The 86548-nt window shown below is 67.1% G+C and carries 86 protein-coding genes; 38 read left to right on the forward strand and 48 right to left on the reverse strand.

Translation table 11 applies throughout. The annotated features are described in order from the left end of the window. Nucleotides 1–5: 5 nt before the first annotated feature. Nucleotides 6–623 (reverse strand): dihydrofolate reductase family protein, encoded by a 618-nt coding sequence (locus tag V7060_RS13610; RefSeq protein WP_334179795.1) that lies wholly within the window; start codon nucleotides 621–623, stop codon nucleotides 6–8. 119 nt (nucleotides 624–742) lie between these two features. Beyond that, a complete protein-coding gene (locus V7060_RS13615; RefSeq protein ID WP_334179796.1) occupies nucleotides 743–2269 on the reverse strand; it encodes a hypothetical protein in 1527 nt (508 codons plus the stop codon). 153 nt (nucleotides 2270–2422) lie between these two features. On the opposite strand from V7060_RS13615, the gene V7060_RS13620 reads away from it, so the two are divergent. After that, nucleotides 2423–3472 carry an LD-carboxypeptidase gene (locus V7060_RS13620; protein WP_334179797.1) on the forward strand — a complete coding sequence of 350 codons (1050 nt, stop codon included), beginning with the start codon at nucleotides 2423–2425 and terminating at the stop codon, nucleotides 3470–3472. Between the two features lie 120 nt (nucleotides 3473–3592). Here the strand turns inward: V7060_RS13620 and V7060_RS13625 are convergent, their stop codons facing one another. The 4 genes from V7060_RS13625 to V7060_RS13640 form a co-directional block, all read right to left on the reverse strand. Beyond that, nucleotides 3593–3901, reverse strand: a complete 309-nt coding sequence (locus tag V7060_RS13625) for a YkgJ family cysteine cluster protein (RefSeq protein ID WP_334179798.1) — start codon at nucleotides 3899–3901, stop codon at nucleotides 3593–3595. 270 nt (nucleotides 3902–4171) lie between these two features. Continuing rightward, on the reverse strand, nucleotides 4172–4483 hold the full coding sequence (locus tag V7060_RS13630; protein WP_334179874.1) for a DUF6122 family protein: 312 nt from the start codon (nucleotides 4481–4483) through the stop codon (nucleotides 4172–4174). Between the two features lie 13 nt (nucleotides 4484–4496). Further along, on the reverse strand, nucleotides 4497–4967 hold the full coding sequence (locus V7060_RS13635; RefSeq protein WP_334179799.1) for a YaiI/YqxD family protein: 471 nt from the start codon (nucleotides 4965–4967) through the stop codon (nucleotides 4497–4499). Then, entirely contained in the window at nucleotides 4964–5125 is a 162-nt protein-coding gene (locus tag V7060_RS13640) for a hypothetical protein (RefSeq protein ID WP_334179800.1), read from the reverse strand. Before V7060_RS13640 ends, V7060_RS13635 begins: the two co-directional genes overlap by 4 nt. A 269-nt stretch (nucleotides 5126–5394) precedes the next feature. On the opposite strand from V7060_RS13640, the gene V7060_RS13645 reads away from it, so the two are divergent. Further along, entirely contained in the window at nucleotides 5395–6579 is a 1185-nt protein-coding gene (locus tag V7060_RS13645) for an alpha/beta hydrolase (protein WP_334179801.1), read from the forward strand. A gap of 39 nt (nucleotides 6580–6618) precedes the next feature. Here the strand turns inward: V7060_RS13645 and V7060_RS13650 are convergent, their stop codons facing one another. Next, nucleotides 6619–6981, reverse strand: coding sequence for a hypothetical protein (locus V7060_RS13650; protein ID WP_334179802.1), 363 nt, complete (start codon nucleotides 6979–6981; stop codon nucleotides 6619–6621). An 80-nt stretch (nucleotides 6982–7061) separates the two neighbouring features. Continuing rightward, nucleotides 7062–7904, reverse strand: a complete 843-nt coding sequence (locus V7060_RS13655) for an SAM-dependent methyltransferase (RefSeq protein WP_334179803.1) — start codon at nucleotides 7902–7904, stop codon at nucleotides 7062–7064. 132 nt (nucleotides 7905–8036) lie between these two features. Here V7060_RS13655 and V7060_RS13660 point away from each other — a divergent pair, with 132 nt between their 5' ends. Together V7060_RS13660 and V7060_RS13665 are read left to right on the forward strand one after the other, a co-directional pair. Beyond that, nucleotides 8037–8963 (forward strand): M14 family metallocarboxypeptidase, encoded by a 927-nt coding sequence (locus V7060_RS13660; RefSeq protein ID WP_334179804.1) that lies wholly within the window; start codon nucleotides 8037–8039, stop codon nucleotides 8961–8963. A gap of 97 nt (nucleotides 8964–9060) precedes the next feature. Next, a complete protein-coding gene (locus tag V7060_RS13665; protein WP_334179805.1) occupies nucleotides 9061–9327 on the forward strand; it encodes a DksA/TraR family C4-type zinc finger protein in 267 nt (88 codons plus the stop codon). Nucleotides 9328–9398: 71 nt separating this feature from the next. Here V7060_RS13665 and V7060_RS13670 read toward each other — a convergent pair whose 3' ends face one another. Continuing rightward, nucleotides 9399–9854, reverse strand: coding sequence for a PA2169 family four-helix-bundle protein (locus V7060_RS13670; RefSeq protein WP_334179806.1), 456 nt, complete (start codon nucleotides 9852–9854; stop codon nucleotides 9399–9401). Nucleotides 9855–10156: 302 nt separating this feature from the next. On the opposite strand from V7060_RS13670, the gene V7060_RS13675 reads away from it, so the two are divergent. Beyond that, nucleotides 10157–11035 (forward strand): HDOD domain-containing protein, encoded by an 879-nt coding sequence (locus V7060_RS13675; RefSeq protein ID WP_334179807.1) that lies wholly within the window; start codon nucleotides 10157–10159, stop codon nucleotides 11033–11035. A gap of 115 nt (nucleotides 11036–11150) precedes the next feature. Continuing rightward, the gene (locus tag V7060_RS13680) at nucleotides 11151–11741 is read left to right on the forward strand and encodes a DUF6151 family protein (RefSeq protein ID WP_334179808.1); all 591 of its coding nucleotides are present in this window, start codon (nucleotides 11151–11153) and stop codon (nucleotides 11739–11741) included. A 34-nt stretch (nucleotides 11742–11775) separates the two neighbouring features. Here V7060_RS13680 and V7060_RS13685 read toward each other — a convergent pair whose 3' ends face one another. After that, the gene (locus V7060_RS13685; protein ID WP_334179809.1) at nucleotides 11776–13848 is read right to left on the reverse strand and encodes an EAL domain-containing protein; all 2073 of its coding nucleotides are present in this window, start codon (nucleotides 13846–13848) and stop codon (nucleotides 11776–11778) included. 335 nt (nucleotides 13849–14183) lie between these two features. Between V7060_RS13685 and V7060_RS13690 the strand changes: the two genes are divergently transcribed. The 3 genes from V7060_RS13690 to thpR all read left to right on the forward strand — a co-directional run bounded on the left by V7060_RS13690 (nucleotide 14184) and on the right by thpR (nucleotide 23320). Next, a complete protein-coding gene (locus V7060_RS13690) occupies nucleotides 14184–20189 on the forward strand; it encodes an autotransporter domain-containing protein (protein WP_334179810.1) in 6006 nt (2001 codons plus the stop codon). A 182-nt stretch (nucleotides 20190–20371) separates the two neighbouring features. Then, on the forward strand, nucleotides 20372–22492 hold the full coding sequence (locus tag V7060_RS13695) for a M13-type metalloendopeptidase (protein WP_334179811.1): 2121 nt from the start codon (nucleotides 20372–20374) through the stop codon (nucleotides 22490–22492). 237 nt (nucleotides 22493–22729) lie between these two features. Further along, the gene (gene thpR / locus V7060_RS13700) at nucleotides 22730–23320 is read left to right on the forward strand and encodes an RNA 2',3'-cyclic phosphodiesterase (RefSeq protein WP_334179812.1); all 591 of its coding nucleotides are present in this window, start codon (nucleotides 22730–22732) and stop codon (nucleotides 23318–23320) included. Nucleotides 23321–23329: 9 nt separating this feature from the next. Here thpR and V7060_RS13705 read toward each other — a convergent pair whose 3' ends face one another. Beyond that, the gene (locus V7060_RS13705; protein WP_334179813.1) at nucleotides 23330–24415 is read right to left on the reverse strand and encodes a tetratricopeptide repeat protein; all 1086 of its coding nucleotides are present in this window, start codon (nucleotides 24413–24415) and stop codon (nucleotides 23330–23332) included. A gap of 89 nt (nucleotides 24416–24504) precedes the next feature. Between V7060_RS13705 and trxC the strand changes: the two genes are divergently transcribed. From trxC to V7060_RS13730, 5 genes are all read left to right on the forward strand, one after another. Beyond that, nucleotides 24505–24945, forward strand: coding sequence for a thioredoxin TrxC (gene trxC / locus V7060_RS13710; protein WP_334179814.1), 441 nt, complete (start codon nucleotides 24505–24507; stop codon nucleotides 24943–24945). A 25-nt stretch (nucleotides 24946–24970) separates the two neighbouring features. After that, nucleotides 24971–25468 carry a GNAT family N-acetyltransferase gene (locus V7060_RS13715; RefSeq protein WP_334179815.1) on the forward strand — a complete coding sequence of 166 codons (498 nt, stop codon included), beginning with the start codon at nucleotides 24971–24973 and terminating at the stop codon, nucleotides 25466–25468. Between the two features lie 42 nt (nucleotides 25469–25510). Continuing rightward, nucleotides 25511–26302 (forward strand): SAM-dependent methyltransferase, encoded by a 792-nt coding sequence (locus V7060_RS13720; RefSeq protein WP_334179816.1) that lies wholly within the window; start codon nucleotides 25511–25513, stop codon nucleotides 26300–26302. Between the two features lie 171 nt (nucleotides 26303–26473). After that, the gene (locus tag V7060_RS13725; protein ID WP_334179817.1) at nucleotides 26474–26749 is read left to right on the forward strand and encodes a hypothetical protein; all 276 of its coding nucleotides are present in this window, start codon (nucleotides 26474–26476) and stop codon (nucleotides 26747–26749) included. Further along, nucleotides 26694–28577, forward strand: a complete 1884-nt coding sequence (locus tag V7060_RS13730; protein WP_334179818.1) for a GGDEF domain-containing protein — start codon at nucleotides 26694–26696, stop codon at nucleotides 28575–28577. The genes V7060_RS13725 and V7060_RS13730 overlap by 56 nt, the downstream gene beginning before the upstream one ends. A 10-nt stretch (nucleotides 28578–28587) precedes the next feature. On the opposite strand, the gene V7060_RS13735 is transcribed toward V7060_RS13730, so the two are convergent. Then, entirely contained in the window at nucleotides 28588–29670 is a 1083-nt protein-coding gene (locus tag V7060_RS13735; protein WP_334179819.1) for a diguanylate cyclase, read from the reverse strand. A gap of 176 nt (nucleotides 29671–29846) precedes the next feature. Between V7060_RS13735 and V7060_RS13740 the strand changes: the two genes are divergently transcribed. Genes V7060_RS13740 through V7060_RS13750 form a run of 3 tightly spaced genes read left to right on the forward strand, consistent with a single transcriptional unit; the run spans nucleotide 29847 to nucleotide 31100 of the window. Then, the gene (locus V7060_RS13740) at nucleotides 29847–30509 is read left to right on the forward strand and encodes a DUF998 domain-containing protein (protein ID WP_334179820.1); all 663 of its coding nucleotides are present in this window, start codon (nucleotides 29847–29849) and stop codon (nucleotides 30507–30509) included. Nucleotides 30510–30539: 30 nt separating this feature from the next. After that, nucleotides 30540–30884 carry a RidA family protein gene (locus V7060_RS13745; RefSeq protein ID WP_334179821.1) on the forward strand — a complete coding sequence of 115 codons (345 nt, stop codon included), beginning with the start codon at nucleotides 30540–30542 and terminating at the stop codon, nucleotides 30882–30884. Nucleotides 30885–30887: 3 nt separating this feature from the next. Continuing rightward, a complete protein-coding gene (locus V7060_RS13750; RefSeq protein WP_334179822.1) occupies nucleotides 30888–31100 on the forward strand; it encodes a hypothetical protein in 213 nt (70 codons plus the stop codon). Nucleotides 31101–31278: 178 nt separating this feature from the next. On the opposite strand, the gene V7060_RS13755 is transcribed toward V7060_RS13750, so the two are convergent. After that, nucleotides 31279–32535: a TIGR03862 family flavoprotein gene (locus tag V7060_RS13755; RefSeq protein ID WP_334179823.1), complete on the reverse strand. Its 1257-nt coding sequence runs from the start codon at nucleotides 32533–32535 to the stop codon at nucleotides 31279–31281. Between the two features lie 172 nt (nucleotides 32536–32707). Here V7060_RS13755 and V7060_RS13760 point away from each other — a divergent pair, with 172 nt between their 5' ends. Next, on the forward strand, nucleotides 32708–34237 hold the full coding sequence (locus V7060_RS13760) for a serine hydrolase (RefSeq protein ID WP_334179875.1): 1530 nt from the start codon (nucleotides 32708–32710) through the stop codon (nucleotides 34235–34237). A 142-nt stretch (nucleotides 34238–34379) separates the two neighbouring features. On the opposite strand, the gene V7060_RS13765 is transcribed toward V7060_RS13760, so the two are convergent. Next, nucleotides 34380–34814 (reverse strand): FKBP-type peptidyl-prolyl cis-trans isomerase, encoded by a 435-nt coding sequence (locus V7060_RS13765; RefSeq protein WP_334179824.1) that lies wholly within the window; start codon nucleotides 34812–34814, stop codon nucleotides 34380–34382. Between the two features lie 87 nt (nucleotides 34815–34901). On the opposite strand from V7060_RS13765, the gene V7060_RS13770 reads away from it, so the two are divergent. After that, a complete protein-coding gene (locus V7060_RS13770) occupies nucleotides 34902–35264 on the forward strand; it encodes a DUF6164 family protein (RefSeq protein ID WP_334179825.1) in 363 nt (120 codons plus the stop codon). Between the two features lie 3 nt (nucleotides 35265–35267). Here the strand turns inward: V7060_RS13770 and V7060_RS13775 are convergent, their stop codons facing one another. Genes V7060_RS13775 through V7060_RS13785 form a run of 3 tightly spaced genes read right to left on the reverse strand, consistent with a single transcriptional unit; the run spans nucleotide 35268 to nucleotide 36669 of the window. Then, entirely contained in the window at nucleotides 35268–35828 is a 561-nt protein-coding gene (locus tag V7060_RS13775) for an SRPBCC family protein (protein WP_334179826.1), read from the reverse strand. Nucleotides 35829–35857: 29 nt separating this feature from the next. After that, complete coding sequence (locus tag V7060_RS13780; RefSeq protein ID WP_334179827.1) at nucleotides 35858–36310, reverse strand: SRPBCC family protein; 453 nt, start codon at nucleotides 36308–36310, stop codon at nucleotides 35858–35860. Next, nucleotides 36307–36669, reverse strand: a complete 363-nt coding sequence (locus V7060_RS13785) for a metalloregulator ArsR/SmtB family transcription factor (protein ID WP_334179828.1) — start codon at nucleotides 36667–36669, stop codon at nucleotides 36307–36309. The genes V7060_RS13780 and V7060_RS13785 overlap by 4 nt, the downstream gene beginning before the upstream one ends. An 86-nt stretch (nucleotides 36670–36755) precedes the next feature. Between V7060_RS13785 and V7060_RS13790 the strand changes: the two genes are divergently transcribed. The 4 genes from V7060_RS13790 (at nucleotide 36756) to V7060_RS13805 (ending at nucleotide 40998) form a co-directional block, all read left to right on the forward strand. After that, the gene (locus V7060_RS13790; RefSeq protein ID WP_334179829.1) at nucleotides 36756–37505 is read left to right on the forward strand and encodes a sulfurtransferase; all 750 of its coding nucleotides are present in this window, start codon (nucleotides 36756–36758) and stop codon (nucleotides 37503–37505) included. Between the two features lie 5 nt (nucleotides 37506–37510). Next, nucleotides 37511–39070, forward strand: coding sequence for a protein adenylyltransferase SelO family protein (locus V7060_RS13795; RefSeq protein WP_334179876.1), 1560 nt, complete (start codon nucleotides 37511–37513; stop codon nucleotides 39068–39070). 191 nt (nucleotides 39071–39261) lie between these two features. After that, nucleotides 39262–39933: a glutathione S-transferase gene (locus V7060_RS13800; RefSeq protein ID WP_334179830.1), complete on the forward strand. Its 672-nt coding sequence runs from the start codon at nucleotides 39262–39264 to the stop codon at nucleotides 39931–39933. A gap of 84 nt (nucleotides 39934–40017) precedes the next feature. Then, entirely contained in the window at nucleotides 40018–40998 is a 981-nt protein-coding gene (locus V7060_RS13805) for an LLM class flavin-dependent oxidoreductase (protein WP_334179831.1), read from the forward strand. 618 nt (nucleotides 40999–41616) lie between these two features. Here V7060_RS13805 and V7060_RS13810 read toward each other — a convergent pair. The 3 genes from V7060_RS13810 to V7060_RS13820 all read right to left on the reverse strand — a co-directional run bounded on the left by V7060_RS13810 (nucleotide 41617) and on the right by V7060_RS13820 (nucleotide 45043). After that, complete coding sequence (locus V7060_RS13810) at nucleotides 41617–43230, reverse strand: carboxylesterase family protein (protein WP_334179832.1); 1614 nt, start codon at nucleotides 43228–43230, stop codon at nucleotides 41617–41619. 69 nt (nucleotides 43231–43299) lie between these two features. Beyond that, nucleotides 43300–44481 carry an NAD(P)/FAD-dependent oxidoreductase gene (locus V7060_RS13815; protein ID WP_334179833.1) on the reverse strand — a complete coding sequence of 394 codons (1182 nt, stop codon included), beginning with the start codon at nucleotides 44479–44481 and terminating at the stop codon, nucleotides 43300–43302. A 4-nt stretch (nucleotides 44482–44485) separates the two neighbouring features. Next, nucleotides 44486–45043 carry a YaeQ family protein gene (locus V7060_RS13820; protein WP_334179834.1) on the reverse strand — a complete coding sequence of 186 codons (558 nt, stop codon included), beginning with the start codon at nucleotides 45041–45043 and terminating at the stop codon, nucleotides 44486–44488. A 311-nt stretch (nucleotides 45044–45354) separates the two neighbouring features. On the opposite strand from V7060_RS13820, the gene V7060_RS13825 reads away from it, so the two are divergent. Further along, nucleotides 45355–45564: a cold-shock protein gene (locus V7060_RS13825; RefSeq protein WP_055942770.1), complete on the forward strand. Its 210-nt coding sequence runs from the start codon at nucleotides 45355–45357 to the stop codon at nucleotides 45562–45564. A gap of 178 nt (nucleotides 45565–45742) precedes the next feature. Here the strand turns inward: V7060_RS13825 and dbpA are convergent, their stop codons facing one another. From dbpA to V7060_RS13845, 4 genes are read right to left on the reverse strand one after another with little or no spacing between them, the layout of a single operon-like run. Beyond that, nucleotides 45743–47119 (reverse strand): ATP-dependent RNA helicase DbpA, encoded by a 1377-nt coding sequence (dbpA, locus tag V7060_RS13830; RefSeq protein ID WP_334179835.1) that lies wholly within the window; start codon nucleotides 47117–47119, stop codon nucleotides 45743–45745. Between the two features lie 40 nt (nucleotides 47120–47159). Continuing rightward, nucleotides 47160–47594: a barstar family protein gene (locus V7060_RS13835; RefSeq protein WP_334179836.1), complete on the reverse strand. Its 435-nt coding sequence runs from the start codon at nucleotides 47592–47594 to the stop codon at nucleotides 47160–47162. Then, complete coding sequence (locus V7060_RS13840; RefSeq protein WP_334179837.1) at nucleotides 47591–48160, reverse strand: ribonuclease domain-containing protein; 570 nt, start codon at nucleotides 48158–48160, stop codon at nucleotides 47591–47593. Before V7060_RS13840 ends, V7060_RS13835 begins: the two co-directional genes overlap by 4 nt. A gap of 7 nt (nucleotides 48161–48167) precedes the next feature. Further along, entirely contained in the window at nucleotides 48168–48947 is a 780-nt protein-coding gene (locus V7060_RS13845; protein ID WP_334179838.1) for a YbaY family lipoprotein, read from the reverse strand. A 299-nt stretch (nucleotides 48948–49246) separates the two neighbouring features. Here V7060_RS13845 and V7060_RS13850 point away from each other — a divergent pair, with 299 nt between their 5' ends. Both V7060_RS13850 and V7060_RS13855 read left to right on the forward strand, forming a co-directional pair. Beyond that, nucleotides 49247–50128 carry a ZIP family metal transporter gene (locus V7060_RS13850; protein ID WP_334179839.1) on the forward strand — a complete coding sequence of 294 codons (882 nt, stop codon included), beginning with the start codon at nucleotides 49247–49249 and terminating at the stop codon, nucleotides 50126–50128. A gap of 50 nt (nucleotides 50129–50178) precedes the next feature. Further along, complete coding sequence (locus V7060_RS13855; protein WP_334179840.1) at nucleotides 50179–50931, forward strand: glutathione S-transferase family protein; 753 nt, start codon at nucleotides 50179–50181, stop codon at nucleotides 50929–50931. Between the two features lie 178 nt (nucleotides 50932–51109). Here V7060_RS13855 and V7060_RS13860 read toward each other — a convergent pair whose 3' ends face one another. Next, entirely contained in the window at nucleotides 51110–52894 is a 1785-nt protein-coding gene (locus V7060_RS13860; RefSeq protein ID WP_334179841.1) for a M14 family metallopeptidase, read from the reverse strand. 119 nt (nucleotides 52895–53013) lie between these two features. On the opposite strand from V7060_RS13860, the gene V7060_RS13865 reads away from it, so the two are divergent. The 3 genes from V7060_RS13865 to V7060_RS13875 all read left to right on the forward strand — a co-directional run bounded on the left by V7060_RS13865 (nucleotide 53014) and on the right by V7060_RS13875 (nucleotide 56027). Beyond that, on the forward strand, nucleotides 53014–54630 hold the full coding sequence (locus V7060_RS13865) for an MFS transporter (protein ID WP_334179842.1): 1617 nt from the start codon (nucleotides 53014–53016) through the stop codon (nucleotides 54628–54630). Between the two features lie 9 nt (nucleotides 54631–54639). Continuing rightward, complete coding sequence (locus V7060_RS13870) at nucleotides 54640–55254, forward strand: rhomboid family intramembrane serine protease (protein WP_334179843.1); 615 nt, start codon at nucleotides 54640–54642, stop codon at nucleotides 55252–55254. An 80-nt stretch (nucleotides 55255–55334) separates the two neighbouring features. Then, nucleotides 55335–56027, forward strand: coding sequence for a hypothetical protein (locus V7060_RS13875; protein WP_334179844.1), 693 nt, complete (start codon nucleotides 55335–55337; stop codon nucleotides 56025–56027). A 146-nt stretch (nucleotides 56028–56173) separates the two neighbouring features. Here the strand turns inward: V7060_RS13875 and V7060_RS13880 are convergent, their stop codons facing one another. Then, nucleotides 56174–56377 carry a hypothetical protein gene (locus V7060_RS13880; RefSeq protein WP_062355340.1) on the reverse strand — a complete coding sequence of 68 codons (204 nt, stop codon included), beginning with the start codon at nucleotides 56375–56377 and terminating at the stop codon, nucleotides 56174–56176. A gap of 198 nt (nucleotides 56378–56575) precedes the next feature. Here V7060_RS13880 and V7060_RS13885 point away from each other — a divergent pair, with 198 nt between their 5' ends. The 3 genes from V7060_RS13885 to cfa all read left to right on the forward strand — a co-directional run bounded on the left by V7060_RS13885 (nucleotide 56576) and on the right by cfa (nucleotide 58903). Next, on the forward strand, nucleotides 56576–56869 hold the full coding sequence (locus V7060_RS13885) for a GNAT family N-acetyltransferase (RefSeq protein WP_334179845.1): 294 nt from the start codon (nucleotides 56576–56578) through the stop codon (nucleotides 56867–56869). Between the two features lie 66 nt (nucleotides 56870–56935). Beyond that, a complete protein-coding gene (locus V7060_RS13890) occupies nucleotides 56936–57778 on the forward strand; it encodes a DUF4163 domain-containing protein (protein WP_334179846.1) in 843 nt (280 codons plus the stop codon). Between the two features lie 6 nt (nucleotides 57779–57784). After that, nucleotides 57785–58903, forward strand: coding sequence for a cyclopropane fatty acyl phospholipid synthase (gene cfa, locus V7060_RS13895; protein WP_334179847.1), 1119 nt, complete (start codon nucleotides 57785–57787; stop codon nucleotides 58901–58903). 65 nt (nucleotides 58904–58968) lie between these two features. Here the strand turns inward: cfa and pilH are convergent, their stop codons facing one another. The 12 genes from pilH to purB form a co-directional block, all read right to left on the reverse strand. Further along, nucleotides 58969–59361 (reverse strand): twitching motility response regulator PilH, encoded by a 393-nt coding sequence (gene pilH / locus V7060_RS13900; protein WP_334179848.1) that lies wholly within the window; start codon nucleotides 59359–59361, stop codon nucleotides 58969–58971. A gap of 102 nt (nucleotides 59362–59463) precedes the next feature. Further along, nucleotides 59464–60462 (reverse strand): YhdH/YhfP family quinone oxidoreductase, encoded by a 999-nt coding sequence (locus tag V7060_RS13905; protein ID WP_334179849.1) that lies wholly within the window; start codon nucleotides 60460–60462, stop codon nucleotides 59464–59466. 110 nt (nucleotides 60463–60572) lie between these two features. Further along, the gene (locus tag V7060_RS13910) at nucleotides 60573–60866 is read right to left on the reverse strand and encodes a GIY-YIG nuclease family protein (RefSeq protein ID WP_334179877.1); all 294 of its coding nucleotides are present in this window, start codon (nucleotides 60864–60866) and stop codon (nucleotides 60573–60575) included. Nucleotides 60867–61136: 270 nt separating this feature from the next. After that, nucleotides 61137–61730, reverse strand: a complete 594-nt coding sequence (locus V7060_RS13915) for a TIGR00730 family Rossman fold protein (protein ID WP_334179850.1) — start codon at nucleotides 61728–61730, stop codon at nucleotides 61137–61139. Nucleotides 61731–61827: 97 nt separating this feature from the next. Continuing rightward, nucleotides 61828–63264 (reverse strand): dihydrolipoyl dehydrogenase, encoded by a 1437-nt coding sequence (gene lpdA, locus V7060_RS13920; RefSeq protein WP_334179851.1) that lies wholly within the window; start codon nucleotides 63262–63264, stop codon nucleotides 61828–61830. 103 nt (nucleotides 63265–63367) lie between these two features. Beyond that, a complete protein-coding gene (gene sucB / locus V7060_RS13925) occupies nucleotides 63368–64588 on the reverse strand; it encodes a dihydrolipoyllysine-residue succinyltransferase (RefSeq protein WP_334179852.1) in 1221 nt (406 codons plus the stop codon). Between the two features lie 44 nt (nucleotides 64589–64632). Further along, nucleotides 64633–67461 carry a 2-oxoglutarate dehydrogenase E1 component gene (locus V7060_RS13930; protein ID WP_334179853.1) on the reverse strand — a complete coding sequence of 943 codons (2829 nt, stop codon included), beginning with the start codon at nucleotides 67459–67461 and terminating at the stop codon, nucleotides 64633–64635. Nucleotides 67462–67645: 184 nt separating this feature from the next. Further along, complete coding sequence (locus V7060_RS13935; RefSeq protein WP_334179854.1) at nucleotides 67646–68557, reverse strand: GNAT family N-acetyltransferase; 912 nt, start codon at nucleotides 68555–68557, stop codon at nucleotides 67646–67648. Then, complete coding sequence (locus tag V7060_RS13940; protein WP_334179855.1) at nucleotides 68554–69804, reverse strand: cupin domain-containing protein; 1251 nt, start codon at nucleotides 69802–69804, stop codon at nucleotides 68554–68556. The genes V7060_RS13935 and V7060_RS13940 overlap by 4 nt, the downstream gene beginning before the upstream one ends. Before the next feature lie 71 nt (nucleotides 69805–69875). After that, nucleotides 69876–70772 (reverse strand): subclass B3 metallo-beta-lactamase, encoded by an 897-nt coding sequence (gene bla, locus V7060_RS13945; RefSeq protein WP_334179856.1) that lies wholly within the window; start codon nucleotides 70770–70772, stop codon nucleotides 69876–69878. Further along, nucleotides 70769–70915 carry a hypothetical protein gene (locus V7060_RS13950; RefSeq protein ID WP_334179857.1) on the reverse strand — a complete coding sequence of 49 codons (147 nt, stop codon included), beginning with the start codon at nucleotides 70913–70915 and terminating at the stop codon, nucleotides 70769–70771. The genes bla and V7060_RS13950 overlap by 4 nt, the downstream gene beginning before the upstream one ends. Nucleotides 70916–70939: 24 nt before the next feature. Beyond that, a complete protein-coding gene (gene purB, locus V7060_RS13955) occupies nucleotides 70940–72307 on the reverse strand; it encodes an adenylosuccinate lyase (protein WP_334179858.1) in 1368 nt (455 codons plus the stop codon). A 166-nt stretch (nucleotides 72308–72473) separates the two neighbouring features. On the opposite strand from purB, the gene V7060_RS13960 reads away from it, so the two are divergent. Continuing rightward, a complete protein-coding gene (locus V7060_RS13960; protein ID WP_334179878.1) occupies nucleotides 72474–73886 on the forward strand; it encodes a class II fumarate hydratase in 1413 nt (470 codons plus the stop codon). A 37-nt stretch (nucleotides 73887–73923) separates the two neighbouring features. On the opposite strand, the gene V7060_RS13965 is transcribed toward V7060_RS13960, so the two are convergent. The 8 genes from V7060_RS13965 to V7060_RS14000 all read right to left on the reverse strand — a co-directional run bounded on the left by V7060_RS13965 (nucleotide 73924) and on the right by V7060_RS14000 (nucleotide 79515). After that, on the reverse strand, nucleotides 73924–74580 hold the full coding sequence (locus tag V7060_RS13965) for a hypothetical protein (protein ID WP_334179859.1): 657 nt from the start codon (nucleotides 74578–74580) through the stop codon (nucleotides 73924–73926). Between the two features lie 16 nt (nucleotides 74581–74596). Continuing rightward, nucleotides 74597–75436, reverse strand: coding sequence for a hypothetical protein (locus tag V7060_RS13970; RefSeq protein ID WP_334179860.1), 840 nt, complete (start codon nucleotides 75434–75436; stop codon nucleotides 74597–74599). Between the two features lie 61 nt (nucleotides 75437–75497). Beyond that, on the reverse strand, nucleotides 75498–76172 hold the full coding sequence (locus V7060_RS13975; RefSeq protein ID WP_334179861.1) for a hypothetical protein: 675 nt from the start codon (nucleotides 76170–76172) through the stop codon (nucleotides 75498–75500). Between the two features lie 112 nt (nucleotides 76173–76284). After that, nucleotides 76285–76959 (reverse strand): hypothetical protein, encoded by a 675-nt coding sequence (locus tag V7060_RS13980; protein WP_334179862.1) that lies wholly within the window; start codon nucleotides 76957–76959, stop codon nucleotides 76285–76287. Nucleotides 76960–77018: 59 nt separating this feature from the next. Next, the gene (locus tag V7060_RS13985) at nucleotides 77019–78017 is read right to left on the reverse strand and encodes an ABC transporter permease (protein ID WP_334179863.1); all 999 of its coding nucleotides are present in this window, start codon (nucleotides 78015–78017) and stop codon (nucleotides 77019–77021) included. Continuing rightward, nucleotides 78014–78889, reverse strand: a complete 876-nt coding sequence (locus V7060_RS13990; protein WP_334179864.1) for an ABC transporter ATP-binding protein — start codon at nucleotides 78887–78889, stop codon at nucleotides 78014–78016. Before V7060_RS13990 ends, V7060_RS13985 begins: the two co-directional genes overlap by 4 nt. Then, complete coding sequence (locus tag V7060_RS13995; RefSeq protein ID WP_334179865.1) at nucleotides 78889–79251, reverse strand: GntR family transcriptional regulator; 363 nt, start codon at nucleotides 79249–79251, stop codon at nucleotides 78889–78891. Before V7060_RS13995 ends, V7060_RS13990 begins: the two co-directional genes overlap by 1 nt. Nucleotides 79252–79254: 3 nt before the next feature. After that, nucleotides 79255–79515, reverse strand: a complete 261-nt coding sequence (locus V7060_RS14000; protein WP_334179866.1) for a hypothetical protein — start codon at nucleotides 79513–79515, stop codon at nucleotides 79255–79257. Nucleotides 79516–79650: 135 nt separating this feature from the next. Here V7060_RS14000 and V7060_RS14005 point away from each other — a divergent pair, with 135 nt between their 5' ends. From V7060_RS14005 to V7060_RS14025, 5 genes are all read left to right on the forward strand, one after another. Then, nucleotides 79651–80214, forward strand: a complete 564-nt coding sequence (locus V7060_RS14005; protein ID WP_334179867.1) for a glutathione peroxidase — start codon at nucleotides 79651–79653, stop codon at nucleotides 80212–80214. A gap of 85 nt (nucleotides 80215–80299) precedes the next feature. Next, nucleotides 80300–81235 (forward strand): FKBP-type peptidyl-prolyl cis-trans isomerase, encoded by a 936-nt coding sequence (locus V7060_RS14010; protein WP_334179868.1) that lies wholly within the window; start codon nucleotides 80300–80302, stop codon nucleotides 81233–81235. 49 nt (nucleotides 81236–81284) lie between these two features. Beyond that, complete coding sequence (locus tag V7060_RS14015; protein WP_334179869.1) at nucleotides 81285–82637, forward strand: UDP-glucose/GDP-mannose dehydrogenase family protein; 1353 nt, start codon at nucleotides 81285–81287, stop codon at nucleotides 82635–82637. After that, nucleotides 82627–82863, forward strand: coding sequence for a SlyX family protein (locus V7060_RS14020; RefSeq protein WP_334179870.1), 237 nt, complete (start codon nucleotides 82627–82629; stop codon nucleotides 82861–82863). The genes V7060_RS14015 and V7060_RS14020 overlap by 11 nt, the downstream gene beginning before the upstream one ends. Nucleotides 82864–82899: 36 nt before the next feature. Then, nucleotides 82900–83523, forward strand: a complete 624-nt coding sequence (locus V7060_RS14025) for a DUF2058 family protein (RefSeq protein WP_334179871.1) — start codon at nucleotides 82900–82902, stop codon at nucleotides 83521–83523. 13 nt (nucleotides 83524–83536) lie between these two features. Here the strand turns inward: V7060_RS14025 and V7060_RS14030 are convergent, their stop codons facing one another. Continuing rightward, nucleotides 83537–84733, reverse strand: a complete 1197-nt coding sequence (locus V7060_RS14030) for an MFS transporter (protein WP_334179872.1) — start codon at nucleotides 84731–84733, stop codon at nucleotides 83537–83539. Between the two features lie 145 nt (nucleotides 84734–84878). Then, nucleotides 84879–86548 (reverse strand): vitamin B12 dependent-methionine synthase activation domain-containing protein (locus V7060_RS14035; protein ID WP_334179873.1); only part of this gene is annotated, 1670 nt, incomplete at its 5' end.

The raw sequence follows: 86548 nt of genomic DNA on the forward strand, positions 1-86548 counted from the left end.
CGCCGTCAGTCGCCGGCGAACGAACCGGTGCGTACCTCGCCGTCACGCACGTAGCGGCTGATCACTACGCCGGCCGCGGTGCTGCGCGACGAGGCCAGCCGGAATGCGGAGGCCTGCGTGCCGTCGTCGAACAGCCGCTTGCCGCGGCCGAGCAGCACCGGATAGACCAGCAGGCGCAGTTCGTCGACCAGGTCGGTGGCGAACAGCTGGTGCAACAATCCGCTGCTGCCCTGCGTGACCAGGTCCGGTCCGTCGCGGTGCTTGAGTGCGCGCACGGCGGAGGCGACGTCCGCGCCCAGCGCGTGGCTGTGACGCCAGGCCAGCGTGTCGGGACGATGGGTGGCGACGTACTTGGTGGCGCCATTGAAGGCAGCGGCGATGCCGCCATGCGGGGCATCGCCGGGCACCTGCGGCCAGTAGCCGGCGAAGATGTCGTAGGTGCGCCGTCCCAGCAGCAGGGCGAACGGCTGCGTGAACAGGCCGTCCATCGCCTCGTCCTCGCCGGCGTAGGGCCATACCCAGCCGCCGTGGGCGAAGCCGCCACTAGTGTCCTCTTCCGGCCCGCCCGGCGCCTGCATGACGCCGTCCAGACTGACCATGACGGCCGCGATGAGTCTGCTCATGTCGTGTGTCCTGGCGGATCGTCATGTCCGCCTCTTGTCCCTGCGACGAACGGATGCAGGCGGAATCGACACGTGCGCCGGCGCCATCCGCCGGCGTTGCAGGGCGGATCGCGTGCGGTCTACACCCAGGGCGACAGCGCGATGCTCAACTGGGCCTGGAATCCCTTGCTCGACGCCACCGGGACGGCGAACAGGGTCGGCGAGGCCTGCGCCATGCCGATCGCCTTCTTCCCCATGCGCGCGACCTCGGCGGCGTTCTTCGGCCCGGTGGCCCAATGCTCGTCGGCCCACACGTAGCGCAGCGCCCAGCTGCCGTCGTCGTTGCGTTTGGCGAACAGCACCAGGGTGTCGCGGAACAGGTACTCGCCGGGGATGTGCTGCTTCAGGAACAGCGCGCCATCCACTTCGTAGCCGGCGGTCGAGACGGCCAGGTCGATCGAGAACGACACTTCGCTGCCGGCGGTGATCTTCGAACTGTCCAGGTAGACCGAGAACAGCGTCGGCGCGCGGGCGTCCTTGACCAGGTCGCCGTTCTGGTCGAACAGCTCCGCGTACTCGCGCCGCACCGCGCTCTCGTGCGCCTTGGTCCGCGAGGTCAGGTCGTAGGTGTAGGCGCCGCGCGGCGCGACCGTGGTCTCGATGTAGTACGACGAGGCGATCTTCTTGCCGCGCTTGCGCGCCTGTTCGATCTCCGGCGGGAACGGCAGCGCGGCGATGTCCAGCCGCGCGGTCGCGCTGAGGTCGCCGAACAGGAAGCGCGACAGGTTCTGGTAGCCCTCTTCGGAATTGACGATGCCGAAGAAACCGCTGTGGCTGCGGTTGACGAACGCGCGCGGGCTGCCGGCCACGTAGGCGTTCTCGATCCTGACCAGGCCATCGCTCATCTGGCCGACGGCCAGCGACGACAGGCCGTGCGCCACCGCGTAATCGCGGCTGTTGGTGCCGACCAGGCTGAAGAAGCGCTCAGGCGGGAAACCCGAATCCCCCAGCGTGTTGACCTTGTCCTTCGGCACTTTCAGGTACTTCGCCATCACGCCGCGGTTGAAGTTGTTCATGTCGTTGATCGACAGCAGGCTCGGCACGTTGATGCCGCCCATCTCGATGCCGTTGTGCGGCGTGGCGTAGGTGAACACCTTGTCCACCAGCCCGCGCACCTCGGCGGTCGCGATCTCCGGATTCTGCAGCAGGCAGCGGCAGATCAGCCCGCCCATCGAATGCGCGACCAGGTAGACGCGGAATGCCTTGCGGTCGGCCTCGTTGTTGCCGCAGATGCGGTCGCGCAGTTCGACGATGCGCGTGGCCAGCGCCTTCGCGGCATCGGGGATCGACAGCGCCTGGCCATCGCCGAACGCGGGATCGGCCGCATCGTAGTAGCGGTGGATCACGATGCTGCGCGGCGACAGCTTGCCGGTGTTCTCCGCGCCGGCCGCGTAGGTGTCGCGGTAGTCGTAGTCCTTCATCAGCCGCACCAGCGGCGATTCGAACACGAACTTCACGATGCGTCCGTCCTGCGCCTGGCGGATCTTGGTCGAGCCGGCCTCGAAGCCCATGTAGGGCGTCGACGTGGTCTGGATGACTTCGTCCTTCGTCATCGCATAGCCGCGGACATAGATGATCGGATAGAACGGTCGCTGGATCCTTGCCATGGTTGCGCTCCTGCATCGCCGGATGACTACAACAGGTCTACGACAAAGCGGACGAGGGAAGGACAGGCGTGCCAGTGTCGCATCGCACGTGTCGGCCCCGCCTGCAGCGGGTAGGATGAAGGCCCGATCCATGCGATGTCCAATCGAGGTGCCATGAACAGGCGACATTTCCTTGGCAGTGCGGCGCTGATGGCGGCCGCGTCCACCGTGCCGTTCGCGGTCGGGTCCACGGCATTGGCGGCGACTGCGCGCGCGCGCCTGCTGCCGCCGGCCCTGAATCCCGGCGACACGGTCGCGCTGGTGAGTCCGTCCGGGGCCACCGACGAGCCGTTCGACCTGCAACTGGCGCAGGAAGCGATGGAAGCGCTGGGCCTCAAGGTCAAGGTGGCGCCGCACCTGGCGTCCCGCTACGGGCACCTTGCCGGCAGTGATGCGGAGCGGGCGGGCGACCTCAACGCGATGTTCGCCGACCGCGAGGTGAAGGCGATCATCTGCGCGCGCGGCGGCTCCGGTGCGGCGCGCCTGCTGCCGTTGCTCGACTACGCCGCGATCCGCCGCAATCCGAAAGTTCTGCTGGGTTATTCCGACATCACCGCGCTGCACAACGCGCTGCTGTCGCAGGCCGGGCTGGTCAGCTTCCATGGCCCCATCGGCATCGGCAGCTGGAACGCGTTCAACGCCGACCAGTTCCGCCGCGTGTTCTTCGAGCGCGAGCAGATGCAGTACGCCAACAGCGCCGACAAGGGCGACGAACTGGTGCAGCGCAGGAACCGCACCGTCACCATCACCGGCGGCAAGGCGCAGGGCGAACTGATGGGCGGCAACCTGACCGTGCTCACGGCGCTCGCCGGCTCACCGTACCTGCCGGACTTCAGCGGCAAGATCCTGTTCCTGGAGGACGTGTCGGAGGCGCCTTACCGCATCGACCGCATGCTCAGCACGCTGCGGCTGATGGGCGCGCTGGACAAGGTGAAGGGCGTGATCTTCGGCGAATGCACCGAGTGCGATCCCGGCGGCGGCTACGGCTCGCTGACGCTGCCGCAGATCTTCGACGATTACTTCAAGCCGCTGAAGATTCCTGTCTACCGCGGCGCGATGATCGGCCACATCCGCCAGCAGTTCATCGTGCCGGTGGGCGGCAAGGTCGAGATGGATGCCGATGCGGGGACATTCCGGATGCTGGAGCCGGTGTTCGCCGCTTGATCCGGAATGTTTCGGTCGCATGCCGGATGCGTGCGGGCAGGGATTCGACGCCCCGATCGACCGCCGGCTGGATGCCGGTCGCGTCGACGCCTGCGGGCGTCGTTCGCCAGCGGTCGCGCCTCAGTACAGCGTCAGCGGTATGCCGCGGGTGGTGCGGTCCAGGTAGTCGGCGCGCACGTCGCGGCAGTAGGCGCCGGCCATGACGAAGCGGCGGCAGATCTCCGGACGCGTGTCGTAGATGGAGCAGCACATGCGCGCCGCGTCGATGGCCACGCACCAGCCTTCCTCGTCGCGCGCCATCACGTGCAGGCCCGCGTCGGTGTAGGTGGTCAGGTGGGCGGGGATGCCGTCCTCCGGTTGCAGTACCACGGTCAGGCGGCAGCACACGGCATCGCAGCGCTCGCACAGCGGTACGGCGACCGCGCTCACCGGGTCACCCCGCCGTGCGGGACGGCATCTCGAGGGAAGAGGCGGAAACGACGGGCCGGCATGGGCGCTCCCGGAAGGACGTCATCCCGGGGAGGCATGACGCGTGGAGGACAGCGCAGCGGGCGACAAGAACGGTCGGACGGGACGCAGGAAGAAACAGCGCGGCCATCGTACGCCTTCGCTCCGGTGCCCGCCTGGAACGGAGTGCCGGAACTGAACGCGTGGGTCAGGATGGGGCGTGCGGACACCGTTGCGGTGGGCCTGGACGCCCTACATCAACAGGCAGTCGATCCCGTCCAGCGCGACATGGATCAGCAGGCCGATGCCGAACCAGCGTGTCTTCCTCGGCAGTGCCAACCCGGCGTAGAGCGCCATGGCGGGCCAGGTGTGCAGCGGATGGAAGCCGATGCTGCAGCGGCCAGGCGCGTAGACAGGGTCGGCGAGCAGATGGTCGAGGTCGATCACCCACGCGGCCAGCATCCACAGCGTTGCGCGCTTCCAGTCTTTCGGCCAGCACAGGCGGGCCACCGCGACGGGTACGATGACGTGCAGCAGCAGGTGGAGCGGTGCGCGCAGTTCCAGATCGAACATGGTCTCAGCGGCGCGTGGCCAGCCAGCGGTCGAGCTGGTTGGCGAAGGCCTGGCGATCGCGCGCGCTGAAGGCGGCGGGGCCGCCGGTCTGCACGCCGGCGCCACGCAGTTCGTCCATGAAGTTCCGCATCGACAGCCGCTCGGCGATGTTGTCGGCCGTGAAGCGGTCGCCACGGGGGTTGATCGCCTGCGCGCCGTTGGCCAGCACGCGTGCCGCCAGCGGGATGTCCTGGGTGACCACGAGGTCGCCGGCCGTGGCGCGTTCCACGATGGCGTCGTCGGCGACGTCGTAGCCGCCCTGGACCTGCAGCGACCGGATGAAACGTGAGGGCGGCTTGCGCAGCCACTGGTTGGCCACCAGCGTGACCGCCACCTGCGCGCGTTCGGCGGCGCGGAACAGGATCTCCTTCACCGGCCCTGGGCAGGCATCGGCATCCACCCAGACCTGCGCGGCGGGGACCCCACCGTCACTCATTCGGGCGCGGTGTCGGACTCGGATTCGGGCGCGTCGGGGTCGGCATCGGGACGGCTGGCATCGCGTTCGGCGCGCTTCTTGGCGTCCTTTTCGTCTTTCTTCTTCTTCTTGGCCAGCTCACGCTGGCGTTTTTCGAACGAATAGTTGGGTTTGGCCATGCTCGGGATCCTGTATGGGAGGGCGGACGCCGGAAAACACGGTCCGCCAAGGCGTACACGATAGCCGGCTTCCGCGCGGGTGTCGTGCGGAACGTGGCCCGCGAGCGGTCTTGTGGGCTTGCCCGGGCGGCGTCGGACCCGCGTGACGTAGGCATCACGGGCCTTTCAGGGCAGTGGGGCGGCGCTCGTGGGCGGTGCGGGCGCTGCGCTACCATCTGGCGTCGGGCGCCGGGGGAAGGGCGCCCATGGCGTCTTCCATGGGGTGATCGATGCGGCGGATTCTTTGCCTGGTGCTGGTGGCGTTGGTGCTGGCCGGCTGTTCCAAACGGGTCGTCCACGAGTTGCCTCCGCCGCCGGACGACCAACCGGCGCTGCCTCCGCCGCCCCCACCTCCGCCGCCGCCGACAGGCACGGCGCTATCCACGCCACGGGTAACGCCGCCGCCCAAGGCCGATTTCGTCAATGTCGATGTGTTCTTCGCGACCAATCGGATGCCGGCCGCCGCGTTCGTGGCGGCCGCGCCGGGCGACCGCTTCACGGCGGGCATCGCGCGTGAACTGACCTATGGCACTGCGCGCATCAGCATTCCCAAGGTGCACGTGGCCGGTGAACTCGAATCGCCGCGCTGGTACCTGCTGGAGTTCAAGGAGGACCCGAAGCAGCACGTCATCCTCCAGGACGTGGCGCGGCTGGACAAGGCACCGTTCTTCGCGCGGCTGCACGGGCGCGTGGAGGCCTCGCAGGGCAGCAATGCGTTCGTGTTCGTGCACGGCTACAACGTCGGCTTCCGCGACGCCGCGCGGCGCACCGCGCAACTGGCGTACGACCTGCGGTTCGATGGTGCACCGGTGTTCTACAGCTGGCCGTCGCAGGCGGCGCTGGCGGGCTACTTCACCGACGAACAGACCATCGCGCGCTCCGTGCCCTTGATCGAGGGCTTCCTGTCCGACCTGGCGGACCGCTCCGGCGCGCAGAACCTGTACGTGATCGGCCACAGCATGGGCACGCGCGGCGTCACCCAGGCCATCCGCAACCTGGTGGCGAAGCGGCCGGAACTGCGCGGGCGGTTCCGCGGAATCATTCTGGCGGCGCCCGACATCGACGCGAAGGTGTTCCGCACCGAACTGGCGCCGGCGATGCGCCAGGCCGCCGGGCGCGTGACGCTGTATGCCTCGTCCGAGGACATGGCACTGAAGGCCTCCAAGCAGGTCAACCGAGGCCCGCGTGCCGGCGACACCAGCGAAGGCGTGGTGCTGGTCAACGGCGTGGACACCATCGATGTGTCGGGCGTGGACCAGAGCATGCTGGCGCACTCGTACTTCATGGAGTCGGACAAGGTGATGGGCGACATCCGCGAGATGTTCCGCGCCAACCAGCCTGCGGCGCAACGCAAGCCGCTGCAGTCGGTGAGGCTGGGTACCGGCATGTTCTGGAAGATCCTGCCGCCGCCGTGATGCGGCGGCAGGCGGATGCCGGTCACGGCAGCAAGCAGGTCACCGCCCGTTCTGCGATGGCGCCCCGGTCAGGCACGGGCTTGCGTGCCGACACGCCGGTGTCATCGCAGCCGTGATCGCCGGCGAAGACGATGCGTTGTTCCACCGTCGCGTCGCGGTGCCCTGGTCGGTACTCGGTGGCGCGCCGGGCGCATACCAGCTCTTTACCGTCAGATCGTAGGTGCCGGCCATCGAGGCGAGCTTCGCGTGTTCGATGCCCGGCGTGCCGGCCTTGTGGTACGCCTCCATCTGCGCCTGCATGTCCGGCGTCATCGACGGAGCCTTGTGCTCCTGTGCATGGACAGCCGCAGCCGCCAGCAGTCCCGCCGATACAGCCACAGACAGCAGGGTCGTGCGGTACATGGAACGCCTCCTTCCCGTGAATAGGTGGCGACGTTGTGCGCCTGCCGGCGCTCAGGTGGCGTGAAGGTCTTCCTGCCGCGTCAGCGACGCACGGCCACCACACCGTCCAGCGCCCGCTGCGCCTTGAAACCGGCCTTCTCCAGGCGTCTTGCCACCTCGCCGGGTACGTCGCGGCCGCTGGTCAGCTTGTTCGGGCTGCCGGTGTAGTGGAACAGCGCGCCGCCACGGCGCAGGACGCGCGCGAGCTGGTCGTAGAAGGCCTGCGAGTACAGTTCGCCGGCGATGCCGAACCGGGGCGGATCGTGCAGCAGCGCATCCACGGAGGCATCGGGCACCTGTGCGATCGCCTGCGATACATCGGCCTGGGTGAGCTGAAGGCGGCCGCCGGCTTCGGCGCTGTCCGGATCGGGCGACCAGGGATTGAGCGTGCGCAGCCACAGCACGTCGGGGTTCTTCTCGAACGACAGGATGCGTGCGGCGCCGGCATCGAGGCAGCAGGCCGCGAAATAGCCCAGCCCGCCGCAGGTATCGAGTACGGTCTTGCCGCGCGGCTCGACCAGCGCGACTTTGCGTTTCGCGTCATCAAGCGGGGATTCCTTCGAGGTCGGCAGCATCTTGATGCCATCGATCTCGAACGTCGGTACGCCCCATCGGGTCGGCACCAGCTTGATCAGCGAACCCTGGTAGCGCGATACCGGCTCGAAGTCCTCGCCATCCCACCAGTACAGCGTGCGGTCCTTGAGCTTGCCCGGGTACGGATACGAGACGCCACGCCAGTGCCAGTCGTCGGCTTCCAGCAGCACTTCACCCTGCGAACGGCCCAGATCGAGCGAGCCGGACCAGTGCGTGTCGCCGCGGTCGCGGGCGGCAAGCAGCGCAGCGGCCGTGTCGCGAGTGAGCAGGGGGCCGGTGTAGTGGGGCATGGGTCGTCCGCAGCGTCGTGGCAGCTGCGATTTTCGCCGCAATGCCGCATCGGCGGTAGTGCATGCCGCGCGAAGGTGTCGACGCAACGCGCTGGTATAGTGCGGCCCCTCGCAGAGAAGGCCGCCATCGCCATGACCATGCCCGACCGCTTCCATCCCATCGGTACGCCCGGCCAGCCCTGGGGCGCGGCGGACAAGGCGCAGTGGCGTGCGCAGCAGCGCGTGCAGCGCCGCTACGTGGACGATGTGCAGGTGCCGGTCGACGCCTTGCGTGCGCGTTTCGACGTCGAGCAGTACGGCACGCTCGATTACGGCCCTGGCGAGACCTATCCGCTGTTCGCCGTGCGCAGCCGCGGCTGGAACGACGCGTTGCCGACGATGCTGGTGACCGGTGGCGTACATGGTTACGAGACCAGCGGCGTGCACGGCGCCCTGCAGTTCCTCGAACAGCGTGCGGAGGACTATGCGGGCAAGGCCAACCTGCTGGTGGTGCCGTGCGTCAGTCCCTGGGGCTACGAACGCATCCACCGCTGGAATGCGGATGCGCTGGATCCGAACCGTTCGTTCCGTGCCGACAGCCCGGCGCAGGAATCCGCGGCGCTGATCGCGCTGGTCGCGCCGCTCGAGGACCGCGTGCTGATGCACATCGACCTGCACGAGACCACCGACAGCGACGAAAGCGAATTTCGCCCAGCGCTGGCCGCGCGCGACGGCAAGCCGTACGAGCCGGGCGAAATCCCGGACGGTTTCTACCTGGTGGATGACAGCGAGCGCCGGCAGCCCGACTTCCAGCGTGCGGTGATCGCCGCCGTCGCTGCGGTGACGCATATCGCGCCGGCCGATGCGCAGGGGGAGATCATCGGTTCCCCGGTCGTCGCCGACGGCGTGATCGAATACCCGGTGAAATCGCTCGGCTTGTGCACTGGCATCACCGAAGCGCGCTACACCACCATCACCGAGGTGTACCCGGACAGCCCCAAGGCCACGCCGCAGCAATGCAACGACGCGCAGGTGGCGGCGGTGGCGGCAGCGATCGACTACGCGCTCGCGCATGCTTGAAGCAGGGCGCCGCAGGCCCCATTCCTGTTCGTGAATACCGGTGGTCGGCGGCGGCGTAAGCTGGGCCGGCGACCGCGATCCGCGAGAGGAGACGACCATGGCAACCGGATGGGCCGGCGATGGCGCCGTGCAGGACCAGATCGATGCGACGGTGAAGGACGGGATCGAGCGCGTGCGCCGCGCCCTGCCGAAAGGCCCGAGCCTGACGCACTGCGAAGCGTGCGAAAAACCCATTCCCGCCGCCCGGCAGAAGGCCGTGCCGGGCGTGCGCCTGTGCGTGGCCTGCCAGGAAGACGCCGACGAGGAAGCGCAGGGCGCCGGGTTGTACAACCGCCGCGGCAGCAAGGACAGCCAATTGCGTTGATGGCATCGCCAGGCGTTCGACGCCGAAAGCCCCGCCGAAGCGGGGCTTTCCTGTGAGTGGGCGGGCGTCGCTCAGCTGGCGCGCTTCAGCACCTGCTTGCGGTCGCGCATCACGTTGTGGCACTCGCGTACGCTGGGCAGCAGCGCCTGGGCCTCGGCACGTGCGGCGGGCGGTGTGTCCTCGTCGCTGATGGTCTCGTTGAACGCCTTCAGCAGGCGATCTTCAGATTCCTCCAGTTCGGCGACGTAGCCGTACGTTGTGTCGCCCAGCGCCGCACGGACCTTGCCGTAGAACTGCTGCATGCTGCCGACCATCGTGCCGTGCTCGGCTGGCGTACCGCCGGCGGCGGCAACCGTCGCGCTCAGGCGGCCGACGATGTCCTGCTTGACGCCGGCGATGCGCAGGAACAACGCCGAAAGCTCGGCATCTTTCACCTTGCCCGCGGCTTCGGTATAGAAGCCGTGGCCGTCGCGGGCGATCTCGATCAGGTCGTTGAGGCTGTGCTGGATCTTCTTCTGGGTATTCATGTTGGCTCCTGTGTGGGGTTGCAGGGGTGTCAACCACCTTGTCGCTCCACCGTCGCGCATCCGCGATCAACATCGCGTGACCATGGAGATGAAGCGTTCACCCAGGTGGACGCCGCGAGAAGCACGGGTAACGCGCCCGTGACGAAAGGCGAATACAAGTGCCGAAATAGCGCCGACTCAAGTCTGGCCATCCGTGGCCGATGACAAGAGGTCGAACATGCGAATGAAGGCGGGTGTGCGTGCCGCTGCTTGCGAAAATGACCGGGTGGTGGGCGCGGGGCGCGCGGACGCGCGATGCGACCGTGCGTACGGCGCATGTCCCGCAGGCGAGCGCCGATGCGGCGGCATGCGTGCCCGATGCGCCGCCGTCGCGCGACTGGAGCGGCCCACTGCTCCGGCTGACGCGGATGGATGCCGCGGTGTCGCTGTCGCCGCAGGAAAGCCTTCCGCTCGTTGCGGCGGCGAAGCGTGCACTGGTGCGCTTCTCGGAGGATCCACGGCGCCTGCCGCGCCGTCCCCAACTGCTGCCGCAGTTGCTGAGCACCCTGAACGACGATGAGGCCTCGAGCCACGACATCGCCGGGATCATCGCGCGCGATCCGGCGCTGGCCGCGAACCTGCTGAAGCTCGCCAACAGCGCTCTGTACCGCCACCATGCGGCGCCGGTGGACAGTCTGGACCGTGCGGTGGCGATGGTGGGCGTCGATGGCTTGCGCCACCTGGTATCGGTGGCGCTGATGCAACCGGTGATGCGCATGGACGGCGGCGTGTTCGGCCGCCTCCCGGACCTGATCTGGGACCACACGCAGCGCACCGCGCTGATCGCCACGCATGCCGCGCGCCCATCGGGCCGCGAAGAGGTATTCGCGGCGCAACTGCTCGCCCTGCTGCAGGGCCTCGGCGCCATCGTGGTGGTGCAGGTGCTGCGCGATACCAGCGTCGATGCCGGCAAAGGCCTGCCGGACAATGAGGCGATGGCACGGCTGCTGCATCGCTGGTCGCCGCGCCTGGGTCGTGCCGTCGCGAGGGAGTGGGGCCTGCCGGATCGCCTGATGCAGGCGCTGGACGAACAGGTCAGCGACGATATCGCCACGATCGGTGCGCTCGGCCGCACCCTGGCGCTTGCGGCGCCGGAAGCCAGTCGCGCGATGGAAGCGCCATCGGTGGCCGACGCCCTCTGAGGCGATGGCGTCCGCCATTTGCCCGCCAGTCAGGCAATACGCGCCCGCTTGACGTCATCGTTCCATCGCCTGCGGTATTCCTCTACGCGGTCGACACCTGCGATGAGGCTTGCCGATGACACTCGAAGTGCGTTGCCGCTGCGGAAACATACGGGGCACGGTGGAGCCGCGACGCGCATATGCGCGCGCCACCTGCCATTGCCACGACTGCCAGGCCTATGCACGCCATCTGGGTCATCCCGGCATGATGGATGGCCACGGCGGCACCGACATCGTCGCGATGAACCCCGATGGCGTGACCTTCCATGCCGGCGAAGAACACATCGCCGGCCTGTGTCTGCATGAAGACGGATTGCTGCGCTGGTACGCGGCATGCTGCCGCACCCCGTTGGCCAACACGCCACGCGACGGCAAGGTCACCTATGTCGGCGTGGTCGCTGCCTGCCTGCCGGATGCTGCCGGCATCGATGAGGCATTCGGGCCGCGCGGGCGGATCGTGCTCAAGGCCCGTTCCGCCATCGACGAGGTGCGGCCAACACCGGTGGCGCTGCTGCTCGGCGGTTTGCGCATCGCCGCCGGGATCACGATGGCGAAGCTGCGCGGGCAGCAGCCGGGCCTGTTCTTCGATGCCGATGGAGAACCGCTGCGGACCGCACATCCTCTGAGCGAGCAGGAGCGCCGGTCCGCGCGACTGGAACCCGCCTGACGGATGCGCGGCGGCGAACCGCGCGCAGGGGATGTCAGGCGAACTGGCGCGCGGCGTCAGCGAACAGCGCATCCGCCTGCACCGGTTTACCCATCAGGAAACCCTGGTAGAGATCGCATCCGAGGCGGCGCAGGTGATGGCGTTGACCGGGCGTCTCGACGCCTTCGGCCACCACGCGCAGGTTGAGCGTCTTGCCGAGCGCGATGATGGACGCCACGATCGCGACGTCATCGGCATTGGTTTCCAGGTCGTGGACGAAGGCGCGGTCGATCTTCAGTTCGGACGCCGGCAGCCGTTTCAGGTACAGCAGGCTGGAATAGCCGGTGCCGAAATCGTCGATGGAGATCTTCACGCCCATCCGGGTCAGTTCGTCGAGGATGCAGAGGCTGGCATCGGCATCGCGCATGGCGGTGGTCTCGGTGATTTCCAGCGTCAGGCAGGACGGTGGCAGCCCGTGCCGTTGCAGTGCGTCGGCGACGGTCCCGAGCAGGGACGGTGACGAGAACTGCAGCGGCGACAGGTTGATCGCCACGTTGGCGATGTCGTGGCCGGCGTCGCGCCATGCGCGCATCTGGCGGCAGGCCTCGTCGAGTACCCAGTCGCCCAATGGAATGATCAGGCCGCTGCGCTCGGCGGCGGGGATGAAGGTGCCCGGCGACAGCAGGCCCAGCTCGGGGTGTTGCCAGCGCAGCAGCGCTTCGGCGCCGACCATCCGGTAGTCCGGTGCGGCGAACTTGGGCTGGTAGTGCAGCACCAGTTCGTCGCGGTCCACCGCGCGACGAAGTTCGTTCAACAGCTTCAGTTGCTGGTGGGCGCTGATGTTCATCGACGGCGCGAAGAACGTATAGCCGTTCCGCCCGTTGTCCTTGGTGTGGTACATGGCGGCGTCGGCGTGGGCCATCAGCTGGCGCTCGTTGTCGCCGTCGGAGGGGTACAGCGCGATGCCCACGCTTGCGGTGACGTGCAGATCGATGCCCTGCACCGACAAGGCGGTCGCACCCACCGTGTCGATGATGCGTTGCGCGACCATCGCCGCGCTCTCCGGGTCGGTGGTGGCGACGAGCAGCACGAATTCGTCGCCACCCAGCCGCGACAGCGTGTCCTGGCTGCGCAGCAGGCCGCGCACGCGCGCCGCGACCTCGACCAGCAGCGCATCGCCTGCCTGGTGGCCATAGGCATCGTTGATGCCCTTGAAGCCGTCCAGGTCCAGGAACATGACCGCGAACTGCTCGTGCTTGCGCCTGGCTTTCTCGATGGCCTGCTCGATCCGGTCCTGCAGCAGGATGCGGTTGGGCAGGCGCGTGAGGGGGTCGTGCAGTGCGGCCTGCACCAACTCTTCGTTGGCGCGGGCCAGCGAGTGCGCCAGGTGGTGCGTACGCGCATGCATCTGGCGGTCCAGCACGGACACGATCAATGCGATCCCCATGATGGCCACGGTAGCCACGACCACCAGGACGGCCAGCCATTGCGTGGGGACGCCGCCTCCGCGCGCCGCCCCGCACAAGCTGTCGGCCGGGAACTGCGCCGCCGCCATGCCGGTGTAGTGCATGCCGACGATGGCGAAGCCCATCACCACGGCCGCGAGGGCGCGCAATACGTACCTGCGGCGGCCGCCACGGCGCAGGTGGAAGGCGATCCACAGCGCCGCGCCGGAGGCGGCCACGGCGATCGCGATCGACAGCGCGAACCAGCCGGTGTGGTATTCGATGCCCGGCTGCATCTTCAACGCCGCCATGCCGATGTAATGAATCAGCGCGATGCCGGTCCCCATCAGCACGGCGCCCAGGGCGAGCCGGCCCAGCGGCAGTTGCTGGCGCGAGACCAGCCACAGTGCGAACGCGGACGAGCCCACGGCGGCCAGCATCGAACAGAACGTCAGGCTGACGTCGTAGCCCAGCGGGATCGGCAGGTCGAAGGCGAGCATGCCGACGAAGTGCATCGACCACACGCCGAGCCCCATGGCGAATGCACCGCCGGCGAGCCACCAGCGCGCTGCGCCAGCGTGCGTGGTCGCCACGCGGCCGGCCATGTCCAGCGCGGTATACGAGGCGAGGATGGCGACCAGTAGGGAGACGACGACGAGGATCTCGTTGTAGGTGCCGGTCATGGAGCGGGTCGCTACCCAAGGATGTGAGTGTATCGGTCATTACTAGCGGCGCTGCGCGGGAAGTCTTGAGGGCGGCAGGACGCATGCGTGGCTCACAGGCACACGTCTTGCATCTGCCGGGGCGTGGGTGCAGTGGGACGTATGTGCTGGAGGATGCAACCTTTGGCCGTTACCATGCCGCACCAGCACGGGGCGTCGATGCGCCTTCGGTAATGCTTGATCGTGCATGTCGGGGAAGTCCCTCCGCGAGGCGGGGCTGACATGCGTGGCCAGGGAGCGGCAGCCTGCGTGGGGTGCCCTCATGCGACACACCTTCACGTTTTCCAGGGGTCTACATGTCCACTCTCTCCGGCGCTGCGCGCCGCGTCCGTCTGCTCGGCCGACTGTTCGGCGTCATTCTTCTGGCAGGCGCGGCGGTCGCCGGCACCAATGCCGGCGCCGCGACGCTGACGTTCACCAGCAACGCCGGGTTGGGGGACGGTGTCGCCTCGGATGGCGACGGCGGCAGCAGCGATATCGCGGGCCTCGATATCCAGGTCTACAACATCACCGACACCGCCGGCTCGAACCTTGGAATGATCCAGTGGCGCGACGGCGCCTGGATCTCCAGTAGCGACCTCGGCTACTCGGGCGTCACGTACGACGACGGCGCCAACGGCTTCGCAAAGGGCATGGCGATCCGTTCCGGCAGCGGTGCCAAATTCAAGCTGACGTCGTTCCGCTACTACAACTGGGGCGAGACCCAAACGCTCACGAACACTGTGGTGGGCTACCGGGATGGCGTGCAGGTCGCGTCGACGACCTTCGAAGGATATGCGCCCAGCGGTAACCCGATGACCATCACGTTGGGAAATGCGTTCGAGTATGTGGACGATGTCCGCATGTACGTATCCGCCGGTGGTATGCACGGCGGGGCAGGTACCTGGCATTCGATCAATTCCATCGTCATCGACCCGGCCGTTCCGCCGGATACCACGCCACCTTCCGTCACGTCGGTGAGTTCCAGCACGGCCAATGGAATCTACAAGATCGGTGACGTGATCAGCATCCAGGTGGGTTTCAGTGAGAACGTCTCCGTCACGGGCACGCCGCAGCTGACGCTGGAAACAGGCGCCACCGATCGTTTGGTCAACTACGTCAGTGGCAGTGGTACCGCGACACTGACCTTCGGTTACACCATCCAGGCCGGCGACACGTCGCCCGACCTGGACTACACCTCGACGACCTCGCTGACACTCAATGGTGGCTTGATCCGCGATGCCGCCAACAACAACGCAGTGCTGACGCTGGCATCTCCGGGCGCCGCCAACTCACTGGGCGCCAACAAGAACCTGGTAATCGATGGCATCGCGCCGACCGTCGCCTCCGTCGGATCCGCAACCGCCAACGGGACCTACGGCGTTGGCAGCGTCATCAGCGTGCAGGTGAACTTCAGCGAAGCGATCACCGTCACCGGCACGCCGCAACTTACCCTGGAGACCGGCGCTACCGACCGCACGATCAACTATGTCAGCGGAAGCGGCACCAGCACGCTGAGCTTCAGCTACACGGTTCAGTCCGGCGACAACAGCGCCGATCTGGACTATGTGTCCACGACAGCGCTGGCATTGAATGGCGGAACCATCCGCGATGTGGCGGGCAACAGCGCCACGCTGACGCTGGCGTCTCCCGGCGCCGCCAACTCACTGGGCGCCAACAAGAACCTCGTCATCGATGGCGTCGCGCCGTCGGTGTCGAGCATCGTCGTAAGTGGATCGCCTGCGTCGACCGACACCAGCATGGCGTTCACGGTCACGTTCAACAAGTCGGTCATGAACGTCTCCACCGACGACTTCACCCTGGCCGGTACCGGCTCGGCCACTGGCACCATCGCCAGCGTGTCGGCGTCCAGCGGCAGCTCGATCAACGTCAACATCGCGTCGATCACCGGCAATGGCACGATCAAGGTCAACCTCAACGGCAGCACCAACATCGTTGACGAGGTTGGCAACAGCATCCCGTCCTACAGCAGCGGCAGCAGCCACACCGTCGCCATCCCCACGCCACCAGGCGCGCCGAGCATCGGCACGGCCGCCGCCGGTGACGGACAGGCCACCGTGACGTTCACCGCGCCTGCCAACGGCGGTTCGGCGATCAGCATCTACACCGCGACCGCCAACCCGGGTGGCGCGACGGGCAGCTGTGCAGGACCGACGGCCTGCACCATCACGGTGGGTTCGCTGACCAACGGAACCGCCTACACCTTCACCGTGACGGCGACCAATGCCGTCGGCACCGGTTCGGCCTCGGGGGCGTCCAACAGCGTCATGCCGAAGGCGAACCAGATCATCACCTTCGCGCAGCCGACCAGCTACAACGTCGGCGCGTCGCCGAGCCTGATCGCCACGTCCGATTCGGGTCTGCCGGTCAGTTTCACCTCGGCGACCACCGGCGTCTGCACCATCACCTCGGGTGGCACGCTGACCTTCGTCATGGCCGGCACGTGCACCATCGACGCCGACCAGGCGGGCGACACGGCGACCAACGCAGCGACCACGGTCACCCGCAGCTTCATCGTCAACGCGATCGTGCCCGGTGCGCCGACCATCGGAACCGCCACGGCTGGCGACCAGCAGGCGATCATTGCCTTCACCGCCCCGTCGTCGAACGGCGGCGCCAGCATCACCGGCTACACCGTGACCTCGAATCCGGGCGGCAACACCGGCACCGGTTCGGGTTCGCCGATCACCGTCACCGGCCTGACCAACGGAGTGAGCTACACGTTCACCGTGACGGCGACCAACAGTGCCGGTACCGGTGCGGCCTCGACCAGTTCCAATGCCGTCACCCCGGCCTCGCCGCAGACCATCACGTTCAACAATCCCGGGTCGCAGAACCATGGCACCACGCCGACGCTGACGGCGACCTCGGATTCGTCGCTCATGGTGAGTTTCACGTCGTCCACGACCGGTGTGTGCACGATCACCTCCGGCGGCGTGCTGACATTCGTCACCGCAGGCACCTGCACGATCAACGCCGACCAGGCCGGCAACAGCAGCTTCCTTGCGGCCACGCAGGTCAGTCAGACGTTCACGGTCAATGCGGTGGTCGCGGGAGCGCCGACCTCGGTCGTGGCGACGCCCGGCGACACGCAGGCCAGCGTGGCGTTCGCGGCACCGACCAACATTGGTGGCGTCACGATCACCGGCTACACCGTCACGGTCAGCCCGGCCGATGTCGCGCCGGTCAACGGCGCAGGCTCGCCCATCGTCGTCAGTGGCCTGACCAACGGGCAGGCCTACACCTTTACCGTCACGGCGGACAACAGCGCGGGCACCGGTCCCGCATCGCCGGCGTCCAACAGCATCACGCCGAAGGCGATCCAGACCATCAGCTTCGGCAATCCCGGTGCGCAGAACTTCGGCACCACGCCGACGCTGAATGCGACGTCCGATTCCGGTTTGAACCCGACCTTCACCTCGTCCACTCCGGCAGTCTGCACGATCACCGTTGGTGGCGTGCTGACTTTCATCACCGCAGGTACCTGCACAGTCAATGTCGACCAGGCAGGCGACGCCAGTTATCTGGCCGCGGTGCAGGTCAGCCGTTCGTTCACCGTCAATGCGGTGGTGCCGGGCGCGCCGACCATCGGTACGGCGACGATGGCCGCGCCGGGCGAGGTCGATGTCGCATTCACGGCGCCTGCGAGCAGTGGCGGAACCGCGATCACCAGCTACACCGTCACCGCGAGTCCGGGCGGTGCGACGGCATCCGGCACCAACAGTCCGATCCGCTTCACCGGTCTTGCGGCAGGCACCAGCTACACGTTCAACGTCAGCGCCACCAACAGCGTGGGAACGGGTGCCGTATCGGCAGCCTCGAATGCGGTCACGCCGATGCCCGCGCTGGTTGCGGGTCCGGCAAGCGCATCGCTGCCGTATGGCGCACCGGCAACGCCGGTGACGCTGGCGATCACCGGCACGGCCGACTCGGTCGCGGTGGCCACGCCGCCCTCGCACGGTACGGCCACGGCGAACGGCACCACGATCACCTACCAGCCGACGCCGGGGTATGCCGGCCCGGACAGCTTCACCTATACCGCCACCGACGCGTACCAGACCACTGCGGCCGCGACGGTGACGATCACCGTGGCGCCACCGACGGTGGTGCTGGATGCGACGAATCCCGCCAGCGGCACCGGCGGTGCTGCGTATATGCACACGCTGATCGCCAGCGGTGGCGCCTCGCCCTACACGTTCCAGCTGACGGGCGGCGCCTTGCCGGCCGGACTGGTGCTGAGTACGGATGGCCGCATCACCGGTGCACCCACGGAGGCGGGCAGCTTCACGCTGACGGTGCGCGTCACCGACAGCAGCACGGGCACTGGTCCGTTCACCGCGCAGCAGCAGTACACGCTGCAGGTGGCGGCGCCGCAGATCGCGTTCGCACTGCCGGCGCTGCCGCCGGCGACGCATGCCGGCGCGTTCAACCAGACCTTGGCCGTCAATGGCGGTACCGCGCCGTATACCTACGCGGTGACGGCGGGCACGCTGCCGCAGGGCGTGTCGCTGAGCGCGGCCGGCGTCCTGTCGGGCACGCCCACGCAAGCGGGCAGCTTCGCCTTCACGATCGAAGTGCGCGACGCGAACGGCTTCACCGGTACGCAGGCGTACGAGATCATCGTCGCGCAGGCGGCGCAGGCCATCGCCGGCTTCAGCGCCAATCCCGCTACGCCGGTGTTCTCGCCCAACGGCACGTTCGCTGTGGCCGCCACCGGCGGTGCGTCGGGCAATGCCGTGGTCTTCGCCAGCACCACGCCGCAGGTCTGCCAGGTGAGCGGCGCGACCGTCACCATGCTGGCGGCGGGACGCTGCAGCCTGACGGCCGATCAGGCCGGCGACGCCAACCATCAGGCAGCGACGCAGGTGCGGCTGGACGTGGATATCGTGGCGGCCGTGCCGACGCTGGTGTGGCCGGAAACGCTGCGCAAGGTCTATGGCGAACCGGCCTTCGACCTGGTCAACCCGCAGAGTCCCAGCAGCGGTGCCTTCACCTTCACCAGCAGCGACCCGGACGTGGCCAGCATCAGCGGCCGCACGGTGACGCTGCACGCCGAAGGCGAAACCGTCATCACCGCCACGCAGGCCGCGGCGGGCGACTACGCCGCCGGCAGCGTCGAGATGCGCCTGCAAGTGGAGGTGCGTCCGGACCCCACGCGCGATGCGGGCGTGGTCGGCCTGTTGCAGGCGCAGGTGGACGCCAGCGTGCGTTTCGCCACCGCGCAGCAGTCCAACATCCGCGACCGCCTGCGCCAGGTGCGCAGTGGTGCCAATGCATCGAGCAACAGTGTCACGCTGGCCTATGCCGGCGGCGAAGACCGCCAGGGCCTGTCGGTGCCGGTGGGCCAGGCAACGGGGGCCGCGTGGCCGGTGCTGCCGCAGGGCTGGGGTGGATGGGCGTCGGGTACCGCGACCTTCGGCAAGAGCGGACGCTCCGGCAGCTACGATTTCCAGACCGATGGCATCACGATCGGTGCGGACCGCGCGATCGGCGAGCACGTGCTGGTCGGCGTGGCCGGCAGCCTGGCGCGCAACGACAGCGACCTCAACGGCACGACGTCGCGCCTGAAGGCCGACCAGCGCTCGCTGGCGCTGTACGGCCTGTGGCGCGCGGGCGAACACCTGTTCGTGGACGGCATGCTGGCCACGGGTCAGCTGGATTTCGATATCCGTCGCTGGAGCGAGGACGCCGATGCCCTCGGCAGCGCCGCGCGCGAGGGCGACCAGTGGTTCGGTTCGCTGGCGCTCGGCTACGAGCATCGTGGCGAACGGATGGCGCTGACCGGCTACGGTCGTTTCGACGCCAATCGCACGACGCTGGATGCCTACCGCGAGCACGGCCTGGACATCCACGATCTGGCTTACCGTCGGCAGGTGGTGGAGAACAGCACGTTCGCCGTAGGCCTGGAGGGCAGTTACCAGATCGGCGGCGCGACCGGACGCTACCGCCCGTTCTGGAGCGTGGAATACCGCCAGGCACTGGAGGACAAGGGCGAGGCTGCGATGAACTACGTGGTGTGGCCGCACCCGACCGACTATCGCCTGGGCCTGCAGAGCTACAACGACGATGCGTTGTCGCTGGCGGCCGGCATGGACGTGAAGCTGCGTCCGGGTTGGCTGCTGTCGCTGCTGTTCGGCCACGAACAGGCCAGCAACAGCACGCGCGGTAGCAGCATCGGCCTGCGCCTGTCGTACGGCCAGCCGTCGAGCGGTGGATTCGTGCAGGACAACGGCACGACGGCCAGCGATGAAACACGTCGCTGCGGACGGCGCTGCGACCGCAACGCGAACGCGCCGCACTGACGCGCTGCACATCGCGAACGTCGCACGAAGCCCGGCAATCGCCGGGCTTCGTGTTTCTGCGGGACAGGCACGCCTGTCGACCTTGGTCGCAGCACCTTCGGCACGGTCCGCCGCCGGCGGTCCCCGGTATCCTGTCGGGTCCGCGCGCGCGTCATGCGCCGACCTGATCCGGGAGAACGCTGTTGAAGAAGACCCTGCTGTCCGTTGCCACCGTGCTGGCCCTCGCCGCTGCCGCCCCGCTGGCGGCCCACGAAGACCATGGTTGCCTGGATGACGGCTGCACGCTGCAGTCGCTGTTCGCCGAGTCCGAAGCTGCAGGCGCTGCCTCCGGCACGCCGATCGCCGCCCAGCGCTTCGGCAGCTGGGGCCTGGATACCGCCGGCATGGACCGCAATGCCAAGCCCGGCACCGACTTCTTCCGCTACGTCAGCGGCACGTGGGCCGACACCACGCAGATCCCGGCCGACCGCTCCAGCTATGGCGGTTTCGCCATCCTGCGCGACCTGTCCGAAGCGCGCCTGCGCGTGCTGGTCGAAGGCTATGCGCTGGGCGATCCGGCGACCGGTGGCGATGCCGCCCGGATCGCGGCGCTGTACCAGGGTTTCATGGACGAGAAGACCATCGATGCGCTTGGGGCGAAACCGTTGCAGCCGGTGCTCGCCGGCATCAAGGCCGCGAAGGACAAGGATGCGCTGGCCAGGCTGATGGGCCAGCGTGGCGGCTTCTACGACAGCTTCTTCAACCTGGGCGTCAGCGACGACCAGAAGGATCCGGACCGCTATACGCTGTACCTGAGCCAGGGCGGCCTTGGCCTGGGCGATCGCGAGATGTACCTGCGCGAGAATTTCGCGCCGCAGCGCGAGCGTTACCAGGCCTACATCGCGCAGATGCTGCAGTTGGCCGGCTGGATCAGGCCGCAGGAGAACGCGAAGGCGATCCTCGCGCTGGAAACCCGCATCGCCGAGGCGCACTGGACGCGTGCCGAAAGCCGCAACCGCGACAAGACCTACAACCCGCTGTCGATGGCGGACTTCGCCAGCGCATCGCCGGGTTTCCCATGGAGCACCTTCTTCAAGGCGGCCGGCGTCGACGGTGCCGGCCGTGCGGTGATCCGCCAGGACAGCGCCATCCCGAAGATCGCCACAATCTTCGCCGATGCCGATGTCGCCACGCTGCAGGCCTGGCAGGCCTTCCACGCCACGGACAATGCCGCGCCGCTGCTGTCGAAGGACTTCTCGGTGGCGCAGTACGAATTCCGCGACAAGTTCCTGTCCGGGCAGCCGCAGCAGCGCGAGCGCTGGAAGCGCGGCGTGGCGTTCGCCGAGTCGGCGATGGGCGAAGCGATCGGTCGCGACTACGTGACGCTGTACTTCCCGCCGGACGCGAAGGCCAAGATGGACGCGCTGGTCGCCAACGTGAAGGCGGCGATGGGTGCTCGCCTGGACACGCTGGCGTGGATGAGTCCGGCCACCAAGGCCGAGGCGCACGCCAAGCTGGCCGGGTTCGGCCTGAAGATCGGCCACCCCGACACGTACCGCGATTACAGCGCGCTGGTGGTGAAGAACGGCGACCTGTTCGGCAATGCGCAGCGCGCCGGCCAGTTCGAATGGGACTACCGTCGCGCGCGCATCGGCCAGCCGGTGGACAAGGGCGAGTGGGGCATGACCCCGCAGACGGTCAACGCGTACTACAACTCGGTGAAGAACGAGATCGTGTTCCCGGCCGCGATCCTGCAGCCGCCGTTCTTCGATCCCGACGCGGATCCCGCGGTGAACTACGGCGGCATCGGCGGCGTGATCGGCCACGAGATCATCCACGGTTTCGACGACCAGGGCCGCAAGTCCGACGGCAAGGGCGTGCTGCGCGACTGGTGGACCGCCGACGACGCGGCCAAGTTCGAAGTGCAGGCCGCCAAGCTCGGTGCGCAATACGAGGCCTACACGTTCGCGCCGCTGCCCGGCATGCACATCAACGGACGCGTGGCGATGGGCGAGAACATCGGCGACCTCGGTGGCCTGACCATCGCGCTGGAGGCCTACCACCGTTCGCTGGGCGGCAAGCCTGCACCGGTGATCGACGGTTTCACCGGCGACCAGCGCTTCTTCATGGGCTGGGGCCAGGTGTGGCGCACGCTGTGGCGCGACGACGCGCTGCGCCAGCAGCTCGTCAACGGCACGCACTCGCCGGGCCACATCCGTGCGTTCGCCCCGCTGCGCAACATCGATGCGTGGTACGACGCGTTCGGCGTCAAGCAGGGCGACCCGCTCTACATCGCACCGCAGGACCGCGTTCGGATCTGGTGACCGCCAAAGGACGCTGCCGCAGGGGCGGTGGCGTCCTCCGTAGCGTGCGCTGCGCGCACGACCGCTTTCCGCGCGTCCCATGAAGGAATTTGCAAACGGTTCCTGTCGTGCGCATGGCGCACGCTATGCATGCGCAGGACGCGCCAGTGGTAGTGCGCAAGGCCCATGCTTGGCTTGCATCGCCCGGCGCACGCGCCGATGATGCGGGGCATCGTGATTTCCCGTGCGTTTTGCGTCATGCCCGCTACCCCCGCGTCCACCTCGCAAGGCGACCTGTTCGGCGGCCCGCAGCCGGGCCGGCTGCATCGTTTGTTCTTCGCGCTGGTGCCCTCGGCGGGCGAGCGCGAGGGACTCCGGCACCGCGCGGAGGACCTGAAGGGCGTCTACCCGCAGGCCCGCTGGGTGCGTCCCGAGCGCTACCACCTGACTCTGCATTTGCTGGGCGAGAGCGACGGACCGCGTGATGACATGATCCGCACCGCGCGCGAAGCCATGCAGGATTGGCGGCCGGAACCGGTCGGCATCACCCTCGACCACCTGCTGTGCCTCGGCAACCCGAAGAACCCCGCGCTGACGCTGGCGGCACTGCATCCGTCGCCTGCGGTAGTGGCGTTCTGGCGCGACCTGCAGCAGCGGCTGCTGCGTGCAGGCTTCAAGCAGCACGCGGGGCGCAGCTTCGTTCCGCACCTCACCCTGGCCTACGTGCCGCCGCGTACCACGCCGGTGGACGTGCCGCCGGTGGTGCTGCACCCGCAGGGCGTGCATCTGTTGCAGAGCATCGAGGGCGAGGCCGACTACGACGTGCTGGGCGAGTGGCCGCTGGGGTGAATTCCCCCGTCAGTGCGCCAGCCGGCGCAGGGCGTCCAGCTTGGCGTGGTAGAGCTGGCGGTTGCCGCCTTCGCTGAGGCGTTCGGCGCGTGCCAGCGCCTTGCCCGCGCGGCGGTTGTCGCCCATCTGGAAGTACGCGCGCGCCAGGCCGAAATGGAAGCGGTGTTCGTCCGGGAACAACTTGATCGCCTGGCGGTAGTCGCGCACGGCCCGTTCGAAGTCGCCCTCGCGCTCGTGCGCGACACCCGACAGGAAGTGATGGAACGGGTCCAGCGCCTGCACGCGCTGCAGGCGGGTCTGCAGCCGCGCTGCGGCCGCGGCGTTGCCGGTGCGCTGGTAATGCGCGGCCAGGTTGGACAGGGCGCCGGGATCCTGCGGATTCAGCTGCAGCGCATGCAGGTAATGCTGTTCGGCCAGCGCCGGATCGCCGTGGCGCAGGTGCAGGACGCCAGTGTTGCTCCAGGTCGCGGCGTAGGTGGGATCGAGCGCCTTCGCTACGCTGGCGTAGCGCAGGGCGTCGTCCAGCCGGCCGGCCTCCAGCAGGTCGGCGGCGCGGTTGTTGTAGTAGTGGACCAGCAGGCGCGCGTCGCTGATTTCGCGCGGTGGCTTGCGCGCGATCACCTGGTCCCATGCGACATCGACGGTCAGCTGGCGCCGCTGGATGCGCACGCCGGCATTGACGTGGTGGGTGCGGTAGAGCGTGTCCTGCTCCTGTCGCCAGGCGAGGGTCTCGTCGATCTGCTGACCGTAGGCCTGCAGGCCGGCCTCGCGCGCCAGCGCGATGGCCAGCAGGGTGAAGCTGAGGCAGTTCGCCTGCCGGGTGGCGTAAGCCTCGGCCACGGTGTGGTTGGCCGCGATGTCGTAGCGCATGCCCAGGTCGTCGGGCGAGAACAGGAACTCGACCATCCGCCGCAGGCGCTGCTTCGACCCGCGCGGGGTGGACAGCACCTTGGCGTGGAATTCCCGGCGCAGGGGTTCGGGCAGGGCCATGACCTCGGCCGGCGTGGGCGGCTGGGCGGCGGGAACGGGGGGCGCGGCGACCGCAGGCGCGAGTCCGGCCACGGCCAGCGCGGCGGCCATCAGGGTGCCGATCATGGGGCGCGAGCCTCCCGGCGCGACGATGCCCGCAGTCTATGCGCTGTGGCGATGCAGCATGGACACATTGCGGGCGGTAGGATGTGCGCATGGACCTCGTTGCCCACCTGATCGCCTGTCCCCACTGCGCCGCGATGAACCGCGTGCCGGTGGAACGGCTGGCCGAGACGCCGCAGTGCGGACGCTGCCACCAGGCGTTGTTCACCGGGTTGCCACTGGCGCTGGGCGAGGCGGACTTCGATCGCCACGCATTGCGCAGTACCTTGCCGCTGCTGGTCGACTTCTGGGCGCCGTGGTGCGGGCCTTGCCTGCAGATGGCGCCGCACTTCGAGCGTGCGGCGGGCCTGCTGGAGCCGGCGATGCGCCTGGCCAAGGTGGACACGGACGCCAGCCCTGGACTCGGCAACCGCTTCGGCATCCGCAGCATCCCGACGATGGTGCTGCTGCAGGGAGGCCGCGAGATCGCCCGGCAGAGCGGGGCGATGCAGGCGGAGGGGATCGTGCGGTGGGCGAGGGGTGTCTGCGCTTGATGCTGTCTTAGCTCCGCATGCCGGCATGAATCTGCCCTCACTGGAATCCGAACGCTTCGACCTCCGCCCGCTTACTGCGGCGGATGCAGCGCTTTATGTCGCGCTGTACACCGATCCTGCGGTGATGAGGCATGTGACCGAACCGATGGATGCCGAGTCGGCCAGCCAGGCCTTCAGCAAGGTGGAGTCGCTCAACCGGTGCGGAAGCAGCGATTACCGGACCTGGGTTGTCGTCGAGAAGGCGACGGGGCAGGAAATCGGCTTGCTGGCGCTCGTGGCGCGGGACGGGATGCACGAAATCGGCGCCCTGATCTGGCCCGAGTGGCATAACGGCGGTGTCGCGACCGAGATCATCCGCCGTTTGATGCAGTTCGCTTTCGACCACATCGGTTGCGAGACGGTCTTCACGCGCCACCGGGCGGAGAATGGCGGTGCCGAAGGCTTGATGCGGAAATTGGATTTCCAGCGCATTCCGTTGGAAGGTCATCTGGATGGTGGCGTAAGGTGGGAACGGACGCGCTAACAATGGCAGCGAGCGTCTGGCAACGATTAAACAGGGGGCAAGATGAGGAAGGGAAGTCTGGCCTGTGTGGGCACCGGGATGATGCTGGGTGCTCATATCGGTCCACGGGCACGCAACCATATCGAGGAGGCCGATGTCGTATTCGTTGCGGTTTCCGATGCCCTCGTGGAGCTTTGGGTGCAGGGCATGAATCACGACGTGAGAAGCCTGCAGCCGTATTACACCGAGGGCAAGCCGAGATCGGATACGTACCGGGAGATGGTCGCGGCCATGATGGTGGAGGTTCGTGCAGGCCATCGCGTCTGCGGAGCGTTCTACGGACATCCAGGCGTATTTGCGGTCGTACCGCACAGAGCGGTGGCCCAGGCTCGCGAGGAGGGATATGAGTCCGTCATGGAGGCGGCGGTATCCGCCGAAGACTGCCTGTATGCCGATCTTGGCATCGATCCGGGGACCTTCGGTTGCCAGCACTACGAGGCAAGCCAGTTCATGTTCTACAAGCGCCGGATAGATCCGTCGGCCTACCTCATCCTGTGGCAGATCGGCGTAGCGGGTGACCGTACGCTGGCTCGCTTCGAGACGGGCGCGCAGTTCAGGAATCTCCTCATCGAACTGCTGGCCGAGCAAGGGTGTCCGTCAGACCACGAGGTCATCGCTTACGAGGCCGCAACTCTGCCAATCGCCAAGCCACGCATGGAGCGGATGCCTCTGTCGGACCTGCCCGGAGTACGCCTCGAACTGAGCACGACACTGGTGATCCCGCCTTTCCGCCCGCTGGAGCGCAATCACGCGATGCTCGACCGGCTCGCTTCGTTGCAAGCCAGCGGCGCCTAACAGAGGTTCGGGGTCCCGGAGTGGCTCCGTGTCACGAAAGCGGGTATCGTCCGCTGCAAGGGGCACTCGTACCGGTTCGGCCGGCGCTGACAAAGAAGCTCCCAGGGGAGACCACACATCGGAAACCGATGGCGGTCGCAAGAAATCGAGAGGCAATTTGGGGATACTCGCGTGACGAATGTAATCCAGGTACTGGAGCGTATGGGGGCGGCCCCGATAGTGGGCCTGCAGGGCTTGGAGGTTTTTTTTCGTGACGTGAATGTCACGGATCAAGAGCGAACGGCGATCCTTGAAGGAGATGTCGATGCGCTCAACGACGTTTTCGGTGCGCGCGTGCAGATGATTTGCGTGATTTACGCGCCCGAGAACGAGCCGTTTAAGGAGAATGGCGATGAAGACGGTGACCGAGATGGGCGCGACGACGAACAGGAAGAGCAGGCGTCCTGAGCGACGCATGATGCCGAGTTGTTCGTGGGCAGGGTTGCTGTGCACCCTGCTCTTTTTATCGTGCTCGATGTCTGCGGTATCGGCACCCCAGAAATTGGGCTTCGACAGGTTGCTGGAACAGGCTGAGCAGGTTCGCAGCGCGAATCCCGTGGAGTTTCGTCAAGTCCTTCGTGAAGTCAACGCGAGAAAGAGCGAGGCCACCGGCGATCAGCAAGCTCAGGTTGCATACCTCAATGCTTATGCGCTGGCATTCGCGGGTCGATTCGACGCGGCCATTGAGGCCGCTACCAAATTGTTGGGGTCCACCTCATCAGTCGACATGCAGGTGAGGGCGGGCTCACTCATCGTCAACAGCTACGCGGGTACGCGCCAGTTCACTGAAGGGCTGAGGCAGCTCGAGCAAACCCTGCTGCTGCTTCCGGTGGTGAAGGATCCCAATCTGAAGATCCATGCGGCGGTGTCCGCCGCCGTGCTCTACAACCAGATTGGGCAGCATGAGTTGGCTTTGCAGTTCTCCGAGCAGGTACTCGCGGCAAGCGATAGTCCCCGGGACCGCTGCTTCGCAGGCTTCCTGAAATCCGAAGCGCAACTCAAGCTGGGTGAGATACCCAACGAGGACAAAGCCCTTGTCGACATCATCGACGAGTGCTCTGCGAACAAGGAAGTTGTGCCCGCCAACTTCATGCGACAGGTGCTGGCGCAGAAGTGGGCGGCCCAGGGGGATCGCAAGCGGGCGATCACGCTGCTACGTGAGCATCTTGCAGAGATCGAGGCTACTAGATATCCGCGCCTCGTGGGCGAAGTGCATTCCTTGCTGGCCCAGTTCCTTTTGGAGGAGCAGGACATCGAAGCGGCTGAGGACCACGCGAATCGCGCGGCTGCTTTGACCGCGAACATTCCATACTCCGTTCCCCTGGTCGCAGCTTATCGGACGCTTTACGAAATCGCGGAACGAAAGGGCAACAAGGCGCTGGCCCTCACTCAGTTTCGCAAGTTCGCGGAAGCTGACAAGGCCTACCTGAACGATGTCAATGCGCGCGAGTTGGCCTACCAGATCGTCCGTCAGGAAACGTTGCAGAAGACTCAGCAAATCAGTGTGCTCGATCAGAAGAACGCCGTACTCGAGTTGCAGCGGAAGGTGGACAAGGCAACGGCGGACAACAGCAAACTGCTCGTTATCCTGTTGATCGTGCTTGTCGCCTCTATCGGCTACTGGGCGTTCAAGATCAAGCGCGTGCAGCTGTCGCTGAAGAAGATGGCCGAGACCGATGCGCTGACCGGCATCTGCAACCGCCACCACTTCACCATCCGCGCCGAGCGCGCGCTGGCCGAGTGCGCGCGCAATGGCGAGCAGGCCTCGCTGATCATGTTCGACCTGGATCACTTCAAGAACATCAACGACCGCTTCGGCCACGGCACCGGCGACTGGGCGCTGAAGGAAGTGGCCGAGGCCAGCAAGGGCTTCTGCCGCCGCATCGACGTGCTGGGCCGCCTGGGCGGTGAAGAGTTCGCCATCCTGATGTACGGCTGCGACCTGCGCGCCGCCGCCCGCGTGGCAGAGGACTGCCGCGTGCGCCTGGCCCAGATCGAAACCCGCGATACCGGGCACGTCTTCGCCATCACCGGCAGCTTCGGCGTGACCTCCAGCGTGCAGTCCGGCTACAGCCTGGCAAAGCTGCTCTCGCATGCCGACAAGCAGCTCTACCGCGCCAAGCACAACGGCCGCAACCGCGTCTGCGTACACGATGCCGAGCAGGAGAACATCCGCGCCGCCAGCAACGTGCTGGAGATGCCGCACCGCGACCGCGCCGAGCATCTCGGCGCCTGAAAACACGGGGTCAGGGCGTATCGGCGAGGGGCCGCAGGCTGTCGTCGATCGCCAACTGGTTGCGGCCCCGGCTCTTCGCTCGATAGAGCGCGCGATCTGCGGCTTCCAGCCACGCCCGCAAACCGGCGGCGCCGGTTGTCTTCGCCAGTCCCAGGCTCACGGTCGGCTGCAGGCCGGGCGCACTGGCCACCTGCAATGCCTGCACGCCCTCGCGGATGCGCTGGGCCACGATGCCGGCCGCCTCCACGTCGGTGCCGCGCAGCAATACCGCGAACTCGTCGCCCCCCAGCCTGCCGGCCGCGTCATGGCCGCGGATGCTGTGGCGGATCACGTCCGCCGTCGCCCGCAGCACGTCGTCGCCGGCCGCATGGCCGTGACGGTCGTTGATGTTCTTGAAGTGGTCGATGTCGATCATCAGCAGCGTGGCTGGCTCGCCGGTCGCCGCGCATTGATCCAGCAGCAGTGCCGCCTGCTCCTGCCAGTACCGCCGGCTGTCCAGCGCCGTCAGCGTGTCGCGGCGGCTCAGCTCGTCCAACTGCCGGTTCTGCCGCTTCACCTTGCGCACCAGGCGGTAGCTGGCCTGGCTGACGGCGATCGTGTGGATCAGCAGCATCGGCAGGCACGCGACCATCACCGCCATGCTGGTGACCGCCTGCACCTCGAACCCGGTCGCCATGCCGGCTGCCGCCGCACCGGCGGCCATCAGCGGCAGCGACCAGTACCACAGCCGGTCGATGCCCGTACTGATCTTGTCCACCGTGGCCAGGGTCACCAGCAGCACGCTGGGCAGCAGGTTGAAGGCCATCAGCGGCACCCACATGCCGGCCAGGATCGAATCGACCAGCAGGTTGCGGATCTCGCCGCGGAACGGCTCCGGATGGCGCAGCGCCAGCCACAGGGCGAGCTGCGGCCACAGCACCGTGGTGAAGAACAGGAACACCCAATGGCCCGCACCGGCCTGGTTCTCCAGCAGCACCATGCCGATCGGCAGCGCCCCCAGACCCATGCCGAGCATGCGCAGGCGGTAGATCTGGCGCGGCAGGCGTTGAGTGTGGCGTTCCGGATCGATACCGGGCGGTGCGGTGGACGACATTGGCGCTGGAGTCCCCTTGCTCGTGCGGCCAGCCCCGGGGTCGCCGGGGGAAGGCGGAGTGTAGGCCAAAGCGTGATGGCGGGCACGCTGCGGAATCATGCCCGCCGTAGCGGCCGTGGACGCGGATTCTTGAGCGGCTGGACGATAATCCGGCGTCTTTCATTCGCGATTCCCCGATGTCCGATCCTCGTTCTCCTGCCGATCACCTGTCTCCTCCCGTGCCGCCCCGACTGGCCGGGCTGGGGGCGATGGCCGGCGCAGCGGGGTTCCTGGTGGTGGCGGGGTCGCTGCAACTGGTGCGCGGCGACCTGGACTGGCAGCGGGCCACGCTGAGCCAGTACCTGCTGGGACCGTGGGGGCTGCTGTTGCGGACCACGTACTGCGTGCTGGCCGCGACCATCGTGGTGCTGGCGTTCGGGCTGTATGCGCAGTTGTCGGCGAAAGCGCGCAGTGCGGCGCCGCTGCTGCTGTTCTGCCTCGGCGCCGTCGCGCTGGCGGGCGTGGCGATCGGCGATTCCTGGCTGCCTGGAATGGCGCCGGACTTCCACCACTGGTTCCACCACACCTGCGCGATCACCGCGTTCCTGTGCGTCACCACCGGCATGCTGCTGCAGGCGTGGCGCTTCCGCCTGGATGACGCCTGGCGTCGCCGTTTTCCGCTGGCCGCCGCCTGGTCGGTCACGTGCTATGCGCTGCTCTGGGCGCACGCACTGTGGCCACCGGCCGGCCGTGGCTGGGTGCAGAAACTGCTGATCGTGCTGATCGTCATCGCCATGTGGCTGGCAGGTGCGTGGCTTTGGCGCGCCGCAGCCGGTGCGACGACGCCGTCGCGGCGCTAAGCTGCAGTCTTCACAACGGAGGAAACCCCCATGATCCAGCGGTTCGACGTAGGCCCGCGGCTGTCCGAGATGGCCGTCCACAACGGCGTGGTGTACCTGGCCGGGCAGATTGCAGAGGACGCGACGCAGGGCATCGCCGGGCAGACGCAGCAGGTGCTGGGTGAGATCGATGCGCTGCTGGCCCGTGCGGGCACCGACAAGTCGAAGATCCTGCGCGCCGAGATCTTCATCAAGGACCTGCAGGACTTCGAGGCGATGAACCGCGTGTGGGATGCGTGGGTGCCCGAAGGCAACGCGCCGCCGCGCGCCACCGTACAGGCGAACCTCGCGCGACCCGCCTGGTTGATCGAGATCGTGGTCACGGCTGCGGTCTGACGCGTGCCGGTGCGCAACCCCGGCCCCTGGCAGCGGCCCGCGCCGAAGCGTCGCGGTGGCGCCCTGAAGCTGACGCCGGCGCAGGTGGAGGAAGCGCGTGCGCGCGCCGCGGCTGCGGGTCGGCGCTATCCCAATCTGGTCGACAACATGTACGTGGCGGCGAAGGCACGACGTGCGTCGGACGCGAAAACTGGCGCCGGCGACGCAGCAGGATGACGGTGCATGCAGCGTGAGGACAAGCATGCATATCCGGCCGTAACTGTCTGTAATAAAACTGCTTTGAAACGCTAACCGGACGTCAACAACCGGTCGCGTATCGTGCCTTCCACGTTCCGCAGCCGCTGCGGCATGCGCTCTTCCCGGGGTGCGCGCCGCGGCCCCTGCGGACGACCAGTCAGGTGTTGCGATTCGCCAGCCAGTCGATCACGCCCCGTGCGGCGCGGCGGCCGCTGGCGAAGCACGCCGTCAGCAGGTAGCCGCCGGTCGGTGCTTCCCAGTCGAGCATTTCGCCAGCGGCGAACACGCCGGGCAGGGCGTGCAGCATCAGGCGCTCATCCAGTGCTTCGAGCGGTACGCCGCCGGCGCTGCTGATCGCCTCTGCGATCGGACGAGGACGCTGCAACAGGAACGGAAAACGTTTCAGCGTGCGTGCGATCCGCGCCGGATCGGCGAGCACGGCCTTGTCCAGCACTTCATACAGCAGCGCGGCGCGCACGCCGGCGACGCCGGCCTCGCGGCGCAGGTGTTCGCTGAGGCTGCGCGAGCCGCGCGGCCTGGCGAGGCGGCGGACGAGTTCCGCTTCGTCGCGTCCGGGCAGCAGGTCCAGCACCAGCGTGGCGCGGCCATCGCGTGCGATGGCGTCGCGCAGCATCGGCGACAGGGCGTAGACCAGGCTGCCCTCGATACCGGTGGCGGTGATGACGCACTCGCCCTGGCGCTGGTGCAGGGTGCCGTTGGCGTCCTGCCAGTGCGCGACGACCGGCTTGAGCGGTTCGCCTGCGAAGCGGTTGGCCAGGTGCTGGCTCCAGTCGATATCGAAACCGCAGTTCGACGGCTGCAGCGGTGCGACGCCGATACCCTGGGCTTCGAGCGAAGCCACCCATGCGCCATCCGAACCCAGTTCCGGCCAGCTGCCGCCGCCCATCGCGAGCACCGTGGCGTCGGCCCGTACGACGATCTCGCCCTCCAGCGTCGCAAAACGCAGCGCGCCGTCGCCGCTCCAGCCGTGCCATCGGTGGTGCACATGGAAGCGCACGCCCTGTTCGCGCAGCCGCCGCACCCAGCCCCGCAGCAGCGGGGCCGCTTTCAGGTCCGTGGGAAACACCCGACCCGAAGTGCCGACGAAGGTCTCCACGCCCAGGCCGCGCGCCCAGTCGCGCAGGGCATCGGCGTCGAAGGTGCGTAGCCACGACGCAACCTCCTGCTGCCGCGGGTGGTAGCGGGCGACGAATACATCGAAGGGATCGGAGTGGGTCAGGTTCATGCCGCCCTTGCCGGCGATCAGGAACTTGCGCCCCACCGAGCCCTTGGCGTCGTACAGGTCCACCTGCAGGCCTGCCGCACGCAGTGTTTCGGCCGCCATCAAACCGGCGGGGCCGCCGCCGATGACGGCGATGGTGGGCGTGGTCGCGGAATCTTCAGGGCGTTGCACAGGCATCCGCATAGTATGCCGTGACCGCCCGCTGCTTCCGGCAGGCGCGGTGCGTGCGTGGCATGCGGTATCGTCGCGCAGGACTCAAGACACGGGATACACGATGCGTTCGAACCTGCAGGCGACCACCGGTCGCGCGCTCTGGCTTCTTTGCCTGGTCGCCACCGGCGCCATGGCGAAGGAAGCGACACCGCCGCCCGCACTGGCTGATATCGATGCCTACGTCGAATCCGTCCGCGAGGCCTTCGATGTGCCCGGCATCGCGGTGGCCGTGGTCAAGGACGGCGCGGTGGTGCTGGCCAAGGGCTGGGGCGAGCGCGAGATGGGCAAGGCCGCGCAGGTCGATGCGCACACGATGTTCGCCATTGCGTCCAATACCAAGGCCTTTACTGCCGCGTCGCTGTCGATGCTGGCCGACGAGGGCAAGCTGACGCTGGAGGATCGCGTCATCGATCACCTGCCGTGGTTCCGCATGGCCGATCCGTATGTCACCCGCGAGATGCGCATCCGCGACCTGTTGGTCCACCGCAGCGGCCTGGGCCTGGGCGCGGGCGACCTGCTGTACTGGCCAACCACGACCTACAGCAACCGCGAGGTCGCCGAGCGCCTGCGCGACGTGCCGTTGAGCGGCGGCTTCCGCGAGCGCTACGCCTACGACAACATCCTCTATGGCGTGGCACAGCTGGTGGTCGAACAGGCCAGCGGGCAACCGTACGAACAGTTCCTGCGTACGCGCTTCTTCCAGCCGCTGGGCATGCGCGAAACGCGCTACAACAGCGATGCGCTGAAGCCAGGCGACAACGTGGCCACCGGCCATGCGAAGGCGGATTTCACCACGCTGCAACCGGCACCGCGGATGACCTGGCGCAATGTTGCCGGCGCAGGCGGCATCTACGCCAGCGTGACCGACATGGCGAAGTGGATGAACGCGCAGCTCGCCGGCGGCACCTACCGCGATGCCAAGGGCCGCGAACAGGCGTTGTTCACACCGGCCCGCCAGCAGGCGATGTGGTCGCTGGTCACGCCGATCCCGATCGCCGAGCCGAAGGTCGACGCGCTGAAGGCAGCAAAGCCGAACTTCCTCGGCTACGGCGAGGGCTGGATGGTGTCCGATTTCCAGGGCCGCAAGCTGGTCTGGCATACCGGCGGCTGGCCGGGCATGGTCTCGCGCGTGACGCTGGTGCCCGAGCAGAAGCTCGGCATCGTGGTGCTGACCAACCAGGAAGTCGGCGCGGCGTTCAATGCGGTGACGATGAAGGTGCTGGACGGCTATCTGGCGAATACCGGCACCGACTGGCTGGCCGCCTATCAGGCGCAGGTGGCGCAGTCCAAGGACAACGCCGACGGCCACTGGCGGAAATTGCAGGCCGCACGCGACGCGGATGCGAAGCCGTCGCTGCCATTGGCGGAATACGCTGGCACGCTGCGCGATCCGTGGTATGGCGACGTGGTGGTGGCGAAGGAGGGCGAAGGCCTGGTGCTGCGCTTCAGCCGCACGCCGGAACTCGTCGGCGACCTGCAGCCATGGCAGCACGACACCTTCGTGGTGCGCTGGCGCGAACGCTGGCTCAACGCGGATGCCTTCCTGACGTACTCGCTGAAGCCGGATGGCGGTGTCCGCGAAGCACGGATGGAAGCGATCTCGCCGCTGACCGACTTCAGCTTCGACTTCCACGACCTGCGGCTGGCGCCGGTGGAGTAGCGGTGGCGCCTCTGTAGGAGCGACGTAAGTCGCGACCGCGAGAAAGAAGAGCCAGCAAACCTCGAACATCACACACGGATATGGTCCTTGGTGATCAGGCCGTGCGGTCGCGACTTACGTCGCTCCTACAGACCGTACAACCTCACTCGTGCGGCTTGACATCGATCAGCTCCACGTCGAACACCAGCGATGCGTTTGGTGGGATGACACCACCGGCGCCGTTGCTGCCATAGCCGAGGTAGGCGGGGATCTTCAGCGTGCGCTTGCCGCCGACCTTCATGCCGGCCACGCCGTCGTCCCAGCCGCGGATGACCTTGCCGGCGCCGAGCAGGAAGGTGAAGGGGGTGCCGCGATCGACGGAGCTGTCGAACTTCATGCCGCGCTGCTGCGGGGCGTTCTCGTCGTACAGCCAGCCGGTGTAGTGCACGCTGACGTCGCTGCCGCTGGTGGCCACGGTGCCGGTGCCGGCGAGCGTGTCGATGCGCTCCAGTTCGGCGACGCTGCCTCCGGGGGGTGGACCAGGGGGCGTGCAGGCGGCGAGCAGGGTCAGCGAAACGGCAAGCAACAGGGAACGCATCGAGGGATTCATCCGGCAGGCGAAAGGCGTGCAGGGTAACCCAGTCGGCGCAACGGGCCGCCTGGACGTACCGGGTACACTGCCGCCATGGCGAAACTTTTCCTCAACCTGCGCAACGTGCCCGGTGACGAAGCCGACGAGGTACGCGAGCTGCTGCGCACGAACGCGATCGACTTCTACGAGACCCAGCCCAGTCCGTGGGGCATCTCCGCAGGCGGACTGTGGATCGAGGACGCGGATCAACTGGTGCGCGCCAAGACCCTGATGTCCGCTTACCAGACGAGCCGACGCGACCAGGCGCGAGCGAGCCAGGCCGCGGACGAGCAGGAAGGGCGAGCGGAAACATTCATGGGGTTGCTGCAGGCGAGGCCGGGCTATGTCATCGGCATGCTGGTGGCGATGGTCGCGATCATCGTGCTGACGCTGGCCTTGCCCTGGCTGCTGCTCTGACGCTCAGGCCGCCGCTTCGCGCGGCAGCCGTTCCGCATAGGCGGGTTCCAGCGCTTCGTGCGCCACCCAGAAATTCCCCGGCGCGCGGCCTTCCAACTGGTCGAGCAGGATGCCGACATGCGCGTGCCAGCCGGCGGATACGCTGAGCAGCGCGTCGCGGTCGGGCAGGCGGCTGTGGGTGATCGTCAGCAGCACGCGATCGCCCAGGGGTTCGAGGTCGAAACGGACCTCGGACGAGGCACCATCGGCCTCCCCCCAGGTATGCGCGAGCAGGCGCGGTGGCTCGCAGGCCGTGACCTGGCCCGACTGGCGATGGCAGCCGTCCTCGGTGCGATAGCGTTCCGGGGTGGGGACGCGATGGTCCGACAGGTCGTCGTTGTGGAACTCCAGCTGTACGTCGCCGCCGACGCGCAAGTCCATTGGCCCGGACGCCAGCCAGAGGCTGCGGGCCTCGCTGTCGGTCAGGTAATGCCAGACACGTTCGATGGGGCCGGGCAGCGAGCGTTGCAGGCGCAGCGTGCCGGGGGCGACCTGCGTGCCGAAAGCGGTGTTGATGTCGTTCATGGCGGACTCCTGTGAAGGGTGATGGACGCTCAGAACACCGCGTGCAGGGCGTCGAGCATCGTGCTCCAGCCTTGTTGCGTGCGGTCGGCGTAGTCGGCCCATGCGCGCGGCAGGGTGTGGGTCAGGCGCAGCTCGCAGCCGGCGGAAGCAGGCGTGATCGCGATATCCACGCGGCTGCCGTCCTGGTCGGCTTCGCCGGCGATGGTCCAGGTGAAGGACAGCCGGTGGGGTCGCTCGATGACGAGGTATTCGCCGACGTGGTCGATGCGCTCGCCGTCGCGTTCGACCAGCATCGAGAAGCGGCCGCCGACGCGCGGGTCCACGTCCAGGCGCAGCAGCTTCTCGTCGCGGATGTCCGGGCCGAACATCCATTGGCCCAGCAGGCGTGGCGTCAGCCAGGCGTCGAAAACACGCTCGGCGGACGCGGCAAAGGCGCGGTGCACGGTGACATCGACCGTGTCGGATGCAGGGGAATGCGTCATCGCGGTGTCCTGGTTCGGGATGCGGGAATCGGTGGATCGGCCTGCAGGACGGCATCGAGGGCATCGAGGCGAGCGGTCCAGAACTGCTCGTACTGGCGCAGCCAGGCCTCGCCTTCGGCCAGTGCCTGTGGCTGCAGGTGGCACAGGTGCGTGCGGCCCTGTATCTGCCGCGTCACCAGGCCCGCGCGCTCAAGCACCTTGATGTGCTTGGAGGCGGCGGCCAGCGAAATCTGGAAGGGGGCGGCCAGCTCGCCGACGCTGCGGGGCTGCCCGCGCAGGCTGCGCAACATGCGCCGGCGGGTGCCGTCGGCGAGGGCGTGGAAGACGGCGTCGAGGTGGGGAGAGTCATGTTCAACCATGTGGTTGAGTATTCGCGACGCGCTGGCGACTGTCAACCGTCTGGTTGAATGAAGGGGTGCGGGCCGACGGACGGTAAAATCGCCACATGGTCACCAATATCGCCGCCTACCATTTCGCAGCCATCGACGCGCCTGACGAATTCGCCACCGGGTTGCACGCTCGAGCCGACGCGCTGTCGCTGCGCGGATCGATATTGGTGGCAAGCGAGGGATTGAACCTGTTCCTGGCCGGTGCGGCCGATGCGATCGAATCCTTTCTCGCGCCGTTGCGCGAAGACGCACGCTTCGCCGGGCTGCGGGTGAAGTACAGCCGCAGCCTGCAAATCCCCTTCGCGCGGCTGAAGGTCAAGGTCAAGCCGGAGATCATCAGCTTCCGTCGCCCCGGCACCACGCCGGAGGATGTGCGTGCGCCCGCCGTCGAACCGCGCACGCTGGCCCGCTGGCTGGCGCAGGGCCATGACGACACCGGCCGCCGCGTGGTGATGCTGGACACGCGCAACGCGCAGGAAATCGGATACGGCACCTTTGCCGGTGCGCTGACCCTGCCGATCGACAAGTTCACCGATCTGCCGGCCGCGCTGGCACCGCACCGCGACGACCTGAAGGACGCCACCGTGGTCAGCTTCTGCACCGGCGGCATCCGCTGCGAGAAGGCCGCGCTGTGGATGCAGGCCGACGGCATGGACAACGTGCTGCAGCTGGACGACGGCATCCTCGGTTACTTCGAGCAGGTCGGCGGGTTCGGCTACGACGGCGCCTGCTTCGTGTTCGACGAACGCGTGGCGCTGCGTCCCGACCTGAGTCCGCTGGTGGACGAGGCCGCGGACGCCGCATGAGCGGCCTGGACGCCCTGCGCTTCGACAACCGCCTCATCCGCGAACTGCCGGGCGATCCGGAGCAGGGATACCGTCGTCGCGAAGTGCGGGATGCGCTGTGGTCGGCGGTCGCGCCGACGCCGGTCGCCGCGCCGCGGCTGCTTGCGTATTCGCGCGACGTCGCCGCGCTGCTGGGGCTGGACGACGCCGATGTCGCATCTCCCGCCTTCGCGCAGGTCTTCGGTGGCAACGTCTTGCTGCCCGGCATGCAGCCGTACGCCGGCAACTACGGTGGCCACCAGTTCGGCAACTGGGCCGGGCAGCTCGGCGACGGCCGTGCCATCACGCTGGGCGAGGTCGTCAACGCGACCGGTGAGCGCTGGGAACTGCAGCTCAAGGGCGCCGGACCTACCCCGTACTCGCGCACCGCCGACGGACGTGCGGTGTTGCGGTCCTCGATCCGCGAATTCCTGTGCAGCGAGGCCATGCACCACCTGGGCGTGCCGACGACGCGCGCCTTGAGCCTGGTGGGTACGGGCGAGCACGTCGTGCGCGACATGCTCTACGACGGTCATCCGGCGCCCGAGCCGGGTGCGGTCGTCTGCCGCGTGGCGCCATCGTTCCTGCGCTTCGGTCACTACCAGTTGCCGGCGTCGCGCGGCGAGACGGACCTGCTGCGCACGCTGGTCGACTTCACCATCCGGCGCGACTTCGCGCATCTGCCGGGCGACGGCGAGGCGTTGTACGCCGCCTGGTTCGCCGAGGTCTGCGAGCGCACCGCGGCGATGGTGGCGCACTGGATGCGCGTGGGCTTCGTCCATGGCGTGATGAATACCGACAACATGTCGGTGCTGGGCCTGACCATCGACTACGGCCCCTATGGCTGGATCGACAACTACGATCCGGACTGGACGCCGAACACCACCGATGCGCACGGCCGGCGTTACCGCTTCGGCTGGCAGCCGCGCGTGGCGGGCTGGAACCTGAGCCGCCTCGCGCAGGCGCTGTCGCCGCTGTTCGAGGGAGTGGAGGCCCTGCAGGATGGCCTGCAACGCTTCGCCGATGCCTACGCGCAGGCCGACCGCGACACCATCGCGCACAAACTGGGACTGGCAGAGTGCCGTGACGGCGACATCGAACGCATGGAGACGCTTCACGGCCTGCTGCACGAGGGCGAAGTCGACATGACGCTGTTCTTCCGCGCGCTGATGGATGCTGATCTGGCGGACGCGTCGCTGTCGGCCTTCGACGACGCGTTCTACGACCAGGCGAAGCGCGACGCCGTCACGCCCGCGCTGCACGACTGGCTGGCCGCCTATGCAGGTCGCCGGTCGGAAGACGCGCTTGATGCCGCGACACGCCGCGAGCGCATGCGCCTGTCCAATCCGCGTTTCGTGCTGCGCAACTACCTGGCGCAGCAAGCCATCGATGCGGCCGAAGCCGGTGACGTTTCCGGCATCCACGAACTGCTGGATGTCATGCGCCGGCCGTACGACGACCAGCCCGGTCGCGAGCGTTTCGCCCAGCGGCGCCCCGACTGGGCGCGGCAGCGCGCCGGCTGCTCGATGCTGTCGTGCAGCTCCTAGCGGAGCGGCTTTTCTGTAGGAGCGACGTTAGTCGCGACCGCAAGCCAACGGCGTTCATGGGACTTTGACCATATCGGATCCTTTGCCCACAAAAGGGGGCATCAGGCCACCACAACGTGCGGTCGCGACTGACGTCGCTCCTACAACAGCAGGCGGCGCGGTAGCATGCGGTATTACTGCGGAGCGTCCCCATGATCACCGTCCACCACCTCAACAATTCCCGTTCGCAGCGCGTGCTGTGGCTGCTGGAGGAACTGGGCCTGGACTACACGGTGGTGCGCTACCAGCGCGACCCGAAGACGATGCTGGCGCCACCGGAACTGAAGAAGGTGCACCCGCTCGGCAAGTCGCCGGTCGTGGTGGACGGCGAGCATGTGCTGGCCGAATCCGGCGCGGTCCTCGAGTATCTGGTGGAACGTTACGACGCCGCGCGCCGGTTCGCGCCATCGCCGGGGACCACGGAACACCTGCGCTACCGCTACTGGCTGCACTACGCCGAAGGCTCGGCGATGCCGCCGATGCTGTTGAGCCTGGTGTTCTCGCGATTGAAGAAAGCGCCGATGCCGTTCTTCGCACGCCCGATCGCGCGCGGCATCGCCGACAAGGCCATGAAGACCTTCATCGGTCCGCAGGTGAAGTTGCATCTGGACTACATGGAGCGCGAACTCGGCAAGGCCGCCTGGTTCGCCGGCGAGCAATTCAGCGCGGCCGATATCCAGATGAGCTTTCCGGTGGAAGCGGCTGCGGTGCGAGCGGGGTTGGAGTCCTATCCGAACCTGGGCGGCTTCCTGGCCCGCATCCATGCGCGTCCCGCCTACCAGCGCGCGCTGGAGCAGGGTGGTCCGTTCGACCTGATGGGCTGAGCGGGATACAGCGTCCCGTGACGCACGGTGGAATCCCGGCCGCCGCGACCCCATGACGATGACATCGTCAACGCAGGTGCCCCCATGATTCCGTATTCGCTCCTCGACCTCGCGCCCGTCTGCGAAGGCAGCGACACCACGCAGGCCTTCGTCCACATGCGCGATCTCGCGCAGCATGCCGAGCGCTGGGGTTACACGCGTTACTGGCTGGCCGAGCACCACAACATGCCGGGCATCGCCAGCGCGGCGACCGCGGTGCTGATCGGTCATGTCGCGGGCGCGACGTCGACGATCCGCGTCGGTGCCGGCGGCATCATGCTGCCGAACCACTCGCCACTGCAGGTGGCCGAACAGTTCGGCACACTGGCATCGCTGTATCCGGGCCGCATCGATCTGGGACTGGGCCGCGCGCCGGGGACCGATCAGGCCACGGCACGCGCGCTGCGCCGCTACTTCGACAGCGCCGAGCAGTTCCCGCAGGACGTGCAGGAGGTGCTGCGCTACTTCGAGCCGGTGCAGGAAGGCCAGGCCGTACGCGCCGTACCGGGCGCCGGACTCGACGTGCCGGTCTGGCTGCTGGGCTCCAGCCTGTTCGGTGCGCAGCTGTCGGCCGCGCTCGGCCTGCCGTACGCGTTCGCCTCGCACTTCGCCCCCGACGCGATGGACCAGGCTCTGCTGCTGTACCACCGCGACTTCCGTCCGTCGAAGCGGTTGGCCAAGCCGCACGCGATGCTGGCGTTGAACGTCGTCGCGGCCGAGACCGACGAGGAAGCCCGCCATCTGTTCACCACCCAGCAGCAGGCCTTCGTCAACCTGCGTCGCGGTCGCGCAGGCCTGGTGCCGCCGCCCATCGACGACATCGAGATGTTCTGGGAGCCGCACGAGAAGGCCGGCGTGGAGCAGGCGCTGGCCTGCGCGGTCATTGGCAACCACGATACCGTGCGCAAGGGCATCGCAGCGTTCATCGAGCGGCATCGCCCTGACGAACTGATGCTGACCGCCAACATCTTCGACCACGCCAAGCGCCTGCGCTCGTTCGAGATTGCCGCCGAGGTGATGTCGTAGCGTGCGCCACGCGCACGATGGGGGTGGCGCGCATCTCTGCGGTCGTGCGCATGGCGCACGCTACGTGGCCGATCAACGTGGGAATGGTGCGTGCGGCGATGTCTTCGGTCGCGCCGGGTGCCTGCGCTCGCGCGAGAGCGTTGCGGAGGCGGTGTCGTAGCGTGCGCCATGCGCACGACGGGGGCGACACGCATTTGTGCGGTCGTGCGCATGGCGCACGCTACGTGGCCGATCAACGTGGGAGTGGTGCGCGCGGCGATGTCTTCGGTCGCGCCGGGTGCTTGCGCTCGCGCGAGAGCGTTGCGGAGGCGGTGTCGTAGCGTGCGCTATGCGCACGACGGGGGTGACGCGCATTTGTGCGGTCGTGCGTATGGCGCACGCTACGTGGCCGATCAACGTGGGAGTGGTGCGTGCGGCGATGTCTTCGGTCGCGCCGGGTGCCTGCGCTCGCGCGAGAGCGTTGCAGACGTCATGCAATCGTAGGGTGGGCCTTCGCCCACCGTCGTGCCCCTGCCGATCTGCGTTCGTTCGAGATCGCCGCCGAAGCGATGTCGTAGCGTGCGCTGCGCGCACGATGGGAGGGTGCACGCATCCCTGAGGTCGTGCGCATGGCGCACGCTACGTCGTACCTCGCTGGATGAAGGGCACGCGTTCGTAGACCCGGCGCTCGCCGCCGCGCGGGTCGTCCTGCAGACCGGACTCGTCGTCGAACACCATCGTTTGCCGCTGCGGCAGTGTGTACGGCGACCAGGCGGGAAGGCCTGCATGATTCGGGTCACAGTCGCGGGCGAATGCGATCAGTGCGGAACTCATTCGCGCCGCCATCGCGCGGGCGCGCGCATCGGTGCCGGTCTTCGATCCCTCGGCGGCCACGTTGTCGAACACCAGCGGGATGTCGAGCGTGTGGAAGGCGCGCAGCCGTCCGCCCTCTGCAGGTGAGCGCCAGTCGAGCTGGTAGACCCACGCGGGCGACCCCTGTCTTGCGCGTTCCTCGGCTTCGATGATGGCACCACGCCACGAACGTCCCGCGGTGGTCGCGGCGAAGAAGACCTCCGATGGCGTGTAGTCCGGATACAGCCGTCGGTATTCGGCGATCACCACCTCCGGCGACAGGTCCACGAATTGCTGCTCGCGCAGTTTCTGCGGCAGTTGTTCCCAGGTCAGCGCGAAGTTCGCGGTGTCGTTGCCGAGGAAGGCGCGCGTTTCGTCGCGCGTATTGCCGATGATCATCGGGATGCGCGCGGATTGCGCCGGTGCGTCGGGATAGAAGGGATGGCGCGGCAGGCTGCGTGAATCCAGCACCGGACCGAAGTGGAGCGCAGTGTCCTCCACGCGCGACGGATCACGGACCTGCAGTGCCTCGAGCAGGCGGGTCATCGGCAAGGCCAGCACGCGGTCGACATCGTGCGGACCGAGGCCCAGTGCCGCCAGGAACAGCGTGGTGCGCTGGGCCGCCGCGCGCGGGCCGGCGGCGGTCACCTGCTGGCCACTCATCGTCATCGCCTTGTGGAACAGGCCGTCGGCCTGCGGCATCGCCATCAGCGTGGCGATCTTCGCGCCGCCGCCCGACTGGCCGAACACGGTGACGTTGCCGGCATCGCCACCGAATTCGTGCGCGTGCTCGCGCACCCAGTGCAGCGCATCGATCAGGTCGAGCTGGCCGACGTTGCCTGCGTCCCGCACGCGCTCGTCGCCGCTTTCGCCTAGGTGGAGATAGCCGAACGCATTGAGCCGATGGTTGACGGTGACCACGACGACATCGCCGCGACGGCACAGGTTCACACCGTCGTAGAGCGGATGCGATCCCGAGCCGTTGTTGTAGCCGCCGCCGTGGACATAGACCAGGATCGGCCGCTTGCCGCCATCGCGCAGGGTGGGCGTGTACACGTTGAGGAACAGGCAGTCTTCGCTGACCGGCTGGCCATCGGCATCGCCGCGCTGCGGAGCGGAGGCGCCGAAGCGGGTGGCATCGCGCGTGCCGGTCCAGGCGATTTCCTTCAAGGCCCGCTGGAAGCGGCGCGTAGCGGTATCGGCACCGTAGGGCACGCCCCGGAAGACGTGGATGCCGCGATCCATGACGCCGGCGATGCGGCCGCTGCGGGTGGTCGCCAAGGTGGAACTGCGCGTTCGGGCATGGACAGGCACGGCGGCGGAAACCAGGACCAGGCTGGATGTGCCGGCCAGCTGGGTCAGGAAGCGGCGCCTGGACGCATGGCAGGAAGGAGAATGCATGGAAACCTTGGAATGACACCGGTTTCCGGAGGCTAGCAAAGCAGGGCCGGGCAGGAACGCCGCAGTGCGTCAGACCGCCATGCCTGCCGCGTGGCCGGACGCCCACGCCCACTGGAAGTTGTAGCCGCCCAGCCAGCCGGTGACGTCGAGCACCTCGCCGACGAAGAACAGGCCCGGCACGCGCTTGGACATCATCGTGCTGCTGGACACGCCATCGGTGTCCACGCCGCCCAGCGTGACCTCGGCGGTGCGATAGCCTTCCGTGCCGCTGGCGACCAGCGGCCAATCGGCGAGCAGCGCCGCCGCATCCTTGAGCTGCGGCGCGTTGAACTGCTTCATCGGCCGGTTCGGCAGCCAGACTTCGCACAGGCGCTGGGCGAAACGGCGCGGCAGCGCGTCGGACAGCACGGTCTTCAGTTCGGCATCGGGACGCTGCGTCTGCTGCGACTGCAGCCAGTCCAGCGCATCGCGATCGGGCAGCAGGTCCAGGCGCAGGTCGTCGCCCGGTTGCCAGTAGGACGAGATCTGCAGGATCGATGGCCCGCTGACGCCGCGATGGGTCAGCAGCATGAAATTGCGGAAGCGCGCCTTGCCGCAGCGGGCTTCGACGGGGAGCGCGAGGCCGCTCAGGTCAGCCAGCCGCTCCTGGTGCTTGCCGCTCAGCGTCAACGGCACCAGGCCCGCGCGCGTGGGCAGCACCTCGTGGCCGAACTGGCGCGCCAGTTCGTAGCCGAAGCCGGTGGCGCCCATGCTCGGGATCGACAGGCCGCCGGTGGCGATCACCAGCGATGGCGCGGCGAACCGGCCGATCGCCGTGTCCAGCCGGAACACGCCCTCGGCTTGTTCGACCTTGTGCACGCTGCAGCCGGTCTCGATGCGCACGCCGGCCGCCAGGCATTCGTCCACCAGCAGCTTCACGATGAGCTTGGACGAGACATCGCAGAACAGCTGGCCGAGTTCCTTCTCGTGGTACGCGATGCGGTGATGCTCGACCCGTTCGATGAAATCCGCCGGCGTGTAGCGCGCCAGCGCGGACTTGCAGAAGTGCGGATTGGCCGACAGGAAGTTGGCCGGCGTGGTGCCGGTGTTGGTGAAGTTGCAGCGTCCACCGCCCGACATCAGGATTTTCTTGCCCACCTTGTTGGCGTGTTCGACCACCAGTACGCGCAGGCCGCGCTGGCCCGCGGTGAGGGCGGTCATCAGGCCGGCGGCACCGCCGCCGATGACCAGCACATCATGGGTGGACAGCATGCGCTCAGGCGGCCCGGGCGAGGCCTGCCTGCCGGGTCGACGGGATGACGCTGACCACCTGGTCGTCGGTCATCCACTGCATTTCACCGTCCTGGATCATCACGTGGAAGCGCATGCTGCGCACCATCAGCGCGGTGAGGGCCTCCACCGCTTCGGGGGCGATGTCGAGCACGGTCAGGTTGCGGTGGCGTGCCAGCGACGCGGCGTTCCTGTCCCACCAGAGGTCGGCGGCGCGGCCTCCGTAATTGACGACGACCACCTCGTTGGCGCGCCCGCAGGCCTTGCGGATGCGGGACTCGTCCGGCTGGCCCAGGTCGATCCATCGTTCGATCAGCCCGGTGTAGTCCTTGCGCCACAGGTCGGGTTCTTCTTCATTGCTCAGGCCCTTGCCGAACTCCAGGCGATCGGCGGCGAACAGGGCGAATGCGATCAGCCGGACCATCAGGCGCTCGTCGGTCTCGGACGGATGCTGGGCCAGCGTCAGGGCATGGGTACCGTAGTAATGCCGGTCCATGTCGCTGATCTGCAGTTCGGCTTTGACGACGGTGGACTTGAGCGCCATGGCGGGGGTTCGACGAAAGGGGCGCCATCATACGCCGGCTACGCGGGCGTGCCGGATGGGGATGCGATCGGTTGGACCGCAGCGCGGAATGCCCCCTGTTCAGCTTTCCTGCGAAAGGGATTCGCTTTTACGTGAAAACCCCGGTAGAGTGCGCGGCACTGTGCTTGCCAGGGTCACCGTGAATCGTGAGCCTGATGCGGTAGATACATCTGCTACATCTTCCCGCTTTACCAACGCCTGCAAACCCAGTCCCGTCCCGGTCCAATGCCGGGGTTGTGGTCCTTTCATCCATGTTTCAGGAGTTAGTAAAGATGTCTGATCGTCAGACCGGTACCGTCAAGTGGTTCAACGACGCCAAGGGCTTCGGCTTCATCACCCCGCAGAGCGGCCCCGACCTGTTCGTGCACTTCCGCTCGATCCAGGGCAATGGCTTCAAGTCGCTGAAGGAAGGCCAGGCGGTCTCCTTCGTCGCCGTGCAGGGCCAGAAGGGCATGCAGGCCGACCAGGTGCAGCCGCTGTAATCCAGCGCTGAACCCAACGGTTCAAGAAAACGCCGGTGCGCAAGCGCCGGCGTTTTTGTTTGTGCGTTTCTGTTTTTGTCGTGGGAACGACGTCAGTCGCGATCATCGGCACAAGACACCATGTGGGCGCTTCATCGCGACTTACGTCGCTCCCACAGCACCCTGCATGATGGAAGGGTCAAAGCTTCCGCACGCGGAAACTGCGGCCCTTGATCTTGCCGGCATTGAGACGGGCCAGCGCAGCCGCGGCCTTGTCGCGCGCGACCGCCACATAAGTGCGCGTGGCGAACACGTTGATCTTGCCGATCGCCGATGCCGACAGGCCGGCGTCGCCGGTCAGCGCGCCCAGCACATCGCCGGGGCGCAGCTTGTCGGTCTTGCCGGCATCGATGCGCAGCGTGGCCATCGCGGCAGGCGGCGCGGTATTGGCCTTGGGCGCCGACGGGACCTGGCGGTCCCACAGCAGCGGCGCGCCCAGGCGTTCCTGGATGACGTCGGCACGCGGCAACTCGCGCGGCGTGCACAGGCTGATCGCCAGGCCATCCCGGCCGGCACGGCCGGTACGGCCGATGCGGTGCACATAGGTGTCGGCGTCGCTCGGCATGTCGTAGTTGACGACGAGCGCCAGGTCCTCGATATCCAGCCCGCGTGCGGCCACGTCGCTGGCGACCAGCACGTTGCAGCTGCGGTTGGCGAAGCGCACCAGCACCTCGTCGCGGTCGCGCTGTTCCATGTCGCCGTGCAGGGCGAGGGCGGAGAAGCCGAAGTGCTGCAGCGAACCGGCGACTTCGTCCACGTCCTTGCGCATGTTGCAGAACACGACGCCGGATTCGACGCGGTGCTGCGCGAGCAGGCCGGCAAGGGCCGTCTGCTTGCGCGCGGGATCGACCTGCACGAAGCGCTGCTCGATCACCGCCTGTTCCTGCGGCGCGTCGACGGTGACTTCAAGCGGATCGCGCAGCGTGCTGCGGGCGATCCCGCGGATGGCATCGGTGAAGGTGGCCGAGAACAGCAGGCTCTGGCGCTCTTTCGGTGTCTTGCCGGTGATCTCGCGGATCGGTTCCTCGAACCCCATGTCGAGCATCCGGTCCGCTTCGTCCAGCACCAGCGTGCGAACGCCGCCCAGGTGCAGCGCTTTCTTGCGCAGCAGTTCCTGGATGCGGCCCGGCGTGCCGACCACGACCTGCGGGTCGTGCGCTTCCAGCGAACGCAGTTGGGGGTCCAGCGGCATGCCGCCGCACAGCGTGAGCACTTTCAGGTTGGGAATGCCGATCGCCAGCTTGCGCAATTGCTGCGCCACCTGGTCCGCCAGCTCGCGCGTGGGGCACAGCACCAGCGCCTGCGTGCGCACCGTGGCGACATCGAGCCGGTGCAGCAGGCCCAGGCCGAAGGCGGCGGTCTTGCCGCTGCCGGTCGGCGCCTGCGCGATGACATCGCGGCCTTCGAGGATGGCGGGCAGGCTGCGGGCCTGGATGGGCGTGGGCCGGGTGTATCCCAGCGCCTGGACACCCTGTTGGAGACCGGGCGCCAGCGGAAGTGAAGTGAAATCGAGCATGGCGCATTTTCGCAGATCGGCGCGCCCGCCGCCGGCCGGCTCACTGCAGGTCCGGGAAATCCTCTTCCGGCAATGCGATGAAGGCCCAGAACGGGGTGTCCTCGGTGGCCCACGACTGCGAAGCCTCATCGAGGATATCGAGCAGGGTGTCGAAATCGGCTTCGGCACGGTCGCGCAGTTCGTGCGCCTGTTCGAACAACAGCACGTAGCCGGGCGCGTCCAGCCAGGACAGATCGCGCAGGCTGTCGGACAGCGCGTCCCAGTTGCGTCCCGAGGTCTGCGGGAAGTCCAGCACGGTGGCGATGCGCAGCAGCAGGGCCGACTTGCCGTCGCAGCCGGACAGGTCGATGCGCCGCGCCAGCAGGCCCGCGTCGCGGCCGACCGCCGACAACGGGTCCAGGTCGTCCTCGGTGACGAAGAACACGCCCGCGCGGGCAGGATCGGCCAGGCCGGGATCGAAACCGGTTTCGCTCATGGCGTGGCTCCGTTGGCGATCTCGAACCGGCGGAAGCTCTCGTAGTGGTCGTCGGTGTAGTAGTACTCGCGCGGCGGCTGGCCGCCGGTGACGATGCGCCGTGCGCCGCGGTGGTCGAGCCCGGGCGTGTCGACGGTGTATTCCCGGTAGTAGCCGCGCGACTGACGCGGCAGCTGCCCTTCGCGGTTCTGGAAGACGCTGCCGTCCTGCCGGTGCGGGAACGGTCCGCCACGCTGGATCAGGTCCAGCGTGTACCGCGCTTCCGCTGGCAGGAAGGCGGGCAGCGCGGCGGTGCTGCGCGACGGTGCGGGTGTCGCCGGCGGGGCGACGTCGGGCACGTTTCCGGCGAGTTCGCCGGGACGCGTCTGCTCCACCGGCGGCAAGGCCAGGACGGCGCTGGCCGGGCGGGAATGCGCCGTTTCCTGTGAGGTCGCTACCGGCGCGGCCGGTGCGTCGTCCCGCTGCGACCACCACCACGCCCCTGCGCCGAGCACCAGCAGTACGAAGAAAGCGAAGAGGGGAAGGCGTTGGCGGCTCTGGCGGCGTGCGCGGGAACGTCGACTCATGCGTGCATCATTCCGTCAGGAAGCGGCCGCAGCCGCGGTAGGTCTTGCCTGCGACGGTCAGGATCGCCGAGGCGGGATACTCGGTGTCGCTCATGCCGTCGCTGCAGGGTTCCTGCTTCGTCGTCAGCGACACGGCCAGGCCATCGGCAGTGCTGCCTACGTAACCGTCCGCCGTCCTGTTGGTCCGGAGGACCTCGATCCTGCGTTCGCCGTAGTCCAGGTCTGCCAGCAGTCGCGGTGTCGCGCCGCCGCCAACCTCCACCGACCATCCGGGTTCGGTGCCGATGCCCCGGAACGCACTGCCGCGTGCCTTGGCCTGCTCCCAGGGGTTGCCACCGGTTGCGGGCGCGACCGGATCGCCGCCTGCGCGCACCATGCGGAACTCGACCGGCGCTGTCGAACCCGGCGTCACCGGTACACGCGTGTCGGTGACGAACCAGAGCGTGCCTTCGGCATCGCGCAGGCCGGCATGCAGGCCGTACTGGCCGTTCGGGCGCAGCTTGGTGGCGTCGTAGGGCAGGGCGAAGGCGAACGGCGGGCCTTTGAGGTCGGTGAAGTCCTGGCTGGCCACCACGGCGGCGGGCGTGTCGGCCAACTGGTTGTCCACCAGCTGCACGCTGAGGGTCGCGCCAGGCGGCGCTGCAATCCGCTCAAGGTAGATGGCGCGGCCGTGGATGGCGGTGGCCTGTGGAGGAACGGCGGCATCGGCCGGGGGCGGCACGGCGGTCGGCGACTGGCACGCCGCGAGGCTCAGCAGGCACGCGGCGAACAACAACGGACGGACCATGGCGTGCGCTCCTCGGGTTGGTGGCGGGCGGCCAGCTTAGCGGTCGCCCCCTGTAATAGTTCGTCAACGCTGGAACAGCCGATCGTCGGACGCATGCCGGCATGATGCCGCCGGCGCGAACCGGCGCGCGCCGCGGGCCGTGACGTGGATGGGAAACAGATCGCAGCCCTTGAAGCACCCATGCGTCCCGAATCACCGACGCCACACCGCAGCGAGGCAGTTCAGTTTTGCGATGAAGACGCACCGCGATGCGGGACTAGTATCGGATGCGACGTCTCCGCAATGCGCGTGGAACCGGCATGAATCGTGTCCTGCAGCCCTTCGCCTACACCCGTGCACAGGCGGCGTGGCCCTTCGTCGTGGCCGTGCTGGTGATTGTCATGGTGGCCCTGTGGTTGCCGATGGCGATTCCCGTGGACGACGCAAGCGGTCTCCGCCGTGCGATGCGGGGCGGTGCCCTGTGTGCGCTGGCCACGGCATTGGGCGCGATGCCCGTCTGGGTGGTGAAGCGAATGCCGCAGCAACTGGCGGACGGCATGCTGGGCTTTGGCGCAGGCGTGATGCTGGCGGCGACGGCGTTCTCGCTGGTGCTGCCGGGGCTGGAAGCGGCAGGGCGCGCGGGCTACTCGGCATGGGGTGCGGCGGCGGTGATCAGCGCCGGCGTGATGTTCGGCGCAATGGCGTTGCTCGCACTGGATCGCGGTGCAGTCGACGATCCGCGCGATGCGGACCGGCCGCGGGTGCCACCGAGGGTGATGCTGTTCGTGCTCGTCATCGCGCTGCACAACGTGCCGGAAGGGATGGCGGTCGGCGTCGCGGCCGGTGGCGGCGTCCGGGGTGCCGAGGGCCTGGCGGTGGGCATCGCGTTGCAGGACATCCCGGAAGGCCTGGTGGTGGCGCTGGTGTTGACGACGGCGGGCATGGCACGCAGCAAATCGGTCTTCATCGGCGCCCTGTCGGGTGTCGCCGAACCCCTGGCGGCGGTCGCCAGCGCATGGGCGGTCACGCTGTCGTCGATGCTGTTGCCGTGGGGGCTGGCATTCGCGGCGGGCGCCATGCTGATCGCCGTCGGCCACAGCGTGATTCCGGAAGCCAACCGGCATGGCAACGGCACCACGGCATCGCTCGGGCTGGCGGTCGGCTTCTGCCTGATGATGGCGCTGGATACCGCGCTGGGTTGACCGCGTGCCGGGAGGTGCGCACGCTGCCGCCATTCCGGAGGAGCCATTCCATGAGCGAACCGCTGACCATCATCGGCAACTACCTGTCGCCCTACGTGCGCAAGGTGCTGGTGTGCCTGGAACTGAAGGGCATTCCTTACCGGATCGATCCCATCGCGCCGTTCGTCGGCGACGAGGCGTTCGGGCGACTCAGTCCGCTGCGGCGCATTCCCGTGCTGCTCGATGGCGACCTGGTGCTCAACGATTCCACCGTCATCTGCGAATACCTGCAGGACCGCTTTCCGCAGCCATCGCTGTACCCGTCCGATCCGGTACAGCGGGCAAAGGCGCGCTGGCTGGAGGAGTACGCCGATTCCCAACTGGGCGATGTCATTGTCTGGCGCATGTTCTTCCAGAAGGGCGTGCGCCGCTTCCTCTTCAACGAAGGCATGGACGAAGACGTGGTGCGCAAGGCGCGCGAGGAGGAATTGCCGGTCGCGCTGGACTATCTGGAAGCGCAGTTGCCGGACGCCGGCTGGATCTTTGGCGACCTCTCCATCGCCGACATCAGCATCGCGGCTTTCTTCCGCAATGCGGTCTTCGTGCGCTACCAGGTGGATGCAGCGCGCTGGCCGCGCGTCGCGGCGTTCCTCGAGCGCGCATGGGCGCTGCCGGCGTTCCGCACACTGGCGAAGTACGAGGACGGCACGCTGCGCACGCCGCTGCCGGAGCAGCGTGCGGTGCTGGCGACGATGGGCGCGCCGCTCACCGATACCACCTATGGTGACGCGCCGCCGCGGTATGGGCTGCGACGGCTTGCTTGAGCGAGCATTTCTGCTTTTCTGTAGGAGGGACGTCAGTCGCGACCGCGCCCCGATGGCCGTGTCCCGTGCAGGAACAAGAGCGCGCCGCAGCGCGCCCGGAAGGAGAACGGCCGGCTTTCCGCATGAAGGTGGGGCGTGCGGTCGCGACTGACGTCGCTCCTACAAGAGCCGTCCGGTTTTACGGTGCCGTATCGACGCGCAGCACCGGATACAGCTGGTAACGCTCATCCCACGAAGGATGGCGACGGTAGAAGAACTCCAGCCGTGCGTTGGGATCGGCGGCGAACGCCATGTCCTCGCGCAGCTTCTTCTCGAATTCGGCCTTGACCCTCGGGTCGCGCAGCATCTCGCGTGCGACGCCCTCGGCCACGTAGTCCTCCATGTATTCCTTGCGCTCGAAGGCATTGTTGAAGCGACCCCATGCGAGCAGCGAGTCCGGCGCCAGCGGTTCCAGCAATCCCATGACCAGGCGCGACTTCGCCTGCGCGATGGGGACGAACAGAGAACCCGCCGGCACGCTGCGCGCCTCGTGCTGCCAACGGCCTTCCACGGTCAGACGCTGGTGTGTTTCCACCGAGCCGGTGCCGAAGCTGCTCTTGCTGGCGCGGAAGGTTTCCGCGTCGCCTTGCCACGGCTTGCCGAGCAGGCGGTACTCCACGCCGTGCGTCTTCAACACGGCCGCCACCCAGGATGCGTCGGCGGCGGGTACCACGTAGCCCGCACCCGGCGCTTCGACCACGATACCGGGGCGGATGTCGTCCTTCAGCGGCACCTTCCAGACCTGCGGCGTGGTCTCGTCGTAGCGCGTCATCAACGCGCCGGAGACATCGGACTTCGTGCGGGTGTAAGCGTAGCCGCGGAAATCCACGGTATGTGCGGTGGGCGCGGCCACATAGGTCAGCGGCTCCTGCTTGCCACCCAGTTCCCCGGCTGCGACATCCGCCTGTTTCGCCGCAGCCTGCCAGGCGGCGCCGTCGCGTGCCACCTGCTCCAGCACGGATACCACCGTGTTGCGGGTGATGCGCACGCGCACCGGGTACTCCTTCCACGAATGCGTTTCGACCAGCATGGCGATGCGGTTGCGCAGCAGGAAATAGCCATGCGAGAAGCGCGGCGGCGGCACGCTGTCCTCAAAACCGGAGGTTGGATCGTCCTGCACCACGAACGACGGGTAGTAGGGCAGCGGCAGCGAACCCTGCTTCGCCAGATCGTCGATGACGCCGCTGCGCAGCGCCAGGCCCGCCTTGCGCAGGCCCGCATCGCCAGCATGCACCGGCTCCACCTGGATCGAGATGTCGTGCTCGAACTGCGCGCCGTTGGTGGCGTGCAGGTCCACGGTCACCAGCGGATCCCAGCGCTGCACCAGTTGCAGCATCGCCTGCATTTCGGGCGTGTCGGCCTTCAGGTAGTCGCGGTTGAGGTTGTAGTTCTGCGCGGTGGTGCGCCAGCCCATTTCCTTCGGGCCGCGCTGGTTGGGGCGGTTCCAGGCGCCGAAACGCTCATGGCCGTCGACGTTGAACACCGGCACGAACACCCACGCCAGCTTGTCCAGCGCGCCGCTTGCCGCCTTGCCTTCCAGTACCTCGCGCAGGGCGAGAAAGCCCGCATCCTTGCCGTCGATCTCGCCGGCGTGGATGCCGCCCTGGATCAGTACGACGGGCAGTCCGCGTCGCCGCGCCTGCTCGGGCGTCAATGCGCCGCTGGTGGACGCGACCAGCGCCTTCATCGGCCGTCCCTCGGGCGTGGTGCCGAACGTGATGCAGCGCACCGCCTTCGGATACTGGCGTGCGAAGGCGTCGCACAACGCCGTGACTTCCTCGTAGCGACCGGTCTCGATGAAACCGGAACGCTCCGACACCGTCGTCAACGGGGACTGGGCGTTCGCCAGTGGTATCAGAGCCAGCAGCAAGGTGGCGCAGAGCGGTCGCAGCACGGTGAATTCCTGAACAGGGCAGAGGCGCATGATGCCGCGCAATCGCGGACAGTCCCAGTCCCCGATCAGCGCGTTCCGGACGTCCCCATGGTTCGACCCTGCTCGGGCGGATACGGTACCCTTCCGGGACTTTTTCACCGGAAGATCGGATGAGCACCACTGTAGAAGCCAACCAGGGCCGCATGCCCCGCCAGATTCCCTACATCATCGGCAACGAGGCCTGCGAGCGGTTCAGCTTCTACGGGATGCGCAACATCCTGGTGCCGTTCCTGATCAGCTCGGTGCTGCTGGCCTACCTGCCGGACCAGGCGGCGAGGGAAGGCGCGGCGAAGGACCTGTTCCACAGCTTCGTCATCGGCGTGTACTTCTTCCCGTTGTTGGGCGGCTGGCTGTCGGACCGCTACTTCGGCAAGTACAACACCGTCCTCTGGTTCTCGCTGATCTACTGCGCCGGCCACGCCTGCCTGGCGTTTTTCGAAAGCAACGCGACGGGGTTCTATACCGGCCTGTTCCTGATCGCGCTGGGGTCGGGCGGCATCAAGCCACTGGTGGTGACGTTCTGCGGCGACCAGTTCGACCAGAGCAACAAGAGCAAGGCGAAGCTCGTCTTCGATGCGTTCTACTGGATCATCAACTTCGGTTCGTTCTTCGCCTCGCTGCTGATGCCGCTGGTGCTGCGCAGCTGGGGCCCGGCGTGGGCGTTCGGCATCCCGGGCATCCTGATGTTCATCGCGACCTTCATCTTCTGGCTGGGTCGCCACAAGTACGTCAACGTGCCGCCGTCGCGCGGAAACGATCCCGATTCCTTCCTCAACATCGTGCGCAGCGCGCTGCTGGGCAAGGGTTTCGGCATCGGTACGCTGGTCGCTGCCACGGGCATGATCGGTGCTGTGGTAATGCTGGCGCTGTGGGCGCTGAAGTTTGCAGGCGTCGGCATCTGGCCCGATGCGTGGGGGTTCGTCATCACAGCGTGCCTCGCGCTGGGCGCGATCATCGCCGGCGTCGGCTTCGGCGCCTCGCTGCAACTCGAGCGTGCGCGTGGCGTGCATCCCGATGCCGCCATCGAAGGTGTGCGTTCGGTGCTGCGCATCCTGATCGTGTTCGCACTGGTCACGCCGTTCTGGTCGCTGTTCGACCAGAAGGCCTCGACCTGGGTCATCCAGGGCAAGGCGATGGTGATCCCGCACGACCTGTGGTGGTGGCCGAGCTGGCTGGTGAAGGACGCCACGCAGATGCAGGCGCTGAATCCGCTGATGGTCATGCTGCTGATCCCGTTCAACAACCTGGTGCTGTACCCGGCGTTGCGCCGCATGGGCTTCAACGTCACCGCGTTGCGCCGGATGGGCTGGGGCATCGCCATCTCCGCGCTGTCGTGGATCGTCGCCGGCATGCTGCAACTGCAGATGGACGATGGCGAGCAGGTCTCGCTGGCCTGGCAGACGCTGCCCTACCTGCTGCTGACCTTCGGCGAAGTGCTGGTGTCGGCCACCGCGCTGGAGTTCGCCTACAGCCAGGCACCCATGGCGATGAAGGGCGTGATCATGGCGTTCTGGTACCTGACCAGCACGTTCGGTGGCCTGTGGGTGCTGCTGACGAATGCGAGCGTGCGCGATCCGGCGGTGATTGGCTGGATCCAGTCGCAGGGCTGGACCGAGAACGCGTTCCTGATGTTCTTCTTCGCGGGGTTCGCCTTCGTGGCGGCGTTGGCGTTCGCGCTGTACGCCAGGACCTACCCGATGCAGGACAACTACCGCACCGCGGCTTGAGGACGATCAATGGACGCACCCGTCACCCTGTTGATCATCGCCGCCACCTGCGTGATCAGCCTGATCGCTTTCCGTACGCCGGCGCTGCTGATGCGGCTGATCCTCTGGCCGCCGGCGATCGACCGCCATCGCCAGTACGACCGGTTGGTGACCTACGGCTTCATCCATGCCGATTTCTGGCACCTGTTCTTCAACATGTTCACGCTGTTCTTCTTCGGTCGCCAGATCGAGGGCTGGATGGCGGCGCAGAAGGGGCCGTGGGTGTTCCCGCTGTTCTACTTCTCGGCGTTGGTGGTGTCGATCCTGCCGACCTACCTGAAGCACCAGAAGGATCCCAACTACCGCAGCCTCGGCGCATCCGGTGCGGTGTCGGCGGTGCTGTTCGCCTTCATCATGCTGGCGCCGTGGGCCAGGATCGGCGTGTTCTTCGTCCCGATGCCGGCCATCGTGTTCGCGGTGCTCTATATCGCCTACAGCATCTGGATGGACAAGCGCGGCGGCGACAACATTAACCATGGCGCGCACCTCGCTGGCGCCGCCTACGGTGTGCTGTTCCTGGTGGTGATGGACACCGGCGTGGTGGGGCACTTCCTGCAGGAACTGTCGCACCCGAGTTTCGGTTAAACCGCCATTGCGACTTTGCTCACCTGCATTGAAGGTGGGCCGTGTTATCCCCGTGGCGTGTCCCACCCGTGGAGGAGCGCATGGCGACCCGCAAGGCAGTAGCCAAGAAGGCAGTCAGGAAAGCCGCCAAGAAGACGGCGGCCAAAACGAGCACTGTCCGCAAGGCGGTGAAGAAGGCCGCGAAGAAGGTCGTGAAGAAAGCCGCTACCAGGAAGCGCGTTGCGAAGAAGGCGGTCGGGAAGGCCGCGCCGCGCAAGACCGTCAAGAAAGCCGCGAAGAAGACCGCAGCACGCAAGGTCGCCAGGAAGACCGCACGCAAGACGGTCGCGAAGAAGCCCGCTGCCAGGAAGGCAACGAAACAGGCAGCGAAGAAAACGGTAAAGAAAGCGGTAAGGAAAGCGGTGAAAAAAGCCGCGCCCAAGCGGCCGATAGCGAAAAAGGCAGCGACAAAACATGCCACCGTGCGCAAGACGCCCTCCAAGAAGGCGGCACCGCGCAAACGCGCCCCGCGCAAGATCACGCCGGCGCAGGCACTGGCTACGGCGCGCGCGCTGCTGGAACAGAAGCACGAGCATGATCGCCAGCCGGCGCCGTGGCAGCACTTGGATCAGAACGGGCAACCCGGTATGCCGGACGCGGGGTTCGTATCGAACGAGGCCGCGGGCAAGGCGCAGGAGCTGCATGCGGCGGAGAGCCGCATGAAAGCGATCCAGGGCAGTGCGGGCACGCAGGACCGGCGCAACCAGGGCAAGCGCGATCATCGCGGCGAGTAGGGCGCCACGTTCGGGTCATGGAAGGCGGGGTTTCGTTCTGCCTGCATCGGCGATGCAGGTGGGACGGGACTCCGGCGCGGCAGTCACACCCGAAGGCGGACCCCTGCGCCGCGCCGGAGCGCCCGATGGAAGTCGTACGGGGTGGATCAGTCCATCAGGGAGTGCACGGCGTGCACGCCCGCAGTCTCGCTGCCGGAGTAGGTGGACATCAAACGCTCGTACACGGCGTTGTTGAGTTTCTCGAACTCCCACGCATCGGTATGGCCGGTGACGGTGAGCTGGTACAGGCCTTCCAGCAGGGTGAAGTCGCTTGCATTGGAGACATCAGGCAGTGCGTCGATCAGGCTCATGGTGGAACTCCGGGATGCAGGTCTATGGGCCATGTCACGCAGTAATCGTGCCAACTACGGAACTGCGAAGCCGGTCACGCTCGGCGTCGCCGGTGTTTCGTTCACAAGCGTGAATGTGACGCGCTGCGTCCAGTTCTGCCTCGGCGCCGGATGGGCATTGGGTCACAATGCTCCTGAGTCCACCGCCACGGAGCTGCCATGACCAGTGACCCGACCTCCTTCAACCTTCATCACGACCCGGCTGCGCGGCGTTTCTCCCTCCGCCTGGACGGATACGACGCCGAACTCGTTTACTCGCTGCGCGACGGGCGCATGGTCATCGATCACACGGGCGTGCCCGAGGAGATCGGTGGTCGTGGCGTCGCCGCCGCATTGGTGAAGGCGGCGCTCGACCACGCGCGCGGGCAGGGATGGCGCGTGGTGCCTGCCTGTTCGTACTCTGCCGCCTACGTCCGGCGGCATCCCGAGTACGCTGATCTGGTGGATGGATGATCGCGATGGATGACGGCGGTAGCGCGGCCTAGAATGACGGCCATCACACTCGGAAGGAGCCCGAACGTGTCATTCCCCCCAAAATCCCGTAGCGCGACCCGCCAGGCCACCCTGGCCATGATGGCGTTGGTGGCGTTGTCCGCCTGCCAGCGTGAAGCCGCCCCGCCGACGACCGCCGGCACGCCGGAGGCGCCTGCGACCGTGCCGGTGGCGCCCGATGCCCCGGTCGAGCTGAAGGATGTCATCGAAACCACCGATCGCTATGTCGTGGGTATCAGCTATCCCGCCACACTCAATCGGTATCCCGGCCTGGTCAAGGCGTTGTCTGCCTACGCCGGATCCGAGCGTGCCGAACTGATGGAAGCGGTCGATGCCTTCGGCAACGACAAGCCGTCCGCACCCTATGAACTGTCGCTCGCATTCGAGCAGGTCGTGGACACGCCGCAGATCGTGGCGGTGGCCGCGGATGGCAGCCGCTACACCGGCGGCGCACATGGCCAGCCGCTGATCGCGCGTTTCGTCTGGTTGCCGCAACAGGACAGTCGCCTGACGGCGGCTGCGCTGGTTCCCGATACCAAGGGCTGGCAGGCCGTCAGCGACTACGTGCGCGAACAGTTGCATACCGCCGTGGTGACCCGTGCGGACGAGGATGAACTCGCGCCCGTGGACCGCGCGGCGCTGATCAAGAGCACGTTCCGGATGATCGATGAAGGCACCGGGCCCGAGGCAGGCAACTTCAGCGAGTTCGTGCCGGTGCTGGACACCGCGGGTCGCATCGCGGCGCTGCGCTTCGTCTTCCCGCCTTATCAGGTGGGTCCGTACGCCGACGGTACGCAGACGGTCGACGTGCCTGCCGCGTTGCTGTTGCCCCACGTCGCGCCGGCGTACGCGGAGTTGTTCGCCCGTTGACCGTCCATGCCGCACGCCCGCTTCGAGCGCAGGATCGCAGGCCTGTTGGCCGACGCGGATGTGCGGATCGGCGGCGAGCGGCCATGGGATATGCAGGTCCATGACCCCCGCTTCCATGCCCGCGTGCTGGGGCAGGGTTCGTTGGGCCTGGGCGAAAGCTACATGGACGGTTGGTGGGATGCCGTTTCGCTCGACGGCCTGCTGTCCCGCCTGCTGGCGGCGCGCCTGGACGAACGCGTGCACGGTGCTGGCGAGATCTTCGACGCCCTGCGTGCGCGCCTGACGAACCTGCAGTCCCCGCGCCGCAGCAGCGAGGTCGGACGACGCCACTACGACCTCGGCAACGACCTGTACGCGGCCATGCTCGGCCGCAGGCTGGTCTACAGCTGCGGCTACTGGCGCGATGCGGAGGACTTGGACGCCGCGCAGGAAGCCAAGCTGGACCTGGTCTGCCGCAAGCTCGGACTACGCCCGGGCATGCGGATACTCGACGTCGGCTGCGGATGGGGCGAAGCGCTGAAGTTCGCCGCCGAACGGTATGGCGTGCAGGGCGTCGGCATCACCATCTCGCAGGCGCAGGCGACCTACGCGCGCCGGCTTTGCCTCGGGCTGCCGATCGACATCCGGCTGCAGGATTACCGCGCACTGGATGAGCCATTCGACGCGGCGTTCTCGCTGGGCATGTTCGAGCACGTGGGCGTGAAGAACTACGGCGACTATTTCGCCATGGTGCGGCGTTGCCTGCCGCCGGAGGGCGTTTTCCTGCTGCATACCATCGGCGGCAACCGCTCGGTGCAGCGGACGGATCCGTGGATCGCGCGCTACATATTACCCAATTCGATGCTGCCGTCGGCGGCACAGGTCGCGCACGCGATCGAGGGCGTTTTCGTGCTGGAGGACTGGCACAACTTCGGTGCCGACTACGACCGCACGCTGCAGGCGTGGCACGCCAATGTCGAATCGGCATGGAACACGCTGGATGCGCGCTATGACGAGCGTTTCCGCCGGATGTGGCGGTTCTACCTCGCGGTTTCGATGGCCACGTTCCGCAGCCGTCGCTCGCAGCTGTGGCAACTCGCGCTGTCGCCGAACGGCGTGCCGGGCGGCTACATCGCGCCGCGCTGAGCGCAGGCGCACAAACGGAAAGAGCAGGCCGGAGCCTGCTCTTCGTGGACGCGTTGCGTGCGGCGTCAGGCCGGTGGTGCGGAGGGCAGTTCGCGCGCGTTGAAGATGCGCTCGATCACCTCGGCCAGTTCGTCCTCGGAGAACGGCTTGGTCAGGTAGGCTTTCGCGCCCTGGCGCAGGCCCCACATGCGGTCGGTGTCCTGGTCCTTGGTGGTCACCAGGATCACCGGGATGTGTTTGGTGGTGGCCTCGCGGCTCAGCGTGCGCGTGGCCTGGAACCCGTTGAGGTTCGGCATCACCACGTCCATCAGCACCATGTCCGGCAGCTCGCGCTTGGCGACTTCGACGCCGGCAGCGCCGTCTTCGGCGGTGATGGATTCATGCCCCAGCTTTTCGACAATGCGCTGGATGCCCAGCAGTTGCGACGGTGAATCGTCGACGATCAGAATCTTTGCCATGGATATCCCCAATGTTCCCCGGCATCGATTTTAGTCCTTGCCGGTGACAACACAATGGGGTGGCCGGCCATCCGGCAACGTCCGTCGTGCCGCCGCCGCCGTTCATCCCATTCGTACCAGCGTGCGACCGAACGAGCGCCCGTCCAGCATGGTGCGGAACACCTCGGGCAGACCGTCCAGCGTGGTTTCGCGCGTGCAGATCGTGTCCAGGTGCCGCGGCTTCCAGTCACTGGCCAGGTGCTGCCAGACCTGTTCGCGGATATCGCGCGCCGTGCCTGCCGACGCGACGCCCAGCAAGGACACGCCCCGAATTATGAAGGGCATCACAGTTATGGGCAGGTCGGCCGTGGCGGCGAGGCCGGCGCTGGCCACGTTGCCGTAGGGCGTCGTCTGCGCCAGCAGGCTGGCCAGCATCGGCCCGCCGACATTGTCGAGACCTCCACCGAAGCGTGCCGACTCCATCGGGCGCGCGGTCGCCAGCGCATCCCGGCCCAGCACCTCGCTCGCCCCGATCGATTCCAGGTACGCGGTGTTCTCGGGCTTGCCGCTGATCGCATGCACCTCGAAGCCGGCCTTGCTGAAGATATCCACGGCCAGTGAGCCGACGCCACCGGTGGCCCCGGTGACGGCGAGCGGGCCAAGGTCCGGTGTCTGCCGGTTCTCGCGCATGCGGTACAGCGCGAGTGCGGCGGTGAAGCCGGCCGTGCCGATGATCATGCTCTCGCGCAGGCTCAGCCCGGAAGGCAGGGGAATGACCCACTTCGCATCCAGCCGCGCGTACTCGGCATAACCGCCGTCGCGCGTTTCGCTGAGGCCCGAGCCGGTGACCAGTACCGCATCGCCTTCCCTGAAGGCAGGATCCGTCGAGGCCACCACATGGCCGGCTACATCGATGCCACCCACCAAGGGGAAACGCCGCAGGATCTTGCCCTCACCGGTACCGGCCAGCGCGTCCTTGTAGTTGACCGACGAATACGCGGCCTTGATGACGACCTCGCCGGGATTCAGCGCGTCGAGCGCGATGGTTTCGATGCCACTGTGGTAGCCAGCGTCGTCGTTGTGGATGCGGAAGGCGGTGAAGGGGGTGGTAGGCAGGCTCATGCATTTGCTCCGTCATCCCGGCGAAAGCCGGGACCCAGTGACTTCGATTCTGGAGGCATCGCGAGGAAAACGCCAAAGCCTCGTCATGCGACTTTGGTGCCGCATGCAGGTCATGCGGTTTCATCGACGAGATCATGCCAGTACGGATTCATGTCCTCGATGAGCTTGATTTTCCATGCGCGCTTCCACTCTTTCAGGGCTTTTTCCCGCGCGATGGCGGAGGGCATTGTCTCGTGCGTCTCGTACCAGACCAACGTGTGGACACGGTAGCGGCGGGTGAAGCCTGCAACCTGATCGTTCTTGTGATGCCAGACGCGCGAAGCCAGATCGGAGGTGACGCCAATGTAGAGCGTTCCGTTGCGTTGGCTCGCCAGGATGTAAACGCAGGGGGTGCGCTGTCGCATGGGGGGCATTCCTTGCCCGAGGAAGATCATGGCGATCTTCCTCTTCTGCGTGTTTAACGTTCAAGCGGAAGTCGCTGGGTCCCGGCTTTCGCCGGGATGACGGGTAGGGGGCGCGTGCCGACAGATTCAGCAGTCGAATACGCGCGGACGTCGACGGACATCAGCACGGCGATTCGTTCCGCCGTCATCCCGGCGAAAGCCGGGACCCAGCGACTTTCAGTGCATCAATTCCAACCGCAGATCATCTCCATGGCGAGGAGGTCGCATCACTCACCGCAACGACTTCCGCCGCTTCTCATCCATCCACTTGTCCGCCTGCGCCGGCGTGTAGGCGTGCATCCAGGCGACCATCGTGTCGATGTCGTCGCCGTGCCACAGATCGTCGCGCTGTTCGGGGTGCAGGAAGCGCTCTTCCACCATGCGGTCGATCATCCCCATCAGTGGCGCGTAAAAACCTTCCACGTCGAGGAAGGCGCAGGGCTTGTCGCCGATGCCGAGCTGGCGCCAGGTGAGCATCTCGAACATCTCGTCCAGCGTGCCGAAGCCGCCGGGCAGGGCGACGAAGGCGTCGGAGAGGTCGAACATGCGCTTCTTGCGTTCGTGCATGTTGGCGACCACGTCCAGCCGGGTCAGGCCCTTGTGAGCGACTTCCCAGTTGACCAACTGTTCGGGAATGACGCCGATCACCTCGCCACCGGCGGCCAGCACCGCGTCGGCCACGATGCCCATCAGGCCGACGTTGCCGCCGCCGTACACCAGTTGCAGGCCTTCCTTCGCGATGCGGTCGCCCAGCGCGATGGCGCGCTCGGTGTAGGCGGGCTTGTTGCCGGCGTTGGAGCCGCAGTAGACGCAGATGCTCTTCATGGTCGATGTCCTGTCATGCCTGTTGTCTGAAACGCAAAACGCCAGGCATCGCCTGGCGCATGCGGATCACGGCGGCAACGTCGCCGCCGTGCGGGCCTCAATTGGGCTTGTGGATCGCGCGCTTGTGCACGGCCATCGCGGCATCGTGCACGGCTTCGGACAGCGACGGGTGCGCATGGCAGATGCGGGCCAGGTCGTCCGCGGAGCCCTTGAACTCCATGGTCAGCACGCCCTCGTGCACCAGTTCCGACACGTTCGCGCCGATCAGGTGCATGCCCAGCACGCGATCGGTTTCGGCGTCGGCGATGACCTTCACGAAGCCGGTCGGCTCCGCCATCGCCACGGCGCGGCCCACTGCGGCGAACGGGAAGGAGCCGGCCTTGTAGGCCACGCCTTCGGCCTTGAGCTGCTGCTCGGTCTTGCCGACCCAGGCGATCTCGGGCGAGGTATAAATGACCCACGGAATGGTGTCGAAGTTGACATGCCCCGGCAGGCCAGCGATCAGTTCGGCGACCGCGATGCCTTCCTCGAAGCCCTTGTGCGCCAGCATCGGCCCACGCACGCAGTCGCCGATGGCCCAGACGCCATCGACGCCGGTGTGGCAGTGCGCGTCGACTTCCACCTGGCCGCGTTCGTTGAGCTTGACCCCGGTGCCGTCGGCCAGCAGGCCCTTGCTCGCGGCGCGGCGGCCTACGGCGACCAGCAGCTTGTCCACGGTCAGCGTCTTCTCGCCTTCGGCGTCGCTGTAGGTGACGACGACTTCCTTCTTCTTGCCCTTGCCGGTGACTTCGGTCTTCGACACCTTGGCGCCAAGGCGGATGTCCAGGCCTTGTTTCTTGAACTCGCGCGCGGCGACCTTCGACACTTCGCTGTCGGCGACGGCGAGGAAATCGGGTAGCGCTTCGAGGATGGTGACCTCGGCGCCGAGACGGTTCCATACGCTACCCAGCTCCAGCCCGATCACGCCCGCGCCGATCACCGCGAGGCGCTTGGGGACCTCGGTGAAGTCCAGCGCGCCGACGTTGTCGACGATGGTGTCGCCGTCGAACTTCGCGAACGGCAGTTCGATGGAATCCGAACCGGCGGCGATGATGACGTTGGTGCCCTTCAGTTCGACTTCGCTGCCGTCGTGCTGCTTGACCTTGACCACGTTGCCGGGTTGCAGCTGACCGAAGCCGTAGTAAGCCGTCACCTTGTTGGCCTTGAACAGCTGCGCGATGCCGCCGGTGAACTGCTTCACGATGGCGTCCTTGCGGCCGACCATGGTGCCGACGTCGATCTTCGCGTCCTTGACGCTGATGCCGTGCTGTTCGAACTGGTGGGTCAGGTTGTGGTACTGGTGCGAGGAATCCAGCAGCGCCTTGGACGGGATGCAGCCCACGCGCAGGCAGGTGCCGCCCAGTGCGGGCTTGCCGTCCTTGCCGAGCGCGGCATCGATGCAGGCGACCTTCATGCCGAGCTGCGCGGCGCGGATGGCGGCGTGGTAGCCGGCCGGGCCGGCACCGATGACGACGACGTCGAATTGTTCGCTCATTTCATTCGCTCACGTGATTAGTGATAAGTGATTCGTGATTCGAAAGGGCGGGGTGGTGAAACGCTTTTGCGAATCACCTATCCCAAATCACCAATCACGGCTCTCACATGCCCAGGAGCATGCGGTGCGGGTTTTCCAGCTGGTTCTTGATGTCGACCAGGAACAGCACCGCGTCCTTGCCGTCGATGATGCGGTGGTCGTAGGACAGCGCGATGTACATCATCGGTGCGGCGACGACCTGGCCGTTCTCGACGATGGCGCGGTCCTTGATCGCATGCATGCCGAGGATGGCGCTCTGCGGCGGGTTGACGATCGGCGTGGACATCAGCGAGCCGAAGGTGCCGCCGTTGGTGATGGTGAAGGTGCCGCCCTGCAGGTCTTCCAGGCCCAGCTTGCCGTCGCGCGCCTTCTTGGCGTAGTCGGCGATGCCCTTCTCGATGTCGCCGAAGCCCATGCGCTCGACGTTGCGCAGCACCGGCGTGACCAAGCCCTTCTCGGTGGAGACGGCGATCGAGATGTCGGAGTAGCCGTGGTAGATGATGTCGTTGCCGTCGACCGAGGCGTTGACGATCGGGTGGCGCTGCAGCGCGTTGGCGGCGGCCTTGGCGAAGAAGCTCATGAAACCGAGCTTGATGCCGTTGGCTTTCACGAAGTCGTCCTGCAGCTCCTTGCGCATCTCCATGACCTTGGCCAGGTTGACTTCATTGAACGAGGTCAGCATGGCGATGGAGTTCTTGGACTGCATCAGGCGCTCGGCGATGCGCGTGCGGATCCGGGTCATTGGCACGCGCTCTTCCGGACGCGCGCCGCCGCTGACGCCGGCGGTCTTGCCGCTGGCGTAGTTGACCAGGTCTTCCTTGGTGACCGCGCCGCGCCGGCCGGTGCCTTCCACGTTCGCCGGATCGATGCCCTGGGTGACGGCGGTGAAGCGGGCGCCTGGCGGCAGTACATCGGCGCCGGCAGGCGCGGGCTTGGTGCTGGACGGCGCCGCGGCGTCGGCCTTGGCGGCGTCGGCCTTCGGCTGCACTTCCTGCGCGCCGGCGGCGGGCTTCTTTTCTTCGGCGGCGGGCGCGGCAGCGGCCACGGCACCTTCCTCGATGATCGCCAGCAACTGCTGGCTGGTCACCGTGTCGCCTTCCTTGAACTTGATTTCCTTCAGCACGCCGTCGACGGGCGAGGGCACTTCCAGCACGACCTTGTCGGTTTCCAGGTCCATCAGGTTCTCGTCGCGCTTGACCGCGTCGCCGGCCTTCTTGTGCCAGGCGGCGATGGTGGCATCGGAGACGGACTCGGGCAGAACCGGAACTTTGACTTCAGTGGCCATGGTGATGGGACGTCCTGGTGGTTTGTTCTAATGAGGGTGAGGGCTTATTCGGCGACGTTGTCGTTGCCGAGCTTGTTGACCAGTGCATCGGCGACCAGCTTCAGCTGTTCCTCGACGTGCTCGGCGAAGTGGCCGGCGGCGGGCGAGGGCGAACGCGAACGGCCCGCATAGTGCAGCGATTGCTTGCCGGTGAGGCAGGCCTGCAGGTGGTGCTTGATCTGGTACCACGCTCCCTGGTTCTGCGGCTCTTCCTGGCACCAGACCACTTCGGTGGCCTTGCCGTAACGCTTGAGTTCGGCGGCCAGTTGCTCGCGCGGGAACGGGTACAGCTGTTCGATGCGCAGGATGGCCACGTCGTCCTGGCCACGCTTCTGCGCATCTTCCAGCAGGTCGTAGTAGACCTTGCCCGAGCAGGCGACGACGCGCTTGACCTTCTTTGCGTCCGCGGTGGCGTCCGGAATCAGATGCTGGAACTCGCCGTTGGCCAGTTCGTCCAGCGTGGACACAGCCAGCTTGTGGCGCAGCAGCGACTTCGGCGTCATCACCACCAGCGGCTTGCGGGTGGTCATGCGCATCTGCCGACGCAGCATGTGGTAGGCCTGGGCGGGCGTGGTCGGCACGCAGACCAGCATGTTTTCCAGCGCGCACAGCTGCAGGAAACGCTCCAGGCGCGCCGAACTGTGCTCCGGGCCCTGGCCTTCGTAGCCATGCGGCAGCAGCAGGGTCAGGCCGCTGATGCGGCCCCACTTGGCTTCGCCGGCGGCGATGAACTGGTCGATCACCACCTGCGCACCGTTGGCGAAGTCGCCGAACTGCGCTTCCCAGATGCACAGCGTGTTCGGATCGGTGGTCGAGAACCCGTATTCGAACGCCATCACCGCTTCCTCGCTGAGCAGCGAGTCGATGATGGTCGCCTGTTCCGGCTGTTCGACCAGCTGGCGCAGCGGCAGGTAATAGCTGTCGGTCTTCTGGTCGTGCAGGATCGCGTGGCGGTGGAAGAACGTGCCGCGGCCGGCGTCCTGGCCGACCAGACGCAGGCCGTTGCCTTCCGACAGCAGCGTGGCGTAGGCGAGGTTTTCGGCGAAGCCCCAGTCGGCCGGCTGTTCGCCAGCGGCCATCTTCACGCGGTCGTCGTAGATCTTGGCCACGCGCGGATGCAGCGCCACGCCGGCGGGGATCGTGGTGATGATCTTCGCCAGCGAATCCAGCACCTTGCGCTTGACCCTGGTGTCGACCGGATCGCTGACCTTGCCCGACAGGTAACGCGACCAGTCGATCGCGAGTTCGTCGCTCTTCTGCTTGGCCAGCTCGGTGGTGTACTCGCCCGAATCCAGCTTGTTGCGGTATTCGTCCGCCAGCGCCTTGCCACCCTCGGTGGGGATGACGCCGGCGCCTTCCAGCTTGGCGGCGTACATCTCGCGCGTGGTCGCGTGCTTGCGGATGGTCTGGTACATCACCGGCTGCGTGGCGGCCGGCTCGTCGGCTTCGTTGTGGCCGTGGCGGCGGTAGCACACCAGGTCGATCACCACGTCCTTCTTGAACTGCTGGCGGAAGTCGTAGGCCAGCTGCGCCACGAACACCACCGCTTCCGGATCGTCGCCGTTCACGTGGAACACCGGGGCGCCAACCATCTTGGCGACGTCGGTGCAGTACAGCGTGGAGCGCGAGTCTTCCTTGTTGCTGGTGGTGAAGCCGATCTGGTTGTTGATGACGACATGCAGCGTGCCACCGACGGCGAAACCGCGCGCCTGCGACATCTGGAACAGCTCCATCACCACGCCCTGGCCGGCGAACGCGGCGTCGCCGTGCATGATGATCGGCAGCACCGCCTGGCGCGCGGCGTCGTTGCGGCGCTCCTGGCGCGAACGCACGCTGCCGGCGACGACGGGGTCGACGATTTCCAGGTGCGAGGGATTGAAGGCCAGCGCCAGGTGGACCGGACCGCCTGGCGTCGCGATGTCGGCGGAGAAGCCCATGTGGTACTTCACGTCGCCGGCGTGGGCCAGGCTGTTGTCGTGTTCGAACTTGCCCTCGAACTCGTCGAACAGCTTGCGCGGACTCTTGCCGAGCGTGTTGACCAGCACGTTGAGGCGGCCGCGGTGGGCCATGCCGACCACGATGTCCTTGACCCCGCCTTCGCCGGCGTTGCGGATCATGGTGTCCAGCAACGGGATCAGCGCATCGCCGCCTTCCAGCGAGAAGCGCTTCTGGCCGACATACTTGGTGTGCAGGTAGCGCTCGAGGCCCTCGGCGGCGGTCAGGCGCTCGAGCGTGCGGCGCTTGGCGTCATCGGACAGGCCGAACTGGCCGCCGGCGGTCTCCAGGCGCTGGTACAGCCACTGGCGCTGGTCGACCTCCGAGATGTGCATGAACTCGACGCCGATCGGGCCGGTGTAGGCGGCCTTCAGGCGGGCCAGCAGGTCGCGCAGCTTCATGCGCGAGTTGCCGCCCACGTTGCCGGTGCTGAACTCGCTGTCCAGGTCGCGCTCGGACAGGTCGTGGAAGGCCAGGTCCAGGTCGGGCGGATTGACCGGCGGGGTCAGGCCCAGCGGATCGATCCGGGCGCCCAGGTGGCCCCGCGAACGGTAGGCGGTGATCAGGCGGCCGACATTGCGTTCGCGCTCATCGCCGCCACCGGCCGCGACATGGCCGTTGTTGGCGGCCTGGCGTGCGGCTTCGGTGATCTGCTGGATGACGACCGAGTGCGGGACATCGCCGGCTTCGTGGCCCTTGAAGCCGTCGAAGTAGGCCTTCCATTTGGGGTCCACGCTGTCCGGTGAGACGAGGTACTGCTCGTACAGGTCTTCGACGTAGGAGGCGCTGCCGCCGTTGAGTTGCGAGGATTGCGCGAACTGCTTCAGGAGATTGTCCACGATGGCGATGGCGTGCAGTGGGTAGTCGAGGGGGCGCTTGCGTCCGTGCCGCGCGATACCGCACTGACAGGAGGAAAACAGGGAAATTATACCCCCATGCCGGGAAGGGGGCGTAACCGGATTGGACTAAAGACGCAGATTTCAGGCCCATGGTGGCCGGCGGCACCGTGCCCTGTGCGAGACGCTAGAGACCCAGCGCACGGTATTCGCTGACGGGGCGCGAACGCTCCCACATCTGCGTGAATTCGTGCCGGAGCTGCCGGGCGCGGCCGGCATGCGCCAGCCCGGCCTCGCCATCGAAGCGATGGCCGAGCGGGCGGTGGTAGTAGCCGTGATCGTCGTTGGCGACGAAGGCCGCGGTGTACGACACGTCCACCGGGTCCTGGACCTCGCGGAAGGCGAGCACGCTGGGCAGTCGCTGGCCCAGGCCGATCAGCGGGGCCAGGGCACGCTGGGGGGTGCCGGCGTCCTGCAGCAGCACCTGGACCTGGGCGCCGGCCTGGCGGGTAGCGAAGCGGCGCAGCGACTCGATGACCGGCGGCGTGTCCCACAAGCCGGGGTCGAGTGCGCGGCTGTAGATCACCAGCGAGCGCCGTGCCTGGGCCACCACCGCGGTGGTGACGGCCACGGCTTCGGCACGCTGCGCGATGCCGGCCGGTCCTGCCAGCTGCCGGCGCATGCCCTGGTGCTCGATGCCGGCCTCGATGAATCGCTCGCCCTCTGGCAGGAACCCGTGGCGGGCGTAGAACCCCTCCGCAGCGACCTGGGCGTGCAGCGACACCGTCGGCCACTGGCGGCGGCGGGCTTCCTCCAGCAGCGCCGACAGCAGCGCATCGCCGACGCCGCGGCCGCACCAGGCCGACAGCACGGCCATGCGCCCGATCCGGTGTTCCGGCGTCAGCCGCGCGGTCCCGATGGGCGTGCCGTCGTCGTCACGGGCCAGCACGTGATGGCACAGCGGATCCAGTGCATCGCGTTCCAGTTCGCGTGGCACCTGCTGCTCCTGCACGAACACCACATCCCGCACCCGGTGTACCGACGCGGCACCGGTGGCGTAATCGACCGCTTCGACGTGGTATCCGTGCGGCGCGTTCATGCCTCTTCGTCCCCGCCACCCGGATCGTCACCGGGCAGCGCCAGCTGGTAGTGGCCCTGTGCCGCCAGTGCCATCACCGCATCACGGCCGGCTTCGCTGAGTGCGGCGTAGGCGGCGCCATCCAGGCCTTCCAGTGCGGCGAGCCGCTGCGCTTCCTTGACCGGCAGTGCGTAGTCCATGCCATTGCAGAACAGGGTGGCGCCCTTGCTGCGCCGACGCCAGGCGACGCGCGAGAACGGGTGGCGCAGCAGGTGGGCGCCCTGTTGCAGGTCCCACTCCATCTCGATGCGCGACGGTGCGTCCGGCGCTGGCATGACATCACCGGAGGCGCGGTAGGTCGTGATGAAGCGGCCGAACCAGTCGCCGACCAGGTCCGGATCGTTCATCCGCAGCGCGTTCAGGGCCTCGACCACGCGTTCCATGGCGCGCGCGTCGATCTCGTTGGGATCCTGCGGTGCGACCAGGTCTTCGTCGTGGTAGCGGACGGCGTCATCGGCATCGGCGATCAGCGTGTCCAGGTAGTCGCCGATCAGTTCGGCCGAGGAAGGCGCGCGCATGCCCACCGAAAACGTCAGGCAGGCGTTTTCCGCCACGCCGTGGTGCGGCACCAGCGGCGGCAGGTAGAGCATGTCGCCCGGCGACAACACCCAGTCGTGGGTCGGTTCGAACCGGCGCAGCAGCTTGATCGCCACGTCGTCCTGGAAGGCAAGGTCGGGCGCGGGCCTTCCCATCGCCGTGCTGGCATCGATCATCCAGCGGCGCTCGCCCTGCGCCTGCAGCAGGAACACGTCGTAATGGTCGACATGCGCACCCACCGAGCCGCCGGTGGCGGCGAAGCTGATCATGATGTCATCCACCCGCCAGCGCGGCAGGAAGCGGAACTGCTCCAGCAACTGGCGGATGTCCGCGTCCCATTTGTCCACGTCCTGCACCAGCAGGGTCCAGTCGTGGTCCGGCAGGCCCGGGAAATCCTCCTCCTGGAACGGTCCCGTGCGCACGTCCCAGACCCCGGTCGCCTTGTCCAGGCTGATCAGGCGGGCCAGCACGCCGTCCTCGCAGGCCAGGCCGGCGAGGTCTTCGGGCTGCACCGGGGTTTCGAAGTCCGGGAACGCGTTGCGGATCAGCAGTGGGCGCTTGTGCCAGTAATCGCGCAGGAAGCGGTCTGCCGGCATGCCGAGCGGCTGGTGCTGCGTGGCATTTACCTCGAAGGGCAGGTCCTTGGGGCGTCGGGTGGTCTTGGTGTTCATCAGGGGAGGCATTCAGCGGAAAGTGAGGGCGGCAGCATCGGGGGCGACGGGAAGCGCGTCATTGCGTCCGATCAAGGCGTCGCTGCGGCCGCTTCGTCCGCCAGCCGCTTGTCCAGCCGCTGCGTCGCGCGCTGTGCGTACGTGCGGCAGGCGGTGGTGTCGACCAGGGGGCGATCGGCACCGGGGCCGATCCGGGACCACAGATCGCTCGCCGACGGGTGCGGCGTCACCAGGATGTCGCAGTCGAGGGCGGCCACCCGTGCCAGCGTGTCGCGGAACGCCGCCACGTAACCGGGATGCGCCGCTTCATCGCCGTACCGGTACACGTCGTCGGAGATCGCGGTCAGGCTGTCGGCGTAGACCATCTGCCGGCAGTCGTCGCCCTCGCACGAGCGCCAGGTCCAGCTGGTGCCGCCGGGCGTGTGGCCCGGCGTGGGAACGACCTGCAGGGCGAGCGGGCCGACGCGCACCACGCCGTCATCCGCAAGTACGACCACCTGCTCGACTGGCGCGAACGGGTCCAGCACCTCGTGCTGCGGATCGCTGCGGTCGCTGGTGCCGCGCTTCAGCGTGGCGACGGCCGGCGCGCGTGCGTACACGGGCGCGCCGGTGGCGCGCTGCAGTTCCGCCAGGCTGCCTGCATGGTCGAAGTGTTCGTGCGACAGCATGATGGCGCGCACGTCTTCCGGCTTGAAGCCGAGCGCGCGGATGTTCGCCAGGATCTGTGGACCCGCCTGCGGCGTGGCAGCGTCGATCAGGATGTGGCCCTCGTCCGAGGTCACCAGCAACGCGCTGATGCCGCAGGTGCCGACATACCAGGTGTTGCCGTAGACCTTCAGCGGCGTACCAGGATCGTTCCAGCCGGCATCGTCGGCGCAGGCTTTGGGGACGGGTGCATCGGCGGCCAGTGCGCTGGCCGGAGGCGACAGGGCGAACAGGCTGGCGAGCAGGGCAGAGCGAAGTGTCATGTGGCGATCTCGTCGTAGCCGCGGTTGACGAACTGCAGCAGGCACCAACCGAAGCGGCGGCCGACGGCAAGGCCGAACGCCTGCGTGTACAGCGCCTCTGCGGCGGACAGGTCGGGAACGTCGATGTTGATCAGCAGGCGCATCGCCGTTCCCTTGAGTACCGGACGTCAGATGTTCCGCGCAAGCCGTTCGGCGAGACCGGTGTAACTGCCCGGTGTCATGTCGCGCAGGCGCTGCTTGTCGTCGGCCGGCAGGTCGAGCGATTCGATGAAGGCGCGCATCGAGTCGGCGGTGATGCCCTGGCCGCGCGTCAGCGCTTTCAGTTGCTCGTAGGGGTTCGGCAGGCCGTGGCGGCGCATCACCGTCTGCACGGCTTCGGCCAGCACTTCCCAGGCGGCATCGAGATCGGCGTCCAGGCGCTGCGGGTTCACCTCCAGCTTGCCCAGGCCCTTGGCCAGCGAATCCAGCGCGACCTGCGTATGGCCGAACGCGGTACCCAGTGCACGCAGCACGGTGGAATCGGTGAGGTCGCGCTGCCAGCGGCTGATCGGCAGCTTGGCGCTGAAGTGTTCGAACAGTGCGTTGGCGATGCCGAAGTTGCCCTCGGCGTTCTCGAAGTCGATCGGATTGACCTTGTGCGGCATGGTCGACGAACCGACTTCGCCTTCCTTCAGGCGCTGCTTGAAGTAGCCCAGCGAGATGTAGCCCCAGATGTCGCGCGCCAAGTCGACCAGGATGGTGTTGGCGCGGCGCGCGGCGTCGCCGATCTCGGCCACGTTGTCGTGCGGCTCGATCTGCGTGGTGTACGGGTTGAAGACCAGGCCCAGGCCTTCGACGAAACGCTGCGCGAACGCCGGCCAGTCGACGTCCGGATAGCTGGCGACGTGCGCGTTGTAGTTGCCGACCGCGCCGTTGATCTTGCCGGTCAGTTCCACGGCGGCGATCTGCGCGCGCTGGCGCTCGATGCGCGCGACGACATTCGCGATCTCCTTGCCGAGCGTGGTGGGCGAGGCGGTCTGGCCGTGCGTGCGCGACAGCATCGGCTGCGCCGCCTGCGCGTGGGCCAGCGTGCGCAGCGTGGCGGTCACGCCGTCGAGCGTCGGCAGCAGCACCTCGCGGCGCGCCTGCTCCAGCATCAGGCCGTAGGACAGGTTGTTGATGTCCTCGCTGGTGCAGGCGAAGTGGACGAACTCCAGCGCCGGGGCGAGTTCCGCATCGTCCTTCAGTTGCTCCTTGATGAAGTACTCCACCGCCTTGACGTCATGGTTGGTGGTGCGTTCGATCTCCTTGACGCGGGCGGCGTTGGCGACACTGAAGCCGTCGGCCAGCGCACGCAGCTTCGTCCTTGCCGCATCGGAGAAGACCGGCAGCTCGACGATGCCCGGCTCGTCCGCCAGCGCCAGCAGCCATTCCACCTCGACCTTCACGCGGGCGCGGATCAGGCCGTACTCGGAGAAGATCGGGCGCAGCGCATCGACCTTGCCGGCATAGCGGCCATCGAGCGGGGACAGGGCGAGCAGGGACGAATCCGACATGGGCGCGGGGAAGGGGGCAGAAGGGGAGCGGTGGATTTTACCCCGGGAAGGCGCCGATCCGGTCTGGCGTATCCTGTGGCCCCCGCCAGCCGCCGGCGTCCGTGCCGTCGAGCAAGCCGTGAATCCCTCCAGGAGACGGTTGATGACCAGCAAGAAGACCGCGGGCATGGCCCGTGCCGCGCGTACCCGCATCGAGCACGACAGCATGGGCGAGCTGAAGGTCCCCGCCGATGCGCTCTGGGGCGCGCAGACCCAGCGTGCGGTGCAGAATTTTCCCATTTCCGGACGCCCGATGCCACGCGGATTCATCCGTGCACTGGGCCTGGTGAAAGGGGCCGCGGCCGAGGTCAATGCCGGCCTCGGCCTGCTGCCGAAGGGAATCGCGGCGAGCGTGCGAGCGGCGGCAAGCGAGGTCGCGTCCGGCGCGCACGACGCGCATTTCCCCATCGACGTCTACCAGACCGGTTCGGGCACGTCGTCGAACATGAATGCCAACGAGGTGATCGCCACCTTGGCGACGCGCGCGGGCAAGGCCCGCGTGCACCCGAACGACCACGTCAACCTCGGGCAGAGTTCCAACGACGTCATCCCGACCGCGCTGCGCGTGGCCGCGCAGCTGGCGGTGGTGGAAGACCTGCTGCCTGCCCTCAAGCATCTGCGCAATACCATCGATGCGCGCGGCAAGGCGCTGGGGAAGGTGGTCAAGACGGGGCGCACGCACCTGATGGATGCGATGCCGCTGACGTTCGGCCAGGAATTCTCGGCGTGGTCGGCACAGTTGTCCTCGGCGCAGGCCCGCCTCGAGGACGCCTTGAAGCGCGTGCGCCGCCTGCCGCTGGGCGGCACCGCCATCGGTACCGGCATCAATGCGGATCCGCGCTTCGGCGCGCGCGTGGCGAAAGCACTTTCGACGATGACGAAGACGCGGTTCGAAAGCGCGGCCAACAAGTTCGAGGGCCTGGCCGCACAGGACGATGCCGTCGAACTGTCCGGCCAGCTCAGTGCGCTTGCCGTCGCCTTGACCAAGATCGCCAATGACCTGCGCTGGATGAATTCAGGACCGCTCGCCGGCCTGGGCGAAGTGGAACTGCCTGCGCTGCAGCCGGGCAGTTCCATCATGCCGGGCAAGGTCAATCCGGTGATCCCGGAAGCCACGGTGATGGTGTGCGCACAGGTCATGGGCTACCACACGGCGGTGACCGTCGCCGGGCAGACCGGCAATTTCCAGCTCAACGTCACCCTGCCGCTGATCGCGAACAACCTGCTGGACGGCATCGGGTTGCTGTCGAACGTGTCGCGGCTGCTGGCCGACGACTGCATCGCCGGGCTGAAGGTGCGCAATGATCGCGTGCAGGAAGCGTTGGACCGCAATCCGATCCTGGTGACCGCACTGAATCCGGTAATCGGTTACGAGAAGGGCGCGGCCATCGCCAAGCAGGCGTACAAGCAGAACCGGCCCGTACTGGACGTCGCGCGCGAGGTCACCGGGTTGCCGGAAAAGACCCTGAAGCCGCTGCTGGACCCGGCCGTATTGGCCAGGGGTGGCATCCACGGCAAGCCCGGCGGCGGAGGCGGTTGAGGCCCCTGCCGCACGCTACGTGCGCGGCGGTGCGGGATCAGGGTGAGGGGGCAGGCGCCGGTTCTGCTGCGGCGGCATCCGCTTCCTCCGCTGCGTTGCCGCGGCTGGCCTTGACGGCTTGCCCGATCGCGCGCCCGACGTCCTTGCCGGCTTCGCGGCTGTCGTTCTGGGACGTGCGGCATTCCTTGATGTCGTCGAGGTCCATGCCGGCGTAGGGCTGGAACGCGGGCAATGCCGCCGCGAGATCCTGCTGCGCCCTGTACAGGCCGGGCAGTCGGTCGCAGATCTTCATCGCCTCCGCTTCCACCTTCTTCGCTTCGGCATCCATCTGCCGGTCGATCTGGTCGGGATCGCCGCTGAGGATGCCCTTCACCACGGCGCCTACCGCCTTGCCGGCCAGCTTCGCGCCTTCCTTGCCCGTGGCGATGCCGGCGTCGGCGATGCCGCCCAGTTCGCGGTGGTAGGCGACGAGCAATGCGCGCTGCTCGTCCGTCACCGGTACCTGCTTGCCGCCGACGATGAAGTCGCCGTTCGCCGACACTTCCGCCTTCGGGTGGCCGGGTGTGTTGAGCTTCAGGTTCTGGCCCCACAGGGCGCTGGATCTTGTCGCGTCGCCGTCGGCATCGCCGCTTTTCGAGCAGGCGGCCAGCAGTACGGTGGCGGACAGGGCAAGTGCGAGGGTGCGGAGCATCATGGTCGTTTCCTGGGAATCAACGGTGCTTGGGAATGTCGATCGGGCCTTTGACGCCTGCGTGATCGACGTCGCCGCTGCCGATCGAGCGGACGGTCAGTCCGCCACTGACGTCGCGTACGTCCAGCCCGCCAGAACCCACCGAGCCGACCACCACGTGGCCGGCGATGTCGCGCAGTTCCGCGCCGCCCGAACCGATCGAGCCGATCTCGACGCTGCCGCCGCGCGACAGGCTGAAGCCGCCCGAGCCGATGCTGCCGACGTCGGTGGCGCCCTGCACGTCGTCGGCTTCCACGTCGCCCGAGCCGATCGAGACGACCTTGAGGCTGCCGGCACCGTGGATGTCGATGTCGCCGGAGCCCACCGACGCGGCGGCCAGGCCACGGATGCGGCGACCCACGGCGTGGCCGGAACCGACGTCGGCGCTGAACACCGGGGCGCCGGTGACTTCGGCTTCGCCCGAGCCCACTTTCACCTGCACGGGCAGGTGGTCGGGCAGGATCGCGGTCAGGTTGAGGTACGCGTAGTTGCCGCCGAACGAGATGCCACTGTGGCTGCCGTCCCGGTACATCTGCACGATCAGCTTGTCGCCCGCGCGTCGCTGTTCGACCTTCAGTTGATCAAGCCGGTCGGCGTGGCTGCTGCAGGCCCGGCCTTCCATCGCCGCCGGCGCACCGGCACGCGATTGCACCGTCAGGTCGTGCGGACCCACGTCGAACACCACGGTCCTGGCGTCGCCGATGTCGAGCGTGAGCCGACGTGGCGCCTCGTGCTTGCAGTAGCGGTCCGACGCCAGCGCGGGAGCGGACAGCGCCAGCAGGGCGAGCAACGGGAAGGCGGGCAGGGCGATGCGCATCATCGGGTCTCCGGGATCGGGTCAGGCATGCAACGTCGGTCGCAGGCGCCAAGGCGCCGGCGCGCTAGCGCGAGGCGAACTCCCGGCGAAGGTCCTGCTCGCAGTTTTCGGCGTCGTCCGCTTCCAGCGTGGCATACGGGCGGAACTCCGGAAGGTTGGCGGACAGGCGCTGCTGGGTGTCGTGCAGCGCCGGCAGGCTGCGACAGATCTGCCGTACGCCCGGCTCGACGGTCTCCTTGACGGTCTTCTCGATGCGGCGCTCCAGGCTGCCGGTCATGGCGCCGACCATCAGGCTGAACAGGCCACGGTCGACCGCGTCCAGCGCCACCTGTGCGCTGCGCTCGCCGATGTCGATGCCGGCCTTGGCGATGTCGATCACCTGGTGGCGATAGCGCAACAGGTCCTGCCGCTGGCGGCCGTCGATGGCGACCGGCTTGCCCTCGATCAGCAAGTCGCCCCATGGCGTGATTTCCGCCTTCGGCAGCGAGCGGTCGTCGCGGCCTACGCGCTTGCCGGACTTGCTGAAGTGCAGGTTGTCGCCCAGTTGCAGGTTGTCGGTCTCCAGCTCGCGGCGGGCGGCCGCGAGTTCCGCACGCACCTCGTCGCGTGCCTCGGCCAGGTCTGCGCTGATTTCATTGCCGATGCGGGTGTTCTTGGCGCTCGCCGGGGGGGCGGCCAGCGGCAGCAGGCTGGCCAGCACCAGCGGCATCAGGACGTGTGGGATACGCGTGGTGGGCATGTCCGTTTCCTCTCCATGACGAAGTTCAGTGGATGTCGATGGCGTGGTTGCGGGGAACCGAGGTCTCGACGTGCGACTGCGGTTGCTTCGGTTGCTGCGGCGGCGAGGCGCCTCAGAAGGTCCAGGTGCCGTCGCCGTCCGCGTCGCCGCAGTCGTCCACGTCGGTCTGGTCCATGGTGGCGTAGGGGGCGAATTCGGGCAGGGCGGCCGCCAGCGCCCGTTGCGCCGACAGCAGGCCGGGCATGCGCGTGCACAGCTGCGCCACCATCGGCTTGAGCTTGTCCTTGGCCTGCTCGCCGACCTGCTTGCCGATGTCGTCGCCATTCTGGCCCGCCAGCAGGCCCTTCAGCGCGGACGCTGCGGCGTCGATGCCGACGCGTGCGCCTTCCATGCCGATGGCCATGCCGTCACCGATCACGCCGAGCAGTTCGCCGCGATACGCCAGTACCAGCGCCTTCTGTTCCGGCGTGGTGGCGATCGACTTGCCTTCGATCAGCAGGTCGCCCGCCGGCGTGATTTCCGCCTTCGGCAAATTCTGCTTCTCATTGCGGTTGAGCGAAATGTTCTCGCGGGCCAGACGGTCGCGTGCCGTGGCGACCTCCTGGCGCGCCTTTTCCATTTCCTGGCTGGCTTCGCCGAGACCGTTGGCGACTTCGTTCATCGCCTTGGCTGCGACACCGGTGGGGGCATTGTCCTTGTCCTTGTCCTTGTCTGCCGGCTGGCAGGCGGCAAGCACCAGCACAGCGACGACAAGCAGGGGGCGCATGGGAGAAAGGGAAGTGGGCATGTCCGTGTCCTGGCTGGGGGCGGGCCGAAGACGGCCCGCCTGGAAGGGGCTTGCATGACTTACTCGCTCTCGCGCCAGCGGCGCAGGTAGATCGCCCCGATGATCAGGACCACGCCGATCACCGCACCGATCCACAGGTCGGCAGTGGCGAACGCATGCCAGCTGCGCGTCAGGTCGATGGCGTTGGCCAACTGGTCCGGTGTGTTGATGTCGGCGTGCGGATTGGCGGCACCGCCCGGCAGCGTGGGGAACCACGTGCCCGGCACCACGCTCAGCAGGCCACGGTAGACGACCGTGTACCAGATCAGGTCATGGCGGACATTCAGGCCCGGCAGGATGTCGGTCATGCTGATGATCACGCAGGCCAGCACCGGCACCAGCACCGCCCACAGGAACGGCTTGCTGCGCGCCCAGGCCGAGCAGAACATCAACCAGCCGATCGCCGGCAGCGCCCACAGTATGTACACGGGCAGCGAGGCGATGACGCCGCCGATGATGCGCAGCGGATGCGAGTGGGTGAATACCGCCGTGCCGGCAGGCAATCCGTTGATGCTGATGGTCAACGCCGAGATCAGCCACAGCGCCAGGCCGATCAGGATGCCGACGCTGATCGCCAGCAGCGGTGCCAGCACCAGCGCCCAGGCCAGCTTCGACAGCACCATGTGGGTGTCCGACACCGGCAGCGACTTCCAGAACAGCACGCTGCGGTCGCGGCGGTCGTCGTAGAGCGTGCCGAGGGCATAGAAGAACACCACGAAGGCCAGCACCACGCATGCCAGGATCACGCCGCCCAGCAGCATGCCGTCGCCGACGCCACCGAGGATCTGGTGGGCCTTCTCCGGGGCTTCCTCGATGCTGAAGCCGCCGTCGCTCAGCTTGCCGCGGGCGGCGATGCTGCCGATCACGGCCAGGATCAGGTTCAGGACCACGAAGATGCCGCCGGTGATGACCGGCGCCCAGAAGAAGCCGCCGCGGTTCTCCCAGAATTCGCGCTTCAGCAGCCACGTGAACGCGCCCGGCTTGGAGGTTTTTCCCAACGTCGAAGTCACGGCGTTCATGCGTAGGTTCCTTTCATGATGGCGACGAACAGGTCGGCCAGGCCAGGGGTGCGGATTTCGCCGAGGGCGGCCAACTGCCCCTTCGGCACGCCGTCGAACAGCAGCACGGTCTTGCCGAAGGGCAGGGCGCGTTCGTCGATGGGCTTGAGCGCGCGCGCCTGTTCGACGGCATCGCCGCTGGCCAGCACCTCGGTGTAGCGCTCGGCCATGTCTTCCATCTGCGAGGTCAGTACGATCTTGCCGTCGCGGATGAACATCACGTCGGTGAGGATGTGTTCGATCTCCTCCACCTGGTGGGTGGTGACGATGATCGTCTTCTGCTCGTCGAAGTAATCCTCCAGCAGGCGCTGGTAGAACTGCTTGCGATACAGGATGTCCAGGCCGAGCGTGGGTTCGTCCAGCACCAGCAGCCTGGCATCGATGGCCATCACCAGCGCCAGGTGCAACTGCACGATCATGCCCTTGGACATCTCGCGCACGCGCAGGTTGGGCTTGAGCTGGGTGTTGGCGATGAAGCGCTCGCACTTGGCGCGGTCGAAGCGCGGATGGACGCCGGCCACGAAGTCGATGGCTTCCTTCACCTTCATCCAGCGCGGCAGTACGGCCACGTCGGCGATGAAGCAGACATCCTTCATCAGTTCGTCGCGGTCCTTGCGCGGATCCAGGCCCAGCACCTTCAGCTGGCCCTCGAACGGCGTCAGGCCCAGGATGGCCTTCAGCGCGGTGGTCTTGCCGGCCCCGTTCGGACCGATCAGGCCGATGATCTTGCCCGCTTCGATCTCGAAGCTGGTGTTGTCCAGCGCAAGCTTGTTCTTGTAGGCCTTGCGCAGGCCGTGGGCCGACACCACGGCATTGGCGATTGCGGCATTCATCACTTGTTCCCCTTGGATTGCAGCAACTCTTCGATGGACAGGCCCAGACGCTCGATGCGCTCGGCGACCACGGGCCATTCTTCGGTCAGGAACCGCTCGCGCTCGCTGCCACGCAGCTTCTTGGCGGCTTCCTCGGTGACGAACATGCCCAGGCCGCGGCGCTTCTCGACCAGGGCCTCGTCCGCCAGTTCCTGGTAGGCGCGCGACACGGTGATCGGATTGAGCTGGTACTCGGCGGCGACCTGGCGGACCGAGGGCAGCGCATCGCCCGGCTTCAGGATGCCGTCCAGCATCATGGCGATCACGCGGTCCTTCAGTTGACGGTAGATGGGAGCACCGTCGCTCCACTGGATGGGCGCCATGGCTCAGCTCCTCGGACGCAGCGATTGGCCGAAGGAGAAGTACGGCATGGCCAGCGACGCCCGCGCACGACGCTTGTGCTGGCGTGCCTCGTGCGTGCCGTCATCGCCGGTGATCTCGCGGACGTCGGATTCCAGCGCGCCCACCAGCGCGGCCGATTCCGCCTCTGCCGTGCGGGCGCCGGACATGGCCGCCAGCGCACCGGCCGCCAGCAGCAGGCCGCCGACGGCCAGGCTTGGCAGGGTGTGGGTCAATTTCTGGTTCATGGCATCTCCCCGTGAGTTGGGTGAGTGGTGTTGTATTCAACTATAACACCAAAACACAGGCCGTCAACTGCCTCGCAACGTTTTGTCACCCAACTGAAGGCATACTTGTCATGTTCGCACTAGCAGGACCATGAAATGAAGCTCAAGTCATTGAAAATCATCGGATTAATCGCGCTACTTGGCGCCTCTGCCACGGTGCTGGCGGCCGGTTTGCTGGACGTGAGCTATCGCCCGTTGGCCGGAAAGACCGCCGTCAACCTGAAGAAGGCGTACGCGGGGCAGGTGCTGCTGATCGTCAACACCGCGAGTAAATGCGGCTACACGCCGCAGTACGAGGGGCTTGAGGCGCTGCACCAGCGCTACGCCGCGCAGGGCTTCGCCGTGCTCGGGTTTCCGTCCAACGACTTCAAGGGCCAGGAACCGGGCAGCGAAAAGGAGATCCAGGAGTTCTGCACGCTGACCTATGGCGTGAAGTTCCCGATGTTCGAGAAGGTCGCGGTGACCGGTGACAACGCCACGCCGCTGTACAAGTCGCTCGCGCAGGCGACGGGCACGGCGCCCGGCTGGAACTTCCACAAATACCTGATCGGCCGGGACGGCCGCGTGGTCGCGAACTTCTCCAGCAAGGTCAAGCCCGACGATCCTGTCGTGGTCGATGCCATCGAGCGCGAACTGAAGGCGCAACGCCCTGCGCGCTGATGCGGTGGTGCCTTCGCGACCGGCCGGCGTGCCACAATATCGGTTTGGCGCCGCCATCGCGGCGCGGGTTCCAGGAGCAGGAAGGATGAAGCGGTCGGTCCGCGGCGCAGCCGTGTTGTTGGCAATCTCGTTTTCGATGCTGGGAGGCAGCGTGTCTGCACAGGAAAAAACCGCGCTGGTGTCCGAGCGCGACAAGGTCAGCTACGCCATCGGCGTGGACGTGGGCAATTCGCTGCAGCCGGTCGGGCCGTTCCTCGACACCGCCGCGTTCCAGCGTGCGCTCGTCAATACGTTCGAGGGCAAGCCGCCGCTGATCACCGAGCAGGAAGCGCAGGCGACCGACCAGCTGTTGCGCGTCAACCTGGCCGCGGCCGATGGCCAGCCGATTCCGGGCATGCCGCCGGGAAGCGCGCCGCCGCCGGTCGACAAGGCCAAGGTGGGCCTGTTCCTCGGGACCTACGTGGTCGGCCCCTCGCTGCTGCCGTTCAAGGGCGAAATCGACCCCGCCACGCTGGTGCAGGCCGTGCGCACGGTGACCGGCAAGACCGGTACGCCGCTGCTGTCGGTGGAGCAGGCCCAGGCGGAAATGCAGGCCTACCTCGCCAAGCGCCAGGCCGGCGCCTCGCAGCGCAACCGCGACGAGGGTGCGAAGTTCCTCGCCGAGAACAAGGCCAAGCCGGGCGTGGTGACCACGCCGTCCGGCCTGCAGTACATGGTGCTGCGCGCAGGCAACGGCCAGCGCCCGATGTCCAGCAGCCGCGTGCGCGTCAACTACGAGGGCAAGCTGCTCAACGGCGAGGTCTTCGACAGCTCGTATGCGCGCGGCGAACCCGCCGAGTTCGGCCTCAACCAGGTCATCGCCGGATGGACCGAAGGCGTGGCACTGATGCCGGTGGGCGCGAAGTACCGCTTCTGGATTCCCTCCAACCTGGCCTATGGCCCGAACGGTGCGCCGGGCGGCAAGATCGGCCCGGACGCGACGCTGACGTTCGACGTCGAGCTGATGGGTGTCCTGCAGTAAATCGAATCGCCGTATTCAGCACTGACCTTTCATTGATGGAAATGCGCTGATGCGTGTAGCGATCTTCGGTACCGGATACGTGGGACTCGTGACCGGCACCTGCCTTGCCGAGGTGGGCCATGACGTGGTCTGCGTGGATATCGATCCTGCCAAGGTCGACGGACTGAACCAGGGCGTGGTGCCGATCTACGAGCCGGGCCTTTCCCCCATGGTGAAGGCCAACCATGCCTCCGGCAGGCTGCGTTTCACCACGGACGCGGCCGAGGCCATCGCGCATGGCGAAGTGGTTTTCATCGCGGTCGGTACCCCGCCCGATGAAGACGGCAGCGCCGATCTCCAGTACGTACTGGCGGTGGCGCGGACGATCGGCCGCAACCTGCAGCGTCCCTGCACGGTGGTCAACAAGTCCACCGTGCCGGTCGGCACCGCCGACAAGGTGCGGGCCATGATCGACACGGAACTGGCTGCTCGCGGCCTCGACGTGGCGTTCGATGTCGTCTCCAATCCCGAATTCCTGAAGGAGGGCGATGCGGTCAACGACTGCATGCGTCCGGACCGCATCGTCGTTGGCGCGGCCAGCCCGCAGGCAGTGGAAAGGCTGCGCCGGTTGTATGCGCCGTTCAACCGCAATCACGAACGCATCGTGGTGATGGATGTGCGTTCGGCCGAACTGACCAAGTACGCCGCCAACGCGATGCTGGCCACCAAGATCAGCTTCATGAACGAAGTTGCGAACATCGCCGAACGCGTCGGTGCCGACATCGAACAGGTGCGCCAGGGCATCGGCTCGGATCCCCGCATCGGCTGGCATTTCATCTATCCCGGCGCCGGTTACGGCGGCTCGTGCTTTCCCAAGGACGTGCAGGCCCTGGCGCGTACGGCGCAGCAGCATGGTTATGCGCCGGAACTGCTGCAGGCGGTCGAGTCGGTGAATGAACGCCAGAAGGGGCATCTGTTCGAGTTGATCCAGCGCCACTACGACCGTGGCGAAGACGAGGGCGTGCGCGGCAAGACGTTCGCCGTGTGGGGCCTGTCGTTCAAGCCCAATACCGACGACATGCGCGAGGCGAGCAGCCGGCGTTTGCTGGCCGAGCTGTGGGGAGCGGGCGCACGCGTGCGCGCCTACGACCCGGAAGCGCGCGACGAGGCCGCCCGCATCTTTGGCGAGCGTGACGACCTGGTGCTGTGCGAGGACGCGCGCGAGGCGATCGACGGTGCCGACGCGCTGGTGGTGGTGACCGAGTGGAAGCAGTTCCGCAGCCCCGATTTCGCGCGCCTGCACGAGACGCTGGGCGATGCGGTGATCTTCGACGGACGCAACCTGTACGAACCCGGCGAAGTGGAAGCCGCCGGCATTGCCTACTACGGCATCGGACGCGGGAGGTCCGTGCGTGCAAACTGATCTTCCGCTGCAGGGCGATGCGCTCGAGCGCCGCCTGGTGGAACTGGAGACCCGCCTGGCCTTCCAGGAGCATTCGCTCGGCGAGATGAGCGAGGCCCTGGCGGATGCGCGTGCCGAGAACCAGCGCACCGCGCTGCTGCTGCGCCACATGGTGGAAGAGCTCGGCAAGGTGCGGACCTCGCTGTTCGAGGATCCCGCCAATGAACCACCGCCGCCACATTATTGATAGGCTTGCGGCACAGCAGTTCCCCACGAAAGCCCGATGACCGATTCACTCCGCGACCAGCTGCTGGGCCTGGGTTTCAAGCCCGCGCCCAAGCCCGAACGAAAGCCCGAACGCCGCCCCGACCCGCGGCGCGACGCCCACAAGCCGGCGGGCAAGGGCGGTGCACACCCGAAACCCGGCCAGGGCGCGAAGCCACGCCCACCGCACGGCGGCAACAAGCCGAAGCGCAGCCAGGAAGACATCGACCTGGCCAAGGCCTATGCCATCCGTGCGCAGCGCGAGAAGGACGAACGCATCGAGGCCGAGCGGGTGAAACAGGAGGAAGCGCGCGTGCGCCGCGAAGCGAAGGCCAAGCTCGAGGCTTTCCTCAAGGACAAGGCGCTCAACGACGCCGACGCCGACATCGCACGGCATTTCCCCTATGGCGGGAAGATCAAGCGCATCTACGTCAATGCCGACCAGCTGAAGGCGTTGAATGCGGGCGAACTCGGCGTCGTGCAGCAGAACGGCCGCTACCAGTTGGTCACTGCGGCCGTGCTCGCGGAGGCCGAAGCGATTTTCGCGCCCGCCGTGGCCCTGAAGGTCGATCCAGACGCGCCCGCCGACCAGGACCCGTACGCAGATCCGCAATACCAGGTGCCTGACGACCTGGTGTGGTGATGGCAGTCATCTATCAGATCGATGTCGCCACCACGTGGGGCCGTACCAGCCATCGCCAGACGATGAAGGCGGCGACCAGGGCGATGAACGAAGACGCGAGGAAGGCGGTTTCGCCGCCGAAGCGCCACAGCTGGCCAGCCAGCAGTGCGCCGATCACGCCGCCCACGCCGGACGACAGCCCGTAGAACACGCCCTGGCCGTGGCCATTCATGCGGCCGGGGAAGAACCGCACCAGCAGTTGCATGGCAGCGGCGAAGAAGGCGCCGAAGTTGAGTGCGTGGGTCAGTTGCGCCAGTACCATCACCGGCGTGTTGTCGGGGAACAGTGCGGTCACCAGCCAGCGCACCGAGGCGCTGAGCAGCGCCACCATCAGGACGCGGCTGGCATCCCAGCGCCGGAAGATGCGGCTGGCGAGGAAGAACACGCCGATTTCGGCAAGCACGCCGACCGTCCACAGCGCGCCCTGCACCGCAGTGGCGTAGCCATGTTCGGACAGGTAGATCGAGAAGAAGGTATAGAACGGCCCGAAGGAGATCTGGGCCAGGAACGCCGCGACGAAAAACGCGATCACCGGCGGTTTGCGCAAGCGGGCGCGAAAGCCGTCCTGCGGATCGGACGGGCGCTGCCCGGGGTCGCGTGCGTAGCGATTCATGAGCGCGGAAGCCAGTACCCCAGCGAGCACCGGCAGCATCAGCCAGGGCAGGGCACCCACGCCCAGCCGCCTGGCATCGATCAGCCACCCGAACAGCGACACGACCAGGATGAATCCGATCGATCCCCACACGCGGATCAATCCATAACGGTCGCTGCGTGCACCGAGGTGCGACATCGTGATCGATTCGAACTGCGGCATCACGGCGTTGTAGGTGAAGCAGAATCCGAGCATCACCGCGAACAACCCCGCCTGCCTGAGCGGCAGCAGGAACAGCGCGAAGCAGCCCAGGGCGAGCGCGCAGCCAGCGTGCAGCCAGCGGATCGGATGCGCGGAACGTGCCGCCAGCGTGGTCCACAGGCTGGGCGACACGATGCGGGTGGCATACCACAGGCTCATCAGCACGCTGATCGCGGCGACACCGAGTCCGCGCGATTCCAGGTACAGGCTCCAGTACGGCGTGAACGCGCCCAGCACCGCGTAGTAGGAAAAGTAGAAGCTGGACAGGCGTGCCGCCGGGTAGTCGGCGGCGTTCGATGGGCCATCCGCGGACGTCATGTCCGTCGCGTCCCTGCCAGGCACCCTCGCGCAACACAGTGCGTGGACGGAAGGGACATGCTGGTGTGACCGCGGACAGGGGTGCGCATTCTATCCGAGCGTGGCGACCGCGGTCGGCGGGCTGGGCTGACCGGGATGCGTCAGGTCATTCGGGGTCGTAGTCCAGGTTCGAGGCCAGCCAGCGTTCCACCTGCGCAAGCTCGACGCCCTTGCGCTTCGCGTAGTCGGTGGCCTGTTCCCTGGACACCCGCCCGACCACGAAATACTGGCTCTGCGGATGGCTGAAGTAGTAGCCGGACACGGCCGCCGTCGGCAGCATCGCGAAACTTTCGGTCAGCGACATGCCGGCCTTGCCGGGCGCATCCAGCAGGCGGAAGAGGGTGCCTTTCTCGCTGTGCTCGGGGCAGGCCGGATAGCCGGGCGCCGGCCGGATGCCGAGGTACTTCTCGGCGATCAATGCCTCGTTGTCGAGGGACTCTTCCGCCACGTAGCCCCAGTATTCCTTTCGCACGCGCTGATGGAGGCGTTCTGCGAGCGCTTCGGCCAGACGGTCGGCCAAGGCTTTCAGCAGGATGGCGTTGTAGTCGTCGTGGTCGGCCTCGAAACGGGCCACGTGCGCGTCGATGCCGATGCCTGCGGTGACCGCGAACATGCCGATCCAGTCCTGCCGGCCGGAGTCCTTCGGTGCGATGAAATCGGCCAGGCAGAAGTCCGGGCGTTCGACCGGCTTGTCGACTTGCTGTCGCAGGAAGTGCAGCATCGTGCTGCCTCCTCCCCCGCTTGCGGGGGAGGATTGAGGTGGGGGCGAGTCCGCCGCGTTGCCCCCATCCCGACCTTCCCCCGCAAGCGGAGGAAGGGGCTGAATCTCGACGTCGTCGCCGATGCTGTTCGCCGGCCACAAGCCGAACACCGCCTTGGCTGTCAGCCATTTCTCCTCGACGATCTTCGCCAGCATCGCGCGCGCATCGCGGTACAGCTCGCTGGCCTGCGTGCCGACGATTCCGTCGGTCAGGATGGCGGGGTACTTGCCCGCCAGTTCCCAGGCCTGGAAGAACGGCGTCCAGTCGATGAAGGGGATCAGTTCGGCCAGTGGGTAATCGTCGAAGGCATGGACGCCCGGCTGGTTCGGCGTCGGTGGTGTGTAGTGTTCCCAGTCGCCAGCGAATTTCTGGCCACGCGCCTTTTCCAGCGACACCAGCCGCTTGGCATCGCCACGGTTCCTGTGGCGCTCGCGGATCTCGGCGTAGTCGGCATCGTTGGCGGCGACGAAAGCGGTACGCATGTCGCGCGAGATCAGCGATTGCGCCACGCCCACCGCACGCGAGGCGTCCTTCACCCAGACGGTGGGCGCGTCGTAGTACGGATCGATCTTCAGCGCCGTATGCGCACGCGAGGTGGTCGCGCCGCCGATCAGCAGCGGCATCGAGAAGCCCTGGCGCTGCATCTCACGCGCCACGTGGGTCATTTCCTCCAGCGACGGCGTGATCAGTCCGGAGAGGCCGATGAGGTCCGCATTCTCGGTCCTTGCGGCATCGAGGATCTTCTGCGTGGGCACCATGACGCCCAGGTCGACCACGTCGAAGTTGTTGCAGGCGAGCACCACGCCGACGATGTTCTTGCCGATGTCGTGGACGTCGCCCTTGACGGTGGCCATGATGATCTTGCCGTTCGACTTGGCGACGTCGCCGGTACGCAGCTTTTCCTCCTCGATGAAAGGCAGCAGGTAGGCCACGGCCTTCTTCATGACGCGGGCGGACTTGACCACCTGCGGCAGGAACATCTTGCCCGCGCCGAACAGGTCGCCGACCACGTTCA

This window comes from Pseudoxanthomonas sp. (assembly GCF_036845285.1).
Classification (GTDB): Bacteria; Pseudomonadota; Gammaproteobacteria; order Xanthomonadales; family Xanthomonadaceae; genus Pseudoxanthomonas_A.

Excerpts from the sequence above, each read along its gene's own strand:
- V7060_RS13610 (WP_334179795.1), bottom strand. The coding sequence starts at position 623 with ATGAGCAGACTCATCGCGGCCGTCATGGTCAGTCTGGACGGCGTCATG.
- V7060_RS13615 (WP_334179796.1), bottom strand. The coding sequence starts at position 2,269 with ATGGCAAGGATCCAGCGACCGTTCTATCCGATCATCTATGTCCGCGGC.
- V7060_RS13620 (WP_334179797.1), top strand. The coding sequence starts at position 2,423 with ATGAACAGGCGACATTTCCTTGGCAGTGCGGCGCTGATGGCGGCCGCG.
- V7060_RS13635 (WP_334179799.1), bottom strand. The coding sequence starts at position 4,967 with ATGAGTGACGGTGGGGTCCCCGCCGCGCAGGTCTGGGTGGATGCCGAT.
- V7060_RS13640 (WP_334179800.1), bottom strand. The coding sequence starts at position 5,125 with ATGGCCAAACCCAACTATTCGTTCGAAAAACGCCAGCGTGAGCTGGCC.
- V7060_RS13645 (WP_334179801.1), top strand. The coding sequence starts at position 5,395 with ATGCGGCGGATTCTTTGCCTGGTGCTGGTGGCGTTGGTGCTGGCCGGC.
- V7060_RS13650 (WP_334179802.1), bottom strand. The coding sequence starts at position 6,981 with ATGTACCGCACGACCCTGCTGTCTGTGGCTGTATCGGCGGGACTGCTG.
- V7060_RS13655 (WP_334179803.1), bottom strand. The coding sequence starts at position 7,904 with ATGCCCCACTACACCGGCCCCCTGCTCACTCGCGACACGGCCGCTGCG.
- V7060_RS13660 (WP_334179804.1), top strand. The coding sequence starts at position 8,037 with ATGACCATGCCCGACCGCTTCCATCCCATCGGTACGCCCGGCCAGCCC.
- V7060_RS13665 (WP_334179805.1), top strand. The coding sequence starts at position 9,061 with ATGGCAACCGGATGGGCCGGCGATGGCGCCGTGCAGGACCAGATCGAT.
- V7060_RS13670 (WP_334179806.1), bottom strand. The coding sequence starts at position 9,854 with ATGAATACCCAGAAGAAGATCCAGCACAGCCTCAACGACCTGATCGAG.
- V7060_RS13680 (WP_334179808.1), top strand. The coding sequence starts at position 11,151 with ATGACACTCGAAGTGCGTTGCCGCTGCGGAAACATACGGGGCACGGTG.
- V7060_RS13685 (WP_334179809.1), bottom strand. The coding sequence starts at position 13,848 with ATGACCGGCACCTACAACGAGATCCTCGTCGTCGTCTCCCTACTGGTC.
- V7060_RS13690 (WP_334179810.1), top strand. The coding sequence starts at position 14,184 with ATGTCCACTCTCTCCGGCGCTGCGCGCCGCGTCCGTCTGCTCGGCCGA.
- thpR (WP_334179812.1), top strand. The coding sequence starts at position 22,730 with ATGCCCGCTACCCCCGCGTCCACCTCGCAAGGCGACCTGTTCGGCGGC.
- V7060_RS13705 (WP_334179813.1), bottom strand. The coding sequence starts at position 24,415 with ATGATCGGCACCCTGATGGCCGCCGCGCTGGCCGTGGCCGGACTCGCG.
- trxC (WP_334179814.1), top strand. The coding sequence starts at position 24,505 with ATGGACCTCGTTGCCCACCTGATCGCCTGTCCCCACTGCGCCGCGATG.
- V7060_RS13715 (WP_334179815.1), top strand. The coding sequence starts at position 24,971 with ATGAATCTGCCCTCACTGGAATCCGAACGCTTCGACCTCCGCCCGCTT.
- V7060_RS13720 (WP_334179816.1), top strand. The coding sequence starts at position 25,511 with ATGAGGAAGGGAAGTCTGGCCTGTGTGGGCACCGGGATGATGCTGGGT.
- V7060_RS13730 (WP_334179818.1), top strand. The coding sequence starts at position 26,694 with ATGAAGACGGTGACCGAGATGGGCGCGACGACGAACAGGAAGAGCAGG.
- V7060_RS13735 (WP_334179819.1), bottom strand. The coding sequence starts at position 29,670 with ATGTCGTCCACCGCACCGCCCGGTATCGATCCGGAACGCCACACTCAA.
- V7060_RS13740 (WP_334179820.1), top strand. The coding sequence starts at position 29,847 with ATGTCCGATCCTCGTTCTCCTGCCGATCACCTGTCTCCTCCCGTGCCG.
- V7060_RS13745 (WP_334179821.1), top strand. The coding sequence starts at position 30,540 with ATGATCCAGCGGTTCGACGTAGGCCCGCGGCTGTCCGAGATGGCCGTC.
- V7060_RS13760 (WP_334179875.1), top strand. The coding sequence starts at position 32,708 with ATGGCGAAGGAAGCGACACCGCCGCCCGCACTGGCTGATATCGATGCC.
- V7060_RS13765 (WP_334179824.1), bottom strand. The coding sequence starts at position 34,814 with ATGCGTTCCCTGTTGCTTGCCGTTTCGCTGACCCTGCTCGCCGCCTGC.
- V7060_RS13770 (WP_334179825.1), top strand. The coding sequence starts at position 34,902 with ATGGCGAAACTTTTCCTCAACCTGCGCAACGTGCCCGGTGACGAAGCC.
- V7060_RS13775 (WP_334179826.1), bottom strand. The coding sequence starts at position 35,828 with ATGAACGACATCAACACCGCTTTCGGCACGCAGGTCGCCCCCGGCACG.
- V7060_RS13780 (WP_334179827.1), bottom strand. The coding sequence starts at position 36,310 with ATGACGCATTCCCCTGCATCCGACACGGTCGATGTCACCGTGCACCGC.
- V7060_RS13785 (WP_334179828.1), bottom strand. The coding sequence starts at position 36,669 with ATGGTTGAACATGACTCTCCCCACCTCGACGCCGTCTTCCACGCCCTC.
- V7060_RS13790 (WP_334179829.1), top strand. The coding sequence starts at position 36,756 with ATGGTCACCAATATCGCCGCCTACCATTTCGCAGCCATCGACGCGCCT.
- V7060_RS13800 (WP_334179830.1), top strand. The coding sequence starts at position 39,262 with ATGATCACCGTCCACCACCTCAACAATTCCCGTTCGCAGCGCGTGCTG.
- V7060_RS13805 (WP_334179831.1), top strand. The coding sequence starts at position 40,018 with ATGATTCCGTATTCGCTCCTCGACCTCGCGCCCGTCTGCGAAGGCAGC.
- V7060_RS13810 (WP_334179832.1), bottom strand. The coding sequence starts at position 43,230 with ATGCATTCTCCTTCCTGCCATGCGTCCAGGCGCCGCTTCCTGACCCAG.
- V7060_RS13815 (WP_334179833.1), bottom strand. The coding sequence starts at position 44,481 with ATGCTGTCCACCCATGATGTGCTGGTCATCGGCGGCGGTGCCGCCGGC.
- V7060_RS13820 (WP_334179834.1), bottom strand. The coding sequence starts at position 45,043 with ATGGCGCTCAAGTCCACCGTCGTCAAAGCCGAACTGCAGATCAGCGAC.
- V7060_RS13825 (WP_055942770.1), top strand. The coding sequence starts at position 45,355 with ATGTCTGATCGTCAGACCGGTACCGTCAAGTGGTTCAACGACGCCAAG.
- dbpA (WP_334179835.1), bottom strand. The coding sequence starts at position 47,119 with ATGCTCGATTTCACTTCACTTCCGCTGGCGCCCGGTCTCCAACAGGGT.
- V7060_RS13835 (WP_334179836.1), bottom strand. The coding sequence starts at position 47,594 with ATGAGCGAAACCGGTTTCGATCCCGGCCTGGCCGATCCTGCCCGCGCG.
- V7060_RS13840 (WP_334179837.1), bottom strand. The coding sequence starts at position 48,160 with ATGAGTCGACGTTCCCGCGCACGCCGCCAGAGCCGCCAACGCCTTCCC.
- V7060_RS13845 (WP_334179838.1), bottom strand. The coding sequence starts at position 48,947 with ATGGTCCGTCCGTTGTTGTTCGCCGCGTGCCTGCTGAGCCTCGCGGCG.
- V7060_RS13850 (WP_334179839.1), top strand. The coding sequence starts at position 49,247 with ATGAATCGTGTCCTGCAGCCCTTCGCCTACACCCGTGCACAGGCGGCG.
- V7060_RS13855 (WP_334179840.1), top strand. The coding sequence starts at position 50,179 with ATGAGCGAACCGCTGACCATCATCGGCAACTACCTGTCGCCCTACGTG.
- V7060_RS13860 (WP_334179841.1), bottom strand. The coding sequence starts at position 52,894 with ATGCGCCTCTGCCCTGTTCAGGAATTCACCGTGCTGCGACCGCTCTGC.
- V7060_RS13865 (WP_334179842.1), top strand. The coding sequence starts at position 53,014 with ATGAGCACCACTGTAGAAGCCAACCAGGGCCGCATGCCCCGCCAGATT.
- V7060_RS13870 (WP_334179843.1), top strand. The coding sequence starts at position 54,640 with ATGGACGCACCCGTCACCCTGTTGATCATCGCCGCCACCTGCGTGATC.
- V7060_RS13875 (WP_334179844.1), top strand. The coding sequence starts at position 55,335 with ATGGCGACCCGCAAGGCAGTAGCCAAGAAGGCAGTCAGGAAAGCCGCC.
- V7060_RS13880 (WP_062355340.1), bottom strand. The coding sequence starts at position 56,377 with ATGAGCCTGATCGACGCACTGCCTGATGTCTCCAATGCAAGCGACTTC.
- V7060_RS13885 (WP_334179845.1), top strand. The coding sequence starts at position 56,576 with ATGACCAGTGACCCGACCTCCTTCAACCTTCATCACGACCCGGCTGCG.
- cfa (WP_334179847.1), top strand. The coding sequence starts at position 57,785 with ATGCCGCACGCCCGCTTCGAGCGCAGGATCGCAGGCCTGTTGGCCGAC.
- pilH (WP_334179848.1), bottom strand. The coding sequence starts at position 59,361 with ATGGCAAAGATTCTGATCGTCGACGATTCACCGTCGCAACTGCTGGGC.
- V7060_RS13905 (WP_334179849.1), bottom strand. The coding sequence starts at position 60,462 with ATGAGCCTGCCTACCACCCCCTTCACCGCCTTCCGCATCCACAACGAC.
- V7060_RS13910 (WP_334179877.1), bottom strand. The coding sequence starts at position 60,866 with ATGCGACAGCGCACCCCCTGCGTTTACATCCTGGCGAGCCAACGCAAC.
- V7060_RS13915 (WP_334179850.1), bottom strand. The coding sequence starts at position 61,730 with ATGAAGAGCATCTGCGTCTACTGCGGCTCCAACGCCGGCAACAAGCCC.
- lpdA (WP_334179851.1), bottom strand. The coding sequence starts at position 63,264 with ATGAGCGAACAATTCGACGTCGTCGTCATCGGTGCCGGCCCGGCCGGC.
- sucB (WP_334179852.1), bottom strand. The coding sequence starts at position 64,588 with ATGGCCACTGAAGTCAAAGTTCCGGTTCTGCCCGAGTCCGTCTCCGAT.
- V7060_RS13935 (WP_334179854.1), bottom strand. The coding sequence starts at position 68,557 with ATGAACGCGCCGCACGGATACCACGTCGAAGCGGTCGATTACGCCACC.
- V7060_RS13940 (WP_334179855.1), bottom strand. The coding sequence starts at position 69,804 with ATGAACACCAAGACCACCCGACGCCCCAAGGACCTGCCCTTCGAGGTA.
- bla (WP_334179856.1), bottom strand. The coding sequence starts at position 70,772 with ATGACACTTCGCTCTGCCCTGCTCGCCAGCCTGTTCGCCCTGTCGCCT.
- V7060_RS13950 (WP_334179857.1), bottom strand. The coding sequence starts at position 70,915 with ATGCGCCTGCTGATCAACATCGACGTTCCCGACCTGTCCGCCGCAGAG.
- purB (WP_334179858.1), bottom strand. The coding sequence starts at position 72,307 with ATGTCGGATTCGTCCCTGCTCGCCCTGTCCCCGCTCGATGGCCGCTAT.
- V7060_RS13960 (WP_334179878.1), top strand. The coding sequence starts at position 72,474 with ATGGCCCGTGCCGCGCGTACCCGCATCGAGCACGACAGCATGGGCGAG.
- V7060_RS13965 (WP_334179859.1), bottom strand. The coding sequence starts at position 74,580 with ATGATGCTCCGCACCCTCGCACTTGCCCTGTCCGCCACCGTACTGCTG.
- V7060_RS13970 (WP_334179860.1), bottom strand. The coding sequence starts at position 75,436 with ATGATGCGCATCGCCCTGCCCGCCTTCCCGTTGCTCGCCCTGCTGGCG.
- V7060_RS13975 (WP_334179861.1), bottom strand. The coding sequence starts at position 76,172 with ATGCCCACCACGCGTATCCCACACGTCCTGATGCCGCTGGTGCTGGCC.
- V7060_RS13980 (WP_334179862.1), bottom strand. The coding sequence starts at position 76,959 with ATGCCCACTTCCCTTTCTCCCATGCGCCCCCTGCTTGTCGTCGCTGTG.
- V7060_RS13985 (WP_334179863.1), bottom strand. The coding sequence starts at position 78,017 with ATGAACGCCGTGACTTCGACGTTGGGAAAAACCTCCAAGCCGGGCGCG.
- V7060_RS13990 (WP_334179864.1), bottom strand. The coding sequence starts at position 78,889 with ATGAATGCCGCAATCGCCAATGCCGTGGTGTCGGCCCACGGCCTGCGC.
- V7060_RS13995 (WP_334179865.1), bottom strand. The coding sequence starts at position 79,251 with ATGGCGCCCATCCAGTGGAGCGACGGTGCTCCCATCTACCGTCAACTG.
- V7060_RS14000 (WP_334179866.1), bottom strand. The coding sequence starts at position 79,515 with ATGAACCAGAAATTGACCCACACCCTGCCAAGCCTGGCCGTCGGCGGC.
- V7060_RS14005 (WP_334179867.1), top strand. The coding sequence starts at position 79,651 with ATGAAGCTCAAGTCATTGAAAATCATCGGATTAATCGCGCTACTTGGC.
- V7060_RS14010 (WP_334179868.1), top strand. The coding sequence starts at position 80,300 with ATGAAGCGGTCGGTCCGCGGCGCAGCCGTGTTGTTGGCAATCTCGTTT.
- V7060_RS14015 (WP_334179869.1), top strand. The coding sequence starts at position 81,285 with ATGCGTGTAGCGATCTTCGGTACCGGATACGTGGGACTCGTGACCGGC.
- V7060_RS14025 (WP_334179871.1), top strand. The coding sequence starts at position 82,900 with ATGACCGATTCACTCCGCGACCAGCTGCTGGGCCTGGGTTTCAAGCCC.
- V7060_RS14030 (WP_334179872.1), bottom strand. The coding sequence starts at position 84,733 with ATGACGTCCGCGGATGGCCCATCGAACGCCGCCGACTACCCGGCGGCA.